96 protein-coding genes, 1 tRNA gene and 5 pseudogenes (2 of these 102 running past the window's edge) are annotated in these 114,431 nt (G+C 73.0%); 52 read left to right on the forward strand and 50 right to left on the reverse strand.

Annotated elements, in window-relative coordinates; all coding sequences use genetic code 11:
- The 5 genes and pseudogenes from lepB to EKH77_RS01065 all read right to left on the reverse strand — a co-directional run.
- Window positions 1-320 (reverse strand): annotated as a pseudogene (lepB, locus tag EKH77_RS01045) (signal peptidase I) (its annotated part extends 403 nt beyond the left edge of the window); the annotation flags it as partial.
- Between the two features lie 54 nt (window positions 321-374).
- Window positions 375-1,184: an alpha/beta fold hydrolase gene (locus EKH77_RS01050; protein ID WP_126912557.1), complete on the reverse strand. Its 810-nt coding sequence runs from the start codon at window positions 1,182-1,184 to the stop codon at window positions 375-377.
- A gap of 80 nt (window positions 1,185-1,264) precedes the next feature.
- A complete protein-coding gene (locus EKH77_RS01055) occupies window positions 1,265-2,872 on the reverse strand; it encodes an ABC-F family ATP-binding cassette domain-containing protein (protein ID WP_206279787.1) in 1,608 nt (535 codons plus the stop codon).
- A 126-nt stretch (window positions 2,873-2,998) separates the two neighbouring features.
- Window positions 2,999-3,409, reverse strand: a complete 411-nt coding sequence (locus EKH77_RS01060; RefSeq protein ID WP_126912558.1) for a VOC family protein — start codon at window positions 3,407-3,409, stop codon at window positions 2,999-3,001.
- 127 nt (window positions 3,410-3,536) lie between these two features.
- Window positions 3,537-3,770 carry a chaplin gene (locus EKH77_RS01065; RefSeq protein ID WP_126912559.1) on the reverse strand — a complete coding sequence of 78 codons (234 nt, stop codon included), beginning with the start codon at window positions 3,768-3,770 and terminating at the stop codon, window positions 3,537-3,539.
- Between the two features lie 259 nt (window positions 3,771-4,029).
- On the opposite strand from EKH77_RS01065, the gene EKH77_RS32830 reads away from it, so the two are divergent.
- A complete protein-coding gene (locus EKH77_RS32830; protein ID WP_164737687.1) occupies window positions 4,030-4,200 on the forward strand; it encodes a hypothetical protein in 171 nt (56 codons plus the stop codon).
- Between the two features lie 12 nt (window positions 4,201-4,212).
- On the opposite strand, the gene EKH77_RS01070 is transcribed toward EKH77_RS32830, so the two are convergent.
- The 4 genes from EKH77_RS01070 to EKH77_RS01085 form a co-directional block, all read right to left on the reverse strand.
- Window positions 4,213-5,076 carry a geranyl diphosphate 2-C-methyltransferase gene (locus tag EKH77_RS01070; protein ID WP_126912560.1) on the reverse strand — a complete coding sequence of 288 codons (864 nt, stop codon included), beginning with the start codon at window positions 5,074-5,076 and terminating at the stop codon, window positions 4,213-4,215.
- Between the two features lie 25 nt (window positions 5,077-5,101).
- Window positions 5,102-6,337, reverse strand: coding sequence for a family 2 encapsulin nanocompartment cargo protein terpene cyclase (locus EKH77_RS01075; protein ID WP_164737688.1), 1,236 nt, complete (start codon window positions 6,335-6,337; stop codon window positions 5,102-5,104).
- Between the two features lie 40 nt (window positions 6,338-6,377).
- Window positions 6,378-7,796, reverse strand: a complete 1,419-nt coding sequence (locus tag EKH77_RS01080) for a family 2B encapsulin nanocompartment shell protein (RefSeq protein ID WP_126912561.1) — start codon at window positions 7,794-7,796, stop codon at window positions 6,378-6,380.
- A gap of 393 nt (window positions 7,797-8,189) precedes the next feature.
- A complete protein-coding gene (locus tag EKH77_RS01085; RefSeq protein ID WP_126912562.1) occupies window positions 8,190-8,603 on the reverse strand; it encodes an organic hydroperoxide resistance protein in 414 nt (137 codons plus the stop codon).
- A 117-nt stretch (window positions 8,604-8,720) separates the two neighbouring features.
- On the opposite strand from EKH77_RS01085, the gene EKH77_RS01090 reads away from it, so the two are divergent.
- Entirely contained in the window at window positions 8,721-9,218 is a 498-nt protein-coding gene (locus tag EKH77_RS01090) for a MarR family winged helix-turn-helix transcriptional regulator (RefSeq protein ID WP_126912563.1), read from the forward strand.
- Between the two features lie 58 nt (window positions 9,219-9,276).
- Here the strand turns inward: EKH77_RS01090 and EKH77_RS01095 are convergent, their stop codons facing one another.
- Together EKH77_RS01095 and EKH77_RS01100 are read right to left on the reverse strand one after the other, a co-directional pair.
- Complete coding sequence (locus EKH77_RS01095; RefSeq protein ID WP_126912564.1) at window positions 9,277-9,936, reverse strand: maltokinase N-terminal cap-like domain-containing protein; 660 nt, start codon at window positions 9,934-9,936, stop codon at window positions 9,277-9,279.
- 52 nt (window positions 9,937-9,988) lie between these two features.
- The gene (locus tag EKH77_RS01100; protein WP_126912565.1) at window positions 9,989-10,444 is read right to left on the reverse strand and encodes an Lrp/AsnC family transcriptional regulator; all 456 of its coding nucleotides are present in this window, start codon (window positions 10,442-10,444) and stop codon (window positions 9,989-9,991) included.
- A gap of 149 nt (window positions 10,445-10,593) precedes the next feature.
- Between EKH77_RS01100 and EKH77_RS01105 the strand changes: the two genes are divergently transcribed.
- Genes EKH77_RS01105 through EKH77_RS01115 form a run of 3 tightly spaced genes read left to right on the forward strand, consistent with a single transcriptional unit; the run spans window position 10,594 to window position 14,578 of the window.
- On the forward strand, window positions 10,594-11,616 hold the full coding sequence (locus EKH77_RS01105; protein ID WP_126912566.1) for an asparaginase: 1,023 nt from the start codon (window positions 10,594-10,596) through the stop codon (window positions 11,614-11,616).
- A 43-nt stretch (window positions 11,617-11,659) separates the two neighbouring features.
- The gene (gene aspA / locus EKH77_RS01110; protein ID WP_126912567.1) at window positions 11,660-13,111 is read left to right on the forward strand and encodes an aspartate ammonia-lyase; all 1,452 of its coding nucleotides are present in this window, start codon (window positions 11,660-11,662) and stop codon (window positions 13,109-13,111) included.
- 57 nt (window positions 13,112-13,168) lie between these two features.
- A complete protein-coding gene (locus EKH77_RS01115) occupies window positions 13,169-14,578 on the forward strand; it encodes an NAD-dependent malic enzyme (protein ID WP_126912568.1) in 1,410 nt (469 codons plus the stop codon).
- Window positions 14,579-14,719: 141 nt separating this feature from the next.
- On the opposite strand, the gene EKH77_RS01120 is transcribed toward EKH77_RS01115, so the two are convergent.
- The 3 genes from EKH77_RS01120 to EKH77_RS01130 all read right to left on the reverse strand — a co-directional run bounded on the left by EKH77_RS01120 (window position 14,720) and on the right by EKH77_RS01130 (window position 24,574).
- Window positions 14,720-22,339 (reverse strand): LamG-like jellyroll fold domain-containing protein, encoded by a 7,620-nt coding sequence (locus tag EKH77_RS01120; protein ID WP_240667160.1) that lies wholly within the window; start codon window positions 22,337-22,339, stop codon window positions 14,720-14,722.
- Window positions 22,340-22,534: 195 nt separating this feature from the next.
- Complete coding sequence (locus tag EKH77_RS01125) at window positions 22,535-23,581, reverse strand: cation diffusion facilitator family transporter (RefSeq protein ID WP_126912569.1); 1,047 nt, start codon at window positions 23,579-23,581, stop codon at window positions 22,535-22,537.
- A gap of 204 nt (window positions 23,582-23,785) precedes the next feature.
- Window positions 23,786-24,574 (reverse strand): LysR family substrate-binding domain-containing protein, encoded by a 789-nt coding sequence (locus EKH77_RS01130; RefSeq protein ID WP_126912570.1) that lies wholly within the window; start codon window positions 24,572-24,574, stop codon window positions 23,786-23,788.
- A 58-nt stretch (window positions 24,575-24,632) separates the two neighbouring features.
- Between EKH77_RS01130 and EKH77_RS01135 the strand changes: the two genes are divergently transcribed.
- Window positions 24,633-25,028, forward strand: coding sequence for a DUF5997 family protein (locus EKH77_RS01135; protein ID WP_126912571.1), 396 nt, complete (start codon window positions 24,633-24,635; stop codon window positions 25,026-25,028).
- Between the two features lie 63 nt (window positions 25,029-25,091).
- On the opposite strand, the gene EKH77_RS01140 is transcribed toward EKH77_RS01135, so the two are convergent.
- The 5 genes from EKH77_RS01140 to EKH77_RS01160 all read right to left on the reverse strand — a co-directional run bounded on the left by EKH77_RS01140 (window position 25,092) and on the right by EKH77_RS01160 (window position 29,484).
- Window positions 25,092-25,631, reverse strand: coding sequence for a hypothetical protein (locus EKH77_RS01140; RefSeq protein ID WP_126912572.1), 540 nt, complete (start codon window positions 25,629-25,631; stop codon window positions 25,092-25,094).
- A gap of 139 nt (window positions 25,632-25,770) precedes the next feature.
- On the reverse strand, window positions 25,771-26,631 hold the full coding sequence (locus EKH77_RS01145; protein ID WP_240667161.1) for a geranyl diphosphate 2-C-methyltransferase: 861 nt from the start codon (window positions 26,629-26,631) through the stop codon (window positions 25,771-25,773).
- A gap of 40 nt (window positions 26,632-26,671) precedes the next feature.
- Complete coding sequence (locus EKH77_RS01150) at window positions 26,672-27,898, reverse strand: family 2 encapsulin nanocompartment cargo protein terpene cyclase (RefSeq protein ID WP_240667162.1); 1,227 nt, start codon at window positions 27,896-27,898, stop codon at window positions 26,672-26,674.
- A gap of 222 nt (window positions 27,899-28,120) precedes the next feature.
- Window positions 28,121-28,717 (reverse strand): HdeD family acid-resistance protein, encoded by a 597-nt coding sequence (locus tag EKH77_RS01155; RefSeq protein WP_126912573.1) that lies wholly within the window; start codon window positions 28,715-28,717, stop codon window positions 28,121-28,123.
- A 101-nt stretch (window positions 28,718-28,818) separates the two neighbouring features.
- Window positions 28,819-29,484 (reverse strand): HNH endonuclease family protein, encoded by a 666-nt coding sequence (locus EKH77_RS01160; protein WP_126912574.1) that lies wholly within the window; start codon window positions 29,482-29,484, stop codon window positions 28,819-28,821.
- A gap of 116 nt (window positions 29,485-29,600) precedes the next feature.
- Here EKH77_RS01160 and EKH77_RS01165 point away from each other — a divergent pair, with 116 nt between their 5' ends.
- Window positions 29,601-30,626 carry a YdcF family protein gene (locus EKH77_RS01165; protein WP_126912575.1) on the forward strand — a complete coding sequence of 342 codons (1,026 nt, stop codon included), beginning with the start codon at window positions 29,601-29,603 and terminating at the stop codon, window positions 30,624-30,626.
- A gap of 4 nt (window positions 30,627-30,630) precedes the next feature.
- Here the strand turns inward: EKH77_RS01165 and EKH77_RS01170 are convergent, their stop codons facing one another.
- On the reverse strand, window positions 30,631-31,479 hold the full coding sequence (locus EKH77_RS01170; protein WP_126912576.1) for a hypothetical protein: 849 nt from the start codon (window positions 31,477-31,479) through the stop codon (window positions 30,631-30,633).
- Between the two features lie 109 nt (window positions 31,480-31,588).
- Window positions 31,589-32,968, reverse strand: a complete 1,380-nt coding sequence (locus EKH77_RS01175; RefSeq protein WP_126912577.1) for an erythromycin esterase family protein — start codon at window positions 32,966-32,968, stop codon at window positions 31,589-31,591.
- Window positions 32,969-33,113: 145 nt separating this feature from the next.
- Between EKH77_RS01175 and EKH77_RS01180 the strand changes: the two genes are divergently transcribed.
- Together EKH77_RS01180 and EKH77_RS01185 are read left to right on the forward strand one after the other, a co-directional pair.
- The gene (locus EKH77_RS01180; protein WP_126912578.1) at window positions 33,114-34,481 is read left to right on the forward strand and encodes an erythromycin esterase family protein; all 1,368 of its coding nucleotides are present in this window, start codon (window positions 33,114-33,116) and stop codon (window positions 34,479-34,481) included.
- 160 nt (window positions 34,482-34,641) lie between these two features.
- The gene (locus EKH77_RS01185; protein WP_126912579.1) at window positions 34,642-36,249 is read left to right on the forward strand and encodes an FAD-dependent oxidoreductase; all 1,608 of its coding nucleotides are present in this window, start codon (window positions 34,642-34,644) and stop codon (window positions 36,247-36,249) included.
- On the opposite strand, the gene EKH77_RS01190 is transcribed toward EKH77_RS01185, so the two are convergent.
- Together EKH77_RS01190 and EKH77_RS01195 are read right to left on the reverse strand one after the other, a co-directional pair.
- The gene (locus EKH77_RS01190) at window positions 36,185-36,934 is read right to left on the reverse strand and encodes a response regulator transcription factor (protein ID WP_240667163.1); all 750 of its coding nucleotides are present in this window, start codon (window positions 36,932-36,934) and stop codon (window positions 36,185-36,187) included. The two genes, EKH77_RS01185 and EKH77_RS01190, sit on opposite strands and share 65 nt — an antisense overlap.
- Entirely contained in the window at window positions 36,931-38,214 is a 1,284-nt protein-coding gene (locus EKH77_RS01195; protein WP_240667164.1) for a sensor histidine kinase, read from the reverse strand. The genes EKH77_RS01190 and EKH77_RS01195 overlap by 4 nt, the downstream gene beginning before the upstream one ends.
- A 147-nt stretch (window positions 38,215-38,361) precedes the next feature.
- Here EKH77_RS01195 and EKH77_RS01200 point away from each other — a divergent pair, with 147 nt between their 5' ends.
- From EKH77_RS01200 to EKH77_RS01215, 4 genes are all read left to right on the forward strand, one after another.
- Window positions 38,362-39,267, forward strand: coding sequence for a CPBP family intramembrane glutamic endopeptidase (locus tag EKH77_RS01200; RefSeq protein WP_240667165.1), 906 nt, complete (start codon window positions 38,362-38,364; stop codon window positions 39,265-39,267).
- Between the two features lie 193 nt (window positions 39,268-39,460).
- Window positions 39,461-39,877: a hypothetical protein gene (locus EKH77_RS01205; RefSeq protein ID WP_126912580.1), complete on the forward strand. Its 417-nt coding sequence runs from the start codon at window positions 39,461-39,463 to the stop codon at window positions 39,875-39,877.
- A gap of 237 nt (window positions 39,878-40,114) precedes the next feature.
- Complete coding sequence (locus EKH77_RS01210) at window positions 40,115-41,071, forward strand: alpha/beta hydrolase (protein WP_126912581.1); 957 nt, start codon at window positions 40,115-40,117, stop codon at window positions 41,069-41,071.
- Window positions 41,072-41,168: 97 nt separating this feature from the next.
- A complete protein-coding gene (locus tag EKH77_RS01215; RefSeq protein ID WP_126912582.1) occupies window positions 41,169-42,119 on the forward strand; it encodes a PrsW family intramembrane metalloprotease in 951 nt (316 codons plus the stop codon).
- 7 nt (window positions 42,120-42,126) lie between these two features.
- Here EKH77_RS01215 and EKH77_RS34705 read toward each other — a convergent pair whose 3' ends face one another.
- From EKH77_RS34705 to EKH77_RS01225, 3 genes are all read right to left on the reverse strand, one after another.
- Complete coding sequence (locus EKH77_RS34705; protein WP_419096297.1) at window positions 42,127-42,240, reverse strand: MFS transporter small subunit; 114 nt, start codon at window positions 42,238-42,240, stop codon at window positions 42,127-42,129.
- Window positions 42,237-43,616, reverse strand: a complete 1,380-nt coding sequence (locus EKH77_RS01220; protein ID WP_126912583.1) for an OFA family MFS transporter — start codon at window positions 43,614-43,616, stop codon at window positions 42,237-42,239. The genes EKH77_RS34705 and EKH77_RS01220 overlap by 4 nt, the downstream gene beginning before the upstream one ends.
- Window positions 43,617-43,691: 75 nt before the next feature.
- Window positions 43,692-44,708 carry an NAD-dependent epimerase/dehydratase family protein gene (locus EKH77_RS01225; RefSeq protein WP_126912584.1) on the reverse strand — a complete coding sequence of 339 codons (1,017 nt, stop codon included), beginning with the start codon at window positions 44,706-44,708 and terminating at the stop codon, window positions 43,692-43,694.
- 119 nt (window positions 44,709-44,827) lie between these two features.
- Here EKH77_RS01225 and EKH77_RS01230 point away from each other — a divergent pair, with 119 nt between their 5' ends.
- Both EKH77_RS01230 and EKH77_RS01235 read left to right on the forward strand, forming a co-directional pair.
- Window positions 44,828-45,346: a DUF6314 family protein gene (locus tag EKH77_RS01230; RefSeq protein WP_240667166.1), complete on the forward strand. Its 519-nt coding sequence runs from the start codon at window positions 44,828-44,830 to the stop codon at window positions 45,344-45,346.
- Window positions 45,347-45,397: 51 nt separating this feature from the next.
- A complete protein-coding gene (locus EKH77_RS01235; protein ID WP_126912585.1) occupies window positions 45,398-46,267 on the forward strand; it encodes a maleylpyruvate isomerase N-terminal domain-containing protein in 870 nt (289 codons plus the stop codon).
- Here EKH77_RS01235 and EKH77_RS01240 read toward each other — a convergent pair.
- The 4 genes from EKH77_RS01240 to EKH77_RS01255 all read right to left on the reverse strand — a co-directional run bounded on the left by EKH77_RS01240 (window position 46,257) and on the right by EKH77_RS01255 (window position 57,476).
- On the reverse strand, window positions 46,257-47,837 hold the full coding sequence (locus tag EKH77_RS01240) for a PfaD family polyunsaturated fatty acid/polyketide biosynthesis protein (RefSeq protein ID WP_126912586.1): 1,581 nt from the start codon (window positions 47,835-47,837) through the stop codon (window positions 46,257-46,259). The two genes, EKH77_RS01235 and EKH77_RS01240, sit on opposite strands and share 11 nt — an antisense overlap.
- A gap of 23 nt (window positions 47,838-47,860) precedes the next feature.
- Window positions 47,861-50,104, reverse strand: coding sequence for a 3-hydroxyacyl-ACP dehydratase (locus tag EKH77_RS01245; RefSeq protein WP_126912587.1), 2,244 nt, complete (start codon window positions 50,102-50,104; stop codon window positions 47,861-47,863).
- Between the two features lie 16 nt (window positions 50,105-50,120).
- Window positions 50,121-56,327 (reverse strand): type I polyketide synthase, encoded by a 6,207-nt coding sequence (locus tag EKH77_RS01250; RefSeq protein ID WP_240667167.1) that lies wholly within the window; start codon window positions 56,325-56,327, stop codon window positions 50,121-50,123.
- Window positions 56,328-56,573: 246 nt separating this feature from the next.
- Window positions 56,574-57,476 carry a LysR substrate-binding domain-containing protein gene (locus tag EKH77_RS01255; RefSeq protein ID WP_126912588.1) on the reverse strand — a complete coding sequence of 301 codons (903 nt, stop codon included), beginning with the start codon at window positions 57,474-57,476 and terminating at the stop codon, window positions 56,574-56,576.
- Window positions 57,477-57,606: 130 nt separating this feature from the next.
- Between EKH77_RS01255 and EKH77_RS01260 the strand changes: the two genes are divergently transcribed.
- The 6 genes from EKH77_RS01260 (at window position 57,607) to EKH77_RS01285 (ending at window position 62,826) form a co-directional block, all read left to right on the forward strand.
- Window positions 57,607-58,773 (forward strand): diaminopropionate ammonia-lyase, encoded by a 1,167-nt coding sequence (locus EKH77_RS01260; RefSeq protein ID WP_126912589.1) that lies wholly within the window; start codon window positions 57,607-57,609, stop codon window positions 58,771-58,773.
- Window positions 58,774-58,871: 98 nt separating this feature from the next.
- Window positions 58,872-59,813: an NADP-dependent oxidoreductase gene (locus EKH77_RS01265; RefSeq protein WP_126912590.1), complete on the forward strand. Its 942-nt coding sequence runs from the start codon at window positions 58,872-58,874 to the stop codon at window positions 59,811-59,813.
- 79 nt (window positions 59,814-59,892) lie between these two features.
- The gene (locus tag EKH77_RS01270; protein WP_126912591.1) at window positions 59,893-60,870 is read left to right on the forward strand and encodes an AraC family transcriptional regulator; all 978 of its coding nucleotides are present in this window, start codon (window positions 59,893-59,895) and stop codon (window positions 60,868-60,870) included.
- Window positions 60,871-60,895: 25 nt separating this feature from the next.
- Complete coding sequence (locus tag EKH77_RS01275; protein ID WP_126912592.1) at window positions 60,896-61,291, forward strand: hypothetical protein; 396 nt, start codon at window positions 60,896-60,898, stop codon at window positions 61,289-61,291.
- Window positions 61,292-61,363: 72 nt separating this feature from the next.
- Window positions 61,364-62,113, forward strand: a complete 750-nt coding sequence (locus EKH77_RS01280) for a hypothetical protein (protein WP_126912593.1) — start codon at window positions 61,364-61,366, stop codon at window positions 62,111-62,113.
- Window positions 62,110-62,826: a HEAT repeat domain-containing protein gene (locus tag EKH77_RS01285; protein ID WP_126912594.1), complete on the forward strand. Its 717-nt coding sequence runs from the start codon at window positions 62,110-62,112 to the stop codon at window positions 62,824-62,826. The genes EKH77_RS01280 and EKH77_RS01285 overlap by 4 nt, the downstream gene beginning before the upstream one ends.
- Before the next feature lie 13 nt (window positions 62,827-62,839).
- On the opposite strand, the gene EKH77_RS01290 is transcribed toward EKH77_RS01285, so the two are convergent.
- From EKH77_RS01290 to EKH77_RS34515, 8 genes and pseudogenes are all read right to left on the reverse strand, one after another.
- On the reverse strand, window positions 62,840-63,406 hold the full coding sequence (locus EKH77_RS01290; RefSeq protein WP_126912595.1) for an NUDIX domain-containing protein: 567 nt from the start codon (window positions 63,404-63,406) through the stop codon (window positions 62,840-62,842).
- An 85-nt stretch (window positions 63,407-63,491) separates the two neighbouring features.
- On the reverse strand, window positions 63,492-64,280 hold the full coding sequence (locus tag EKH77_RS01295; RefSeq protein WP_126912596.1) for a sulfite exporter TauE/SafE family protein: 789 nt from the start codon (window positions 64,278-64,280) through the stop codon (window positions 63,492-63,494).
- Window positions 64,277-64,447: a hypothetical protein gene (locus EKH77_RS32835; protein WP_164737690.1), complete on the reverse strand. Its 171-nt coding sequence runs from the start codon at window positions 64,445-64,447 to the stop codon at window positions 64,277-64,279. Before EKH77_RS32835 ends, EKH77_RS01295 begins: the two co-directional genes overlap by 4 nt.
- 61 nt (window positions 64,448-64,508) lie before the next feature.
- Window positions 64,509-65,881 (reverse strand): annotated as a pseudogene (locus EKH77_RS01300) (MBL fold metallo-hydrolase).
- 112 nt (window positions 65,882-65,993) lie between these two features.
- The gene (locus tag EKH77_RS01305) at window positions 65,994-67,214 is read right to left on the reverse strand and encodes an MFS transporter (protein WP_126912597.1); all 1,221 of its coding nucleotides are present in this window, start codon (window positions 67,212-67,214) and stop codon (window positions 65,994-65,996) included.
- Window positions 67,211-68,452: a 5-aminolevulinate synthase gene (gene hemA / locus EKH77_RS01310; protein WP_206279788.1), complete on the reverse strand. Its 1,242-nt coding sequence runs from the start codon at window positions 68,450-68,452 to the stop codon at window positions 67,211-67,213. The genes EKH77_RS01305 and hemA overlap by 4 nt, the downstream gene beginning before the upstream one ends.
- A 206-nt stretch (window positions 68,453-68,658) precedes the next feature.
- Window positions 68,659-69,663, reverse strand: a complete 1,005-nt coding sequence (locus EKH77_RS01315) for a winged helix-turn-helix domain-containing protein (RefSeq protein ID WP_126912598.1) — start codon at window positions 69,661-69,663, stop codon at window positions 68,659-68,661.
- A 414-nt stretch (window positions 69,664-70,077) separates the two neighbouring features.
- On the reverse strand, window positions 70,078-70,302 hold the full coding sequence (locus EKH77_RS34515) for a hypothetical protein (RefSeq protein WP_346429105.1): 225 nt from the start codon (window positions 70,300-70,302) through the stop codon (window positions 70,078-70,080).
- Here EKH77_RS34515 and EKH77_RS34520 point away from each other — a divergent pair.
- The 5 genes and pseudogenes from EKH77_RS34520 to EKH77_RS01335 all read left to right on the forward strand — a co-directional run.
- Window positions 70,262-70,642 (forward strand): annotated as a pseudogene (locus tag EKH77_RS34520) (alpha/beta hydrolase); the annotation flags it as partial. The gene EKH77_RS34515 and the pseudogene EKH77_RS34520 sit on opposite strands and share 41 nt — an antisense overlap.
- Window positions 70,643-70,769: 127 nt before the next feature.
- Window positions 70,770-71,075 (forward strand): hypothetical protein, encoded by a 306-nt coding sequence (locus EKH77_RS34525; protein WP_346429106.1) that lies wholly within the window; start codon window positions 70,770-70,772, stop codon window positions 71,073-71,075.
- 127 nt (window positions 71,076-71,202) lie between these two features.
- Window positions 71,203-71,586 (forward strand): hypothetical protein, encoded by a 384-nt coding sequence (locus tag EKH77_RS01325; protein ID WP_126912599.1) that lies wholly within the window; start codon window positions 71,203-71,205, stop codon window positions 71,584-71,586.
- 350 nt (window positions 71,587-71,936) lie between these two features.
- Entirely contained in the window at window positions 71,937-72,638 is a 702-nt protein-coding gene (locus EKH77_RS01330; protein ID WP_126912600.1) for a GNAT family N-acetyltransferase, read from the forward strand.
- Window positions 72,639-72,734: 96 nt separating this feature from the next.
- Complete coding sequence (locus tag EKH77_RS01335) at window positions 72,735-73,184, forward strand: hypothetical protein (RefSeq protein WP_126912601.1); 450 nt, start codon at window positions 72,735-72,737, stop codon at window positions 73,182-73,184.
- Between the two features lie 18 nt (window positions 73,185-73,202).
- On the opposite strand, the gene EKH77_RS01340 is transcribed toward EKH77_RS01335, so the two are convergent.
- The gene (locus tag EKH77_RS01340; protein WP_126912602.1) at window positions 73,203-73,988 is read right to left on the reverse strand and encodes an alpha/beta fold hydrolase; all 786 of its coding nucleotides are present in this window, start codon (window positions 73,986-73,988) and stop codon (window positions 73,203-73,205) included.
- 8 nt (window positions 73,989-73,996) lie between these two features.
- Window positions 73,997-74,356 (reverse strand): MmcQ/YjbR family DNA-binding protein, encoded by a 360-nt coding sequence (locus tag EKH77_RS01345; protein WP_126912603.1) that lies wholly within the window; start codon window positions 74,354-74,356, stop codon window positions 73,997-73,999.
- A 139-nt stretch (window positions 74,357-74,495) separates the two neighbouring features.
- Here EKH77_RS01345 and EKH77_RS01350 point away from each other — a divergent pair, with 139 nt between their 5' ends.
- Window positions 74,496-75,899: an amino acid permease gene (locus tag EKH77_RS01350; protein WP_126912604.1), complete on the forward strand. Its 1,404-nt coding sequence runs from the start codon at window positions 74,496-74,498 to the stop codon at window positions 75,897-75,899.
- 103 nt (window positions 75,900-76,002) lie between these two features.
- Here EKH77_RS01350 and EKH77_RS01355 read toward each other — a convergent pair whose 3' ends face one another.
- Window positions 76,003-76,497, reverse strand: a complete 495-nt coding sequence (locus tag EKH77_RS01355; protein ID WP_126917816.1) for an SRPBCC family protein — start codon at window positions 76,495-76,497, stop codon at window positions 76,003-76,005.
- A 17-nt stretch (window positions 76,498-76,514) separates the two neighbouring features.
- A complete protein-coding gene (locus EKH77_RS01360; RefSeq protein WP_126912605.1) occupies window positions 76,515-76,868 on the reverse strand; it encodes an ArsR/SmtB family transcription factor in 354 nt (117 codons plus the stop codon).
- A gap of 128 nt (window positions 76,869-76,996) precedes the next feature.
- On the opposite strand from EKH77_RS01360, the gene EKH77_RS01365 reads away from it, so the two are divergent.
- The 3 genes from EKH77_RS01365 (at window position 76,997) to EKH77_RS01375 (ending at window position 79,925) form a co-directional block, all read left to right on the forward strand.
- Window positions 76,997-77,941, forward strand: coding sequence for a phosphotransferase (locus tag EKH77_RS01365; protein WP_126912606.1), 945 nt, complete (start codon window positions 76,997-76,999; stop codon window positions 77,939-77,941).
- 216 nt (window positions 77,942-78,157) lie between these two features.
- Window positions 78,158-79,462, forward strand: a complete 1,305-nt coding sequence (locus tag EKH77_RS01370) for a benzoate/H(+) symporter BenE family transporter (RefSeq protein WP_240667168.1) — start codon at window positions 78,158-78,160, stop codon at window positions 79,460-79,462.
- Between the two features lie 91 nt (window positions 79,463-79,553).
- The gene (locus EKH77_RS01375) at window positions 79,554-79,925 is read left to right on the forward strand and encodes a DUF937 domain-containing protein (protein ID WP_126912607.1); all 372 of its coding nucleotides are present in this window, start codon (window positions 79,554-79,556) and stop codon (window positions 79,923-79,925) included.
- Window positions 79,926-79,998: 73 nt separating this feature from the next.
- Here the strand turns inward: EKH77_RS01375 and EKH77_RS01380 are convergent.
- A tRNA-Ala gene (locus EKH77_RS01380) sits at window positions 79,999-80,071 on the reverse strand.
- A gap of 197 nt (window positions 80,072-80,268) precedes the next feature.
- Here EKH77_RS01380 and EKH77_RS01385 point away from each other — a divergent pair.
- Both EKH77_RS01385 and EKH77_RS01390 read left to right on the forward strand, forming a co-directional pair.
- Window positions 80,269-80,928: an NADPH-dependent FMN reductase gene (locus EKH77_RS01385; RefSeq protein WP_126912608.1), complete on the forward strand. Its 660-nt coding sequence runs from the start codon at window positions 80,269-80,271 to the stop codon at window positions 80,926-80,928.
- A 172-nt stretch (window positions 80,929-81,100) separates the two neighbouring features.
- Complete coding sequence (locus EKH77_RS01390; RefSeq protein ID WP_240667169.1) at window positions 81,101-82,519, forward strand: purine-cytosine permease family protein; 1,419 nt, start codon at window positions 81,101-81,103, stop codon at window positions 82,517-82,519.
- Between the two features lie 49 nt (window positions 82,520-82,568).
- Here EKH77_RS01390 and EKH77_RS01395 read toward each other — a convergent pair whose 3' ends face one another.
- The gene (locus tag EKH77_RS01395) at window positions 82,569-83,978 is read right to left on the reverse strand and encodes a selenium-binding protein SBP56-related protein (protein ID WP_126912610.1); all 1,410 of its coding nucleotides are present in this window, start codon (window positions 83,976-83,978) and stop codon (window positions 82,569-82,571) included.
- A 126-nt stretch (window positions 83,979-84,104) separates the two neighbouring features.
- Complete coding sequence (locus EKH77_RS01400) at window positions 84,105-84,770, reverse strand: transglycosylase SLT domain-containing protein (protein ID WP_126912611.1); 666 nt, start codon at window positions 84,768-84,770, stop codon at window positions 84,105-84,107.
- Window positions 84,771-85,157: 387 nt separating this feature from the next.
- Between EKH77_RS01400 and EKH77_RS01405 the strand changes: the two genes are divergently transcribed.
- The gene (locus EKH77_RS01405; protein ID WP_126912612.1) at window positions 85,158-85,577 is read left to right on the forward strand and encodes a DUF7144 family membrane protein; all 420 of its coding nucleotides are present in this window, start codon (window positions 85,158-85,160) and stop codon (window positions 85,575-85,577) included.
- 28 nt (window positions 85,578-85,605) lie between these two features.
- Here the strand turns inward: EKH77_RS01405 and EKH77_RS01410 are convergent, their stop codons facing one another.
- Window positions 85,606-86,925: an aldehyde dehydrogenase family protein gene (locus EKH77_RS01410; protein ID WP_126912613.1), complete on the reverse strand. Its 1,320-nt coding sequence runs from the start codon at window positions 86,923-86,925 to the stop codon at window positions 85,606-85,608.
- 208 nt (window positions 86,926-87,133) lie between these two features.
- On the opposite strand from EKH77_RS01410, the gene EKH77_RS01415 reads away from it, so the two are divergent.
- Window positions 87,134-88,339, forward strand: coding sequence for a cytochrome P450 (locus EKH77_RS01415; protein WP_126912614.1), 1,206 nt, complete (start codon window positions 87,134-87,136; stop codon window positions 88,337-88,339).
- Between the two features lie 86 nt (window positions 88,340-88,425).
- On the opposite strand, the gene EKH77_RS01420 is transcribed toward EKH77_RS01415, so the two are convergent.
- Window positions 88,426-89,097, reverse strand: coding sequence for a hypothetical protein (locus tag EKH77_RS01420; RefSeq protein ID WP_126912615.1), 672 nt, complete (start codon window positions 89,095-89,097; stop codon window positions 88,426-88,428).
- 289 nt (window positions 89,098-89,386) lie between these two features.
- On the opposite strand from EKH77_RS01420, the pseudogene EKH77_RS01425 reads away from it, so the two are divergent.
- The 5 genes and pseudogenes from EKH77_RS01425 to EKH77_RS01445 form a co-directional block, all read left to right on the forward strand.
- A pseudogene (locus tag EKH77_RS01425) lies at window positions 89,387-90,055 on the forward strand (NADPH-dependent F420 reductase); the annotation flags it as partial.
- 166 nt (window positions 90,056-90,221) lie between these two features.
- Window positions 90,222-90,881: a zinc ribbon domain-containing protein gene (locus EKH77_RS01430; protein ID WP_206279789.1), complete on the forward strand. Its 660-nt coding sequence runs from the start codon at window positions 90,222-90,224 to the stop codon at window positions 90,879-90,881.
- A 124-nt stretch (window positions 90,882-91,005) separates the two neighbouring features.
- Window positions 91,006-93,024, forward strand: a complete 2,019-nt coding sequence (locus EKH77_RS01435; RefSeq protein ID WP_126912618.1) for a transglycosylase domain-containing protein — start codon at window positions 91,006-91,008, stop codon at window positions 93,022-93,024.
- Between the two features lie 169 nt (window positions 93,025-93,193).
- Window positions 93,194-94,078 carry an NAD(P)-dependent oxidoreductase gene (locus EKH77_RS01440; RefSeq protein ID WP_126912619.1) on the forward strand — a complete coding sequence of 295 codons (885 nt, stop codon included), beginning with the start codon at window positions 93,194-93,196 and terminating at the stop codon, window positions 94,076-94,078.
- Window positions 94,079-94,095: 17 nt separating this feature from the next.
- Window positions 94,096-94,692, forward strand: coding sequence for an HD domain-containing protein (locus EKH77_RS01445; protein ID WP_126912620.1), 597 nt, complete (start codon window positions 94,096-94,098; stop codon window positions 94,690-94,692).
- Between the two features lie 51 nt (window positions 94,693-94,743).
- On the opposite strand, the gene EKH77_RS01450 is transcribed toward EKH77_RS01445, so the two are convergent.
- The 3 genes from EKH77_RS01450 to EKH77_RS01460 all read right to left on the reverse strand — a co-directional run bounded on the left by EKH77_RS01450 (window position 94,744) and on the right by EKH77_RS01460 (window position 98,749).
- On the reverse strand, window positions 94,744-96,414 hold the full coding sequence (locus tag EKH77_RS01450) for a pyridoxal phosphate-dependent decarboxylase family protein (RefSeq protein ID WP_430981021.1): 1,671 nt from the start codon (window positions 96,412-96,414) through the stop codon (window positions 94,744-94,746).
- Between the two features lie 212 nt (window positions 96,415-96,626).
- Entirely contained in the window at window positions 96,627-98,006 is a 1,380-nt protein-coding gene (locus EKH77_RS01455; RefSeq protein ID WP_126912621.1) for a diaminobutyrate--2-oxoglutarate transaminase, read from the reverse strand.
- A 95-nt stretch (window positions 98,007-98,101) separates the two neighbouring features.
- Entirely contained in the window at window positions 98,102-98,749 is a 648-nt protein-coding gene (locus EKH77_RS01460) for a pyridoxamine 5'-phosphate oxidase family protein (RefSeq protein ID WP_240667170.1), read from the reverse strand.
- 257 nt (window positions 98,750-99,006) lie between these two features.
- Between EKH77_RS01460 and EKH77_RS01465 the strand changes: the two genes are divergently transcribed.
- The 13 genes and pseudogenes from EKH77_RS01465 to EKH77_RS01525 all read left to right on the forward strand — a co-directional run.
- The gene (locus EKH77_RS01465; protein ID WP_126912623.1) at window positions 99,007-100,398 is read left to right on the forward strand and encodes a lysine N(6)-hydroxylase/L-ornithine N(5)-oxygenase family protein; all 1,392 of its coding nucleotides are present in this window, start codon (window positions 99,007-99,009) and stop codon (window positions 100,396-100,398) included.
- 42 nt (window positions 100,399-100,440) lie between these two features.
- Complete coding sequence (locus EKH77_RS01470) at window positions 100,441-100,791, forward strand: cupin domain-containing protein (protein WP_126912624.1); 351 nt, start codon at window positions 100,441-100,443, stop codon at window positions 100,789-100,791.
- A 90-nt stretch (window positions 100,792-100,881) separates the two neighbouring features.
- Window positions 100,882-102,537 carry a methionine--tRNA ligase gene (locus EKH77_RS01475; RefSeq protein ID WP_126912625.1) on the forward strand — a complete coding sequence of 552 codons (1,656 nt, stop codon included), beginning with the start codon at window positions 100,882-100,884 and terminating at the stop codon, window positions 102,535-102,537.
- Entirely contained in the window at window positions 102,534-103,634 is a 1,101-nt protein-coding gene (locus tag EKH77_RS01480) for an FAD-dependent oxidoreductase (RefSeq protein WP_164737691.1), read from the forward strand. The genes EKH77_RS01475 and EKH77_RS01480 overlap by 4 nt, the downstream gene beginning before the upstream one ends.
- 144 nt (window positions 103,635-103,778) lie before the next feature.
- Window positions 103,779-104,849 (forward strand): ETX/MTX2 family pore-forming toxin, encoded by a 1,071-nt coding sequence (locus tag EKH77_RS01485; protein ID WP_240667171.1) that lies wholly within the window; start codon window positions 103,779-103,781, stop codon window positions 104,847-104,849.
- A 121-nt stretch (window positions 104,850-104,970) separates the two neighbouring features.
- Window positions 104,971-105,732 (forward strand): TNT domain-containing protein, encoded by a 762-nt coding sequence (locus EKH77_RS01490; RefSeq protein ID WP_126912626.1) that lies wholly within the window; start codon window positions 104,971-104,973, stop codon window positions 105,730-105,732.
- Entirely contained in the window at window positions 105,729-105,989 is a 261-nt protein-coding gene (locus EKH77_RS01495) for a hypothetical protein (RefSeq protein ID WP_126912627.1), read from the forward strand. Before EKH77_RS01490 ends, EKH77_RS01495 begins: the two co-directional genes overlap by 4 nt.
- Before the next feature lie 69 nt (window positions 105,990-106,058).
- A complete protein-coding gene (locus EKH77_RS01500; protein WP_126912628.1) occupies window positions 106,059-106,916 on the forward strand; it encodes a class I SAM-dependent methyltransferase in 858 nt (285 codons plus the stop codon).
- A 289-nt stretch (window positions 106,917-107,205) separates the two neighbouring features.
- A complete protein-coding gene (locus tag EKH77_RS01505) occupies window positions 107,206-107,931 on the forward strand; it encodes a transglycosylase SLT domain-containing protein (protein WP_126912629.1) in 726 nt (241 codons plus the stop codon).
- Between the two features lie 106 nt (window positions 107,932-108,037).
- On the forward strand, window positions 108,038-110,767 hold the full coding sequence (locus EKH77_RS01510; protein WP_240667172.1) for a M4 family metallopeptidase: 2,730 nt from the start codon (window positions 108,038-108,040) through the stop codon (window positions 110,765-110,767).
- A gap of 123 nt (window positions 110,768-110,890) precedes the next feature.
- A complete protein-coding gene (locus EKH77_RS01515; RefSeq protein ID WP_126912630.1) occupies window positions 110,891-111,652 on the forward strand; it encodes a DeoR/GlpR family DNA-binding transcription regulator in 762 nt (253 codons plus the stop codon).
- Window positions 111,649-112,592: pseudogene (pfkB, locus tag EKH77_RS01520) on the forward strand (1-phosphofructokinase). The gene EKH77_RS01515 and the pseudogene pfkB overlap by 4 nt, the downstream one beginning before the upstream one ends.
- A 62-nt stretch (window positions 112,593-112,654) precedes the next feature.
- Window positions 112,655-114,431: the 5' portion of a PTS fructose transporter subunit IIABC gene (locus EKH77_RS01525; RefSeq protein WP_126912631.1), read on the forward strand. 299 nt of this gene lie beyond the right edge of the window; 1,777 of the gene's 2,076 nt are visible here — the first part of the coding sequence; it begins with the start codon at window positions 112,655-112,657; its stop codon lies beyond the right edge, outside the window.

A 114,431-nucleotide genomic window follows, 5' to 3' on the forward strand; every position in this document is an offset into this window, starting at 1 on the left:
CTCCGCTCCGGGAGCTTGTCGGACAGCCAGCCGCCCGGGTCCTTGAAGACCACGACCTCGCCCCGGTGCGGCGTTCCCCCGAACCAGGGCGTGAGCTTGTCGACCAGCACCCGGTCGTCCGTCCGGAGGGTGTTCTCCATCGAGCCGGAGGGAATGGAGAACGGCTGCACGAGGAAGGTTTTGATCGCCAGCGCGAGCACGAGGGCCAGGCCGATCAGGAGGGGTATCTCCCGCCATCCCGAGCGCTTCCTCCGCGTGCCGCGCGCGGTGTTCTCCTCGTTGTTCTCCTCGTGGTTCCCCTCGTTCTCCCCGGTGGTCATCGCTCGCCTCTCCCCTTGGTCGTACCGGGGCTGTGATCGGCACCCGGCAGTGACTCAACGAACAGGGGTTCCCACGATGTGGCTGGTCGTCGTGGTGGTCGGCGCGAGCGCGTGCGCGGTGGCGCGGGCGAAGGCCTCGGGGTTGTCGAGCATGATGTTGTGCCCGCAGTCGGGAATCGGGACCACGGCCACCCCGGCCTCGGCGAGCGCGTCGGCGCCGGGCAGCGGACCGTCGTCCTCCGGCAGCAGAAACGTGCGCGGAATGGTGAGCTCCATGAGGATTTCGCGCATGATGGGCACGCTCCCCCGGGTGAGGTGGACCGCGCTGCGGTGCAGCGCTTCGAGGCCGGCCAGCCGCATGGTGGACCACCAGTGCGCACCGGCCCGGTCGCGGACCTCCCGCCAGCCGCCGGCGAGGAACTCCTCCTCCGTGTGGGCGGCGATGCCGCTGCTGCCCCCGGAGCCGGGCGTGGGCGGGATCGGGTCGAGGTTCGCGTCGACGAGGACCAGCCGGGAGACCAGGTGCGGGTGGCGGGCGGCCAGGACGACGGCGACCGAGCCGCCCATGCTGTGCGCGATCACCTCCGCGCCGGCGGCGCCGGCTGCGGTCAGCGCGGCGGCGAGCGCGTCGGCGTGCCCCTCCAGGGTGTAGTCGAAGGTGACGGGCCGGTCGCTGATGCCGTGCCCGAGCAGGTCGACGAGCAGGGACCGGTGACCGGCCAGCAGCGGGTGGGCCGCGACGCCCGCGAAGTAGGCGGGCGACGTGGCCCCCAGACCGTGCACGTAGACGCGCGTGGGTTCCCGGCCCGGCAGTTCGGCCCAGCGGATCCGGTCGCCTTCGGTCGTCACGACGGCGTCTCGCACAGCTCTTCCCCCATAGCCCGAGTTCGGTGATCGTCAGGGGGAAGAGCGTAACCGCCCGCGCCGTTCGGGCTCGGGCCGCGTCAGGCGAGGGAGACCAGGTCCCGGTAGTCCTCGCTCCACAGGTCCTCGTCGGCGTCCGGCAGCAGCAGGACGCGGTCGGGGCGCAGGGCGTCGATGGCGCCCTCGTCGTGCGTGACCATCACGATCGCGCCGGGGTACGAGCCGACGGCGGCCAGGACCTCGTCGCGGGAGGCGGGGTCGAGGTTGTTGGTGGGTTCGTCCAGCAGCAGGACGTTCGCGCCGGAGTGGACGAGCCCGGCCAGGGCCAGGCGGGTCTTCTCCCCGCCCGAGAGGACCCCGGCGGGTTTGTCGGCGTCGTCCCCGGAGAAGAGGAACGCGCCGAGGACGCGCCGTATCTCACCGTCCGTCAGGTGGGGGGCTGCGTCGGCGAGGTTCTCGCGGACGGTGCGTTCCCGGGCGAGGGTGTCGTGCTCCTGGGCGAAGTAGCCCAGCCGCAGCCCGTGTCCGTGCGTCACCCGTCCGCTGTCCGGGCGTTCCGTTCCGGCGAGGACGCGCAGCAGGGTGGTCTTGCCCGCGCCGTTGAGGCCGAGGACGACGAGGCGGCTGCCGCGGTCGACGGCGAGGTCGACGCCGGTGAGCACGGGGTGGTCGCCGTAGGACTTGGTGAGGCTGATCGCGCCGAGGGGCGTGCGTCCGCAGGGTTCCGGTTCGGGCAGGCGGATCCTGGCGACCTTCTCGGCGTGCCGGGCCGGTTCGAGGCCGGCGAGCATGCGGTCGGCCCGGCGCGCCATGCTCCTGGCCACGACGGCGGTGGCGGAGCGCGCCTTCATCTTGTCGGCCTGGGCGTGGAGGGCGGCGGCCTTGCGTTCGGCGTTGGCGCGCTCGCGTGCCCGGCGGCGTTCGTCGGTCTCCCGCTGGGTCAGGTAGGTGGTCCAGCCGGTGTTGTGGATGTCGATGGTGGCGCGTCGGGGGTCGAGGTGGAAGACGCGGTTGACGACGTCGGTGAGCAGGGAGGTGTCGTGGCTGATCACCACCAGGCCACCGCGGTGCCCTTGGAGGAAGGCGCGCAGCCAGGCGACGGAGTCGGCGTCGAGATGGTTGGTGGGCTCGTCCAGCAGGAGGGTGCCGTCTTCGTGTCCGGCGAAGAGGATGCGGGCGAGTTCCACCCTGCGTCGTTGCCCGCCGGAGAGGACGCCCACGGGTTCGCCCATGACGCGGTCGGGCAGTCCGAGCCCGGCGGCGACGCGGGCGGCCTCGGCTTCGGCCGCGTAGCCGCCCGCCGCCTGGAAGGCGGCTTCGGCGCGGGCGTAGGCGTTCATCGCCCGGTCCAGCGCGCCGGGGCCGGTGGCCTCGGCCATGGCGGCCTCGGCCGCGCGCAGCCGGCGCAGGGCCCGGTCGAGGCCGCGCGCGGAGAGGATGCGGTCAGTGACGGTGACGGCGGGGTCGGCGGCACGGGAGTCCTGGGCCAGATGGCCGACGGGGCCGGTGCGGGTGACGGTGCCGGCGGCGGGGCGGGCCAGTCCGGCGAGGGCGGTCATGAGGGTGGTCTTGCCCGCGCCGTTGCGGCCGACGAGGCCGACGCGGTCGCCGGGCGAGACGGTGAAGGAAATGCCGGACAGCAGGAGGCGCGCGCCCGCGCGCAGCTCGGCATCACGAACGGTGATCATGGGATGACGCTCCGAGAAAGCAAAAGGACACACTTCTGGCGTGGAAGCGGGTCCTTCGCTAGGAAACTCGGGGCATAGACATGGGCTCACCGTAACCGGCCGCGCGCGAGCGGCGCACCCGGTTTTTCAGCGGGTAGCGCCGCCGTCGGCCCGGTCGTGCTGGATCAGGTCCCAGCGGTTCCCGTACAGATCCCGGAAGACGGCGACGGTGCCGTACGGCTCGCGCCTGGGCTCCTCGTCGAACACGACCCCGGCCGCGCGCATCCGCTCGTAGTCGCGCTCGAACGCCTCGGTGTTCAGGAACCAGCCGACCCGGCCGCCCGTCTGGTCCCCGACGCGAGCCGCCTGCTCGCCGGTCGCGGCTTCGGCGAGGAGCAGCGCGGTCTCCTTCGCGCCCGGCGGGGCGACGACCACCCACCGTTTGCCGTCGTCGAGGCGGGTGTCCTCCAGGAGGTCGAAGCCGACGGCGTCGCGATAGAAGGCGATGGCTTCGTCGTAGTCGCGTACGACGAGGGTCACGAGTCCGAGATGTGTCATGTGGCGATCTTCCCCGACTGCCCACACATGCCACAGAGGTGGCCGGTTCCGTCCGGGTGGGACGGTGCCGGCCACCTCTGCTCGGGTGGGGGGAGGTGCTGGGCCGTGACCGAGAGGTCAGGACCGCTTACTTGTTGATGAGCGCGTTGCCCTGGGAGCTGTTGAGGACGCCGACGACCGAGATGGCGTTGCCGCCGACGTTCGGGGAGACGCGGGGCGCGACCTGGGCGACGTTCCCGGCGAGGACGCCCGGGGACTTGCAGGCCGAGCCGTGCGCCTGGTCGGCGGTGGCGCCGGTGGCGCCGGCGCCGATGGCGGCGGCGGCCATCACCGTGACGGCGGCGGCGTTGCGGATGCTCATGTGCTCTCTCCTTGATTGGTGGGGGGAGGCAGTGCAAAAGCTCTGGCAAGAGAGAGTCTTGCGTATGAAAAACCGCTGACGTGACCGATGGCGATATGTTCATCCGCTCTGATGATCACGTGCTCGCCCTTGACCCCTTGTGGGTGTCGCCCCCTCGTCCGCCCGGCGTTCATCCGCTTGGAACGCCTCCGGGAGCCGATCCGGTGCGGAGGCTGTCCACTGTGAGGGAGAACGTTCCGGCCGGATCGAGGGAGGTCCCGTGGCCAAGGACAAGGACATGGACGACAGGCGTCAGCAGCTCTCCGACGACGCCAGGTTCTTCCTGAGCGGACTGCCGAGAGCGGACCGTGAGAAGGCGCTGCGCGAGAGGACCCCCAAGCAGCTCGACGAGGCCGGCAAGGAGGTGCGGAGCGCCCTCACGGAGGAGTAGCCCCGGCACGGGTCAGACGCGGTCGGCGGCGATGAGCAGGTAGTGGAAGCTGCCTTCCTTGTACGCGGTGAGGAACGCCTCCTCGATGCCCGTGGCCACCTCGGACTTCGCGCGCAGCTCCCAGTAGGGGATGGTGGCGGGGGTGAGGTCCACGACGCTGATCGGCGTCAGGTTGTTGGCGGCCAGGGCCTTGAAGTAGGCGCTGCGCGGGTGGATGTTGCAGGTGTAGTGCTCGTCGATGCGGCTGACCGCCTTGGAGCGCAGGCCCTTGACGTCGTTGGAGCAGCCGGTGATGCACACGTACCGGCCGCCGAACTCCAGGAGCCGGGAGAACTCGCCGAACAGCTCGAAGAGGTCCACGTACATGGTGGTCTCGTTGGTCCAGATCGCCCGGCGGGAGGCGGTCTCGAAGCCGGTGTCGAGCATGTTGCGGAAGTGGAACTTCACGCTCTCGTCGATACCGCGCTTGCGCGCCTGCTCGTTGGCGAAGCCGACCTGGTACTCCGAGATCGACACGCCGTCCACCGCGCAGCCGAAGCGCTGGTGGGCCATGACGCTGGTGCCGCCGCGGCCGGAACCGCCGTCCAGGAGGCGGTCCTGGGGGGTGATGGCGCCCAGGTGGTCGAGGAGGACGTCGGCCTGGGCGGTCTCCAGGCGGTGCATCTCCTCGATGATGCGCTGCTCCCGGGTCGCCGCGGGCCCCTCCAGGACCGAGGGGTCGTAGTCGCCGAGCCCGTAGTGGTGGTGGTAGAGGTCGTCGACCTCGCCCAGGCGCAGGTTGACCGGGTCCTGCTGGTTGGTGTTCCAGTACGCGGCCACCGCCTTCTGGAACTCGGTGCGCAGGACTGCCGCGGTGGCGGAGGGCGTGGTGGTCAACTCGTTCTCCTTAACGGTTTACAACTTACGACGTGCCGTAGCGGGCGCTGCCCGCGTGCCAGGCCTTGTTGCCGCCGAGCCAGGCCCACACTCCGGCGAGGAAGCGGCGCAGGGCCGGGGAGCCGGTGAGGCTGAGGGCGGCCGCCTCCCTCTCGAAGGAGCGCACGAGCTCGTCGTGGATCGCGGCGCTCCGCTCGACGGCCTCCCGGAGCGAGCACTTCTCCTCCGCGACGATCGCCGCGGGCAGGTTGAAGTTCAGGCCGGTGGCGTCCTTCTCCTTGGCCATCGAATAGAGGTCGTTCACGAGCGTGCTCGCGGTGCCCGCCATGGTGACGACGCGGCGCACGCGCGGTTCGGCGTACTCGGCGGCGGACAGCGGGTGTCCGTCCATCACGTCGACGAGGGCGATGCAGGGCAGGAAGCTGTTGAAGCGCCGGTGGGTGAGGTACTCCCACACGGCGGGCATCTTCCCCGTGCTCCGCCAGGAGCCCTCCTGCCCGTATCCGACGAACAGTCCGCCGATCTCCTGGCGCACCCGGGCCAGCTGGCTCGGGTCCGCGTAGCGGGCGAGGTGCTCGAAACCGGACCGGAGGGCGGCGCGGACGGGGTCCGCGCGCAGGGCCTCGTCGAGTTCCGAGGCATGGGGCTCGGGGAGGTGGGCGGGGTCGACGGCCGCGAGGGCGGTCCCGAGGTGGGCGCCGAGGTGGGCCGGGGAGGAGCCCATGGTCTCGTCGTCGCAGTAGTAGTCGTCCGTGGCCCACTCGGCGAGCGCGCAGCGGGCGGCCGCCAGCAGCCGGTCCGGGTCGTCGGTCTGGGGGTGGACGAGCATCATCATGCGCCCGAGGTCGGTGCCGCGGACTCGGTCGAGCCGCTCCGGGTAGATGCCGATCTCCTCGGCCCAGTCAACCAGCCGGTCGTTGACCTCTTCGCCGAGGGCCCGGTCGTCGCGGAGCGGCGGCGGGCAGTACAGCTCGGGGACGAGGGAGTTCGACTTACCGGACGAGCTGGATACGCCCGTCGTCCCGGGCGTGGGCCGGGCGGCCGGGATGCGGAGGCCGGAGGTGCCGAGGCCGGTCGGACCGGTGGGCACGGCCCGGAGCGGCTCCCGCGCGGACGCCGCGCGCCGGTGGACGTCGCCGTGCGCGGCGCGGGCGCCGGGCACGAGGGGGGCCGCCCCGCTCTGGTGGGACAGCAGTGTGGCCACCAGCCTCGCCACGTCGTGGGTGGCCGAGGGTGCGGACATGCGGGACAGCAGCGACACCGGTTCTCTCCGTTCCTCTCCGTTCTCGGGTGCGGCGGTGTCAGGAAGGCGCGCCGGCGATCTGGACGTTCTCCAGCACCCCGAGGGCGTCGGGCACGAGCACGGCGGCGGAGTAGTAGGTGCTGACCAGGTAGGAGATGACGGCCTGGTCGTTGATGCCCATGAAGCGGACGTTCAGGCCGGGCTCGTACTCGTCGGGGATGCCGGTCTGCCACAGGCCGACCACGCCGCCGGCGGACTCGCCGGTGCGCATGGCGAGGATCGAGGAGGTGCCCTCGTCCGTGACCGGGATCTTGCCGCAGGGCAGGATCGGGACGCCGCGCCAGGCGGGCATGCCGTGGCCCTCGACGTCGGCGGTGTCGAAGGCGAGCCCGCGCTTGTTGCACTCGCGGCCGAGGGCGGCGATGGCCTTCGGGTGCGCGAGGAAGAACTTGGTGCTGCGGCGCATGCTCAGCAGCTCGTCCATGTCGTCCGGGGTGGGCGGGCCGGAGTGGGTCTGGACGCGCTGGCTGTAGTCGACGTTGTGCAGCAGGCCGAACTCGCGGTTGTTGACGAGCTCGTGCTCCTGGCGTTCGCGCAGTGCCTCGACGGTCAGGCGCAGTTGCTGCTCGACCTGGTTCATGGGGTCGTTGTAGAGGTCGGCGACCCGGCTGTGGACCCGCAGGACGGTCTGGGCGACGCTCAGCTCGTACTCGCGCGGTTCGAGCTCGTAGTCGACGAAGGTGCCCGGGAGGACCGGCTCGCCGGTGTGCCCGGAGGCGAGGGCGATGTCGGCCTCGCCGCGCTTGTTCCGGGGGCGCTCGCCCTCGTCGCCGCGCCGCTGGACGTGGGAGCGCAGCGACTCGCTGCGGCCGGCCACCTCCTCGTACGCGTGGCGCGGCAGGGCCAGTACGGTGCAGGCGGTCAGGGCGCGGGCCGTGAAGTCCCAGTCGCCGGGCTCGGGGGCCAGGGTCCGCCCGCCGAAGAAGCCGCCGTCGGCCAGCACGCCCCGGCGGGTGTCCTCGCCGTAGTGGCCGGTGCCGAGCTTCTCCACCTTGCCGTGGGCGATCAGGTACACGTGGTCGGTGGGCCGGCCGGCCTCGGTGATGACCTGGCCGGGCTCGTACTCCCGCTGCTCGAAGCGGTCGGCGAGGGCGCGCAGGACGCCCGTGTCGGCGAAGCCGCGCAGCAGGGGCAGCTCGCCGAGCTCGGCGGGGACGACTCTGACGCTCGCGCCCTCCTGGACGAAGGTGACGCGGCCGTCCCCGACCTCGTAGACGAGCCGCCGGTTGACCCGGTAGGTGCCGCCGCTGACCTGGACCCAGGGCAGCATGCGGATCAGCCAGCGCGAGCTGATGCCTTGCATCTGCGGCAGGGACTTGGTGGTGGTCGCGAGGTTCCGCGCCGCCGCTATGCCCAGGCTGAGCTGTGCCTGGGCACCGGTGTACTCCTGCTGCTCCGGCAGCGCTGAGGTCGACATCCCAGGTCCTTCCGTCTCGGGGCCCGTAACGGCCTGCGGAGCGCTGGTGCCCACGGCGGTGACCTGCGGTGACGGCGCTCCGGCGGGAGTGAATCAGGCCGGGGCGGCACCGGTCGAAAGCGGGCGGCCGGGTGGGTCGGATTCACGCCACATACGGATCGGAGGACCCTCTGGCCACTTGAGTCACTCCGGTCGGTGTGTCAAGGGCCTTTTGGGGAAGATCGATTGGGCCGTTCGGGCCCGGTGGTTCACCGCCGACATCCGGGTCGACATGTCCGGGTCAATGACGGGGAGGTCATGGGGGAACCGGGGTGTGCGGTGTTCGAGGATGACGAAAACTCTTCGTTCGGCGGCCGGCAGGCCCCGGTCGGGGCCCGCTTCAGCCGCGGGTCGTCACTCGACGACGAGCTCGACCGGGATGTTGCCGCGGGTCGCGTTGGAGTAGGGGCAGACCTGGTGGGCCTGCTCGACCAGCTTGCGGCCCGTCGCGGTGTCGACCGCGTCGGGGAGCTCCACGCGCAGCGTGACCGCCAGCCCGAAGCCCTCGCCCTCCTTGCCGATGCCGACCTCGGCGGTCACCGCGGCGTCACCGAGGTCGACCTTCGCCTGCCGGCCGACCAGACCGAGGGCGCTGGCGAAGCACGCCGCGTACCCGGCGGCGAACAGCTGCTCCGGGTTGGTGCCGGCGCCGTTGCCGCCGAGCTGCGCCGGGAGGGCCAGCTGGACGTCGAGGAGGCCGTCGGAGCTGACGGCGCGGCCCTCACGGCCGTGGGTGGCGGTGGCGACGGCGGTGTACAGGGCTTCCATGGGAACCATCCCTCTCGGAGATCGCGGCGAGGGCCTGTCCGGCCCGCCTGACACCCATCAAGGTAGTGCACGATTCAGTTGTGCGCAATTAAATGCCCGGCGAGATACCCTGGGCGCATGACGAAGCCGCCGATCACCCCCTCCGAGCACGCGCCCCGCGAGGACCTCCTCCGCCTGGACCGGCAGCTCTGCTTCTCGCTGAACGCCGCCTCCCGCGCGTTCGGCGCCGTCTATCGCACGCTGCTCAAGGACCTGGGCCTCACCTACCCGCAGTACCTGGTGATGATGGTCCTCTGGGAGCACACCGAGCTGCCCGTGAAGCGGCTGGGCGAGCTCCTGCGCCTGGACTCCGGGACGCTCTCCCCGCTCCTCAAGCGCCTGGAGGCGGCCGGGCTCGTGCACCGCGAGCGCAGCGCGCAGGACGAGCGATCCGTCCTCGTCCGCCTCACCCCGGCGGGCACCGCGCTGCGCGAGGAAGCGGCCCTCGTGCCGGTCCGGATCGCGACGGCCACGGGCTTCACCGCCCAGGAGGCCGGGGAACTGCGCGCGCTTCTGGAGAAGTTGACGCTCGCGCTCGACGGCGCGGCCTTCGACGACGGATCCCTCTGCGACTGACTCGCCGCGCCGCCGGACATGCCCGTGCCCGGCCGGAGCCGGGTACGGGCAGCGCGGATCAGTCCCGCGATGTGGTGGTGCTCAGAGTGGCGAAGAGGCCCTGGACGCGGGTGCCGTCCTGGAGGTTCCACCAGCCCAGGACGTGACCGGTCGCGCCCTCGGGTGCGGTGTCCGGGCCGGGGCGCAGCACCCGGTGCAGACGGAGCGCGGCGCCATGGGGCGCGCCCGTCAGCTCGGTGGACTCCGTGTCGTCGGTGACGGAGGTGAAGGCCGCGGCCACGGGGCCCTGCCCGGTGAAGGAGCGGGCGATCCCCTCGTCGAGGGTGTCGCTGACACTCTGGGCCTGGGCCTGGACCCGGCCCTCGATCAGGGCGAGGATCGCCGTGGTGAACACCGGGTCGTGGCACCCGTCGTAGACCCAGCGCTTGCCCAGCACACCGTGCTCCAGGGTCCCGACGAGGGCATCCTCCGCGCCCTCCAGCGGGGCGCCCCGGTAGGTGAGCGGCACCAGGTAGCTGACCGGCTCCGGGCCCGCCGTGTCGGTCGTCACCATGAACTCGATCCCGACCTCGCCGGCCGGGTCGTCCAGCCGGAACCCGCCCGCCTTGGTCAACTGCGGCGCGCCCGCCCCGGGGCGGTACCACGGCCGGGAGGGCAGCCAGGAGGCGAGCAGCTCCTCCTTGGTGGGCGTAAGGGTGGTGCGGTGGATGACGGACATACCCTGGCTTCTCTTTCGTTGAGCGTTGTATGACCCCTCATCATGGGCGAGATCAGTCGTCGACCGGAAGCCCCTGCGGCTCCTTGACCCGCTTCATGATGATCTGCGAGTTGACCTCGGTGATGCCCGACAGCGTGGTGAGGCGCTCGATCCACAGCCGCTCGTAGGCCGTGAGGTCGGCGACCGCGATGCGCAGCAGACAGCCCGGGCTGCCGAAGAGCCGGTACGCCTCGATCACGTCCGGGATGCCCTGGAGCGCGGCCTCGAACGCCTCGACCGCCTCCCGGTCGCGCTTGACCTCGATGGAGACGAGCACCTCGAAGCCCCGCCCGACGGCCTCCGGGTTGATCACCGCCCGGTAGCCCTGGATCACGCCGTCCTGTTCCAGCTGGCGGACACGGCGCATACAGGGGGACGAGGTGAGACCCACGCGCTGGGCGAGGTCCTGGATGGTCAGCCGGCCGTCCTTCTGGAGCTCGCGCAAGATATTCCTGTCGATCTGGTCCATCACGCGATTATCCACCACGCTACGCGCGTCACCACGCCCGACATGGCAAACCGATTGCGCCCGATTCGTCATATCGTTGCCAGGAACAAACCGGCGTGCGCCCCCGGCGCGCACGCCGGTCATGAACTACGAGCAGAAGTGAGCACGACGTGGGACAGGTCGTCGTCATCAGCACCGGCGGAACGATCGCCAGCCGCTGGCAGGGGTCCGGCTTCGCCGCCGACGCCCGCGGCGGGGACGTCCTGGCGACGGCCGCCGTGCCCGACGGCGTGACCGTGCGGGTCGTGGACCTGATGAGCGTCAACAGCGCCCGGCTGACCACCGCCGACCAGCTCGCGCTGCTGCGCACGGTGCACGAGGTGCTGGCCGACCCCGACGTGGCCGGCATCGTCGTCACCCACGGCACGGACACCCTGGAGGAGTCCGCCTTCTTCGTGGACCTCCACCACGGCGACCCCCGCCCGGTGGTCTTCACCGGCGCCCAGCTGCCGCTCGAGGACCCCAACGGCGACGGGCCGCGCAACCTCCACGACGCCCTCCTGACCGCCGCCTCGGTGCGCGATCTCGGTGTGCTCGTCGTCTTCGACGGCCAGGTGCACGCCGCGCGCGGCACGATCAAGGTCCAGACCCTGGCCGCCGACGCCTTCGCCGACCCGTCCGGGAGCCGCGTCGCCGACGTGGGCCCCAGCGGCGTCGTCATCCACCGGCGGCCCGAGCGCCCGGAGCCTCTCCCGCTGCCCGCGGCGGACGGGCCGCTGCCCCGGGTCGACGTCGTCATGCACCACTGCGACGCGGACACCCTCCTGTTCGACGCCGCCGTCGGCGCGGGCGCCCAGGGCGTCGTCCTCGTGGCGACCGGCGCGGGCAACGCCACCCCCGAGATCGCCGCCGCCGTCGCCGGCGCGGCCTCGCGCGGTGTGCTCGTCGCCGTGACCACGCGCGTGCCCAGCGGCTCCGTCGCCGAGATCTACACCCACGGCGGCGCCGTGGACCTCGTCGCCGGCGGAGCCGTGCTCACCGGCACGCTGCGCGCCGGCCAGGCACGCATAGCCGTGCTCGCCGCGACGCTCGCCGCCACCGACCCGGCCGCGCGCGCCGAGGCGCTGCGCCGGGCCCTCGGGGCCCCCGCGCCGGCCGCCGACGCGCACGGCGCGTCGCTCGCGAACGCCTGATCACCCCCCACACCGCCTCCCCCCGCACCCGATCGGACCCCCGATGACGGCCACCGTCCCCCACCCCGCCACCGCACCCGACAGCACCCTGTTCCGCAGCGAGCACGACCTCCTCGGCGACCGGGACGTCCCCGCCCACGCGTACTACGGCGTCCACACGCTGCGGGCCGTGGAGAACTTCCCCATCACCGGCACCCCGATCGCCGCGTACCCCGACCTCGTCACCGCGCTGGCCGCCGTCAAGCAGGCCGCCGCGCTGGCCAACCGCGACCTGGGCCTGCTGCCCGGCGACAAGGCGGACGCCATCGTGCGGGCCTGCGAGGAGATCCGCGCCGGCCGCCTCCACGACCACTTCGTCGTGGACGTGATCCAGGGCGGCGCGGGCACCTCCACCAACATGAACGCCAACGAGGTCATCGCCAACCGGGCGCTGGAGCACCTCGGCCACGCCAAGGGCGACTACCGCCGCCTCCACCCGCTGGAGGACGTCAACGCCGGGCAGAGCACCAACGACGTCTACCCCACCGCCGTCCGGCTCTCCCTCCAGCTCGCCGCCGACGGGCTGCTGGAGGCCATGGAGGTCCTCCGGCTGGCCTTCGCCGCCAAGGCGGAGGAGTTCGCGGACGTCCTCAAGATGGGCCGCACCCAGCTCCAGGACGCGGTGCCCATGACGCTGGGCCAGGAGTTCGCCGCCTACGCCGTCATGCTGGCCGAGGACCGGGCCCGGCTGGAGGAGGCCCGCGCCCTGCTCCGGGAGATCAACCTCGGTGGCACCGCCATCGGCACCGGCCTCAACGCCCACCCCGAGTACCCGGAGCTCGCGTGCCGCCACCTCGGCGCGATCACGGGCGTCCCGCTGAGCGTCGCCGGCGACCTCGTCGAGGCCACCCAGGACATGGGCGCGTTCGTCCAGCTGTCCGGTGTGCTCAAGCGGATCGCCGTCAAGCTCTCCAAGACCTGCAACGACCTGCGGCTGCTCTCCTGCGGCCCGCGCGCCGGTCTCGCCGAGATCAACCTGCCGGCCGTGCAGGCGGGTTCGAGCATCATGCCCGGCAAGGTCAACCCGGTGATCCCCGAGGTCGTCAACCAGGTCGCCTTCGAGGTCATCGGCAACGACGTGACCGTCACCATGGCCGCCGAGTCCGGCCAGCTCCAGCTCAACGCCTTCGAGCCGGTCATCGCGCACAGCCTCCTGAAGAGCATCGCCCACCTGCGGTCCGGCTGCCTGACGCTGGCCGAGCGGTGCGTCACCGGCATCACCGCCAACCGCGAGCACCTGGCCCAGCTGGTCGGTCAGTCCATCGGCCTGGCCACCGCCCTCAACCCGCACATCGGCTACGAGAAGGCCACGGCCGTCGCCCAGGAGGCCCTGACCACCGGCGCCTCCGTCCGCGACCTCGTCCTGGCCAAGGGCCTGCTCACCCCGGAGCGGCTCGAGGAGATCCTCCACCCGGACAACCTCGCCCGCCCCCACTCCGCGGCGGTCCACGGCTGACCGCCGGACCACTCCGCACCGCTCCCCTCCCAAGAAACAGAAAGAAGAAGTACCCCCATGGCAACGGCGCCCAGCGTCTCGTACTCGATGACGGTCCGGCTGGAGGTTCCCGCGTCGGGGACCGCGGTCAGTGAGCTGACCACGGCCGTGGAGTCCTCCGGCGGGTCCGTGACCGGCCTGGACGTGACCGCTTCCGGCCACGAGAAGCTGCGCATCGACGTCACCATGGCCACCACCTCGACCGAGCACGCCGACGAGATCGTCGAAAAGCTCCGCGGCATCGAGGGCGTGACCCTGGGCAAGGTCTCCGACCGCACGTTCCTGATGCACCTCGGCGGCAAGATCGAGATGGCCTCCAAGCACCCCATCCGCAACCGCGACGACCTCTCCATGGTCTACACCCCCGGCGTCGCCCGCGTCTGCATGGCCATCGCCGAGAACCCCGAGGACGCCCGCCGCCTGACCATCAAGCGCAACAGCGTCGCCGTCGTCACCGACGGCTCCGCCGTCCTCGGCCTGGGCAACATCGGCCCCAAGGCCGCCCTCCCGGTCATGGAGGGCAAGGCCGCCCTCTTCAAGCGCTTCGCCGGCATCGACGCCTGGCCGATCTGCCTGGACACCCAGGACTCCGACGCCATCGTCGAGATCGTCAAGGCCATCGCCCCCGGCTTCGCCGGCATCAACCTCGAGGACATCTCCGCCCCCCGCTGCTTCGAGATCGAAGCCCGCCTGCGCGAAGCCCTCGACATCCCCGTCTTCCACGACGACCAGCACGGCACCGCCATCGTCGTCCTCGCCGCCCTGACCAACGCCCTGCGCGTCGTCGGCAAGAACGTAGGCGACGTCCGCGTCGTCATGTCGGGTGCGGGCGCGGCCGGCACCGCCATCCTCAAGCTCCTCATCGCCGCCGGGGTGCGGCACGCGGTGGTCGCCGACATCCACGGCGTCGTCCACACCGGCCGCCCCGACCTCGTCTCCGCGAGCCCGGACTCGGCGCTGCGCTGGATCGCGGACAACACCAACCCCGAGGGCGTGACCGGGACGCTGAAGGAGGCCGTGCGCGGCGCGGACGTCTTCATCGGCGTCTCCGCCCCCAACGTCCTGGACGGCGAGGACGTCGCCGCGATGGCCCCGGACTCGATCGTCTTCGCGCTGGCCAACCCCGACCCCGAGGTCGACCCCGGCATCGCCCGCAAGACCGCCGCGGTGGTGGCCACCGGCCGCTCGGACTTCCCGAACCAGATCAACAACGTGCTGGTCTTCCCCGGCGTCTTCCGCGGCCTGCTCGACGCCCAGTCCCGCACCGTCAACACCGACATGATGCTCGCCGCCGCCCGCGCCCTCGCCGACGTCGTCGCCGAGGACGAACTCAACGCCAACTACATCATCCCCAGCGTCTTCAACGCGAAGGCGACCGAGGCAGTGGCCTCGGCCGTCAAGCAGGCGGCGCTGGCCGCCCGCCAGTAGGCGGAAATCACGCGGCGGTGCCCGGGACACGGGCACCGCCGTTCTCGTACGCTCGCCCGCGCGCGAGCGGCCCCGCGTCCTCGGAGCGGAGCGGTCCCGGGCCCTGGCCGTGTGGGCAGGGCCCGGGACCGGGTCAGCGGGTCAGGCCTCCACTCCGTAGTACTGGGCGAGGAAGCCGGTGACGTCCGCCGCGTGGGGGCTCAGCTCGGGCAGGTGCGTGGCGAGGGCGGTGCGCACGGCCTCCGTGAGTTCGGGCAGGCCGGTGGCCGCGCCCTTGACGTACGGGTCGAGGCGGCGGACGAGCTCGTAGTTGCTCTCCACGTCCAGCTGCCGCATGGCCCGCTCCAGCGGCGGGGCCTCCGCCCCGGCCACCGGCGGCAGCAGCCGGCTGACGAACGTGACGCGGTGCATCACGCGCCAGCACGGGGGCTTCCGGTCCGACTGGCGCGCCTGGCGCAGCGCGGCCGCGTTGGGGTCGGTGCCGTTCTCCAGCCAGGTGGGGTCGACGACCTTGTGGAAGAAGGTGTCGAAGTGCTCGGTGTCCTCGCCGAGGTAGAAGCTGAGGAACCGGTAGGCGTCCACCTTGCCGGGCGCGTTGACGGGGTTGCCGTCGGCGTCGAAGACGGGTTTGCGGTTGGCGTCGTACTGCTGGACGTTGCCGGACGGTGAGCAGGTGACGTTCAGCCCGAAGGAGCGGGTGGCCTCCTTGCCGCGGGCCCGGGTGACGGACATGCCGCCGCCGACGGCCGCGTCGAGCTGGGCGTTGATCCCGACGCCCATGATGTCGAAGGACGTGCCGACGGACGCGCCCACCGAACCGGACAGCGAGTACGAGCCGGAGGTCGTCTCGCTGACGGCGTCCGTGGTCTCGGTGGTCTCGGCGAAGAAGCCGCCGTCGGCGGTCCAGACGTAGGTGTTGACCAGGTCGCGGCGGGAGAAGCCGTCGCCGGTGGAGTTGCCCGCCGTGTCGCGGCCCTTGCCGGGCGAGGTGTCGCCGCCGATCGCGCCGCCCAGGACCCGGCCCGCCCGCTCGGCGGTGGGGTCGGGGGCGCTCGTGTCGGTGGAGACCGTCTCGTAGTAGCCGCGCAGCCGCTGCTGCTCGCGCTGGATGCGCCGCTTGACGGCGTAGGCCTCGCGAGGCTTGTAGTAGCTGTACTCGCCGTGGTCGCGGGCGTCCGTGTAGTCGGGGTCGAGGACCTTGCCGCGCTCGTCGTAGCCGACCGTGCCGTCCAGGGTGCCCTGTTTGGTGTAGCGCGGGTTGAGCGGGAAGGTGACGACGTTCCAGTCCTTGGGGATGTCGGGGTTGGGCTGGATGCGGTAGGCGACGAGGGCGCCGCTGTGGGCGAGCCGCAGCGCGAAGACGTCGGCGGTCTGGGACTGGACGAGCGCGAAGCCGGTGTTGACGGGGATGTACCGGCGGCCGAGCGTGGCGTTGAGGGGCTTGGTCGGGTCCTCCCAGCTGCCGGAGAGGTCGACCTTCATGGACCGGGTGGTGTTCTCGCCCTGGGAGACGGCGGTCTCGTCGGCCCAGCTGTTGGAGAACTCCAGGCTGCCGCGCACACCCGCCGACACCTTGGCCTTCGCCATCGACTTGGCGACACCGAAGCCCAGCGGTGCGGCGATCATCCACATGTCGACGTCGACCTCGTTGGAGAGGGCGAAGGAGAACGCGGCGTCGACGCTGCGTTCCTTGGCCGACGACAGCGAGTGGACGACCTCCTCGGCCTGGGTGAACTCCACCGAGGCGACGCCGTCGTAGGTCGCGCGGTCGGGGTCGACCGTGTTGGGCGTGAGGTTCTCCGACGGCACGGGCGGCGCGCCCTCGACGTAGCCGACGAGCTGCGGGTCGAACTGCACCTGGCTGACCCATTCGCTGACCAGGTCGCCGACCTTGTAGCCGGTGACCAGGTGCCAGCGGCCGTCGTGCAGATAGCCGTAGGCCCGCTTCAGGACGCCGAACGCCTCGCCCTTGGCGGTGTACTGCATGTCCGCGTACTCGGCGACGGCGGGCGCGGCGGAGACCGTCTCGTGGAAGGGGGTGCGCATCGCGGCCAGTGCCGAGCGGACCTGGGCGGTGTCGCTGGAGACGGGGGCGGTGGACAGGACGGCGGCGGGGCGGCGGGGAGCGTCGTGGAGGGTGAGGTCGTTGCCGCGCAGGCCCTCGTCGCGGACGAGGTTCGCGCTCTCGTCGGTGGAGGCGCGGTCGAAGGACCAGTAGGCGATCAGGTCCTCCTTCTCGCCCTTGAGGCGGGTGAAGAGGTTGTCGAGGATCTGCTCCTGGGTGCGGGTGGTGCGCCAGACGCGCACCTCCTCCAGGATGCCGTGGAAGGGCTGGGTGACCTCGCCGTCCTTGAGCCGGGCGCCGAGGGAGAGCTGGGTGTCGCCGTAGTCGGTGAAGTCCTTGGCGTCGAGGGGGTCGCAGGCCACGGAGACGCCGTTGCGGTAGATCCGGAAGGCGCTGCCGCGCGGGTCGGGGTTGCGGGTCCAGCGGGCGCCGCGCAGCCGGGCGGGGTGCGAGCCGGTGGTGTCGGCGGCGGTGTTGCCGGCGTTCTCCTCGAAGCGCCACTGGGCGGTCAGGCCGCGGTCGCGGGCGGAGACGGGGGTAGCGAGCCGCGCGGCGTCACGGGCGAGGCCCCACAGCCGGACCTCGGCGACGACACCGGTGAAGGAGTGGACGTCCAGGCCCGTGCGGGCCCGGCCGATGTCGAGCGTGCCGGTGTTGCCCTTGGCGCCGGGCCCCTCGTAGCGGGCGGAGCCCGCCTCACGGCCGTCGACGAAGAAGCGGATGTCCTGCCACTCCTGGACGTCGACGGACTCCACGAGCTCGACGGTCTGCTTGACGGGCTTGCCGTCGGCGCCCGCCCCGGTGATCTCCTTGCTGCCCTTGCGCTCCTGCGTCGACCGGCCGCTCTTGCGGACGACGGCGAGGCGGTGGAACGTTCCGGCGGCAACGGCATCGGTGGAGGTGAAGCGCACGAGCCTGCCGTCCGGGTCCTCGAAGCCGAACTCCAGCTTTCCGTCGGGGAGGACGAGCAGCCGGTACGGGACGCTGCCGCCGGAGCCGTCGGCGGTGCGGCCCTTGGAGAGCAGGCCCTGTGTCGTACCGAGGGCGTCGACGCGGCAGAAGACCTCAATGGTGAGGTCGTCGGCGATGTCGAGCGCGTCGTTGTCGGGCGCCTCCAGGTACGCGCCGTCGGAGAGCTCGACGGCCCAGGACTGCTCGTAGGAGGCGGCGAGGTGGGTCCACTCGTGAGGGGCGAAGGTGTCGCGGGTGGCCACCAGCCGGTCACCGGCCCCGGCGACGACGCGGTACGTCGTCTCCGCGGTCTGCTTGAGCTCGGCGGTCGTGGTCGCGGTGGTGACGCCGCCGCGCAGCTGGACGTGCCGGTTGTTGCCGGAGCGGTCCAGGACGCCGGGCTTGCCGCCGACCTGGTCGAACGGGTCGGCGGAGGGCCAGTAGCCCATCAGGCCGTGCTCCTTGCCCGTCAGCCGTACGTTCTTGCGGTCCCGGATCTCCGCGGCGGTGCGGGCGGTGCCCCAGAGCCGGACCTCGTCCATCTCGACGGCCGCGTAGTCGGGCACCCAGCCGCCGAAGTGGCTGCCGAAGCTGAAGAGGCCGTCGCCCTGGTAGGTGCCCGTGGCGGTGCGCCGGTCCTCGGCGACGCCGTCCCGGTAGATCACCTGCTCCCGGGTGTCCGCGTCGAAGACGCAGGCCCAGTGGTGCCAGCCCGCGTAGTCCTGGCCGTGGGTGGTGGTGAGGTCGTCGCCGTAGAAGGCGAAGGTGAAGGCGCTGCCCTCGCGCCAGCCGATGTGCAGGGCGCCCCTGGTGCTGCCGTGCGAGGTGCCGTGGCCGACGACGTACTGCGCCTTGCCGTCCCACTCCTTGGTGCGCCGGGCCCAGAACTCCACTGTGAAGGACCGGCCCGCGAGGCTGAAGCCGTTCTCGGTCGTGGCCACGCCGCTCTTGCCGTCGAAGGCCAGGGCGGGCACGACGGTCGCCGCCGGGGCGAGCAGGCCGAGGGTGTACGGGACGTCGCCGGTGCCGACGTGGACGATCCTGGCCGTACCGGACACCGTCTCGGGGTTGACCCACGCCTCCAGGGTCAGGTCGCGGGCCACGGCCACGCGGTCCAGCCGGTCCTGCGGCAGGGTGAGGGCGTTCCGCCGCCCGTCGAAGGAGTACGCCCGGCCGGGCTTGTCGGCGCGCCAGCGGCAGCCGTGCCCGGCGACGAGGTCCGAGACCTCGCCGAGCGGGACCTCCCGGGCCGTGCCCGGGTCGGCGAGCACCAGCCGGGAGCCCGCGGAGAGCGGGACGCCGGGGCGGTTGGAGGAGGCGCGCCGGTGGTCGTAGCGCAGCCGCTGGACGGGCTCGCCCGGCTGCGGCTCGGGGCCGCCCTCGCCGGCGTCCAGCCGGAGCGACGTGGCCCCGGGCGCGCAAGCGGTCTCCGTGAGGTAGAGGTGGCCGCCGAGGGTGACCGGCGTACCGGCGGGCAGGGCGGCGGAGAGGGGTTCGGCGAGCCGGAGGACACCGCCGACGACGTCGCCTGACTTGCCGCCGGACAGGATTCTGGTGGTCGCGTCGAACGACTTGACCGCGCCGATCGTGACGGGCTCCTCCGGCGTCCCGTTGACGATCGCGGCGAAGGCTGCCGACTGGCGCGGCAGCCCCTGCCAGGTCTCGCGCTCCACGCCCCGTTCGATGGTCACGTCGCACAGGCCGGGTCCGCCGCCCTCGGTGACGCGGATCGTCACCGAGCCCAGGCCGGTGCCGGAGTCACGGGCGGTGAAGGTGACCCCCTGGCCGTCGCCGGCCGTCAGCCGGCGGGAGGAACGCAGGACCGTGGTGTCGTAGTAGGTGGCGAAGAACTGTCCGTTGGTGCCGCGGAAGTACAGCACGACGTTGCCGGTGGCGCTGTCCAGCAGGTGCGGCCGGTCGGCGGAGCGGGCGAAGGCCAGCAGCGCGCCGGAGGCGCTCAGGCCGGTGCGGTCGAGGGAGAGCTGGGGCATGGGCAGCGCGATGTCGTCGGCGCCCTTGAGGCCGCCGGTGAGGCGGGCGAGCTCGTCGCGCTTGGCCGTGAGCTCGGCCTGGTCGGCCTCGATCTCGCGGCGGCGCCGTTCCAGCAGCTCGCGTTGCGGGCGGAGCTCGGCGAGCTGGGCGTCGAGGGCCTCGACGCGCTTGGCCGCGTCGCGGAAGTCGGAATGCCCGAATTCGTGGAGGGCGACCCGTTCGAAGACGATCAGCCCTTCGCCGGACTCGGTGACCGCGGCGGTGTCGTACTGGACGACGCGGTCGCCGAGCCGGTCGGGGGCGCAGACCGCCTTGTCGCTGTAGCGGTTGACGAGCGTGCTGTAGCCGTCGCTCCGCTCGTCGATATGGAAGTGGGTGTTCCAGGCGGTGACCTTCCGCGGCCACACGATCAGGGGCGCGTCGTTGTCCTTGCTGTCACCGGCGACGTTCATGTCCTTGCCGGTGTGCCGATTGCGCAGGAGGTAGGGGATACGGCCGCTCCACGAGGCCCCGGGGGGATACATGACGTCCCACAGCGCCGACTTCGCGTCCTTGTCCGAGGTCCGGACCAGCGGGGGTTCGCCGCCGGCACCGTCGTCCTTCACAGCCAGGTACTGCGGCTTGCCGTCCCGCGCGTTCTTGAAGCGGATCCGGCACGTCCAGCCGGCGATGTCCTGCCACCTGGCGTAGTACCCCTCGCGCTGGCGCTCCAGCTCCGGCACGTCGGCGGTCTGCCGGGTGAGGTCGGCGACCTCGGTCTCCTTGGCGGCGAGGTCCTGGACCAGCTGACGGATCCGGGCGTCCAGTTCGCTGATCGTCTCGACGTCGGAGCTACCCTCCGGCGCTGCGAGCACCGGCAGCTTCAGCTCGTCCGGCACCTGGGCGAGGCGGCCGTCGCGCCCGACGCCGAAGTCGACCGTGGCGAGGTAGGCGTCGTCGGTCTCCGCGCCCGTCCTCGGGCCGGGTCCGGAGGTGGCGTAGGACAGCAGGACGCGGGCCTGGCGCTTGGCGGGCTTGGGCTCCTGGCCGTAGCCGGTGGTGGTCTCCTCCTGCTGGTGGTACAGGACGGCGGAGAGCCCGGAGACGGTCTTCCGGCCGGCGACGGCGAAGCTGTCGCGGCGCACGCCGGGGTGGTCGCCGATGGGGGCCTCGGAGGTCACCCACTTCGGGCCGCCGACGAGCTCGCCGTGGCGGGCGTGGTCGGTCTGGTCGTGGAGGCGGGTGCCGGAGCCCTCGTCGAAACGGTAGTAGGCGACGAGGCCGGGGTCGTTGCCGATGAGGCGGACGCTCTTGTCGCGCTTGAGTTCCTCGGCGGTGCGGGCGCGGTCCCAGATCCGGACCTCGTCCAGTTCGGCGCGGGCGCCCTGGGCGAGGGCGCGGCCCAGCAGCAGGGCGCCGGTGCCGGTGTAGCCGCCGTCCATCGTGCGGCTGCCGGCCTGCTCGCCGTCGCGGTAGACGGTCTGGCGGCGGGCGGCGTGCTCGTAGACGCAGGCGTAGTGGTGCCAGGCGGTGTCCTCGGTCCGTACGTCGGCGTTGAGGTCCTCGGCGTAGAAGGCGAAGGTGAACCGGTTGTCCTCGCGGAAGCCGATGTGGAGGGAGTTCCGCGGGCTGCCGGCCTCGTCGCCGTGGCCGACGAGGAACTCCTGGCGGCCGTGGGCGGTGCGGCGCGCCCAGAATTCGACGGTGAAGTCGCGCCCGGCGAGCTCGGGTCCCCGCGGGACTCTCACGTGGGCGTCGCCCTCGCCAAAGGCCAGCGCTGTCTCGGCGTGGCCCTCGGTGCTGACGACGGGTATGAGCGGCAGGCCGGTGAACGGGCAGGTGCCGGGGCCCGGTTCGTAGACGGCGTCGCGGTGGGCGGGGTCGGGGCTGGTCCAGGCCTGGGTGCCTTGGAGGTTGAACAGCCCGTCCTTGCCCTGCTCGACGTTGAAGGAGTCGACGCGGCCCGTGGCGTCGTTGTGCGCGAAGATCTGCCAGCGCTGCTGTCCGTGGACGGCGGTGGGGACGAGCAGGGCGGCGAAGCGCCCGCCGGAGAGGTGGCGGACGAACGACAGTTCCTGCGTGGGCTCGTGGAAGGGGCGGCCTTCCATGTCGGTCGTGCCCAGGCTGTCCTTGGCGGAGTCGGGGCGGGTCCGGTGGCGGCTGCGGCGGTAGCGGGCCTCCAGGACGGGCTTGAGCTCGCCGCCGACGAGCAGGAACCGGTCGCACAGCAGGGTGTCCGCCGCGAGCGGGATCTTCGCGCCGTCCTGGTCGCGGGCGTAGTCGGCGCGGTCCGGGTCCCCGGAGGAGCCGCCGCCGGCCAGCTTGTGGACGGCGTCGGGGTGGTCGGCGGTGACGGACTGGCGCAGGACGACGATGTGGGTGCCGTCGGAGATCGCCTGGAAAGGGGCGAGGGCGGTGAGCCGGGCGGTGGTGGACAGGAAGGCGTCCACCTCGTCCTCGTCGAGCCGCTCCGCGGGGGCGGCCTCGACGCGGCCGCCGTTCTTGACGACGGGTAACGCGGTGAGGCCGGCGGCGGCGAAGCCGACGTCGGTGGTCTCGGACGGGAAGCGGAGCGGGTGCGGGTTCTCCGACCAGTACGCGGCGTCGAGCTCGCCCTTGCTCTCGTCGTACCGCGCCATGTCGAGCACGGTGTAGACGACGCGCCGCCGGTCGTCCATGGCGAGGGCCACCACCGTGCCCTGGTGGCGCACGGTGGTGGTGTGGACGTAGGCACGGTCGCTGTAGACCTTGAGCAGGTGCTGTTCGCCGGACAAGGACTCTCCTTGAGGAGGCGTGCGGAATCGCACGCCGCAAGTCGTGGGACAAGGGGCCGATCGGCCCCTTGACGGCCTGCGCCCGCTCCCCCGGGCGTGCGCGGCCGTCACACGATTGACCAGCGGGAATTCCCCGTCAAGGGAGTCATCGCGCCATGGTGTCCGGAAACGGCGTCCGAGATCGTTCCGGTCGGCTCAGTGGTCGTGGGGCCCGGGGCGGTGGACGGGGCCGTGGGTGTCCTCGGTGCGGCCCCGGTGGCCCGTGGGGGCGGCGATCTGGAGGAGGGCCTCCTCGTCCTGGTCCTCGCCGAGGTGGTCGACCTGGAGGGTGGCGTGGGTGATGCCGTAGTCCTCGCGCAGCCGGTGCTGGAGGCGGCGGCGCACGGTGTGGCAGTCGCCGTCGGGGGTGACCAGGACGTGGGCCGACAGGGCGGGCTGGCCGGAGGTGATCTGCCAGATGTGGAGGTCGTGGATCTCGACGACCTGATCGGCGGCGGCCATCCGGTCGCCGACCGCGTCGGGGTCGATACCGGCCGGGGCGGCCTCCAGGAAGATCCGGCCCGAGGCCCTGATCAGCCCGAAGCCGGCCTTGAGCATGAGGACGACGACGGCGAGGGTGGCGATGGCGTCGGCGCGGGCGAAGCCGGTGAGCATGACGACGAGCCCGGCGACGGCGGTGCCGATGAAGGCGTAGAGGTCGTTGAGGATGTGCTGGAAGGCGCCCTCGACGTTCAGCGAGGTGCGGTTGGCCTTGGAGATGCACCACGCGGCCACGATGTTGACGGCGATGCCGACGAGCGCGGTGACGAAGACCAGCTGACCCTCGACGTCGGGCGGGCTGATCAGCCGGCGCACGGCCTCGTAGCCGAGCCAGGCGCCGAGGAGAACGAGCGTGAGGCCGTTGGCCTGGGCGGAGAGTATCTCGGCGCGCTTGAGGCCGTAGGTGTATCCACCCCGGGCGGGCCGGGCCGCCAGGCGCATCGCGATGAGCGCGAGCACGATCGAGGCGGCGTCGGTGAGCATGTGGGCCGCGTCGGAGATCAGCGCCAGGGAGCTGGCGAGGATGCCGACGGTGACCTCGGCGGCCATGAACACGGTGATCAGCGTCAGGGCGATGGTCAGCCACCGGCGGTCGGCGTCGGCGGCGACGCCGTGGCTGTGCCCGCCGTGCCCAGAGCCGTGGTCGTGGCTGTGGGCGTGTCCGCCGGGGGCGTCTTCATGGGTATGGGTGTGGCCGGGCACGGCGCCTCCTGGCTGCCTCGTCGGGGGCTTCGCCAGCGAGTGAACAACATGATTCACGGGGTGCGCAAAGGCTGCAACGGCATCGGTTTCCAGTAGCGATAACAACGCTCTGACCTGCGGTTTTATCCCGGAGAGGCGAGCTCTGTGATGCAGCTGGTAATCGATTTCAGAACCATGGAGCAAACACCGTGCCCGGTGTCGCCGCTAGCCCCGGCGGCCGGGCTTTCCGGGCTTGCCGCGCTTCGCGGTCCGGGAGGCGCTCCGGCCCGCCGTCCTGCCGGTGGCCGTCTTGCCGGCCGCCGGCTTCCGCCGGGCGGCGCCCGGCTCCGGGCGCTTGTCCTTGCGCTGGTCCTTCGGCTGCTCCCCGGCCTCGGGGCGGCGGCCCCGGGAGCTGTTCACGGTGCGGCCCCGGACGATGCCGATGAAGTCCTCCACCATGTCGGTGGTCCGCTCCTCGGGCCACGACAGGGCCACGCTCGACTGCGGGGCGTCGGTGACCGTCCGGTACGTGAGGTCCTTGCGGTGGTGCAGACGGGCGAGCGACTGCGGGACGAGGAGGACGCCCACGTTCGCCGCGACCAGCTCGATGGCGTCGCCCGTCGTCTCGGGGCGCTCGATCGCGGGCCGGCCCGGCAGCCCCTCCTGCCAGTCGAGGGTGTCGTCGAGGGGGTGGAAGACGACCTCGTCGGCCAGATCCGCCAGCGTGACCTCCTCGAACGCCGCGGCGAGGTGATCCTTCGGGATCACCACCACCGTGGTCTCGGTGTAGAGGGGGATGGCGCTGAAGTACGTCCGGTCGACGGGCAGCCGCACGAGCCCCGCGTCGGCCTCACCGCCGCGCAGCGCGTCCGGTGCCTCACCGGCGGCCGTCGCCACGAGCTCGAGCGGGGTGTCCGGCATTCGCTCGTTCCAGATCCGCACCCATTTGGCGGGGGTCGCGCCCGGTACGTAGGCGAGCCGGAACGGGGGAGAAGGTACTTCCGAGCCTGTCACCTGGCCAGGTTACCGGGCGTGGTCGGAAGGGGCGCACACGCTCGATATCCTTGGCAGCATGACGTCGCACCAGAGCACCCAGACCATGAAGCCCGCCACCGCGGCGAAGAAGCTGGGTGTGTACCTCGAAGCCACCCCCGCCGAGTTCCAGGAGGGTGTCGTCACGCGCGACGAGCTCAACGCTCTTCAGGCGGACCCGCCGGAGTGGCTGCGCGAGCTGCGCAGCAACGGCCCCCACCCGCGTCCGGTGGTCGCGGCGAAGCTCGGTGTCTCGATCTCGGGCCTGGCCCGTGGCGGGGTCACCGAGGCGCTCACCACGGAGCAGATCGAGGCGCTGAAGCAGGAGTCCCCGGAGTGGCTCCAGAAGGAGCGCGCCACCCAGGCGGAGGTCCGCAAGGAAACCGTCCGCATCAAGGAGAAGAACAAGCAGAAGCAGGAGCAGCAGGGCAGCTGACGCCCCTGGTCCATGCCTTGCGGAGGGCGCCCGGCCGTGTGCGGCCGGGCGCCCTCCGCGCGTTCACAGCCAGCTGACGCGGGCGCTGGTCAGGTTCTCCCCGGCCGGTGGGCGGGCCAGCTCTCCCTTGGCCACGCCGTCGAGGAGCTTGCGCACGGCCGCCATGATGTCGGGGGTCGCGTTCCGGAGTTCCGCCGCGTCGTGCGGCCCGGCTTCGTCCCTGCCCACTTTGGCCTCCGCGAGCAGGGCGTCCAGGTCCGCCAGTTTCCCGGCCACCCATTCCAGGGGCGCGGCCGAGAGCTTTTCGTCGAAGACCCGCGCTCCCGGGTCCCAGCCGTCGAACCTGGGGTGGTGGTGGGCGCGGTCCAGGCTTCCGGCCGGGCCGTCCGCCGACTCCAGCAGGTCGGCCCGCCAGAGGGGGCGGTCGACGACGATGGGCCGCGCGGCGTAGATGGTTCCCGTCAGGGGACCTGGCCGGAGCAGCCGGACCTCCAGGCGCACGCCCCGCTCGGCGCCTTCCTGGCCCGGGATCGGCTGGGGGTCGATGAAGTAGAGGTCACTGGCCACGACGCCGATCCGCTCGAATCCAAAGGCGTAGAGCACGAATCCTCCTCCGGCTGTTCCTGGCGACCTTGCGGGTGGCGGTGCTCCGGTCAGCGTGCCATGGCGCGGCCCGTGGGGCCATGGCGCGGGAACCGTCCCCGGCGGCGGGCCGCCGGGGACCGGAAGGGGCCGGCCGGGGTCAGACGCGGTCGGCGGCGATCAGCAGGTACTGGAAGCTGCCGTCCTTGTAGGCGGTCAGGAACGCCTTCTCGATGCCCGTGGCCAGCGGCGACTGGGCGCGCAGCTCCCAGTACGGGATGGTGGCCTCGGTGAGGTCCACGACGGCGGCCGGGACGAGCCGGTTGGCGGCCATCTCCTTGAAGTAGCTGCTGCGCGGGTGGATGTCGCAGATGTAGTGGGCGTTGATCTCGCTGACGGCCCGGGACGGCAGCCCGTAGGTGTCGTTGTAGCAGCCGGTGATGGTCACGTACCGGCCGCCGTGGCGGAGCATCCGCGCGTACTCGGGGAACAGCTGGGAGAGGTCGACGTACATGGTGCTCTCGTTGTTCCAGATGGCCCGGAAGCGGCCGCTCTCGAAGCCGGTGTCCAGCATGTTCTTCAGGTGGAAGCGCACCTTGTCGGAGACGCCGTGCTTCTCGGCCTGCTCGTTGGCGAACGCGACCTGGGTCTCCGAGATGGAGACGCCGTCGACGTGGCAGCCGAAGCGGCGGTTGGCGACGAGGCTGCCGCCGCCGCGGCCCGACCCGGAGTCCATCAGGCGGTCGTCGGGGGTGACGGTGCCGAGGTGATTGAGCAGCACCTCCGCCTGGGCGCACTCCAGGCGGTGGAGTTCGGCGGTGATCCGCTCGTCGCGGGTCTCCTCGGGCCCCTCCAGGACGGACCAGTCGACGTCGCCGACGCCGTAGTGGTGGTGGTAGATGCCGTCCACCTCGCCGAGCCGGAGATTGACGGGGTTCTTCTCCCGGTTCCAGTAGTCGGCGACGGAGCGCTGGTAGGCGCTGGCGAGAACCGAGGCGGGGCTGATCTCCTGAATGGTCACCGTGTCTTCTCTTTCCGCTTGCTGATGAACTGGTGGGGATTCACTGGGCCGATGCGCCGTGGTACCGGGGGCTGGTCGCGTGCCACTCCTTGCTCCCGCCCATCCAGGCCCACAGCCCGGCGAGGTAGCGCCGGAGTTCCGGGGAGCCCACCGCGCTCAGGACGGCGCACTCGGCCTCGACCGTGTGCATCAGCTCGTCGTGGATGCAGGCGGCGCGGTTCACGGCCTCCTGGAGCGAGCAGTTGTCCTCGGCGGCGAGGAGGTTGGGCAGATTGGTGTCGGTGGGGTCTTCCTTGGCCATCGAGTAGAGGTCGTTGAGCAGCACGTTGGCCGTGCCGGCGTACAGATAGGTGCGGCGTACGCGCGCGTCGGCGAACTCGGCGGCGGGGAGCTCGTAGCCGCCGACGGGGTCGATGAGGACCATGCAGGGGTAGAAGGCGTTCTCGTAGCGGTGGAGCAGGTACTCCCACACGGCGGGCCGCCGCTCGGAGCCGCGCCACTCCGCCTCCTGGTTGTAGCCCACGAACATCACGGCCAGTTCGTGGCGCAGCCGGGCCACCTGGGTGGGGGTGGCGATGCGTGCCAGGTGGTCGAGGCAGGAGCGGAAGGCGCGCAGGACGGGTTCCTTGCGCACGACGTTCTCGAACTGGGCCAGGTAGCGGGCGGGGAGGCGGACGGGGTCGACGACGGCGTGGGCGAGGGCCAGGCGGGATCCGATCAACTCCGGTGAGGTGTCCTCCCCTTCGTCGACCCAGTGGTCGTCCACGGCCCATTCGGCGAGTCCGCAGCGGGCGGCGGTCAGGATGCGGTCGGGGTCGTCGGTGTCGGGGTGGGCGAGCATGAACAGCCGCCCGAAGTTGTGCGACCGCAGCCGCTCCAACCGGCCCCGGAAGATGCCGACTTCCTCGGCCCATTCGACGAGCCGGTTGTTCACCTCCTCGCCGAGGGCCGGGTCGTCGCGCTCGGCGTCCGGGCAGTAGAGCGGTGGTACGCGCACGGAGGAGCCCGAGGAGGGCCCGGGGTCGTGGGAGTGCCCGTCCGCCGGCTGCTCGAGGGCCGGCCCGGGGGTGGGCGGGGCGGGCGGCGGGGTGAGGTCCGCGCGGAACAGGCGGGCGGCCGAGGTGCCGAGCCCCGTCGGCCCGGCGAGCAGGCCGCGCAGCGCGTCCACGACGGCCGGTGCCGCCTCGGCGACGTCCGCCGGGTCGTCGGGGCGGGGGGTGGTCGGCGCGCCCGCTCCGAGCGGAGCGGTGCCGTTGAGCCGGTTCATCCGGGGTCCCTTCGCTGCGCGTGCGGGCAGCGGCCACCGTGCCACCGCCCCGACCAGGCCACGCAGCAGAGTGGCGGACCCGAGGGCATCCGCGCAGCATCGGCGACGTACGTTCATCCGTACGTAGCTGAGTATGTTTATAGGGTCGAAGTGTGGTGCAGATACGGCGGAAGGGCCTCGCGCCCACGACAGGCGCGAGGCCCTTTCCGGGTCGAGCGGGGCTCAGCCGGTCGCCTTCTTGAGGAGGCCGCGCAGCCGGACGGCGTGGAAGACCTCGAACACGCCCATGACGACGAGGAACACCCCGGTCACCACGGTGAGTACGGCGATCGACCGGAAGGGCAGGTCGATCATCACGATCCCGGCCAGCACGTTGAGGAAGCCGACGAACACCTGCCAGCCGCGGGCGGGCATGCCCTTGTGCGACAGCGCCACGCCCGCCAGCATCACTCCGCGCAGCAGCCAGCCGAAACCGATCCACAGGGCGAGCAGCAGGATCGACCGGGCGGGCTCACGGAAGCACAACAGCCCCAGCAGTACGCACAGGGCGCCGCTGACAAAGCCCAGCACCCGCAGGGCGCCGGGGATGTACGCGCTGAAGGCGCCGGCGAGCTGGAAGGCGCCGATCACCAGCAGGTAGAGGCCGAAGAGGATCCCGACGACCAGCAGTGACGCCCCGGGCCAGGCCAGCACGATCGCCCCCAGGGCCACCGAGGCGATGCCGGCGCCCAGGAGCGTCTGCCAGCCCGCGTGCGCCAGTCGGCTGAGGTCTTCGCGGAGCCCGTCGGGCCCCTGGGATTCGTTGAGGGAGAAAGTCATGGCACGCGCTCCCCACGTGATCGCCCCTTCACCCCTTCGTCCAGATTTGCACAGATGGGGGACACCGACAACACGACGCGGAGGAGCCGGACCGCGACGCGTCAGTCGCAGGTGTCGAGCATCGCGACGAGCTTGTCCTTCTCGGGCTGGGTGACGCTCAGCCCGTACACGCTCTTGATGTGTCCCCAGGAGCGGGAGTAGACGCACCAGAAGTCCTGGTTGGGCGGCGACCACTGGTCCGGCGACTGGTCGCCCTTGGAGCGGTTGGAGGAGGCGGAGACGGCGTACAGCTGCGCGTTGTCGAGGTCGTTGGCGAACGCCTTGCGCCTGTCGGTGGCCCAGTTGTCCGCGCCGCTGCGCCAGGCGTTGGCCAGCGGCACCATGTGGTCGATGTCCACCTTGGAGGCCGAGTCGAGGGTCTTGTCGTCGTACGGGCTGTACCAGCTGCCCGCGACGGCCCGGCACATCGAGTCCTGGGTGACGCCGGAGCCGTCCCGCGACAGGACCACCTCACGGGTGTCGCACTCCCCGTACTGCTTGATCCAGTGCGGGAACCTCGCCCGGGAGTAGCCCGACATCGAATGCGGCGGTTCCACCTTGAGCCCGTCCAGCTCGGCGCGGACCGCGTCGGCCGCCGGAGGTTCCGGCGTCACGCGGTGGGAGGCCGCCGAGGGGGCGGATACCGCCGACGCGGCGACGAACGGGGCCAGGGCGGCGGCCAGCCCCAGAACAGCGGCGACGCGCCGCCGGGCGCGAGAAGTGATCATGCGCGAATACTTAGCGGCCGCCCCGCGTCCGCCCGGCGCATTCGCCCGTCCGAAGGCGCGCCGGAGAGCCGCTTCGCCATGTTCAGACGGATCGTCACACCGCGTACGATGCAGTCGTGATCGCCTATGCCCCCGCAGCCCTGTTCCTTCTCCTCTTCGGCATCGGCGTGTTGCGCGACCGACGGCGCTTCAGCAACGCGGTCCATTTCGGGCTCACCTGTATATGCCTGTTGTTCGGCCTGTTGTTCAGTCTGCTGCGCGCGGCCGCGGCGGGCGGTGATCGCGGTGTGCACGCCCTGGAGTGGATCGCGGCCGGGCTCCTCCTGATCCCCTTCCTCGGCGCGTTCGTCCTGCCGGCGCTGCTGCTGGCCAACGGCGTGAAGATGATCCGCAAGGAGGGCCGGCGCCCGGCCAACCTGCTCTCGTTCCTCGCCGGTCTCGGTATCTTCGGCCTCATCGGCCTGACGATCGCGTCCGCCGCCACCCGTTCCCGGAACCTGACGATCGTCACGGGCACCACCGTGATGATCGCCGCCTATGTGTCGTTCCTGTTCTTCTGCTTCATCGGATACGCCTTCCTGTACGGCTGGATGCGGCCGCGCCGGAACGTCGACTTCGTGGTGGTGCTCGGCTCCGGGCTCATCGGTGGGACGAAGGTGCCGCCCCTGCTCGCCAGCCGGCTGGAGCGCGGGCGCCAGGTGTACGAGCGGCAGGCGGCGCGCGGCAAGCCGCCGGTCCTGATCACCTCGGGCGGCCAGGGCCCGGACGAACAGCTTCCGGAATCCCACGCCATGGCCGACTACCTCACCGAACGCGGCTTCCCCGCCGAGCACGTCCGGCGCGAGGACAAGTCCCGCACCACCGAGGAGAACCTCCTCTACAGCAAGGCGATCATGGCGGAGGCGAAGCCCGGCTACCGCTGTGTGATCGTCACCAATAACTTCCATGCCTTCCGGGCCGCGCTCATGGCCCGCAAGACCGGCGTCAACGGCCAGGTCGTCGGCTCCCCGACGGCCGCGTACTTCTGGCCGAGCGCGACGATCCGCGAGTTCGTCGCCGTCTTCCTCAACCACAAGCTCGTCAACTTCACCATCTGCGGTCTGCTCGCCCTCTTCGGCGTGGCGGCCGTGTTCATCCACTGAGTGTTCATCCACTGAGCGAGGGGTCCCAGTCCTCCGGGGGCCGGGCCTCGTGGAGGACGGCGTGGTAGTAGCCCTCCGCCTCGCGCCCGGCGGGGTCCAGACCGGCCGCCGCGAGGCTCTCCAGGGTGCGCCGCCGCTCGTCCGGGTCGGTGAAGCGGCGCTGCCGGTGCGGGGCCCCGGACGGCCGTGTGACCAGCCCGTAGCGCCCCAGCACCGCCGCGACGGGCCGGAAGTCGACGGGACGCACCACGAAGGCCGCCACCCAGGCCCGTCCGCCGGACGGGGCGAGGACGGTGTCGAAGGTGCGCGGCCCGATGTAGCTCAGCCCGCCCGTGACGGTGATCAGGCCCGCCGGGGCGAGCGCCTCGGTCAGGGCGGCGCCCGCCGGTACGGTCTCCAGGTTCGCGGCGAAGGCGGTGTCCAGCAGGCCGACGGCCGCCGCGTAGCCGACGGCCCGGGGCGAGGCGTCGACGCCGACTACGGGGACGGCGTCGGCGCGGCGGCGGCCGGCGTAGAACTCCTTGTCGACGGCGATGAGTTCGTCCAGGGACAGCTCCGCCGTCCGCGGGCTCGTGTAGTGCTCGTAGAGCTCCCGCAGCGTGAGATCGTGGTTGACCAGGGCGGCGTTGATGCCGTATGAGCAGCACAGGTCCACCATGGTGACCGGCCCGCCGGGGTGGGCGCGGGCCCGGTCGGCGAGCAGGGCCCGGAAGACGGGCTGGGCGTGGTGGGGGATCTGGTACCGCAGGGGCGCCAGCCGGGTGAAGTACGCGCGGGGGTCGGGCCGGTCGTAGATGTCGTCGAAACTGCTCTTGCCCCAGTGGTCCGCCCTGTCCGCGGCGTCTGTCCCCATTCCCCGGCCCTTCCGATCGGCTTCCGGTCCGCGTCATCCCTTCCCCGGGCCGGCTCGGCACGGAACACGCGGGGGTGCGAATCCGGCCGTCCGGGTCATGCCGGAGGTTTCAGTCGTCCTCACCCGGAAGGCGGTCGGAGGCGCGCACCCGGTGGAGGTGGATCAGGGCGTCGTAGCCGCGGCCCAGGGCGACCGGGTGGCTCGGCAAGGGATGGGCCGTGCCGATGCTGTAGGTGGGCCGGGCCTGGCGGAGCCAGTCGCGGGCGGGGGCCGGTGCGGTGCGCAGGTCCAGGAAGTAGTCGCGCATCCGCACGCGGTCGAGGGTGTGCTCGTTGCTGCCGAGGGCGGCGGGCCCCACGGTGAACTTCTTGACGTTCTTCCCCAGCGGCAGGTCGTCCGGCCCGGTCGCGTTGAACGAGCCCTGGTCGAAGGAGAGCCCGACGGCGACGTAGCGCGTCCCGAGGCGGTCGTGGAGGAAGGCGCCCTGTGACTTCGGGTAGTTCACGGGATCGGAGCTCGCGTAGCCGACGTGCCCGTTGTGGGCGGAGAGCAGGACCTTGTCGCCGGTGTTCCGCTGCCACCAGGCGGTGTTGTCGGCCATGACCTCGTCGCGGAAGCGCATGGCCGCCGCGACGCCCTCCTGCTTGCCGAAGTCGAAGGCGTACTGGTCGGCGGTCTGCCGGAGCGTCAGGGCGTTCTGGACGGCCCACCGGTACGCCTCGCCCGCCGCGCGGCCAGGGCCCGGCCGCTGCTTCCGGAGCAGGTCCAGGGCCCGCCGGGCGCGGGCGGCCTTGTCCTGCCGTTCGGCGAGCGGCCGCTCGAGGTAGGCGCGCATGTACGGGCCGCTGGCCGTCGTGGGGCGCAGGTCGCGGTAGAGGCCGGTGAGCTCGGGCAGCAGGGCGGGGTGGGCGGTACGGGCGTAGTCGAGGACCCGGTCGTAGAGCTCCGGGCCGGCGTAGGCGATGTCGTTGCCCATGAACCGGACGGGGTCGCCGGGGTGGGCGACGTTCCAGGAGCGCATCCACTGGACGAGGGAGAGGTATTCGCGGGTGTTCCAGGAGAGATAGGCGTCCTGGAAGTCCTCGCGCAGTACGCGCTCGGGGTCGCCCTTTCCACGCAGGAGGTAGTCGTTGAGCCGGAGGCCGGTGCTCCAGGGGGCCTCCAGGGCGTAGGCGCGGAAGCCCCGGTCGCGCACCAGGTGGCGGAAGACGCGCTGTTTGAGGGCGAAGAACTCATGGGAGCCGTGCGTGGCCTCGCCCATTCCCACGACGCGCGCGTCGCCCACCATGCGGTCCAGGGGGCGCAGGTCGTCCGAGGGGCCGGACGGCTCGGTGGACCGCAGCGGGTGGGCGACGCTCTCGACGGCCCGGACGACGCGGTCGTCCTCATGTGTGGTCGCCGCGAGGGCGGGGGTGGTGGCCGCGGACGCGCCCAGGCAGAGAAGGAGGGTCAGGAAGGTGGTGGCCGGGTGTCGTTGGGTGGGCTTCATGCGCTTCAGCTTTGTCGCCGGGCGGGCATGAGCCCATCCGGTATGTCCCCGTGTTGTGGGTGGGGCTGGCCCCACCTCGTTCTCTGGCGACTGGCGGTCTCAGCCGCCTCAAGTGCCCCATAAGTCAATCTGTATAACAGCATGTATGAGACACATGACCATACGTCGTTCCGCGTCCCTGGCCCTCGCCGTCACCGCGTTGCTGGGCCCGGCCACCGCCGCCACCGCCGCCGGGCGGCCGCAGGCCGCCCCGTCCCCCGCCGCCGCGACCGCCGCGCCGGACCGTCAGGTGGTGGCCGGGCTCGACCGGTACGCCCACCGGCTGCGCGGCGCCCAGCCGGGCGGGTCCGGCGCGGACCTGGAGGCGTTCGGGAAGGCGACGCGGGGCGCCTCCATCGTCGGCATAGGCGAGGTCTCGCACGGCTCGGGGGACGTCTTCGCCCTCAAGGACCGGCTGCTGCGGCACCTGGTGACGCGCGAGGGGTTCTCCGCCTTCGCCATGGAGATCAACTGGTCGGCCGCCGCCCGCATCGACGCCTACGTCCGCACCGGCGAGGGCGACCTGCGGCAGATCATGGGCGACGAGTTCCAGGACGCCTACGGCCTGGACGACACCGAGGAGTACCTGCGGCTGTTCAGCTGGGTGCGCGAGCACAACCGCACCAGCGCCCACCAGGTCCGGATCGTCGGCGTCGACTTCTCCGACGTCAACCCAGAGCAGTACGACCGCCTCTTCGCCTGGGCCGGGCGGAACACGCCCGCGCTCGTCCCCGAGCTGCGCGAGCGGTACGCGGCGCTCCGCGCGCTGCGCGGCGGGGTCGCCGAGCGGCTGGCCGCGTACGGCGCCCTCCCGCTCGCCGAGCGCAAGAAGATGGCCGAGGACGCCGACGCCGCGTACCGGCTGCTGGAGGGGGCCGCCAAGCGGGATGCCCGGGTGCTCCAGGACGCCCGGGTCGTCTCGCAGATGGCCGCGTCCAACGCCTTCGACGGCGACGACCCGGCCCAGGCCCTCGCCGCCAACCGGTACCGTGACCGGGCCATGGCCGAGAACGCCGTCTGGTGGCAGCGGAACACCGGCGACCGGATCCTCCTCTCGGCACACGACGGGCACATCACCTACGAGACGGCCCTGCCCCACGTCTACCCCGTCACGATGGGCGCGGACCTGCGCGAGCTCGTCGGCAAGGAGTACCTCGCCGTCGGCACGTCCGCGTACGGCGGCGCCTACCGGGCCCGCACGGCGACGGGAGTGGGGACGTTCCCCTTCGCCGCCGCGCCCGGCAGCAACGAGTACGTCCTCGACCAGGTGCGCCACCGCGACTTCTACGTCGACCTGCGCGAGGCGCGCCGCGACCCCGCGCTGACGGGCTGGCTGGACACGGCCCGTCCGACGTTCATGATCCCCGGCCGGTATCCCTACCAGACGGCGTGGCCGCTCGCGCTGGGCCGGGGCTACGACATCGTCATGCACCTGCACGAGGTGGGCGCGTCCGTCCCCCTCACTCGGCCGTAGCCGCCCGGCCCCGCCCCCGGCTTCGCCGGGGTGCGCCTACTCCCTGGGTCGGAGACGCGACTGGTCATCGCGGATGATGTCATCCCCCTTCGGATCCACGACCGTTGGGCGTGCACCGTTTCCTCGCATCGAACAGCGACAGGAGCATGCCTTGACGGACATGACACGACGCGGAGTGCTCGCCGGCACGGCGGCGTTGGGGGCGACTGCCGCGGGGCTGTCCGCACCGGAGGCGGCCGCGACGCCCACCGGGCGGGCGGCCGCCGCCGCGCCGGCCCGGTCCGGCCCCGCCGCCATCGGCCCCGACGACACGCGCTACCCGTCGCTCACCCGGCGCGGCGCCAACGCCCGCTTCGTCGGCAGACCCGACTACGTCCGGGTGGCCGACACCACCGAGCAGGTCGTCGAGGCCGTCCAGCAGGCCGTGCGCGAGGGCAGACGCGTCGCCGTGCGCAGTGGCGGGCACTGCTTCGAGAGCTTCGTCGACGACCCGTCCGTCAAGGCCCTCATCGACCTCTCCCCCATGACCGCCGTGCATTACGACGCGTCGCGGCGCGCGTTCGCGGTCGAGCCGGGTGCCCTGCTCGGCCAGGTGTACCGGCGGTTGTTCACCGAGTGGGGCGTGTCCATCCCGGCGGGGGCCACCGCCGAGGTGGGCGTCGGCGGGCATGTGCTCGGCGGCGGGTACGGTGCCCTGTCTCGTCGGCACGGGCTGTCCGTCGACCATCTGTACGGCGTCGAGGTGGTGGTCGTGGACGCGTCCGGGAAGGCGTCGAGCGTCGTCGCCACCCGGGACTCGTCCGGCCCGCTGCGCGAGCTGTGGTGGGCGCACACCGGTGGCGGGGGCGGCAACTTCGGGATCGTCACGCGCTACTGGTTCCGGGACCCGGCGGCCACCGGGTCGGACCCCGCCCGCCTGCTGCCCCGCCCGCCCGCGTCCGTCCTCACCTTCACCGCCTCCTGGTCGTGGAAGGACCTGGATGAGGCCTCCTTCGCCCGGCTGGTGCGCGACCACGGCACCTGGTACGAGAACAACAGCGCGCCCGGCTCGCCCTACGCGGGGTTGTTCAGCGTGCTGATGCTGAACTCCCGCAAGTACGGCACCGTCGACCTGGTCGGCCAGCTGGACTCCACGGGCTCCGGGGCGCGGCGCCTCCTGGACGACTACGTGGCCGCCGTCGGCCGGGGGGTGGGGGCCCGGCCCACGGTGAAGCGGGAGGACCGGCCCTGGCTCGAGGTCAACGCGAACGTGACGGAGTCCGCGCCGTCGTTCTTCAAGGCCAAGTCCGGCTACCTGCGGAAGCGCTTCACGGACCGTCAGATCGCGGTCCTCCACGAACACCTCACCGGCAAGGCGGGTGGCGAGCTCCCCGGTTCGCTGTGGCTGGTCTCCTACGGCGGGCAGGTCAACACCGTCCCGGCGGACGCGACGGCCGTCGCCCAGCGGGACTCCATCCTCAAGGCGGTCTACCTGACCGGCTGGGAGGACCCGAAGCACGACGGCGGGCCGGAGCTCGCCTGGCTGCGCGACCTCTACCGGGCCGTGTACGCCGACAGCGGCGGCGTGCCCGCGCCCGGCACGAACAGCGACGGGTGCTTCATCAACTACCCCGACGCCGAGCTCGCCGACCCCGCGTTCAACACGTCCGGGACGCCGTGGCACACCCTCTACTACAAGGGCCACTACGCGCGGCTCCAGCGCGTCAAGGCGCACTGGGACCCCAGGAACGAGTTCCGGCACGCGCTGTCCATTCGTCCGCCCCGCTGACCGGTCCGTCGCCGATCGGCCCGTCGCCGGCGCCCGCGACGACGTACCCGTACTCGTAGGCCAGGATCACGGCCTGGGTGCGGTTGCGGGCGCCGAGCTTGGCCAGCAGGTTGCTGACGTGGGTCTTGACCGTCTCCAGGCCGACGATCAGATGGCCGGCGATATCGGTGTTGGACAGGCCCCTGGCCATGAGGCGGAGTATCTCCCGCTCGCGGCCGGTGAGGGCGGGCGTGCCGCGCGGCGGACGCGGCGGCGGCCCGGGGCGGGCGGCGACGAGCCGGCGGACGCTGTCGGGGAAGAGGAGGGAGTCGGTCGTGGCGACCAGGCGCACGGCGTGGCCGATCTGTTCGGACGGGGCTCGCTTGAGGACGAAGCCCGCCGCGCCGGCGCGCAGGGCGTCGTAGACGTACGCGTCGTTCCCGAAGGTCGTGATCACCACGACCTTCGGGGGCCCGGCGAGGGTGGTCTGGAGGCGCCGGGTGGCCTCGATGCCGTCGATGCCGGGCATCCGCACGTCCATCAGGACGACGTCGGGGCGCAGCTCCTCGGCGAGGGCCAGGGCCTGGTGGCCGTCGGCCGCCTCGCCGATGACGTCGAGGCCGGGCAGGGCGGAGAGCAGGGTGCGCAGGCCGGTGCGGGTGAGCTCCTCGTCGTCCGCGACGAGGACGGTGACGGTCGTGGTCACGGCGCCTGCCTCAGCGGGACGCGCACGGCGAGCAGCCAGCCGGTGCCGTCGGGGGCCGGTCCCGTCGCGGCCTCGCCGTTCAGGAGTTCCACGCGTTCCAGGATGCCGGTGAGGCCCCTGCCGCGTCGTTCGGCGCGTGGTGGCCGGGCGCGGCCGGGGACCGGGTTGGCGATCTCCAGCTCCAGGAGGGCGGGTGTGACCGTCACGCGCAGCCGGACCGGGGAGCGGCCGCCGTGCTTCAGGGCGTTGGTGAGCCCTTCCTGGACGATCCGGTAGGCCTCCCGGGACACGGTCGCGGGGACGCCCGCCGGGTCGCCGGTGATGTCCGCGCGGACGTCGGTCCCCGTGTGGCGGACCCGGTCGACCAGCGTGTGGAGGTCGGCCAGGGTGAGCGGCGGGGCCGTGGCCGTGTGCTCCTCGCGGAGGATGCCCAGGGCGTGGTCGAGGTCGTCCATGGCGGCGCGGGAGGCTTCCTCCAGGCCGGTGAGGGCACGGCGGACGGCGGCCGGGTCGGTGTCCATGAGGCTCCTGGCCACAGCCGCCTGGATGGTGGACGCCGTCAGGGTGTGGCCGATCGAGTCGTGCAACTCCTGGGCGAGCCGGTTGCGTTGCGCCATCCGGCGCATCTGCGACTCGAGTGCGGCGAGCCGTTCGGCGGGTCCGTGGCCGAGGAGCGCGGGGGCGGCGCGCCGGAGGAGGGCGGCGACGGCGGCGCAGGCGTGGCCCGCCAGGACGAGGAGCGCGGCGGCCACCGGGAGCGTCCACAGCCCGGCCGCTCCCCCGGGCACGTCCAGGGGGCGGAGGATCGTGACGCGGTCGCCGCCGTTCAGCCACACGGCGGGCAGGGCGACGGCCGTCGCCGACGCGAAGGCGGTGACGGCCGTCAGCGCGCCGCCCGCCACCGTGTGCAGGAGGAGCCACGTGCCCGTGCGGAGCCGGTCGGCGCCGCGTGGGCGCGCCGCCGCGACGGGGGCGGGCAGGTCCGTGCCCAGCAGGCGGTTGGCCACGCGGACGGAGGCGCTCCGCGCCCGGCGCGAGCAGCCGGCGGCGACGGTGAGGGCGGCCCACGCGGTCAGGAGCACGGCGGTCCGGGCCGGCGCCGGCCAGTCGCGCGGGGCCGTCGCGACCACGAGCGACGCGGCGGCGAGCGGCAGGAGGCCGACGGCGGCGCCGAGCAGTCCGTGGAGCCAGGTTCGGAGGGTGTCGCCGCTCGTCGGCGGGCGGAACGGACGTATCAGCGGACGTATCAGCGGACGGAGCGGATGTATCGGAAGACGCACGCCCGGGAGTATCGCAGCGGCTTCCGGCGGCCCGCCTCCCCCGCGCGAGCGATACGCGAGCTCCCCCGTCACCGGGATGTGCCGGCCGGTCCCGCGAACGAGGCTTGCCGGGAATTCGCAACGACTTCGTGAGACGGGGGTTCTTTCATGGCATCGCGGACCGCGATGAGCACCGCGCCCGAGGTGGCGCGAAGTGGTGACGCGGGCGGCCGGAACGGCGTGGTGGCCTTCCTGGCCGTCTGTTTCTCGGGGAGCTGGCTCTATCTGTACGCCGCCCACTCGTGGTGGGGGCTGTCGCTGGTCGACCCGCTCGTCCAACTGCCCTTCGGGTTCATGCCCGCGCTCGCCGCGGTGGTGGTGCGCCGCTGGGTGACCAGGGAGGGCTTCGCCGGGGCCGGGCTGAGGTTCCGGTTCCGGGGCGCGTGGCCGTACTACCTCGCCGCGTGGCTGGGGCCGCTGGTCTTCGCCGCCGCGGCCGTGGGGCTGGCGGGAGCGCTGGGGTGGCGCACGCCCGGCCTCTCCTCCCTCACGGACCTCTCCGGCGGGCTGCCCGCCTGGGCGTTCGTTCCGCTGCTCATGCTGGTCGTCCCGCTCCTGACGCCCGTTTATTGGGGGGAGGAGTTCGGCTGGGTGCCCTTCCTCCGGCAGCGGCTGTGCCCGGGCCGCCCGCTGCGGGCCACGGTGGCGACCGGGCTGATCTGGGCGGTGTGGCACTATCCGCTGGCGTTCACCGGCTACATCGAGTTCTCCGATCTGCCGCTGGGGCTCGCTGTCTGGACGGTGTCGTTCCTGTTCCAGGAGGTACTGCTCGGCTGGCTCTACGACCGCAGCGGCAGCGTGTGGGTGGTGTCCCTGGCGCACGGCGGGAACAACATGGTGCTCTCGCTGCTCACCGGCTTCCTCCTCGGCGAGCGCGCGGGCCTCGGCGTGAACACGGTGACGCTGCTGACGACGGCCCCGATGGCCCTGGCGTGCGCCGTGATCGCCGTCGGCGCGCTCCTGCGGGGAAAGTCGTCCGCCCGCCGACGAGCGGCGGCGGAAACCGGGCATTGACCATTCGGCCGTTACCGTCGGACCGTCATACCGGCCCGCCTGTAGGAGAAGAGACGACCCGTCGTCCGGCGGCCCATCCCGGAAGCGGCGAAATTCCCTCTTCACCCCAAAGGTTCCGCCCGCCTTGCCGATTGGCCCAACACGCCTGTTTCTTATATCGTTTGGGGCTGACACCGCGAAAAAGGAGTGCCCAATGGCAGTCAAGTTCGAGCAGGTTGAAGAATCCGAAAAGGAAGCGCCCGGCGTCGAGCCGGTCTCCGTTCCGGTCGGCGGGCAGGAAATCACAACGTACTGGCGGCGTATTTTCCACGACGACCTCGATCCCGAGGTGACGGAGGACGTCTACACCGTCGAGATCCTGGCCCCGGTCCTGGGCACCGAGGAATACGAGACCGACGAGCTCAACGAGGACGGCAGCCACAAGCTGGCGACCCGTCCGTGCGTGACCCACGAGCGGCGTGAGGTGGACCTCGGCAAGGAGTCCCTGGAGAAGCTCCTGGAGGCCCTGAAGCCGTTCCTGGACGCCTCCCGCGAGGCCCAGCCCCTCCCGCAGCAGGCCAAGAAGCGCCGCGCCAAGGCCGCCAAGCCGGCTCTCGACGGCCCCGCGTAGGGAACCGGGCGGCGGCAGTGTCCGCGCGCCCGTCCGTAAAGGCGACCACTCGACCGGGGGTCGCCTTTTTTCATTTCCCCGAAATGCCGCGCGGCGGCGCAGGGTGATGGGCCATCGGGACCGCACGAGTGGCCCGTGGGGTGATCGCCGTTCATCATGGCGGCATGCGCCGCGTCCGCGGACATTTCCTCCGGACGGGCCCGTCCATTTCCCCGTCCGAAGGAAAGGGCACCGTCCATGCCCCTCGACCCGGATCTCGCCGGCCTCCTCGACCGGGCGAACGCCGTCGCCGCCGCCCCCGTCCGGACGACCGACCCCGAGGTGCTGCGGGAGGCCGAGCGGCGGCTGTCCGCCGGGGCGGCGCCGGCCGAGCCCGTCGACGTCGGTTCCGTGCAGAACGGCGCGGTGCCCGGGCCCGCCGGGGACGTCCCCGTGCGGATCTACTGGCCCGCGGACGAGGGCCCGGTCCCCACGGTGGTCTACTTCCACGGCGGCGGCTGGATCACCGGCGACCTCGACAGCCACGACCACGTCACGCGCCGGCTGTGCCGGGACACCGGGGCGGTCGTCGTCGCCGTCCACTACCGCCGGGCGCCCGAGCACCCCTTTCCCGCCCCCTACGAGGACTGCCTGGCCGTGGCGCGCCACGTCACCGACCACATCAAGGAGTACGGGGCGCGGCGCGACCGCGTCGCCGTGGCCGGGGACAGCGCGGGCGGCAACCTCGCCGCCGTGATCGCCCAGACCTTCCGGGACGAGGGCCGCCCGCTGGCGGCCCAGTTGCTCGCCTACCCGGCGACCGACTTCGACGGCGAGTACCCCTCGCGTACCGAGAACGGCTCCGGGTATCTGCTCACCAGTGCGAACATCGCCGACATCCAGCACCTCTACGCCGGCGACGACCCCGCCGTGCGCGGCTCGGCGCGGGTGTCGCCGCTCCGGGCACGGGATCTCGCCGGACTGGCTCCGGCGATCATCGCCACCGCCGAGTACGACCCGTTGCGCGACGAGGGCCTGGCCTACGCGCGGGCCCTCCGGGACGCCGGTGTGGAGGTGTTCGTCCGTACCTACGCCGGGCTGATCCACGGCTTCCTGAACCTGTTCCCGGTGTCCGCCGCCGCGGACGCCGCCGTCGGCGAGCTGCTCGCGCGGTTCAAGGGGCGGCTGGACGGGGTGGCGCCGCCGAACGCGTGAATGCCCGCTCCCGGTGTTTGCCGCCGGTAGCGGGCGGCCACTGAAGGAAGCGAGCGGACGCCCGAGAGTTCGACTGTCGCAGAGGGATCCAGCGCCCATGAGTGACGCCCCCGGCCGGCCGAGCAGGCCCCGGCCGGCACCCGCCCCGGAGCCGCCGCCCCGGGCCCCTTCCGCCGCCCCGAGGCCGGGCCTGTGGTGGCGGTGCCTGCTCGGCGGACTGGTGCTGTGGGTGCTCGCCGTCGTGGTCACGTACACGACGCAGAACTCGAACCTGTTGCCGACGCTGATCCTGCTGGGCAGTTTCCTCGTCCCCTGCTGTTTCACGCTGTGGGCCTATGAGAAGCACGGCCGGGTCCTGGGCGTGGACCTGTTGCTCGGCTGTTTCGTCGTCGGCGGGATCCTGGGCGTCCTCGGGGCGTCCGTCCTGGAGTACTACCTGCTCCACCCCTCCCTGACGCTGTTCCTCGGCGTGGGCCTGATCGAGGAGGCCGTCAAGGCCCTGGCGCTGATGTTCGTCCTGCGCCGGTATCCGGACGTCCGGGGGTTGCGCGCGGGGCTGGTGCTGGGCGCGGCGGTCGGTTTCGGGTTCGCGGCGTTCGAGAGTTCCGGCTACGCGTTCAACGCCCTGTTCACCCTCCACGGGCGGCCGTTGCGGGACCTCGTGGAGACGGAGATCCTGCGCGGTGTCCTGGCCCCGTTCGGCCATGGCCTGTGGACGGCCGTCCTGGGCGCGGCCCTGCTCTCCGACCGGGGGCGCGACGGCCGGTTCCGGCTCACGGGCCGGGTCCTCGGCACGTACGTGGGGGTGGCGGTGCTGCACGCGTTGTGGGACTCGGTCAACGGCATCGCGGTCTGGCTGGTCTACGCGCTCACGGCGAACGCGCAACAGCGTGCCCTGTTCGACAGCGGCTACATGCCGCATCCCACCCTTGAGCAGCGGCACCTCTACACGCTGTTCTCCGACGGCGGGCTGATCGTCGTCGCGCTGCTGGGGGTGGTCTGGCTGACGGCCCTGACCCGGCGGGCGGGGCGCGGAAGCACACCGTGAGCAGTGCTCAGCCGGTGAAAAGCTGCCGCAACTTGAGGGTGAGTTCGTAGACGCCGTAGGCGAAGGGCGCTCCCACCCACAGCCAGCTGAACACGAACAGTGCCTTTCGGCCGGTGGTCACAGCGCGACTCCCTCGTCCGGTGCGACGGCGGCGCTCGTTTCCGCGCCCGCCGGTTCGTGGTGGCGGGGGTGGACCGGGCGGATGAACTCGTTCGCGGCGAAGCCCAGGGCCAGCACGCCGATCATGAGGAAGAAGGACGTGGTGTACAGGCCCGGCCCGGTGTGGCCGGCGGACTTCCCCGCGTCGGCGATCGCGTTGACGATGAGGGGTCCGAGGATGCCGGCCGTGGACCAGGCGGTGAGCAGCCGGCCGTGGATCGCGCCGACCTGGTAGGTGCCGAAGAGGTCCTTGAGGTAGGCGGGAACGGTGGCGAAGCCGCCACCGTAGAAGGAGAGGATGACGGCCGCGCAGACGATGAGCACGGGCTTGGAGGAGCCGCCGGTCAGCGCGATCAGCAGGTACATCAGCGCGCCGGCGCCGAGGTAGAGCCGGTAGACGTGCTTCCTGCCGACGGCGTCGGAGACGGAGGACCACAGGATCCGGCCCAGCATGTTGGCGAGCGAGAGCAGGCCGACGAATCCGGCGGCGGTGGTGGCCGTGACGGGCGAGGAGGACTCGGCGAAGAAGTCCGTGATCATCGGTGCGGCCTTCTCCAGGATGCCGATGCCCGCGGTGACGTTGGCGCACAGGACCACCCACAGACACCAGAACTGCGGGGTGCGCAGGGCGGTACGGGCCGACACCCGGGCCGTGGCGGCCGCGGGGCGACGGGCCGGTGCGGCGCCCGCGCCCGCCCCACGCCCGTCCTCGTCGTCCCCGTGCCCGTCCGGGGGCACCCGGATGAGCAGGACGCCGAGCGTCATGAAGACGCCGTAGGCGAGGCCCATGACGAGGAACGTCCTCGCGATGCCCGCCGGGTCCTTGCCGAAGGCGGCCAGCAGCGCGGTGGACCAGGGTGAGGCGATGAGCGCGCCGCCGCCGAAGCCCATGATGGCGATGCCGGACGCGAGTCCCGGCCGATCGGGGAACCACTTGATGAGGGTGGAGACGGGCGAGATGTAGCCGATGCCGAGGCCGGTGCCGCCGATGAGGCCGTAGCCCGCCACCACGAGCCAGTACTGCCGCGTGCCCGCCCCGCACGCGGCCACCAGGAACCCGGAGCAGAAGCAGAGGGCCGAGACGGCCATGGCCCAGCGCGGCCCCTTGCGTTCCACCAGCGTGCCGCCGAACGCGGCGGACAGGCCGAGCATGACGATCGCCACCTGGAACGGCAGCGCCGACGCGGTGCCGGAGAGCCCCAGCGAGGCCTCCAGCGGTGGTTTGAAGACGCTCCAGGCGTAGACCTGACCGATGGCGAGGTGGATGGAGAGCGCGGCGGGCGGCACGAGCCAGCGGCTCCACCCGGGCGGCGCGACGGTACGGGATCGGGCGGGCATGGACGGAACGTACAGCCCGCCGGAGCCGCGCCGGAAGAGCGCGGCTCCGGGCTACGGGCTACGGGCTACCGGGGGTCACCGATCCGCGGCCGCCAGCAGGACCTGCTCCCGTTCGGGCGTGAGGGGCCGGGCCTCCCGGCCCGTACGGTCGGGGCCGAACGCCTCGTCGAGGCCGCCGGGGCCGAACAGCCAGGCGGCGGTGTCGCGGATGGACTCCGCGACAGGACGGCAGCGCAGCCCCGCCGCGACGGCCTTGGCCGAGCTGGGCCGCCAGACAGCGGCCGTCTCCCCGTGCTCCGGGGCCCACAGCGGGAGTTCGGTCCAGACGGCGACCTCGTGCTCCAGCAGGACCTCGTCGCCCACCCAGACCAGTTCCGCCCGGCCGCCGGTCTCGGCCACGCACGTGCCCAGGAACTCGCCCCAGGTCGTGTTCGCGGGCGTGCCGCTGACCAGGTACGTCCCGGCGTCCTCGGCGACTGTTCGGTCCAGGCCGAACGCCGCGATGTCACGGGCGTCGACGAGCTGCATCTCGCGGCCGGGCGCGCCCGGCGCGACCATCCTGCCGCCCTGCGCGGCCCGGCGCAGCCACCAGGTGAGGCGGCGCGCGAGGTCGTGCGGCCCGATGATCAGGCCGGGTTCGATGATCAGCGCGCGCCCGGGGAAGCCCTCCTGCACGGCGCGCTCGCAGCCGACCTTGAGCTTGCCGTAGTCGCCGTCGTCGGGGCCCGCGTCCGGGGCGCACTCGTGCCGGGGCGAGCTCTCGTCCACGGGCTCGGCGGGCCAGCCGGGGCGGGCGTTGATGGAGGACACGTACAGATAGGTGGCCGCCGAACCGGCCAGTGCCTCGACCGAGGCCTTCACGACGCGGGGGATGTACCCGCAGACGTCCACGACCGCGTCCCAGGGGCCCGCCGCGGCGAGCCGGGCGAGATCCTCGGGGCGCTCGCGGTCGCCCCGGATCATCTGGACGCCGTCCGGGTCGGCCTGCGTCCTGCCCCGGTTGAAGACCGTCACCTCCCAGCCGCGCCGCAGCCCCTCCTCGACGAACGCCCTTCCCAGGAATACCGATCCACCGATCACCAGAAGTCTCATGTGGCTGAGTCTGCGCACGGAAGCCGCTGGGGGAACAGGAGTACGCCAGGAGCGGACCGGTTGTGCCAAGGGCGAACGGCGCGCCCGGGTCCGACGGCCGGGGCGGCGATACTGAGGGCATGAGTTCCGCCGCCGCCACCGCTCCCCCGTCCGGGCCGACCGAGCCGTCCGGGCCGACCGGGCAGCCCTCGCCGTCCGCCGTGTTCCCGGTGCCCGACGTCCTGGCGTTCCTCACCGGGCGCTGGACGGTGGAGCGCACGCTCACCGACCTGGCCACCGGGTCGGCCGGGACGTACCGCGGCACGGCCGAATTCCGGGCGGACGGCGACGGCGCCCGCCTGCTCCACGTCGAGGACGGCGAGCTGGACTGGAACGGCACGGTCAACCGCGCCGGCCGTACGCTCAGGCTCCTGCCCGGCCCGGCCGGCACCGCCGAGGTGACCTTCGCCGACGGCCGCCCCTTCCACGACCTGGACCTCCGCACGGGCCGCTGGCACACGCGCCACCCCTGCGTCGCCGACCTCTACGACGGCGCCTTCACGGTCGTCTCCCCCGATGAGTGGCGGGTGCGCTGGCGGACGACCGGCCCGGCCAAGGAGCACGTCCAGCATTCGGTCTACCGCCGCCGTCTGTCATGAGCACGAGCCGCGCGGTACCCTGCGGGCCGTCCGTCGCCGAGGGGGTGGCCCATGGGTACTGCCGGCCGGTTCGATGCCGGGCCCGAGCACGGGACCGAGCACGAGAGGGCCCGTGCGGCGTTACGGGCCGCGGTGCGGCGGCTGGCGGGACTGCTCGGTGACGTCGCCGACCCGGGGGCGCCCTCGGGGGTGCCGCCGTGGACGGTGGGCGATGTGGGCGCACACGTGTGCGCCGTCTACGTGGCGTACGGCTCGGCGTTCACGCGTGAGTTCCAGGACTGGGACAGCGTGCTGCCGGCAGGTGAGCGCACCTTCGCCGAGCGGGTCGCCTCGGTCAACGCCAAGGCGCTCGGCCTGATCGGCGAGGAGGCGCGCACGCGTCTCGGCGAGCTGGTCCTGGAACGAGGCGATACGTTCCTGCGGGTCACCGAGGGGCTCGCGCCGGACGCGCCCGTCACGACGCCCTGGTACGGGCCGGGCGTCACCATCACCCTGGCGGCGGCCACCGGCATGATGCTGAGCGAGACCCTCCTGCACGGCCTCGACATCGCTCGCGGCGCCCGGCTCCCCTGGGCGATCGCGCCGGACGACGCGCGGCTGGTGCTCGGGCAGTCGATGCCGACGATGATGCCGTTCGCCGTCGACGCGGCCCGGGCGCGGGGCGTCCGCATCGCCTTCGACCTCGCCGTCGAGGGCGGCCCACGGCTGGCGGTCGTCGTCGACGACGGGACCGCGACGGTGACGCGGGACGCGCCGCCGCGCGCGTACGACTGCCGGATCACGACCGACCCGACGACCTTCCTGCTGATCGCCTTCCGTCGTCTCCCCCTCTGGAAGGCGATCGTCCGTGGCGCGATGCGTCCCGGCGGCCGCAGGCCGTGGCTGGCCCCCCGGCTCAGCGGCTTCTTCGTCAGCCCCTGACGCCACCGGGGGCCGCGGGCAGCCGGTACTCCGCGCACGCGGCGGGCAACCGCACGCCCGCCAGCCGCAGTTGGGTGACGCGCGCGTGGAAGGCGGCGCCGTGGAGGAGGTGGTGGGCGATGGCGGTGACCTGGCGCCGGGCGGGGTCGGCCAGGGCGCTGCCGGCGGTCCAGGCGTTGAAGGCGCCCATGGCGGGACCGCACCAGATCTGCCAGTCCCCCTCGCGCCCGGCCTCCCCGGTGACGGCCCAGCGCGAGGCCATGGCCAGGTACCAGCGGAAGACCATCGCCATCCGGAACTTGGGATCCCGCTCGGCGCGCTCGCGCCACTCCGGGTGGTGGGTCGCCAGGTAGTCCGCCGTGTCCCGCCAGACGTCGTCGAGGGGGCGGCGCAGGACGCGTTGTTCCAGGTAGCGGCGTTCCATGGGCGGCAGGGCGGCCAGACTGTCGTGGTCGCGGTAGAGCCGGTACAGCCGGCCGGCGTGGCCGGGGAACATGGTGCCCCGGGCGAGGACCTGGACGGTCACGCCCTGTTCGAACAGGTCGGCGGCCGGTGCCATGGCGCAGTCGGCGAGGCCCGCGCCCGCCAGGAGCCGCTTGACGGCCGGTGAGGTGGCCGCCTCGGTGGCGGCCTGGTTGACCGATCCGGTGACGACGTACGCGGCGCCCAGCGCGAGGGCCGCCACCACGGCTTCCGGGGTGCCGATGCCGCCCGCCGCGCCGACGCGCACCCACGCGGTGGCGGGGTGCTCGCGGGCGACGCGGTCGCGCAGGCGGACGACGGCGGGCAGCAGGACGGCGAGGGGGCGGCGGTCGGTGTGCCCGCCGGAGTCGGCCTCGACGGTGATGTCGTCGGCGAGCGGGACCGTGCGGGCGAGTTCGGCCTGTTCGGCGGTGACGCGCCCGTCGGCCACCAGGGCGGCCGTCAGCTCGCCGGGGGCCGGGCGGAGGAACAGTTCGGCGGTCTCCGGGCGGGAGACCTTGGCGACGACCCGGTGCTCGGCCCGCACCCCCGAGGGGCCCGGGTCGCGGTGAAGGCCGGCGAGGCGGTAGCGCACGAGGTCGGGGGTGAGCTGGACGAAGGCGGAGGCCTCCACGCAGCGCACGCGGTGGCGCAGGCAGGCGTCGACGCAGGCGCGTTCCTGGGCGGGTGCCATGGGGCTGTGGATGAGATTGCACGCGTACGGCACCCCGGCGGTGCCGAGGACGTCCCCCAGCCGTTCCAGGGCCGTGTCGATCCGGGCCTCGGGGAGCCCGGCGGCCCCGAAGGAGGCGAGGTGCCCGGCCCGGGCGGCCGCGATGACCAGTTCCTCGCAGGCGATGCCACCGGCCATCGCGCCGGTCATATAGGCGTAGCGGACGCCGTGGTGCCGGCGGAACCCGGCAGAACCCAGCCGGTCGGGGTGCTGCGGGGCGACGGCGGCCAGGACGGTGAAGCCGTCACCGGGCACGGGCGGCACGTTGGTGGCGCCGACGCGGCCACCGTCGCCGACGATGTAGCAGGGGCGGTCCAGGTCGGCCAGGACCGCGTGGACGCCGTCGGCGTCGTACCGCACCTGCGCGCCCGTCATCGCCGCTCCCCTCCCCCGCGTGGTCACGCGGCCTCCCCGCGGATGTCGGCCGCGATGTTGTCCACCTGGTAGATGCGCAGGTCGTCGCGCCAGACACTGCCGTCGGCGAACAGCAGGACCCGGCCGTCCTCGCGGCGTACCTCGCGGATGTGCGCCTCGCCGCGCACCCGCCGGTGTTCGCGCAGGATCTGCCCCCGGTACGACCAGTGGAGCTCCTCGCCGACGGCGATGTGCGCGCGGGGGTGGACGAGGTGGTCGAGCAGGCCGGTGTGGAGGGCGTAGGCGTGCACCGCCTGGTAGAGCATCTGCACGCCGGCGGAGCCCGGCATCACGGGGTCCTGGAAGAAGTGGTGGTGGAAGAACCAGTCGTCGCGCCGCACGGGTTTGTCGCACAGGACGTATCCGGCGCCGTGGTCACCGCCGCCGGGTACAAGCGTGACGTCCTCCAGCAGCGCGAGGCGGCCGCGTCCCGGCCGGAGGTCCCGGCGGGGGTCCAGCCGGCGGACGTCTGCGGGGGCGGGCGGGTGGCGTTCCAGCCAGGGCGGCCGGTAGGTGCCGCCGTCCAGGCCCTGCTGCTCGGCGAGCAGTTCGGGGGTGAAGAAGCCGTGGACGGCCTCTCCCTCGTAGAAGGGCTCGCCGCCCGCGCGGAGCCGGAAGTCGTAGCGGTGCATGACGCCGCCGGGCAGGGGTGAGTGCGACCGCAGGGTGACATGCTGCTCCACGGTGGTGCCGGGCGTGTCGACGTGCCGGAGCAGCCGTGCCCTGCCGTCGAGGTTGCGGCAGGAGAGGTGCCCGTCGGGGTACGCGCCCGCGACCCCGAGCATGCCGCTGAACAGGCCCGCCGCCTGGAGCGCGGTCTCCATGAGGGCCAGTTGCGGCATGGTTCCGCCGCTCTCGCGTACGTACCAGGGGTCGGCCGGGACGTCGTACTCGGCGAGCCCCCAGCTGCCGGGGCGGTAAGCGTCCCACTCCCCGTGCCCGTCGACGACGCGGTCCAGCATGCGGAAGTCCCCCCGGGGCAGCCGGGGCCGGACCCGGCCGGTGACCCGGGTGGTGCTCCCGGGCAGCGGGACCGTACCCAGGTCGCCCTCGGCGAAGATCGCGGTGTGCAGCTCGTCGGCGATGACGCGCTTGCCGGTGACGCTCGTGCGGAGGCCGGGCCGGGCGGGGTCGAGGGCGTCCTGCCCCGGCCCCTCCTTGAGCACGACGCCCACGTCCCGCAGCCGCGCCAGGGGGCGGCCGGCGACGGTGACCCGGCAGTCGGCGGTCGCGTACGGCCTGGGCAGCATGCCGGTCGCGGTGATCTCGGCCTCCAGCCGGAGTTCCGCGCCGGGCGGGGCGGGGGCGTCGCGGACGTCCACCAGGACGGGCCGCCGGACGGGGAGGGTGGCGCGGGCGCCGGGCAGGCACAGGTGGAGGCCCTGGTGGAAGGTGTGGACGCGGAGGAGTTCCAGGGCCGCCGCGAAGCAGTGCGGCCAGGCCTCCTCGGCGTGGTCGGGCAGGCGGGTCGTGGCGAGCAGCAGGCCCTGCCCGTTCCGGCCGCCGCGCGGATCGGCGAAGGTGACGGTGTCCAGCAGCGGGACGGGCCAGGGCGCGGGGAGGGCGGCGGCCGGCAGGCCGCTCTGGTCGAAGGCGGCCCCGAGGACGCGGGCGATGTCGCCGGCGGCGAGCGCGTCGAGGTCGGCGGCGGTCAGCCGGGTCGCGGTGGCACGGGCCAGGGGGCGGGGGTCGGGCGGGAAGCGCGGGGCCGGGGGCTCAGGCCATGACTCCTGTGGGCCGTGCGGCGCCAGGACGGCGAAGGTCCGCTCGCGGTCGCCGAGCCGCCACTCCTCGCCGGTGCGCTCGACGCGCGGCGCGCCGTCCGGGAGTTCGGGCGCCTCGTCCAGCCAGGTGAGCACCGCGCCGCCCGGGTACAGGCCGGCACCCTCGGCCCGGAACGCGCGGGCGGCGGCGTGCAGGATCGCCGCCACGGGGTCGACGGGCCGGGGCGGGGTGGGGGCTGGGGAGTGGGCGGTCGGGCGTGCCGCTCGGGCGAGCTGCCAGGCGATGACGGCCTGATGGGCCGCCAGGACGTGGGCGTGGGTGCGCTGGAGGCGCCCGGCGAGCCGCGCGGTGAGCGCCGGCACGGCCTCCGGGGCGACGGCCTCCGGAGCGACGGCCTCTGGGGTGACGACGGTGTCCAGGACCTCCGGGCCGGCAGCCGGGCCGGGAGCCGGAGCGACAGCCGGTTGCGGCAGCGGAATCCCCTCGAATCCGAGCTCGTCCATGAGGATTCCTCCTTGATCATCGCCGGCCCGCCACGGCCCGGGTGGCGATGCCGTCGGCCAGGGCGGCCGGCTCGATCCACACCGTGCGGACGCCGCTCCACCGCTGGAGGAGCCGTCCGTCGGGCGCGCAGGCGGTCAGCGCGCACTGGGAGAAGAAGGACGTCGCTGTCGGTGTCGTGGCCTCGTCGACGTCGACGGTGATGACGAAGGGCTCGTCGTCGGGGAGCGGGCCGAACAGCTCCAGGCGCTCGACGGAGACGGGGACGGGAATCTCCTCGCCGTCGGCCAGCGCCAGCAGCGTCAGAAGGGCACCCTGCATCAGCAGGTCGGCGAGGGCCGGGCTGTACAGCCGTCCGGCGAACGCGCCGTGGGCGAAAGCCGGGTCGGGCATCCTGGCAGTGATCACCAGATGGCCGGGCGACTCCTCCAGGACGTCGCGCAGGCCGTTGAGGGCCGCGCCGTGGAAGAGCCGGCCGTCGCGGTAGCCGGGGTGCGGCGCGTCCGTGAAGGTGCGGGGCGGCAGGCTCGTCACGGGGGCCTCGCCCGGCCGGTCCGCGAGCCGGAAGCGCCCCTCGAAGCGCGGTTTCCCCTGTTCCCCGGCGTCATCGACGCTCACACGGACGAACGGTACGACCGCCTGCCGCGCGTCGCGTTCCAGCCGGACGCGGAGCCGCTCGGGGTGCCCGGGCGGGAAGGTGATCGCCTGGGCGATCCTGATGTCGCGGCACTCGACCACCGGCCGGGCTCCCCCGTGGACGCGCTCGACGGCGCCCAGGGCCCAGCCCACGGCGGCCGTCATGGGCAGGACGGGCACCCCGGCGACGCGGTGCGCCCGCAGGACGGGCTCCTCACCGAGCCCCGTCAGCACGCGGTACGCGGTGAGACCGGCGTCGGGGAGCGGGTCGCACCGCTGGAAGAGCGCCTCGGTCGGTCCGACGAGCGCCACCCCGCCGCCCCGGCCGGGTGCCATGAGCTCCCGGAACCGCGCGCATCCCTCCTCCCTGGAGAGCACGGGCACCCCCACCTCGGTGAAGAGCTGGTGGAGGTCCGCGGCCATCCCCTCGGTCCAGGGCCCGAAGGCGACCGGCACGACGCGGCAGTGAGGATGGGCGGCCTGCCAGGCGCAGCCGAAGCGGTTGAGCGCCTCGTTGGCCAGGGCGTAGTCCGCCTGCCGCAGGTTGCCCCAGATTCCTGCGACCGAGGTGAAGAGGACCAGGTGCCGCAGCCGCGCGGCGTCGAGGGGGGCGAGCACGTTCCGCAGGCCGGCCGGTTTGGTGTCCACGACCGCGGCGATACCGTCCGGCTCCGCCTCGGCCAGCGGCCGGTCGCGCAGGACGCCCGCGCCGTGGAGGACGCCGGTGATCCGGTCGGCGTACGGGGCCAGGGCCTCGGCCACCGCGTCCGGGTCGCGGACGTCCGCCGCCGCGTACACGGCCTCCGCGCCGTACGAGCGCAGGGTGGCCAGGAACGCGCGGATGCCGCGCTGCCGGACGAGCAGGGCGAGCTCCTCCTCGACGCGGGTGCGCGCCGGTTCCTCGCCGGGGTCCTCCCCCGCGTCGCGCGCCCGGGCCTCCAGGGCGGCCCGCAGCTCTTCCGGGCCGCCGAGCGCGGCGGCCCAACCGGGCTCGTCCGTCAGGGGCGTGCGGCCGAGCAGGACGCAGCCGCAGTGGTGGGCGCGCACCAGTTCCTCGACGCACCAGGCGGTGATGCCCCCGGCGCCACCGGTGACCAACAGGACGTCGTCCTTGGTGAGTTCGACCTCGGTGGCGGCCATCGGGGTCCGGGGCCACGGGGTGCCGGAGACCCGGGGCGTGCGGCGGCCGGTCGTGTCCACGCCGACCTCGCGGACGTCGCCGGCGAGGTCGGCGAGCTCGGTGGCGAAGGCCGCTCCGGCGTCCTCGTCGGACAGGCCGGGGGCGAGGTCCAGGGCGCGGCAGTACAGGGTCGTCGCCTCCAGGGCGAGGGTCTTGACCAGCCCGCCGAGCCCGCCCGCGAGGGCGGCCGCGGTGTCGCCGCCCGAACCGGCGTAGCCGAGCGCCCCGTCGAGCCGGGTGACGGCGACGAGGCCGGCGCGGGTGCCGGTCCGGGCGGCCGCCTCCAGGGCGGGGCGGGTGTGTTTGGCCACCAGGATCGCGTGCCGGAGGCGGGTGACGATCCGGTCGGCGGCGTTCGTCTCCTCGCCGCCGTCGCCGCCGTCGCTGCCGTCGCTGCCGTCGCTGCCGTCGGGCTCGCGGCTGACGGGCAGCTCGCGGCTGACGGGCAGGACGCACAGGTCGAGACGCGTGCCGTCCTCGAGGAGCCCGGCGAGGCGGGCGGTGAGTGTGGCCTCCGACCAGTCCGTCAAGCCGGGTGTCTCCGTGGCGGCGCCGGGGAGGGCCAGTCGGCTGACCCGCCAGCCACGGGTGGTGAGAGCGTCGGCGAGGAGGCGGCCGAGCCCGCCCGCGTCGTCGATCAGCAGGGCGTGGGGGCTCTCCGGGTAGGCGTCCTCCCGGACGTCGACCGCGGGCAGGTCCACGGGGGTCACCCAGGCGCTGCCGAGGGCGGTGCCCACCACCGGTGAGACGAGCTGGGGCCTGGGCTCGGTGATGATCTCCTGGGCGATGGCCGTCAGTTCGCGGACCGTCCGGGCCTCGGTGAAGCGGTACATCTCGCTACGGGCGATCACCGGGTAGCGGCGCCACATCTCGGCGCCGATCTCGACCTGTTTGAGGGAGTCGATGCCGAGGTCCGCCTGGATGTCCATGTCTGGCTCGATCATGTCGACGTCGTAGCCGGTCTTCTCGGCGATCACGGCGCGGAAGTGCCGCTCGACCTCGTCGGGGTCGAGCGAGCCGATGTCCATCGTGCCGGTCGCCGCGGCCTCCCCCTTCTCGGCCGCCCACAGCTCGGCGAGCGCCGACCGCCTCTCGGCGTGCGGGCCCTCGGCCGGCGGGCCGGCGTCAGGGCGGGGTTCCGTTTCCGCCGTCACGGCATCGGTCGTCTCGGCATTGATCGTCTCGGCATTGATCGTCACAGCATCGGTCGTCACGGCATCGACCGCCGCCGGTACGGGCAGGGGCGGGTCGCCCTGTTCGGGTGGCCCCGGCGGCGGTCGCAGAAGGCCGGAGACCGCTTCGGCCGCGCGGGCGTGCGTCTCGCCGAGGGCCATGCTGTGGTCGGCGACCGCCTGGATGGCCGCGAGCAGCGACGCGTCCATCCGGCCGGCCGCCGCGCCCCGGGCGAGGAGCGCGCCGAGTTGTTCGGTGGTGCGGACCTCGCTGTCCACGTAGCGGGCGTGCGCGGCCAGGTGGTCGGTGGCGGCGCGGGTCAGCGGGTCGGCCGCCTCGGTCCGGGCCGGCGACGTGGCCGGGGCGGGCGCGCCTTCCGGCTCGGCCCGCGATCCGGCGGCGGTGTGCCGGGCGAGGAGTTCCTCGTAGGCGCCGCGCCGCTTCTCCACGGCGAAGAACGGGCCGTCCAGGCGACGGGCCACCTTGGAGGGCGTCCGGCGCTCCGGGCGGGGCGGGGCCGTGTAGCGGTCGATGCCGGTGAGGGGCAGGCCCAGGACGGCCAAGCGTACGGCCGCCTGCTTGAGCGCCGCGCAGGCGTCCGTCCCGGGCCCGGCGTCGCAGGCGACGACCTCCGCACGGCCGGTGCCGAGGGTCCGTTCGACGAATCCGCTGAGGATCCGCCGGGGGCCGAACTCGACGAAGACCCGGACGCCGTCGGCGTACATCTCCTCCAGGCGGGCGGCGAAGTCGACGGGGCGCAGCAGTTGCTCGACCAGGGTGCGGCGGTTGGCGTCCGCGTCGTCGCCGTAGGACGCCCCGGCCGTGTCGGCGTGGACGGGCAGTGCGGGCGGGGCGAAGGCGGCCTCGGCGCAGGCGGCCGCGAACTCCTGGGCGGCGTGGGCGATGTGCGGGGTATGGAAGGCGGCCGCGACCGGCAGGAGGCGTACGGGCAGGCCGCGTGCGGCGCACTCGTCGGTGAAGTGCCGTACGGCGGCGGTCGGGCCGCCGACCGCCTGCTCGTCGGGCGCGTTGTGGTTGCACACCGTCAGTTCGGGGTGCTCGGCGAGGAGTTCGGTGAGTGCGTCGCGGCTCATGCGGGCGGCGGCCATGGCGCCGGGGTCGTGGCCAGGGCCGGGCGGTCGTGCCATGGCCTGGCCACGGACGTGGGCCAGGGCCGTGAAGCCGGCGTCGTCCAGGACGCCGGCGGCCCACAGGGCGGTCAGCTCCCCGAAGCTGTGGCCGAGCAGTGCGTGCGGGGCGAAGCCCAGCTCGCGCAGGTAGCGGTACTGGCCCGTGGAGAGGGCGCCGATGGCCGGCTGGGCGTGGGAGGTGCGGCGGAGCCGTTCGGCGTGGTGGGCGGCGTCACCGGTCCCCGGTGGGAGGAAGACGGCGCGGGCCAGGCTGTCGGCGGCGGGGAAGCGGGCGTTGGCGGCGTCGAAGGCGGCGCGGACCGGGGGCAGGGCGAGGGCGGCGCGCAGGCCCATGCCGGGGTACTGGCTCCCCTGTCCCGCGAACAGCGCCCCCGTTTTGGTGCCGGGGGGCAGGGCCCGGGTCCGGTAGTGGATGCCGCGCGGATGGTTCCACGTGTCGTCGCCGGGGTGGTCGCGCAATCGGGCGACGGCGAGGGCGAGCAGCTCCTCGTATTCCGGTCGTCCCGTGGCGACGAGGCCGAGGCGGGCGTGGGGCGCGGGGGCCGGTCCGGGGTCGGGCGGGTCGCCGCGCTCCAGTCGTCGCAGCAGTTCCGTCCTGTCGGGCGCGTGCCAGAGGTACGCGGAGGGGGTGTCGTGCAGCGCGCACTCCCCTTCCTCCGTGGAGTGTTCTTCGAGGACGGCGTGGTAGTTGACGCCGCCGAAGCCGAACGCCGAGACCCCCGCCCGCCGGGGCGTGCCCGAGGGGTCGCGTACCCAGGGGCGTGCCGTGGTGTTCACGTAGAGGGCGCCGTCCGGGCGGACGGCCTGCGCGTGGGGGGTGGTGACGTTGATGGTGGGGGGCAGCACCTTGTGGTGGAGGGCGAGCGCGGCCTTGATGAGCCCGGCCGCGCCGGCGGCGGCCTTGGTGTGCCCGATCTGCGACTTGACGCTGCCGACGGCCACGAAGTGCCGGTCGTCGGGGGTGGCCAGGAGGTCGTTGAGCGCGGTGAGTTCGACCTCGTCGCCGGTGGGGGTGCCGGTGCCGTGTGCCTCGATCAGCCCCACGGTGGCGGGTGGGCAGCCGGCGTCGGCGTAGGCGCGGCGCAGCGCGGCGCTCTGCCCGGCGCCGCAGGGGGCGTAGATGCTCTGCGCGTTGCCGTCGCTGGAGCCGCCGAGGCCTTTGAGAACGGCGTAGATGCGGTCGCCGTCGCGCTCGGCGTCGGCGAGGCGGCGCAGGGCCAGCATGCCGATGCCCTCGCCGACCAGGGTTCCGTCGGCCTCGGTGTCGAAGGGGCGGACGGTGCCGGTGAGGGAGAGGGCGGGGGTCTTGCTGAAGCACATGAAGGAGACGATCGAGTTGTCGGCGTCGCAGCCGCCGGTGAGCATCACATCGGCGCGGCGGGAGATCAGCTCGTCGACGGCGCAGCGGACGGCGGCCAGGGAGCTGGCGCAGGCGGCGTCGACGGTGTGGTTGACGGCGCCGAGGTCGAGGCGGTTGGCGACGCGTCCGGAGACGACGTTGGCGAGGATGCCGGGGAAGGAGTCCTCGGTCCAGGGCGGCAGGGCCGCGAGCCGGATCCGGACGGCTTCCTTCGCCTGTTCCTCCGGGACGCCCACGGCGAGCATGGTCTCCATCAGTTCGGGGACCAGGAGGCGGGCGGCGAGCGGGATGAGGGTGGAGTTGGTGCCGCACACGCCCAGGACCACCCCGGTACGGGAGGGGGCGCACCAGTCCTCTCTGCCGCGTCGCGCGTCGCTGAGCGTCTCCTTGGCCACCACCAGGCTCAGGAGTTGCACCAGTCCGGTGGAGTCCACCGTGTTGGGCGGCATCGCGAATTCGAGCGGGTCGAAGAGCTCGGGGGTGAGGAAGCCGCCGCGGCGGCAGTACGTCCTGTCCTCGGCGAAGGGGTCGGGGTCGTAGTACCGGTCCGGGCGCCACCAGCTGTCGGGCACGATGTCCGAGCAGTCGCGGCCCGCCACGATGTTGTCCCAGAACTCCCTGATGTCGCGGGCCTTGGGGAACCGTCCGGACAGGCCGACGATCGCGACGGGGTCGGAGCCGAGCCGGCGGTCCGGGCCGCCGGGGTCCTCGCTGATCGTGCGCACCGGTCACCTCGATCCCGACGGCGGATCCGTCCCTGGTTCTCCCCATCTCCCCCTATCTCTCCCCCTGGGGCGGACCGGCCCGCTCCGGGCGACGAGGGCGCGTGGGGGCGCTGGTGTCACGTCGTACGACAGGAGGCGCCCCAGGCGGGACGCGCGTCACCACGCGGCAGCCTGCGCGCCGGTGCCGCACGCCCCGATGCCCACTTGCGCGCCCGCCGCCCTCACCGTTCGCGGCTCGGCATCGTCTCAGGCGCGGGCCGCCTGCCGGAGGGCGTCCCGGCAGGCCTCGACGGCCGGGTGGCGGCCGCCGCCCCGGCGCACCGCGGTGAGGATCGTGCGCGTGCCCCGGCCACGGGGGAGCCGGCGGAGCGCGACGGTCGGGGGGCGGCCGTTCCACACCAGGTCGGGCAGGAAGGCCGCGGCGTGGCCCTCCTCGGCGAGCCGGAGGTGGAGCAGCAGGTCGGTGCTCTCGAACCGGACGTCGGGTTCGAAGCCGGCGGCGCGGCACAGGGTGGTGGCCCAGTGGCGGGCGGCGCTGCCCTCGGGCTCCATCACCCAGGGCCGTCCGGCGAGGGCGCGCAGCGCCGCCGTGGGGCCGCCGCCGGCGGCGGCCGGTGGCGCGGGGAGGGCGAGGCGCAGGGGGTCGTCGAGCAGGTGCTCCTGTTCGAGCCCGGCGGGCCGGGGCGTGGGGTGGCCGGGGTACTCCTCGGCGACGACGAGGTCGAAGTCTCGGGCCTGGAGCGCCAGGAGGGCCCGTTCCGGTTCCATCTGCGTGACGTGGACCCGCAGCCGGGGGTGGGCGTCGCGGAGGAGGCCCAGCATGGCGGGCACCAGGGTGAGCGCCGCCGTCTGGAACGCGGCGACGCGCAGGGTGCCGGTGAGGTCGGTGAGGGACGTGGCGATGTCCGCCTCGGCCCGCTCCAGGCGCTCCATGACCGCCTCGGTGTGGGCGACGAGGATCTCCGCCTGCGGGGTGAGCCGTACCCGCCGCCCCACGGGTTCGAGCAGCCGGACGCCGACCTCCGACTCCAGTTGGGAGAGTTGCTGTGAGACGGAGGACGGGCTGTAGGAGAGGGCGGTGGCCACGGCCGCGAGGGTGCCGCGGTGCTTGAGTTCGCGCAGCAGGCGCAGTCGATGGAGGTCGAACATCGGTGGCGCGGCCCTTCGGTGGCGGTCGCCCGGCCCGCGCGGTGACAGCCGGAACGTTCGGTTTTCCTGATGAATATAGGTGGGAAACGTGCGCTGGACCGTACGATGGGATGGGCCGCACGCTGGTGGCATGCCCGATGCCTTCGCTTCTTCCCGCACTCCGTCGTGGTTCGCCCGTCCGGCCGCCCGGTCCTGGACGTGCGCGCCCGCGCCCGCCGACGCGCGGGACTTCCACGCCTCCCTGCCCGGCTACGCCCCGACCCCACTGACGGAACTTCCCTCTCTGGCCGCCGAGTTGGGGGTCGGCCGGGTGTTCGTCAAGGACGAGTCGTCCCGGCTGGGGCTGCCGGCGTTCAAGGCGCTGGGCGCGTCCTGGGCGGTGCGCCGGGTCCTCGACGGGCAGACGACCTACGGGCAGGCGGCCGACGGGCCGGGTGCGGCGGCCCTGGTGACGCTGGTGACCGCAACGGACGGCAATCACGGGCGGGCCGTGGCCCGGACGTCCCGGCTGCTCGGGCAGCGCGCCCACGTCTTCGTCCCTCATGGTGTCCACCCGGAGGCCGTGGCCGCCATCGCGGCCGAAGGGGCGGAGGTCACCCGCGTCGCGGGGACCTACGACGAGGCGGTGCGCCGGGCGGCGGAGGCGGCCGCCGCGCCGGACGCGGTCCTGGTCCAGGACACGGCCTGGCCCGGCTACGAGCGGATCCCGGCGTGGATCGTCGAGGGGTACGCCACGCTCTGCGCCGAGATCGACGCGCAGCTCGCGCTCGCCCGCGCGGGGGCTCCCGGTCTCGTGGCCGTGCCCGTGGGCGTGGGCTCGCTGGCCCAGGCCGTCGTCACCCACTACCGGAGCCGCCGGGACGGGCGGGCCCCGGCGCTGCTGGCGGTGGAGCCGGAGAACGCGGCCGCCCTCGCCACGAGCCTCGCGGCGGGGCGGCCCGTCACGGTCCCCACCGGCGGGACCACGATGGCCGGCCTGAACTGCGGCACCGTCTCCCACCTCGCCTGGCCGGTGCTCCGGGACGGCCTGGACGCGGCGGTCACCGTGACGGATGCCGAAAGCGCTCGCGCGGCCGCCGATCTGGCCTCCCTCGGTGTTTCCTCCGGCCCCTGCGGTGCCGCCTCCCTCGCGGGCGTCCGCGCGGCGCTCACGGGCGCCGGCGCGGACGGGCGGCGGGCGGCGCTGGGGCTCGGGCCGGCGTCGGTGCTCGTCCTGCTGAGCACCGAGGGCCCGGCCGCGAACCCGCACACCACCGCGTCCGACGCCACCACCTCAAGTCGAGACGATCGGAGTTGAGACGATCGGATATGAAAGGGAGACAGAAAGCCATTCTCCGTCTCTGTTGATCTCTCTACGGTTGGGTCATCAAGCCGATCCGATCAAGGAGAAACCCCATGCGCGCCGTCACCCAGAACGCTTTCGGAGGCCCCGAGGTCCTGGAGGTGGTGGAGACCGAGCGACCGCGCCCGCAGGCCGGCGAGGTGCTCGTCCGGGTCCACGCCAGCGCCCTGAACCCCGTGGACGCCGCCGTCAGGGCCGGCTTCCTCCCGCTGCTCGGCGAGCCGCCCTTCGGCATCGGCTGGGACGTCTCCGGCGTGGTCGAGGAGGCCGCCGAGGACGCGGGGTTCGCGGTCGGCGACGAGGTCTACGGGATGCCGCTCTTCCCGCGCGCCGCCGGCGGCTACGCCGAGTACGTCGCCGTGCCGGCGAGCCACCTCGCCCGGCGGCCCGTCTCGCTCGACCACACCCGCACGGCGGCGCTGCCGCTCGCCGGGCTCACCGCCTGGCAGTCCCTGGTGGGCGCGGCCGGGGTGAAGGCCGGCGACCGGGTGCTGATCCACCGCGCCGCCGGCGGCGTCGGCCACCTCGCGGTGCAGATCGCGAAGGCGCGCGGCGCCCACGTCGTCGCGCTGGCGAGCGCGGCCAAGCACGACTTCCTGCGTGGCTTGGGCGCCGACGAGGTCGTCGACTACCGCACCACGGACTTCACCGAAGTGCTCGAGGACCTCGACGTGGTCCTCGACTCCTCGGCCGAGGGCGACCGTTCGCTCGGCGTCCTGCGTCCCGGTGGCATCCTCGTCAGCATCATGCAGCACCGCGACCAGGAGCTCGCCGCGCGCGTCCGGGCCGCCGGGCGGCGCTTCGCCGGGGTGTCCGTCGAGCCGGACGCCGAGGGATTGGCCGCGATCGCCGCGCTGGTCGACGCGGGACGCGTCCGTCCGCACATCGCCGCGACCTTCCCGCTCGAAGGCGTGGCCGAGGCGCACGAGCTGCTCGGCACGGGCCGCACCCAGGGGAAGATCGTCCTCACCATTCGGGACGAGACCGCCGTCTGAGACGATCACCCCGCACGACAACGCACGAACGACGCACGAACGACGTACGACGACGCACACGACGCACCACAGGACGCGCATGGACATCCTCACCGAAGTACTCGGATCGATGCGCACGGGACGCCCGGCCTCGGTCCGCACCGAGGGGCGCGCACCCTGGGGGCTGCGCCTGCCGCCGGTGGCCGGGGCGGGATTCCACGTCGTGCTGCGCGGGAGCTGCTGGCTCCTCCCCCCGGACGACGGCGCGGCCGGGCCCGCGCCCCGCCACGAGCCGGTCCGCCTCCACCCCGGCGACGTGGTCTTCCTCCAGAACAACCACAGCCACGCGCTCGCCGACGACCCCGGCACACCCGCCGTCGACGCCGGCCCGGCGCGGTTCCGCCCGGGTTCGCCGATCGGCGCGCTCTCCCTGGGCGGGGACGGCCCCCGCACCACGCTGCTCTGCGGCGCCTACCACCTGGACCAGGGACGGCCGCACCCACTGGTCCGTCAACTGCCCGAGGTCGTCCACCTGGAGACCCGGCACGGACGGCATCCCGAACTCTCCGCCGCCGTCGGGCTCCTGCGCGCCGAGCTGGAGGAGGAACGGGCCGGCGCGGCCGGCATCGTGCCGGCGCTGATCGACGCGCTCCTGCTGTACGTGCTGCGGGCGTGGCTGGAGGAACAGCCGGCGACGGCGGTGGCGGGCTGGTCCGCCGCCCTCCGGGACCCGGTGATCGCCCCGGCGCTCACGGCCATCCACGAGGACCCGGCCGCCCGGTGGAGCGTCGAGTCGCTGGCCGCCCGCGCCGGAACGTCCCGGGCCACCTTCGCCCGCCGGTTCCACACCCTCGTCGGGGAGCCTCCGTTGGCCTATCTGACGCGCTGGCGGATGACGACGGCGGCCCGGCTGCTGCGCGAGGCCGACCATCCCTTGAGCATCGTCGCCACCCGCACCGGCTACGGCTCCGAGTTCGCCTTCGCCAAGGCGTTCAAGCGCGCGTACGGCCTCCCGCCCGGCGGCTATCGTCGCCACGCGGCGGCCACTCCGATGCCGTTCGCGGGGCGGCACGCCTGATAGGTGAACGACAATCGGCCTGCGGATGCGGCGAAGCGCCGCCTGGTGCCACTGGCGCGCGTACGAGACCCGCCACGGCGTCATCCGCGCGGAACTGTCCCTGCCGGAGGACTCCCCACGCCGGATGCCCGTCCCCGGCGCCGGGGTCCTGCGGCCGGTGTGGGACGTCGGACACCGCACGTCCACCGGCGACACAGCGTTCGCCATCGCCTCGCTCTGGGTCGAAGGCAGGGACGCGCTGGAACCCGGCGGACACGCCACGATCCGCCTCGCGCCCCTCACCCCCTCGCTCTGGGCCCGCCTCCGGCCCGGTCAACGCTTCACGATGCACGAGCGCCGCCCCGTCGCCGGCACGGCCACCGTCCTCGAAGTGCGCCCGGCCGCCGTCGACTGCACAGGAAAGCATTTGGCCGGAGAGTGACGTCCGGTGAAGGATGGCCCTTTCACCCTTGTTCACTCCTGCTTCCTCACGCTTTCCAAGGAATTCCCCCTTATGAACACCCGGCGCGCCGACGTCGACGACCTGGCCCTCGCGGTCGCCACCGCCGCCCGGCACCCGGCCGGGAGGACGACCCTGGAGTCGCTTCTCGACACCGGTGACCCCCGGCAGTGGGTCACCCTCGACCTCGGAGTGCGGCGGCTGCCCTGGTTCTGGCCGGCCGACCTGCCCTCCATGGTCTGGCTCGAGATGGCGGAACCGCCGCCCGGGGAACCCGTCCTGGCCGTCGCCCTGTGCCACCCCGACGGACGCGTACGGCAAGCCGCCCTGGAGCGTGCCGCCGGGGTTCCGGCGCTGCTGCCGCTCGTGGCGGTGCGCTGCTCGGACTGGGTGGGCCCGGTCCGCGACGTGGCCCGGGCGCTGCTGCGCGCCGGGCTGGCGGGCGCGGCGCCGCGCACCGTCGCCCTCGTCGCCGCCGTCGCGCTGCGCACGGCCGTGCGACGGCACGGCGCCCACGCCCACGACCTGCTCATGGAGATCCTGGAGAGCGCCGACGCGGAGGTGACGGACACTCTGCTGGACAGCCGCGACCCGGCCACCCGGCGGCTCGGCCACCGGATCGCCGTGCGCCGGAACCTTCTCTCCCCGGCGCGGCTCGCCCGCATCGCCGCCACGGACGCCGACGTCGTCGTCCAGGACGTCTGCGCCGACGCCGTCCTCGCCCACATGAAGGACGGCCGGCACGGCGAGCTCCTGGAACCGCTGCTGCGCGCCCGGGCCCCCGGGTGCGCGCGTCCGGGGTGACCGCGCTCCACCGGACCGGGCGCCACGACGAGGCCACGGCGTTCCTCGCCGACCGCGCGGGCATCGTCCGCGCCTGCGCGCGCTGGGTGCTGCGGCAGCGAGGCGCCGATCCGCTGCCGCGCTATCGCGAGCTGTGCGCCGGCCCGTCGGCCGACGTACCGCCGGGTGCGGCGGCAGGTCTGGGCGAGTGCGGCACCCGTGAGGACGCCGCCCTGCTCCTTCCCCTGCTGGCGCACCCGGTCGCACGGGTACGGGTCCGCGCTGTCGCCGCGCTGTGCGCCCTGGGCACGGTCGACGCCGAGCGTCTGCGGCCGTTGCTGGACGATCCGTCGGCGGCCGTCACCCGTGAGGTGTCCACCGCGCTCGTCTCCTCGGGGGGCCGGCTCCCCGAGTCATGTCTGTGGGAACGGCTCGCCGCCGACCGGCCCCGGCACGTCCGGGCGGCGGCCTTCCGGCTGCTCGCCACGCAGCGCGGGATATTCCAGCTCCGGTGCTGCCTGACCTTGCTCGACGACGCCGACCACCGGCTCCGCGCGCAGGCCCGTACCGCCGCCCTGCGCTGGGGCCCCGCCGACGCCCCCACCGCGTACGCGGCACTGCCCGCCGACGAACGCGCGCGGCTGGACGAGCTGATCGACCGGGCCACGCCCGTCCTGGGCGAGGACAAGGTACGGCTGTTGCGCTTCTATCTGAGGGCGGGGCACCGCTCGTAAACAGGGGCGGGACTTAACGGTCCAGCGCACAAGCCGCCGCCAGGAGCAGTCCGATGACGCTCCCGGCCTCGGTGATGTCCCCGGCCCGTACGGCGGCCACCGCGTCGTCCAGGGGGATCCACCGCACCGTCATGGCGGCTTCGGTCGGGTCCCGGTGGCGATCGGCCGAGGGGTGGAGGTCCGTGCCGAGGTACAGGTGCGTCACGGCGGACGTGCGGGACGGCAGTGGGTGGTAGACGGCGAGTGGGCTGAGGGTGCCGGGGCGGTGGCCGGTCTCCTCCTCGCACTCGCGCCGCGCCGCTTCCCGGGGGCACTCGCCTTCGGCGATCGCTCCGCCGGGTACGTGGAGGAGGCGCCGCCCCGGCGGGTAGAAGGCGTCCTCCACCAGCGCGACACGGCGCCGGGCGTCGACGGCGACGGTTCTGGCGCCGTCGGCGATGGTGAGGTGGTCGTACGTCCCTTCCGAGCCGTCCGGTTGGAGGACGCGATCATGATGGAGGGTCAGGTGGCTGCTCCGGTGGATGACTTGGGTACTCAGTCTGTTCCAGTCCCGCAAGGGTTCCTGGATGTCGTGGACCATCTCCCCGCCGTTCCTCGTCGGTGCGCGCCGCTCTGGTAACGCCGGGGCGGGGGAAGCGTTGCGGGTGGGTGGGGCCCGGAACGGTTCACGTCAGGGCGTCGACGAGCATGAACGCGGCCACGGCCAGCAGGGCCACCGCGAACGTCCGGCGCAGCGCGGTGCCGGACACCTTGGCGGCCAGGCGTTTGCCGTCCCAGGCACCCAGGATCGCGGTCGCCGCGAACGGGCCGATGACCGACCAGTCGAGGCCGGAGGCGGTGGCGCCCCGGGTGAGCAGGGACGCCAGGGAGTTGGTCGTGATGACGAGCAGGCTGGTGCCGACGGCGGCCTGCATCTCGAAGGCCAGCACCGCGACGAGCGTCGGGACGACGAGGAAGCCGCCGCCCACGCCGAGCAGTCCGGTGAGCGCGCCCAGGCCGGCACCGGTCCCGGCGGCCCTGGCGGGGGCTCGACGCGGCGGCTCCGGTACGTCGGGACGTGTGTCATCGGTTCGTGTGTCGTCGGTTCGTCTCTCGCGGGTCCCCAGCAGCATCATCACCGCGGCGAGGGTGGCTATCGCCGCGAAGGCCGCCGTCAGTGCCCGCTGGGGCAGGTGGGCCGCCACCGCTCCGGCCGCGGCGGCGGGGAGGAGGCCCGAGGCCGCGAACAGCGCGCCGGTCCTCCAGCGGACGTTGCCGGCGCGGGCGTGCGCGTACAGGGCGGTCGCCGAGGTCGCCGCGACGATGAGGAGGCTGGCGGTGGTGGCCGCCGCCGGGGTGAAGCCGAGCAGATAGATCAGCGCGGGTACGGCCAGGACGCTGCCGCCTCCGCCGAGCGCGCCCAGGGCCAGCCCGACCGCCGCTCCGGCGGCGAGGGCGAGTATGAGGGCGCTCACGCCGTGACGCCGTCGCCGAGGCTTCCGCCGACGGTCGGCGCCGCGCTCCCGGTCCCTCCTTCCCTGGCCCGGGCCGCCACGGCGGCGAGGTGGTCGTGGACGCGTTCCTGTGGCCGGGTGCGTATGGGGCCGGGACAGCCGAAGCCGTGGCGGGACTGCGGGAGCATCCTTCGATCACTTCCTACGGACGTAATGGGACGTAAAGGGGCGGGGAACGGTCGGGAACGGTCAGGCGGCGCCGCGCCCGGGGACCGTGAGCCCCGCGGCGGTGGCGGCGTCGAAGACGTCGTCCACGGCGACGACGTTCCGTCCCGCGGCGTCCAGCAGGGACGCGGCGACGGCCGCGCGCGCCCCGCCCGCGCAGTGCGCCCACACCTCTCCCGGTGGCACCTCGCCGACGCGGTCGCGCAGCCGGTGGACGGGGATGTGCGTCGAACCGCTGACGAAGCCCGCCGCGCGCTCGGAGTCCCGGCGCACGTCCAGCACCACCATCCGGTCACCGGCCGCGCGGGCGGCCGCGAGGTCGGCGAAGGTGGCGCGGCGGAAGGAGCGTAGCGCCTCCCCCGGGCGGACCCAGCCGGCGGGGGTGCCGGTGGCGGCCGCGGCCGGGCGGTCGATGCCCACGCGCACCAGCTCCCGCTGCGCGGCGGCGAGCTCCTCGGGGCCGGCGGCGAGCAGGGTGAGGGGCTTGCCCCAGGGGATCAGCCACGCGAGGTACGTGGCGAGCCGGCCGTCGCCCTCGAAGTTGAACGAACCGGCGACGTGCCCCTCGGCGAAGGCGACGCGGTGGCGCAGGTCCACCACCCACTCCCCCGCCGCCAGCCGCGCGGCGATCTCGGTCGCGTCGGCACGGCGGGGCGGGGTGAGGTCGACGGGCGCGGGCCCGGCGGCGTTGGCCGGGCCCATGTGGGTGTAGTAGGCGGGGATGTCGTCCAGGCCGGCGAGCAGTCCGGCGACGAAGGTGTCCACGTCCTTGGTCAGGGCGTCGTTGGTGCCGCGTTCGGCGCCGATCGTCGTGGCGTCGCCCCGGGCCGGGGCGGAGGAGCAGAAGCTGCCGAAGCCGTGGGTGGGCAGGACGGGCACGTCGTCGTCGAGCTCGTCGGCCAGCCGGTGGGCGGAGGCGTGCTGGGCGCGGGCCAGGCGCTCGGTCAGCCGGGGCTCGACCAGGTCCGGGCGGCCGACGGTGCCGATGAGGAGCGAGCCGCCGGTGAAGACGGCGACGGGCCGGCCGCGCTCCGTAAGGACGTAGGAGGTGTGGTGGGGGTGTGGCCGGGGGTGGCCAGGGCCCGGAGCGCCAGGCCGTCGTCCACCGGGAACGTGTCGCCGTCGGCGACCGGCGTGCGGGCGAAGGAGACCGCCGCGCCCTCGGGCACCAGGTACCGGGCGCCGGTGACGCGGGCGAGCTCCAGTCCGCCGGATATGTAGTCGTTGTGCACATGGGTCTCCGCCACGAGGCCGATCCGCGTGCCGCGCCGGGCGGCGGCCGCGATGACCCGGTCGATGTCGCGGGGCGGGTCGACCGCCACGGCGACGGCGGCACCGCCCGCCAGATAGCTGCGGTTGCCCAGCCCTTCCAGTTCGAGGGTCTCGACGGCACGCACGACGGGGACTCCTCACCGGTCGACGCCCCGGGGGCGTCATGCACCCCGGGGACATTCGGAGCTCCCTTCGACCGTAATACCGGCGGAGGTGTTCCCAAAACCTCTGGGGAACCTATCCGGCCGCCCGCCGCGCCGCCGTCGCCGAGAGCGCGGCCGCCGTCAGCCCCAGGACGGCCGTGACGGCGACGAAGCCGGGGCCCGCGACGGCCCATGGGCTCAGCAGGGCCGTCCCCAGGGCCACCCCCAGGTGGTCGAGCGTGCCGTTCCAGGAGATGACGCTCGCGCGCCGCGCCGGATCGGCGCCGCCGAGGTACGTCTGCTGGCTGGTGTAGAAGGCGCCCCCGGCCACCATCCACACGAACACCGCGGCCAGGCTGACCACCGCGGCCGTGCTGACCAGCGCGACGACGCTCGCCCCCACGAACACCAGCGCGCAGCCCGCCGACAGCACGTTCTCGCCGATGCCGCGCCGCCGCGCCCGGTCGCTCAGCTGCCCGAGGAGCACCGAGCCGGTCAGTGAACCCGCGCCCACCAACAGGCCGATGAGGCCGAGCCGCGCGGTGTCGTAGCCGTACCGCTCCGCGAAGAGCGCGCCGACGAACGTGTACGCGCCGAGCCGGCCGGCCTGCAGGAAGCCGGTGGAGAGCAGGGGCAGCGCCAGGCGGCGCTGCCGCCACACGGCGAAGCCCGCCAGCGGGGAGGTGGACGCGGCCGTGGGCCGGGGGCCCTTCAGGCGCCACCCTATGAGCAGCACGACCGGGGCCAGTCCCGCGCCGACGGCCGCGAACGTCCACGGCCAGCCCGCCGCGTCAGAGAGGAGCCCGCCGAGCGGCACGCCGAGGACCTGTCCCAGGGCGTAGCCGGAGACGCCGGTGGCGACGGCGCGGCCGCGCTGGTGAGGGGCGGCGGATTCGGAGAGGTAGGCCCATATGGCGGGGGCGGCCGTGGCCCCGCCGAGTCCGGTGAGGGCGCGGGCGGCGGTCAGAGCGGTGAGGCTGTCCGCCGTGGCGCACAGCAGGTTGCCGCCGACGAAGAGCACGCCTCCGACGGTGATGAAGAAGCGGCGCGGGAACCGGTCGGAGAAGCCGCCGAGCAGGGGGGCCGCCACCGCGTAGGTCAGGACGTAGGCGGTGACGACCTGTGCGGCGGCGCCCGTGCTCACGCGCAGGTCGGTGGCGATCGTGGGCAGCAGCGGGGACACCAGGAAGGTCTCGGCCCCCATCAGGAAGAGGAAGAGGTACAGCAGCGCGCAGCGGGCCCATGGGGTGACCACGGCCTCGCCCCCTGCCGGGAGGCGGGGGGCGAGGCCGGTCGCCGGGCCGGAGCCGGTCACGCCGACCGGGCGCGTACGCGCGCCGGTGCGGTGCGGGGCAGGTCCAGCTCGTCCCAGCAGCGGCGGAGGGCATCGGCGAACCGGTGGACCTCCAGTGGCTGGTGGACCGGGGACGGGTTGATGCGCAGGCGCTCGGTGCCCCGGGGCACGCTGGGGAAGTTGATCGGCTGGGCGTACATCCGGTGCCGTTCCAGCAGTGTGCGGGCCAGCTCGCGGCAGCGTTCCGGGTCGCCGACGAGCACGGGCACGATGTGGCTCTGGTCGCTCACCAGCGGGATGCGGGCGTCGCGGAGCAGGGTCTTCAGCAGCCGGGCCCGCTCGTGCAGCCCCGCGCGTTCGATGTCGCTGCGTCGCAGGTGCCGCACGCTCGTCAGGGCGCCGGCGGCGACCGCCGGCGGCATGGACAGGGTGAAGATGAAGGCGGGCGCGAGACTGCGGATCGCGTCGACGACGGGCCCGGGGCCCGCCACATAGCCGCCGGCGGTGCCGTATCCCTTGGCGAACGTCCCCATCAGGAGGGTGACCTCGTCGCCGACGCCGAGCTGGGCGGCCAGGCCGGCTCCCTCGGGCCCGTACATGCCGACCGTGTGCGCCTCGTCGACGTACACGAACGCGTCGTGCCGCTGGGCGACCGCGCAGAGCTCAGCCATGGGGGCGACGTCGCCGTCCATGGAGTAGACCGATTCGAAGGCGACGACCTTCGGGCGCCCGGGGCGCACCTCGTTCAGCCGCCGGTTGAGGTCGGCGGGGTCGTTGTGGTCGAAGACGTGGCGCTCGGCGCCGCTGGCCCGCATCGCCGAGATCATCGAGGCGTGGTTGAGCCGGTCGGAGAAGAAGACGCAGTCGGGGAGGGTCTTCCCCAGGACGTACAGGGCGGCGTCGTTGGCCGCGTAGCCGGTGATGAAGGTGAGCCCGCTCTCCTTGCCGTGGAGGTCGGCGACCTCCCGTTCCAGGGCGACGTGGTGCGGGGTGGTCCCGGAGATGTTCCGCGACCCGCCTGCGGCGGCTCCCGAGGTGTCGAGCGTCCTGCGCATCGCGGCCAGCACGTCGGGGTGCTGGCCCATGCCCAGATGGTCGTTGCTGCACCAGACGGTGACCTCCCGGACGCCTTGGGACCCGTGGTGCAGGGCTTGCGGGAAGCGACCGGCGAGCCGTTCGATCTCGACGAACGTGCGGTACTGCCCGGATTCCTTGAGCTTCTCCATGCGATCGGCGAAGTGACCGATGTAATCAAACACTTTTCGCGAACCCCCGTTGAGGGACACGGTCTCCCGTGCCCGACTCGCTCAGCGTGCCTCTACAGCATCGCCCGGGGCACGCTTCGGCGCATCGTCACCGGGTATCGGACACGGTCCTCCTGACGGGCCATCCCCCGGGCGGCGGCATCGGGCCGGCGGATGAGAGCGGGCCGTGACGAAGACCGCCCCCAGCACGATGCGACGATCTACGGCTTGTGACCCCATTTACTCCTTACCTGGTCGTGCCGCCCGATCAGGAGGGTCCCCATGGCGGTGCGCCGGTGGAGGACGGCCCGTCCGGCGCGGACGGTGGTGACGAGCCCGGCCCCGCGCAGGGCGGCGGCGTGGGCGGAGGCCGTGGCGTTGCTGACGCCCAGCCGCCGGGCGAGACCGCTCGTGGTGTGCTCCTCCGCGAGGAGGAGCAGCATCTCGCAGCGGGTGCGCCCGAGCACCCGCGCCAGCGCCTCCTCCGGGCCGCCGGGATCGTCCGGACCGGCCGGGGTGAGCGGCAGACCCGGCCCGGCGGGGAAGGTCACGTGCACCGGGCGGCCGGGCAGGTCGGAGACGAGCGGGTGCCCGGTCCAGTGGAAGGTGGGCCGCAGCACCAGGCCGCGTCCGCCGGGCTCGACGTCCCGCTCCCCGGCCCCGGGCAGTTCCCAGACGCTCTCCCGCAGCCGCGCGCCCGGCACGAGTCCGGCGAGCGCGGCGCCGAGGCCGTGCTCGGCCACCGCCAGGGCGTGGCGGGTGAACTCCCGCTGGTGGAGGTCCTGCACCACGGGCCACACGGGACGCACCACGCTCTCGAACGCCGCGTGCTGCGCCCGCCGCAGGACGCGCAGGCCGCCGGCTTCGCCCCGGTGGAGGTCGCGGACCCAGGGCGGGGGCGGCGCGGGGTGCCCGGCGTAGACCCGCTCGATCTCCGAGCGGATCCGGTGGGGGTGCCACTGCCGGGCGGCGTCGAGCGCGTCCGGGAGGGAGTCGTCGAACACGTCGAGGAAACCGGGTGCCCGGCCGGCGGGGACGAGGTCCGCCAGCGCCCCGGCGGCGGCCGGCAGGGAGTGGAGCGACCGTCTCCGCCAGCGGCCGTAGAGCAGTTCGTCGCCGGGGGTCAGCAGCTTCATCAGGGCCGTGTTCAGCTCCAGCAGCGGGGCCGCCCGGGGCGCGAAGCGGACCCCGGCGAAGTCGGCGGCCGTGAAGTGGATTCTGATCACTGCTCTCCTCGGGCGGCACCTCGGGCGGCCACGCGTCTCCTCGGGGCGGCCACGCGCCATCGTTTCGGCCAGGGCCTCAACCTTCGCCCCCGCTCCCCTCCGGGCCGCAGCATAAGGGCCGTGTTGACGGAGAGATGAGAGGAAGGTCATGTTCCCTACAGGAGCGACGACCCGGCGAGGCGTCGTCAGGTCGGCCGTACTGGCGGGTGCCGCGCTGCTGCTCGCGGACGGTGCGACACCGGCTCAGGCGCGGCAGCGGCAGCGATCCCGTGCCACGACCGGCGTCACCCTGCGCCTGCCGAGGCCGACCGGCCCGTACCCGACCGGGGTCACCACCCTGTATCTGGTCGACCGTTCCCGGCCCGACCCCCTGACGCCCTCGATTCCGGTGCGGGAGCTGATGGTCACGGTCTTCTACCCGGCCCACGCGGTCCACGGCCGGCCCTTCGCCTCGCAGATGTCCGCCATGGCGGCGGGGAAGTTCCCGGAGACCGCCGCCGCGATCCATCCGGGCCTGCCCACGAGTGGCGTGGACTGGGCGGCCACCCCGACCCATTCGTATGCCGGCGCGCCCGCGCGGCCCGGACGGCGGCGGCCGGTGCTGCTGTACAGCCCGGGCGGCGGCGATCCGCGCGCCATGGGCACCGGGCTCGCCGAGGAACTCGCGAGCCACGGCTACGCGGTGGTGACGGTCGATCATCCCGGCGACGCCGGCGTGGTCGAGTTCCCGGGCACGTCGGACGGCCGTCCCGAGCCCTGGCGCGAGACCGTCTTCCGGGGTGATCCGCGCATGGACCCGCCGCTCTTCCGCACCGTGATCGACACCCGGATCGCGGATATCCGTTTCGTCCTGGACGCGTTGGAGGCACTGGCGGCCGGGCGGAACCCGGACGCGGCGGGACGGCCGCTGCCGGAGGGCCTCGGCCGCGCTCTGGACCCGCGGCGCGTCGGCGCGTACGGCCACTCGGCGGGCGGCACCACCGTCGCCGAGGCCATGTACGAGGACCGGCGCGTCCGCGCGGCCGTCGACATGGAGGGCTATCTCGACCACCCCGGCCGAGGCCCCTGGGCGCGCGGGAGAGCTGTATCCGGTCGCCCGACACGGGGTGGACCGGCCGCTGCTCCTGCTGGGCACCGACGGCTTCCCCGAGCGGCGGCAGCTCGAACGGTCCTGGTCGGCCATGCTCGCCCACCCGGGCGGCCGCACGGACCGGCGGCGGCTCGACCGGGCCGCGCACGGGGTGTTCACCGACTACGCCGCCTTCGTGCCCCAGTTGGCCTCGGCGGGACTGCTGACCGCCGAGGACCGGATTCGGCTGGTCGGCGCGGTCGACCCCGTCGTGTCGGTGCCGTGGGTACGTCACCACGTGCGCTCGTTCTTCGCCCGGCACCTGCCGGCACCCGGGGCCTGAGCGAGGGCCAGACCGTGACGTTCGGCTATATGTCACCTCAAAGGACTGTTTCCATGAAAAGAGGGGCAGTTTGTCATCAAGTGCGTGAGCTTGACGACTGAACAACACTGTTCTCAAGGGGGAATTCATGCCGGACGACGATGCGGGCAGCACGGTCCGCGAGGGGAGCCCGGACTCGGCGGTCGACCGGGTGGCCGACTTCTACGGCGCCTACATCGACGCCGTCGACGACGGGACGGACGACCTGGGCTCGGAACTCCGCGCCCACTACCTCACGGAGGATCTCCGGCAGCGGCTGGCCGCCTGGGAGGAGGTCAACCACGCCGACGGCGTCCTGCGCGCCCAGGACGTGCCCACCCACTGGGAGGTCCGCTATCACGACTCCGGCGCCGGGCACCTGTTCACCACGGTCACGCTCACCTGGGGCACCGGCCCGGACGCCGGGCACACCCGGCTGGCGGTGCAGAGCGATCTGAGCACCAAGCTCATCTCGGACATCGAGGACGGCTGAGGACGGCTGAGGGTCCCCGGTTCACCGGTCCAGCACCACCCGCAAGGCCCGCTCGACCTCCGCCGGGTCGCCCTGCGCCGTTCCACTCCGGACCGCCGGCCCTCGTCAAAAGGGCTGACGGGAGGACGGGAAGGCCATATACCGGACGAGAGGGGGAGCGGCACGGCGGGTTTACCGTTCCGTTTCCCTCTGTTTACCTTTCAGCCCTTCGCGTGGGGGTATCCCGACCCCATACTGACGACACCCGTCCCGCAAGCCCCACGGTGAGCGTGAGTACCACCGTGCCGGAAAGCCGCTGGACGTCTCTCCTTTCTCTGTCGTCACCCCCATCGCTGAAGGATCCAGGCGCCGTGCCCGTACCCGTTTTCCTCCACGGCCGCACCGTGCGGCTGGAACCGCTCGGCGAGCACCACATCGAGGGCCTGGCCGCCGCGGCGGCCGAGGACCGCAGCAGCTACGCCTTCACTCCCGTGCCGCACGGCCCGGAGGCCACGGCCCGTTACGTGGCCGAGGCCCTCGCGGCCCGCGCCGCGGGCCGGGCGCTGCCCTTCGCCACCGTGCGGATCGCGGACGGCCTGGTCATGGGCTCGACGCGGTTCTGCGAGCTGGACTACTGGCAGGGCCCGGTGCAGTGGCCCCCGGCCCCGCGCGGCCCGCTCGGCGATCCCCTCACCGCGATACCCGACGCGGTGGAGATCGGCGGGACCTGGCTCTCCGCACACGCCCAGGGCACCGGCGTCAACACCGAGACCAAGCTCCTGATGCTGCGCCACGCCTTCGAGACCTGGGGCGTGCGACGGGTGTCCCTGCGCGCGGACTCCCGCAACGCGCGCTCGCGCGCGGCCATCGAGCGTCTCGGCGCGGTCCTCGAGGGCGTCCACCGCGCCCACACCCGGGGCCTCGACGGCATGGTCCGGGGCACGGCCTTCTACTCGATCCTCGACGAGGAGTGGCCCGGCGTACGGGCCGGGCTCGAGCACCGGGTCGAGCACCGGACCGGGGCCGGGCACCGGCACACCCCCCAGCTCGCGCGCCCGCTCGTCTCGGCGTAACGGCCCGGGGCGGCGGAACCGCCCGTTTCCTCGGTGGCGCGGGCTCGTTGTGCGAAGGCGAGCCGTACCCCGAACCCGAGGAAAAGGAGAAGCGCTGTGCGCTGGATGAGCATCGCTCTGGCCGCGGTGGCCACGGTCGGCGTCATGAGCACCCCGGCGGCCGCCGCCCAGGTCGACCGGGAGTCGCGTTCCCCCGCGCAGCTGCGTGTCGGCCCGCCGTGGCCCTACAAGGACTGCATGGACACGGCCATCAGTCAGCACAAGGAGACCCCGAGCCACGCCAAGTGGCACTGCGACCAGCTCGTGCAGAAGGGCTGGATCAAGCCGCCGACCGCACAGGACAACGCGGCGCAGAGCACGACCCCCAAGGGGACGACCCCGAAGGGAACGAGCCCCAAGGGCACCGGCCCGAAGAGCGGCCACCCGAAGGGCACCGGCTCCGCACACGGCAAGGCCAAGTCCAAGACCCACGCCAAGACCAGCGCCAAGGCCAAGCACAAGAGCGGCGGCGTGAAGAGCGCCCCCAAGGCCGCCCCCCAGCGATAGGCCCGCCCTCCCGCCCCGCTAGGCCCGCTCGTGCTCCCGGAGGAAGTCCAGGACGAGCGGGCCGGCGACGGACCGGAACTCCTCGAAGTAGGCGTGGCGCGCCCCCGGGATCAGGCACAGCCGGGCGCCGGGCACGCGCTCCGCGAGCAGGGTGGCGTTCGCGGTGGGATTGAGCAGGTCGTCGTCGCCGTGCACCACCAGCGTGGGCGCCTGGATGCCTGGGAGTACGTCCCACGCGTCGTGCCGCTCGCTGGCGACCAGGTGCCTGAGCCGTTCCTTCGGCGTCATGGTGGGGTCGCCGAGCGTGTGGTGCGGGCCGGGGTGAGTCGCGAGCCAGCCCGGCGTGTACATCAGCTCCAGCAGGGCCCGCCGGCCCTCGGGGGCGGGCCGGGCCAGCGACCGGCGCACGTCGTCGCCGCGGTCGACCGCGAACGGGCCGCCGGGGGACGTACAGCCGAGCACGAGGGCCCGGACCCGGTCCGGCCGGTGGGCGGCGAGCCACTGGGCGACGCGGCCGCCCATGGACGTGCCGTAGACGTGGACCCGTTCGATGCCGAGGTCGTCGAGGACCGCTATCGCGTCCCGGGCGAACCCCTCGATGCTGTAGGGCTCGTCGGGGCGGTCGCTCTCGCCGGTCCCCCGGTAGTCGAGGGTGACGGTGCGGTGGGCGGCGCGGAAGTCGTCGAGGACGCCGTCCCACCAGTGGTGGGTGTTGCCCTGCCCGGCCAGCAGGAGCAGGGGCTCGCCCGCTCCCCCGGTCCGATAGGCGATCCGGGATCCGTCGGCGGTCTTGGCGTACCGCATGGACGGCATCAGGCGTCGCCGGGGCGCGGGGCGGCGGGCAGGGCCTCCAGCAGCCGCTCGGGCGCCGCCTGCTTCCAGGAGTCCACGAGGATGTCGCGCAGCTCGTCCATGTCCTCCAGGGCGGCGAGGCGCACCCGCACCCACGAGGAGCTCGCCTCGTGCGGCGGCACCCAGAACTTCTCCGGCTCGGCCGCGATCAGCTCGGCCCGCTCGTGCTTCGGGCAGCGGACGGCGAAGGACGTCTGGTCGTCGGGGATCGTGATGTACATCTTTCCCGCGACGCGGAAGGTGGGCATGCTCCACGCCTCCTTCTCCGCGGTTTCCGGCAGGGACAACGCGATACGGCGGATGTCATCAGCATTGATCATGGCTCCACATTAATGCGCGCGCTGTCCGACGATCACCCTGCGTGAGGCGACCGTCCGGATATCGGACGCCCCGGCCGGGCCCGCGCCCGCTTCTCCATACTCGAGACTTCCCGATCTCGGATAATGGACAGGTACGACCATGAGCCGGACACTCACATCGCCTCCCCCGCCGGTGGAGAGCACTCCTCAGCAGGGCTCCCCGCTGTCGAACGGGCTCAAGCAGCGGCACCTTTCGATGATCGCCCTCGGTGGCGTCATCGGCGCGGGCCTCTTCGTCGGCTCGGGCGCCGGCATCGCCGCCGCCGGCCCGTCGATCGTGCTCGCGTACGCCGTGTCCGGCCTGCTCGTGATGTTCGTGATGCGGATGCTCGGCGAGATGTCCGCCGCCAATCCGGCCTCCGGCTCCTTCTCCGTGCACGCCGACCGGGCGATCGGCCCGTGGGCCGGCTTCACCGCGGGCTGGATGTTCTGGACCCTGCTCGTCGTGGGCGTGGCGATCGAGGCGATCGGCGCGGCCCACATCGTGCAGGGCTGGCTGCCGGGCACCCCGTCCTGGCTGTGGGTCCTGCTCTTCATGGCGCTGTTCTGCGGCACCAACCTGGGCGCGGTCGCGCACTTCGGCGAGTTCGAGTTCTGGTTCGCCACCCTGAAGATCGGCGCCATCGGGCTCTTCCTGATCCTCGGCACCCTCGCCGTCCTGGGCGTCCTGCCCGGCACGGACTCCCCCGGCGCCGCCCACCTCACCGGCGACGGCGGGTTCCTGCCCACGGGCGTGGACGGGCTGCTCATCGGCCTGCTGGCCTCGCTCGCCGCGTACGGCGGCCTGGAGACGGTGACCATCGCGGCCGCCGAGTCCGAGGACCCGGTGCGCGGCGTGGCCAAGGCCGTGCGGACGACGATGTGGCGCATCGGCATCGTCTACGTCGGCTCGATGCTCGTCATCGTCACGCTCATCCCGTGGAACGACAAGTCCGTCACCGAGAACGGCCCGTACGCGGCCGTGCTCGACCGGCTGGGCGTCCCGGGCGGCGGCCAGATCATGAACGTGGTCGTCCTGATCGCCCTGCTGTCGGCCATGAACGCCAACATCTACGGCGCCTCGCGCATGGCCTACTCGCTGGTCGCGCGCGGCCAGGGCCCCAAGGCCCTGGGCAGGGTCTCCGGCGGCGTGCCGCGCCGCGCGGTGCTCGCGTCGTCCGCGTTCGGCTTCGTCGCCGTCCTGCTGTCGTACTGGTACCCCACCACGGTCTTCGCCTGGCTGCTGAACATGGTCGGCGGGGTCGTCCTGGTGGTGTGGGGCTTCATCGCCGTCTCCCAGCTGCGGCTGCGCCGCCGGCTGGAGCGCGAGGCGCCCGAGCGTCTGACGGTGCGGATGTGGGGCTTCCCGTATCTGACGTGGGTGACGCTGGCCGGGGTGGTCGGGGCGCTGGCCCTCATGGCCCTCGACGCCGACACCCGGGTGCAGCTGTACTTCACCGGTGGTCTGGCGGTGGCCCTGGCCGCCGTGGGCTACGCGCGCCAGCGGGCCGCCGTGGCGCACTGACCGCGCCCTCCGCGCCTTCCCTGAAGAACCGTCCGAGGCCGGTTCCCGTTTCGCACGGGAACCGGCCTCGGGCCTTTTGCCTCTCGGCACGGGCTATGGCGGACTAGGCGTCCTCCATGCCGTCGAGGCAGGTCAGCAGGGAGCGCATGACGTGGCTGCGCCAGCCGCCGCTCATGATGGCGCGCGCCTTCTGCTGGAGGGGGTTGTCCGGGTCGAAGCCCTCGTGGTCCAGGAAGAGCCGGGTGCCCCGGCCCTCCGGCTCAAGGGTCCAGGTGATCGTCCAGTCGACGTCGGCGCCGTTCTCCGGGTCGGCGTCCCGCCAGCCGATCCGCAGCATCTTGCCGTCCTCGAAGGCCAGGACCTCGGCCGCGATCGTGCCGGAGAAGCCCGTGGCGGGGATGGCGACGGCCCGCAGGGTGTACCGGTGGCCGACCTCCAGGCGGAAGTCGCCGGGCATCAGCCACTGGGCGAGCAGCTCGGGCTCGGTCAGGGCCCGCCACACCTTGGCGGGCGGGTGCGGCAGGAACTCGTCGACCCGCACCGCGGTCAGGTCGTCGCGCTCGTCCACGCCGTGCTCGTTCGTGCCGTGCTCGTTCATGATGGCTCCTCGCTCGTTCATGACTCCTCGTCCTCCATTTCGTCGAGCACCGTCCGCAGGGCGGACAGCTTGTCGCGCCAGAAGCGCTCATATGGATGCAGCCACTCCTGCACCTCGAAGAGGGGCGCGGCCTCCAGCTCGTAGAAGCGCTGCCGGCCCACCTTGTTCTCGCTCACCAGCCCGCACTCGCGCAGCACCCGCAGGTGCTCGGAGAAGCTGGGTCTCGCCATGTCGAAGTGGCCCGCCAGCTCCGCGACGGGCTGCGGCCCGCGCTCCCGCAGCAGCCGCAGCACCTCACGGCGCACCGGGCTGGCCAGGGCCGCGAAGACGCGATCCTCCGGTGCCTTGGTACCGATGGGAGTGGTGTTCATGGAGACGACTATAGGTAGGAAATTTCCTACATGTCATATCGATCAAGGAACTCGACCCTTGTGGGGGAAACCCGCTTGTGGGGGAAAACCCGTTGGCCCGGGCCCGTCCCGTGGCGAACCATACGGAGATGGAGACGATCGCACCCCCGGCCACCGGCGTCCGCCGGCCCTGGGCCGACCTGCCGCCCGCCGTGCGCCGCGCCCTGGAGAACGCGCTGGGCGGGCGCGTCGTCGAGGCGCACAGCCAGAGCGGCGGTTTCTCACCGGGCGTCGCCGCCCGGGTCCGGCTCGCCGACGGCCGGCGCGCATTCGTCAAGGCCGTCAGCGCCGAGACGAACGCCCACAGCCCCCGGTTGCACCGCGCCGAGGCCCGCAACAGCGCCGCCATGCCGCCCGGCGCCCCCGCGCCACGGCTGCTCGGCACGTACGACGACGGGACCTGGGTCGCCCTGCTCCTCGAGGACGTCGCGGGCCGGCAGCCCCGCGTCCCCTGGCTCCCCGCCGAGCTGGACCGGGTCCTCGCGGCCGTCGACGGGCTGAGCCGGGCCATGACCCCGGCCCCGTTCGAGGTGCCCGCCGTGGCCGAGAGCGAGGCGGAGGCGTTCACCGGCTGGCGGACCCTGCTCGCCGCGGGCGACACCACGCGCCTCGACCCGTGGGCGGCCGACCGGCTCGCGCTGCTGGCCGGCCTGGAGTCCGGCTGGGCGGAGCCCGCCACCGGCGACAGCCTCGCCCACGGCGACCTGCGCGCCGACAACATCCTGCTCACCGACGACCGGGTGGTGTTCGTCGACTGGCCCCACGCGCTGCGGGCCGCCCCCTGGTACGACCTGCTGGTGATGCTGCCCAGCGTCGCGTCCCAGGGCGGCCCCGACCCGGAGTCCGTCTTCACCACGCACCCCCTGGGCCGGGCCGCCGACCCGGAGGGCGTGACCTCGGTGCTGGCCGCGGTGGCCGGGTACTTCGTCCGCCAGTCGCTCCTGCCCGACCCGCCCGGCCTGCCGACCCTCCGGGCCTTCCAGGCCGCCCAGGGGACGGCGGCCCTGCGGTGGCTGGCCCGGCGCCTGGGGTGAGCCCCCGGGCCAGGGCTGCCGTGATGTAACGATCACCACCCGGGCCGGAGCCGTCGGGGGCACTACGCTGCCGTGCGACGGTCGCCGCGTGCGAGGTGGGGGACGCTCCGGTCGCCGGAGCGCCGTCCGGGCCATCGACTCCGGTCGGCCCCGAGGCCCCCGCCGGGCCCGCGGCCGGCCGAGCAGTCAGTGGAACCGCGCGACGGAGGACATCTCGTGAGCACCGAATCCCGTGACACCGGCACCCTCGACGCCGCTGCCGACACGTCACCAGCCGCCGCGTCACCGGCCGCCGCTTCACCACCGGCCGGGAGACCGGCGGAGGACCGCCCTCGGCTCGCGCGCGACATGTCGCTGTCCGCCGTCCTCGCGGGGTTCGTGGCCGTCGTCGTCTCCTACTCCGGACCCCTCGTCATCGTGCTCGCCGCCGCGTCGGCGGGACGCCTCGACACCGCGCACACCGGGTCCTGGATCTGGGCCATATCCATAGGCAGCGGCCTGACCTGTATCGCCCTCAGCCTCGTCACGCGGATGCCGGTCATCACGGCCTTCTCGACGCCGGGCGCGGCCCTGCTCGTCACCAGCCTCGGCGCGTACTCGTACGCGGAGGCGGTCGGCGCGTTCGTCGTCACGGGCCTGCTCATCAGCCTGGTCGGACTGACCGGGGTGTTCGGGCGGCTGATGCGGCAGGTGCCCACGGCGGTGGTCTCGGCCATGCTCGCGGGCATCCTCTTCTCCTTCGGCACCGGCGTGTTCACCTCCCTGCGGACGGCGCCCTGGATCGCCGGGGCCGTGCTGCTCGCCTATCTGCTCGGCAAGCGGTGGCTCCCCCGGTACGCGGTGCTGCTGGCGCTCGCCGCGGGGGCGCTGTGCGCCACGGCCACGTCGCGCGTCCACATCCGGCTCGACCACATCGAGCTCGCCCGGCCGGTGTTCACCACGCCCGCGTTCTCCGTCGCCTCCCTGATCGGGATCGCGGTGCCCCTGACCCTGGCGACGCTGGCGTCGCAGAACGCCCCCGGCATGGCGGTGCTCACCGCGTCGGGCTACGCGCCGAAGGACCGGCTGCTGATCGGCTCCACCGGCATCGTCTCCACGCTGCTCGCGCCCTTCGGGTCGCACGCCGTCAACCTCGCGGCCATCACCGCCGCCATCTGCACCGGCCCCGAGGCCCACCGCGACCCGCGCCGCCGCTACGTCGCCGGGGTCGCGTGCGGCGCCTTCTACCTCCTCGTCGGGTCCTTCGGCACGACCCTCGTGGCGTTCTTCGCCGGCCTGCCGAAGGAGCTCGTCGCCGCGATCGCCGGAGTCGCCCTCTTCGGGGCCCTCGCGGGCGGCCTGGCGGGCGCGGTGAAGGAGGAGCGGGACCGGGAGGCCGCGCTGGTCACCTTCCTGGCCACCGCCTCCGGCGTCACCCTCCTCGGCATCGGCTCGGCCTTCTGGGGGCTGGTCCTCGGCGTCGCCACGCATGTGCTGCTGACGCTCGGGCGGCGCGGTGAGCGGGCGACGGCGGGCGCCTGACCGGCGGTCGCCGACCCCCGCTCGGGCGTCACCGGCATGGCGGGTAGCGCGTTGGGTACCGAGGCCGACGCGTCGGCGTAGTGTCGACGGCATGGCAGATGACTCGCTGCGAGCCGACGTGCTCGACGAGCTGGGGGACGACCGGATCGAGGAACTGGCCCAGGAGCTCGGCACCGACACCGAGGGCGCCAAACAGGTCGTGGCGGCCACGGTCGACGAGCTCCCCGCCGAACTGACCGGGGGCGGGCCGCCCGGTGGGGCCCTCGGCCTCGGCGGGCTCGGCGGCGGACTGGCGGGCGGCCTGGGCGGCGGACTGATGTCCGGCGTCCTCAGCAAGATCACACGACCGGTGGCCGAGGCCGTCGCGAAGCGGACGGGGCTGCCGCCCGCCACGGTCGCCAAGGCGCTGGAGCTGCTGCTCCCCGTGGTGATGACGACGATCGCGAAGCGCCGGAAGCGCTGACGCGTCCCATGCGTGAACGACCTGCGTGAACGACCGAGAGGCCGCCCGTAATGGGCGGCCTCTCGGTCCACTGTGGAGCTAAGGAGAATTGAACTCCTGACCTCCTGCATGCCATGCAGGCGCTCTACCAACTGAGCTATAGCCCCTTGTTCCGTTGTCCGCCCGGTCTCCCTCGCGGTTTCCCTGGCGACACGGAGAACATTACACGGCTGCCCTGCCCTTCCACCAAATCGGTGCCTCGCCCGGAAGGCCCAGCCCCCTCGCGCGCCGCCCGCCCCGGGAGCAGACTGGTCCGGACGGCGCCCTGCCGGGCGCGTGCCGCACACGCCGGAAGGACGGATTCATGGCCACGGACGTCCGACCCGGCCCCCTGCGAGTCCTCGTCTTCGGCGCCGCGCTACGGGCCGGATCGACCAACGCCCGCCTCGCCTCCCTGGTGGCCCGGCTGATCACCGAGGCCGGGGCCGACGCCGACCTCGCCACCATGCGCGACTTCGACATGCCGCTGTACGACGGGGACGCGGAGGAGGCCGGGGGCATCCCGGCCGGCGCGCTCGCGCTGCACGAACGGATGGAGGGCGCCGACGCCCTCGTCATCTCCTCCCCCGAGTACAACGCCTCGGTGCCCGGCATCCTCAAAAACGCCATCGACTGGGTCTCCCGCGTACAGCCGCAGGCGTTCAAGACCAAACACGCGCTGCTCGTCTCCGCCTCCCCGTCGCTCGTCGGCGGCAACCGGGGGCTATGGGCGCTGCGGGTACCTCTGGAGCACCTCGGCACTCGCGTCTACCCGGACATGTTCAGCCTCGCCCGCTCGTACGACAGCTTCGCGGAGGACGGGTCGCTGGCCGACCCCGGGCACCAGCAGCGCCTCACCGAGACGGTGGAGGCGTTCCTCAAACTCGTCGAGGCCGACACGCGCTACGTCTGCCTGCAGCGCCGCTGGTACGAGTTCCTGGGCGACCGCTCCGAGGCGCCCATCACCCACCGCGCGGAAGTCTGAGGACGGCCCGCGAACGCCGCAACCCTCTCCCGGCTCCCAAGCGTTGACGTGGGATTTCCCGCCGTGCCAGATTCTGTGCGACATCGCGCGAGCCTGGAGTGTGGCACCCATGACGACGCCGGAGCGACCGCCTCCGTCCCCCCTCCCGTCCCCCTCCCCGTCGCCTCTCGCCATGGAGCGCCGGACGATCGACCCGATACCCGAGGAGGAGCGGCACGGTTCGCCGGCCGGCCTGTTCACCCTGTGGTTCGGGGCGAGCATGCAGATCACGGCGGTCGTCGACGGCGCGCTGGCGGTGGTCTTCGGCGCCGACGCGCTGTGGGCGATCCCGGCCCTGCTGATCGGCAATGTGCTCGGCGGCGTCGTCATGGCCCTCCACTCCGCCCAGGGGCCACGGCTGGGGGTGCCTCAGATGATCTCCAGCCGGGCGCAGTTCGGCGTGCTGGGCGCCGTGCTCCCGCTCGTGCTGGTGATCCTCATGTACATGGGGTTCGCCGCCACGGGCAGTGTGCTGGCCGGGCAGGCCGTCCGCAGGATCCTCCACCTGCCCGACGCCACGCTCGGGATTCCGCTGTTCGGCGCGCTGACCGCCGTGGTCGCCGTCGCCGGATACCGCCTCATCCACCTCGCCGGCCGGGTGGCGACCGTGACGGGCATCGTGGGGCTGGGGTATCTCGTGGTCGCCGTGTTCACCCGCTACGACGTCCCCGCGCACGTCGGCGTCAAGCCCTTCGACGCCGCGACGTTCCTGCTCGCCGTCTCGCTCGGCGCCGGCTGGCAGCTGACGTTCGGCCCATACGTGGCCGACTACTCCCGTTACCTGCCCCGCTCGACCAGCGAACGCGCGACGTTCCGGGCGACCTTCGCGGGCACCGTCACCGGCTCCGTGTGGGCCATGTCGCTGGGCGCCCTGATCGCCGCCGTCGCCGGGGACCGGTTCCTGTCCGACCAGGTCGGCTTCGTCGGCGAGCTGGCCGGGCCGGCGGCCCTGGGGTACGTCATGTATCTGGTGGTGCTGGTCGGCAAGGTCACGGCCAACTGTCTCAACGCGTACGGCGGCTTCATGTCGATCCTGACGACGGTGACGGCCTTCGACGGCCGCTCGCGGATCACACCGGCCGCGCGCGTCGCGTACATCACGGGGTTCTCGGCGGTGGCCACGGTCATCGCGATGGCGGCCAGCGCGGACTTCCTCGACAACTTCAAGAACTTCATCCTGCTGCTGCTCACGGTGTTCACGCCGTGGAGCGCCATCAACCTGGTGGATTACTACCTCGTCTCGCGCGAGCGCGTCGACGTCCCGGCGCTGTACGACCCGGACGGCCGCTACGGCCGCTGGAACGTTCCGGCGCTGAGCTGTTACGCCCTCGGCATCCTCGCCCAGGTGCCGTTCCTGGCGACGAAGCTGTACACGGGCCCGCTGACTTCCCGGCTCGGCGGCGCGGACGTCTCCTGGATCGTCGGCCTGGCCGTCACCTCGGCCGTCTACTACCCCTGGGCCCGCCGCACCACCACCTTCGACGACGACACGGCCGACGCTCCGGGGGCGTCCCGGGAGCGGCTGCCGGACGCCCCGCAGCACGCGGAGTGACCTACGGGGCGTCCGGGGGCCGGCCGGGTCGTGCGGCCGTGCGGCCGGGTCAGCGGAAGCAGTACGAGTCGGACGAGGCGTCGCCGCCCTGCAGGCGCGTCTGGTGGACGCGCAGGCCCTGGAAGTCGTCGCCGTGGGGGAAGAAGCGCGGGTCGGCCGCCAGGCCGCCATGGCCGGTGTCCGCGTCGAGCTTCGCCATCCAGGGCCGGATGCCGCCGGGGTAGAACTGGTCGTCCCAGGCGCCGTACAGCGAGTTCGTGACGTAGACGCGCCGCCCGTCGCGGCTGAGCTCCAGCATCTGCGGCCCGCCGGTGAGCGGGACGTCCGGGGCCGAGGGGTGGGGCTCGCGGCCGACGATGCCGCCCAGCCGGACGGAGGCGGTCCGCCGGGGGTGGAAGGGGTCGCTCACGTCGAACTGGAGGAGCTCGCCGGTCCCCCACGCGGACACGTACAGCCACCGGTCGTCGACGGACAGGTTGATGTCCGTGACCAGCGGTGGGACCGCCCCGAACGGCTTGAGCGCCGGGGGCAGGTCCTCGGGCGCGGCGGGCTCCGCCGGGATCGTGATCACCTTGCGGACGGCGAAGGCCTGCCCGTCCCGGTGCCAGAGCCAGACGGACGCGGACAGGTCCGCCACGCTGACGACCACCCCGGCGAAGCCCCACGTCGCCTCGGGGTCGTGGGCGGGCCGCAGCTCCAGCACCATCTGGTGCTCGTCGCCCAGGTCCACCCGCTGGAGGTGACGACCGGTGCCGAGCTCCCAGAAGTGCAGCGCGTGGCCGTACCCGCGCCGGAGGAGCAGCTCCGCGTCGAGACCGTTCTCGATCATCGACGGGGTGCCCCACTCGCTGGTCACCGCGATGTCGTGGCCCAGGTGCCACCAGACGTCGTACGCCAGGTGCTGCGGCCCCCGGTCGGTCTCCCAGGGGCGCAGCACGTCGAAGGTCTCGTGGTCGAGCAGGGCGACGCCGCCGGGCCCCTCGGCCCCGTAGGCGCCGCCCAGGCAGGAGAGGAAGACCCCGCCGGGGCCGCAGTGCAGGGTGTGGGGGCGCGAGTAGCCCGCCTTGGCGGCCAGCTCGTCGGCCTCGATCACCTTCACCAGGCGCGGGCGGGCCGGGTCGGGGCGGGTGTCGAAGACGTGCAGCCGGGAGGAACGCAGCCCGGGGAGGATCAGGAAGCGTCGCTGGGGGTCGCTGTGGCAGGCGTGGGCGAGCGCGCTGGAGCACGCGTTCCAGCCGAAGTGGTGGAGCTCGTCTCCCAGGTTGGGTAACCGTGCCGTGTTCACCACGCGCCCGTAGGAGGGCGAGCCGGGGTCGGTGTCCACGGTCATCAGCGCGTCGGGCCGCCGGGCCGTGCGGTCGAAACCCACGACGTAGGCGAGCTTCTCGGGTGGCGCGGCGACGGCTTCGGCAGGGGTGCGGTAGAGGGTGGGATCGCTGTGGGACAGGGAATCCGCCATGGCCGGTGAGGGTGCCACATCCCGGCGGGCGGGCCAAGGGAGCGTGCGGGCGTATACGCGCGAGGGCGGCGGCGCCCCGGGGTGGGGTGCCGCCGCCCTTCGCGACGCGTGGGGGTTGTGTGGCTCTTAGTACGCGGAGTTGACGTTGTCCATCGAGCCGTACTTGTCGGCGGCGTAGGCGCAGGAGGCGGTGATGTTGGCGACCGGGTCGTAGATGTCCCAGGAGGTGCCCTCGACGTGATACGCCTTGAACGTCGGGTCGATGATCTGCAGCAGGCCCTTCGACGGCACACCGTTGACGGCGTTGACGTCCCAGTCGTTGATCGCACGCGGGTTACCCGTGGACTCACGCATGACGTTGCGCTTGATGCCGTCGTAGGAAGCCGGGATGCCCTTGGCGCTCAGGATGTCCATGGACTGCTTGATCCAGCCGTCCAGGTTGTCCGCGTAGGCCTTCTTCGCCGGAGCGGCCGGCTTGGCGGCGGGCTTCAGAGCGGCGCGCTCGGTGGAACGGCTCGCGCGGTCCTGGTCGGCCTTGGCGGCGTCGGTCTTGGCCTTCGCGGTGGCCTGGGCCTGGGCGACGGCGGCGTCGGTGGCCTTGTCCAGCTCGGCCTGCTGGGTCTCACCGAAGGAGCCGGCGTTCTGCGCCACCGTCTTCACACCGGTGGTCTCGGCGGCGGTGGCCGGGACGGCGGCCAGGGCGACAGCGGCGCCGGCGGCCACCAGGACAGCGGTGGCGGAGATCTTGTGAGCCTTGGGCAGAGCGGTATAGCCGGAGATGGTGGAGCGCATAACTGAGCTGAACCCTTCCAATCGCTTGCGTCGCAGTGGCCGTCATTGGCGCGAACAAAGAGCGCCGTTTCTCGGTCAGCGGCGCCGTGCGACTCAGCAATTGTTAGCGGCGGAAAAACGCCCTGGCAAAGGTGTGACCTACTACGCCACACCCAAGAAAACCAGGTTCAGACCACTCGCGAATGTCCAATTTGCCCCACCGCGGCACAACGCCCGCCACTACCCCGCCTCGTAGGTGAGCCAGGTCTCATGGCCGGGCTCACACGCCGCACCCTCTTCCCCCACCCACCGCGATCGTCTTCGCACGGTACGTGAGCGGGCCTTCCCGCCCCGCGTAGCGGTCCCTCCGCACCCGGTCGAGGATGGAGAGGAGAAGGAGGTGGGCCCATGTCATCCCCCCTCGACCCCCGTACCGACAGCTCCCAGGCAGCGGCCGAAGGGCTGACCCTCTTCGCGGCCGTGATGATGCTGATCGTGGGATTCCTGGACCTCTTCCGGGGCCTCATGGGCATCGTCCATGACAGCGTCTTCGTCTCCACGCCCCACTACGTCTTCAAATTCAATACGACGAGCTGGGGCTGGATTCATCTGCTCCTGGGAATTCTCGCCATCATGGTGGGCGTCGGGCTGTTCAAGGTGTCGCTCTGGGCCAGGATCCTCGGCATCGCCGTGGCGGCGCTGCTCATCCTCGCCAATTTCCTGTCCATCCCCTACTACCCGCTCTGGTCGATCGTGGTGATCGCCATTTGCGCCTTCGTCATCTGGGGCCTGTGCGTCGTCCGGCACGAGAAGTCTCCGCCCGGTTGACGCCGCGGGCGTACCGTCGGCGCTTTCCTCAGCCCAGCGGCTTCTCCAGCACCGCTTTCCGGTGGCTGAACGTCTCGATCGAGTAGCGGCCGTGGTAGTTCCCCATGCCGCTCTCGCCCACGCCGCCGAACGGCAGGTCCGAGACCGTGAGGTGCGCGACGGGCAGACCGAAGCCGAGGCCGCCGGAGGAGGTCTCGGACGCCAGGCGACGCCGCGTCTCGTCGGATTCGGTGAAGGCGTACAGCGCCAGCGGCTTGTCGCGGTCGTTGATGAAGGCGATGGCCTCGTCCAGGCCGGAGACCGTGACGACGGGGAGGATGGGGCCGAAGATCTCCTCGCTCATGACCGGGGAGCCGGGGTCGACGTCGGCCAGGACCGTCGGTGCCAGGTACTTCGTGGCACGGTCGGCGTCGCCGCCGGTCACCACGCGGCCGGAGTCGAGCAGAGCGGTCAGGCGGTCGAAGTGGCGCTCGTTGACTATGCGCCCGTACCGCTCGGACGTGGCCGGGTCGGTGCCGTACAGCGCCTCGACGGCCCTGATGAGGGCGGGTTCGAGCGCGCGGGCCGTGTCCGGGTCGGTGAGCACGTAGTCGGGCGCGACGCAGGTCTGGCCGGCGTTGAGGAACTTGCCGGACGCGAGGCGCGCCGCGACCGCCTCCAGGTCGGTGTCGCGGTCGACGAACACGGGGGACTTGCCGCCGAGCTCGAGGGTGACCGGGGTGAGGTGCCGGGCCGCGGCGGTCATGACGACGCGGCCGACGGCGCCGTTGCCGGTGTAGAAGATGTGGTCGAAGCGTTCGGCCAGCAGCGCCGTGGTCTCGGGGATCCCGCCTTCGACGACGGCGATCGCGTCCGGGTCGACGTGGCGCGGCAGCAGCCGGGCGAGGACGGCGGAGGTGGCCGGGGCCAGCTCGCTGGGCTTGGCGACGACGGCGTTGCCCGCGGCCAGCGCGCCCACCATCGGGGTCAGCAGCAGCTGGGCCGGGTAGTTCCAGGGGGCGATGACCAGGACGACGCCCAGCGGGTCGTACTGCGTCCACGCCGTCGCGCCCGCGAGGTGCGGCGGGACCGGTGCCGGCTCGGGGCGCAGCCAGGCGGCGAGGTGGTCGAGGGTGTGGTCGATCTCGCGGATGGTGAAGTCGATCTCGGTGCGGAACGCCTCGTAGGAGCTTTTGCCCAGGTCCGCGTGGAGCGCTTCGACGAAGTCCGCGGGGTGGTCGGTGAGCATGGCGCGCAGGCCGCGGAGCTGGGCGACGCGCCAGCTCATGGGCTTGGTGCGACCCGTGCGGAAGGTGGCGCGGAGGCGGGCGACGGCGTCGGCGGGCGGCTCGGGGGCGGGCTGGTGCATGGTGCCTCGTTCTCGGGTGCGGGGGCGGGGGCGGCGGTCCGACCGTTGCTTGACGTCCTCAAGCAACCACTTAGATGTAAAAGCCAACATTTAAAATTGTCAAGTAACCGGGTACCGCGTTCGTAAAATCATCCTTTCGTCAGCTCTCTTGCTCTTCATCCCTGCTCGCGTAGCTTTGACACAAGCTGCTCCATGCAAGGAGGCCGTCGTGGCCGACCTCGACAGCTCCCGGGTCTACGACTGCGCCGACGTACCGGCGCTCGACTTCGACCCCTTCCTCCGAGAGTCCCTGTCGCGGGCACCGGTCTCGCGCATCCGGGTGCCGCACGGGGACGGCGACTGCTGGCTGGTGACCAGGTACGACGACGTCCGGTTCGTCACCTCGGACCCCCGCTTCAGCCGCGACATCCTGGGCCGCTCCGCCCCCCGGATGACCCGGCACACCATCCCCCTGGACCGCGCCGTCAGTTACGCGGACCCGCCGGAGCACGCGCGCGTACGGGCCGTCGTCGCCCCGGCGTTCAGCCAGCGCGCCGTCGACCGGCTGCGGGGCCCGGCGCAGGCGCTGCTCGACCGGCTGATCCACGACCTGGAGGGCGCGGGCCCGCCCGCCGACCTCGTCCAGTACGTCATCTCGCCGTTCCCGCTGGAGATCATCGGCGAGGTGCTCGGGGTGCCCGCCGCGGACCGGCCGCTGTGGCGCGAGTGGACGCAGGTGATCTTCACCCGGGTCCACGACGAGGCCGCCGCGGCACGGGTGAAGCGGGTCAAGGAGTCCGCGCGCGACTACTTCCGCGCGCTCGCGGCCCTGCGACGGGTCGCGCCCCGCGACGACCTGATGAGCGCGATGGCGGCCGCCGTCGCGGCCGGCCGCATCGACGAGGACGAGCTCCTCGCCCTCGCCACCCTCCTCCAGCTCAACGGCTGGCACGCCGTCCGCAACAACGCCGCCAACATGGTGTACGCCCTGCTCACCCACGAAGGGCTGGCCGACCGGCTGCGCGAGCGCCCGTCCCTCGTCCCCCAGGCCGTCGAGGAGCTCCTGCGCTGGGTGCCCCACAAGCACGCGATCGGGCAGCCGCGCGTCGCCACCGAGGACGTGGAGGTCGGCGGAGTCCTCATCCGGGCGGGCGAGTTCGTCTACGTCTCCTACGTCGCCGCCAACCGCGACGAGCGGGTGTACGACGACCCGGACCGGATCGACTTCGAGCGCCGGGGACCGCAGCACGTGGCCTTCGGGCACGGCCCGCACTACTGCGTGGCGCCGATGCTGGCCCGGATGGAAGCGGAGCTTCTGCTGTCGAACCTGGTCACCCGCTTCCCCCGGCTGCGGCTGGCGGTGCCGGCGGACGAGGTGAGCTGGCAGACCGACGTCGTCATCCGGGGGCCGGTGGGTCTCCCGGTCGCCTGGTAGCGGGGCAGAACCTTTCCGCCGCCCCGACGGCACGCCCGGCCACGCGAGCCGGGCGGCCGGCGGGAGCCGGGTCAGCCGTGGCCGGGTCAGCCGTGGCCGGCCGGTTCGGTCAGGCTGGTGACGAACTTGCGCAGGGTGCCCCGGACGACCGGGGTCACGCCGTGGACGAGCTGCGCCCCGTAGACCACGGCGGTGCCGACGGGCGCGTCGACCGTCCAGCGGGCCCGTGGCGTGCCGGCGAGCCAGTCGGCCTCCTGCACGCCGTGCCCCGGCCCGGGGCGGCGGGTGAAGTGCATGCCCATGGCGAAGTCGGTCTCCTGCGGCTCGGCCTCGCCGCCGCACCACACGCTCCCGGAGCTGGTGGTGTCGATGAAGAAGTCGCCGCCCCGCTCCGCCGCGCGGACGACCACGGCGAGCCGGGCGACCCGGCGCGGCCCGTCGAACGCGTGCCGGTCCAGGCCGTGCAGATGGGGCGGGACGCGGTCGCCCACGGCCCCCTGGTACATCCCCCACGGGGTGCAGCCCGCCAGGGACGGCGCGACCCGGCGGACGGCCGGCAGCGCGCGCCGGGCCGCCTCGGCCAGGACGTCCTGGACCTCCGGCACCGGGAACAGCTCCTCGTAGCGCGCCGCCCGCGCGACCGTCCACGGCACCTCGTCGAGGTGGGCGTCCACGAGCTTGTTGAGCCGGGCGATCTCCTCGGCGGTCAGGAACTCCTCCACCGAGTGGGTGATCAGTGTTTCGCTGACATGGATCACGAGCGCGTCTCCCCTTTCCTTTCTCTTCGCTCTCTGCGCCGGATCTCACCGCGCACGAAGGGACGTCACGAAGACACGTGACGCCCCCAGGCAACCCCGGCGGTCGTCCGGGTCGCCAGGAGGCGCGGACGGCGCACCCCAGCACCCGGCGGGCGCACGGCGCGCGCTCCCGGTCGCGGGTGCCGCCGCCGGTGTCACACCGGCGAAACGTCACTGACACACGGGGCGGAATAGACGCCCTGCTCGGGGAGTTGTCCGCTGACACGACACACAGTCACCCACTTCGGAAGGACGCTCCATGAAGATCGGCATCATCGGCGCCGGCAACATCGGCGGCAATCTCACCCGGCGTCTCACCGCTCTCGGCCACGAGGTGTCCGTGGCCAACTCGCGCGGCCCGCACACCCTCACGGAACTCGCCGAGGAGACGGGCGCCACGCCCGTCACCGTGACCGAGGCCGCGCGCGGCGCGGAGGTCGTGGTGGTCACCGTCCCGCTGAAGGCCGTACCGGACCTGCCGTCCGGTCTCTTCGAGGGGGCCGCGGAGGGCTTCGCGGTCATCGACACCAACAACTACTACCCCAAGGAGCGCGACGGCCTCATCGCCGCCATCGAGGACGGCCTCACCGAGAGCCGCTGGGTCGAGCGGCAGCTGGGCCACCCGGTGATCAAGGCGTTCAACGGCACGTACGCCCAGGACATCCTCGACGCGCCGCGCCCCGAGGGCGACCCGGAGCGGCTCGCGCTCCCGGTGGCCGGGGACGACGAGGCGGCCAAGCGCACGGTCCGCGCGCTCATCGGCGAGCTGGGCTTCGACACCGTCGACGCGGGCGGGATCGACGACTCCTGGCGCCAGCAGCCCGACACCCCCGTCTACGGGCTGCGCGCGGGCGTCGAGGCCGTCACCAAGGCTCTCGCCGAGGCGTCCCCGGAACGGCCGGCGGCGTTCCGGGCGTAACCCGGGGGCCGGGCTCCACGGCCCTGGGCGTCTCGGCCCGTCCGGCCGTGTTGACCACCTCGAACGGCAATTCCCCCTCAAGCGGCCCCGGTCGGCAGAACCGGCGACGCCATGACCGGCGTCGTGGGCTAGAAGAGCCACCGTCCAGTCCATGGGGGAGCACGGGGTGAGCACGGAGATCTACTTCGCGAACAACTACCGGGATCTGTGCGAGCAGCACGGTACGGCGTCGGGTTTCCAGTTCGAGTTCTACTGCTGGCGCTGCCACGACACCTGGCGCTCCCCCTTCGAGCCGTACCGGGGCGGGCGGCTCGCCGGGTGGCTCAACCGGGGCATCGGGACGGCGTCGGGGCTGCTCGGCAGAGCGTGGTGGGGGGTCACCAGCGCCGCCGAGGGGCTGGCCGGCTCGGGCTGGGGGAACGCGCGCGACGCGGCGTTCCAGCGGGCGATCGGCGCGGCCCAGGGCCATTTCAACCGCTGCGCGCGCTGCGCCACGTACGTGTGCGGCCGCTGCTGGCACCAGGAGCAGGGCCTGTGCTTCACCTGCGCCCCGGACAGCGCGGGCGAGATGATGGCGGCCCGGCAGCGGGGCGTCAACGACATGGTGACGCAGCAGGCGTACGACGAGGGTCAGCGGCAGGGCAAGGTGCAGGACGGGCAGACGGCGCGCCAGCTCGTCTGCCCCCGGTGCCGCGCCGAGTGCCACGGGGGCCGGTTCTGCCCCGGCTGCGGCTACGAACTCGCGCAGCAGGCTTCGTGCTCGTCCTGCCGGGCCACGCTGCCGGACGGCGTGACGTTCTGCCCCACGTGCGGCCAACGCCAATAGGACCATCCGTCCCTCCTGTCACACAATGCTCATGAAGTCCTGGTCAACCCGGTATCGCTCGACGTCATCTCAGTGATCACAATTGACGTCAGGATGAGCCATCTCTTCGAGGAGCGACCGGCCCTTGAGCAAGCACCGGCATACGTCACGTCCGCGCAGTCGCAGCCGAGGGAAGGAAGGAGCGGCGGCCGGGCGGCGGCTCGTCGACTATCCGCGCCGGGGCAGACGCGGGGTGCGGCGGTGGTTGCCGTCGTGGCGGCTGACTTCGGCCGTGTTCGTCCTCGGCGCGGGCGGGACGGCCGGGCTGTTCGCCTATGTGTACACGAGCGTCGACATCCCCGACGAGAACGTGGCGGCCCGTCAGGAGGCCAATATCTACTACTGGTCCGACGGTACGCAGATGGTGAGCACCGGCGCCCTCAACCGGACCATCATCCGGCTGTCGGACGTGCCGAGTTCCGCCCAGAACGCGGTGATAGCCGCCGAGAACGAGAGCTTCTACCGTGACTCCGGCGTGTCCTTCAAGGGCTTGGCGCGGGCCGTGGTCAGTACGGTCCAGGGGCAGGAGACCCAGGGTGGCTCGACCATCACCCAGCAGTATGTGAAGAACACCTATCTCTCGCAGGAGAAGACCGTCTCCCGCAAGGCCAAGGAGTTCGTCATCGCGCTGAAGGTGGACCGTTCGAAGAGCAAACAGGAGATTCTTCAGGGCTATCTCAACACCAGTTGGTTCGGGCGCGGCGCCTATGGGATCGACGCGGCCGCCCAGGCCTATTACGGCATTCCCGCGAAACAGCTGAATCCCAGTCAGAGCGCTTTGCTGGCCTCGCTGCTGAAAGGCGCCGAGCTGTACGACCCCTCCACGGGGCCGAAGAACCACGAGCGGGCGCTGGAGCGCTGGGCGTGGATCCTCGACCGGCAGGTCGCGACCGGCCGGATGTCACGCGAGGAACGGGAACGGTACCGGACGTTCCCCGAGCCGCTCAAGAAGTCCACGTCGACCAGCCTGGGCGGCCAGACCGGCTACCTCGTGGACGTCGTCAACAAATACATCAAACAGCGCGCCCTCCTCACCGACCAGGACCTCGCCCACGGCGGCTACCGGATCCACACCACGTTCGACAAGGACCGGACTCGTCAGCTGACGAAGTCGGTGGAGAACGTGCTGGAGCGGGACATCGACCCGAAGAAACGTGACACCGACGCGCACGTCCAGGTCGGCGCCGCCTCGGTGCGGCCCTCGGACGGCGCGCTGCTCGCGCTGTACGGGGGCCCGGACGCCACCAAGCGGTTCGTCAACAACGCCGACACCGCCGGCGTCCCGTCCGGCTCCGCCTTCAAGCCGTTCGTCCTGGCCGCCGCCCTGAGGCACGGCGCGCGTGCCTCCCGGGACGGCGAGCGGCAGGACGTGACCTCCGGCAGCCACTACGGGGACGACGGCACGCTCGTCCAGCCGTCCGGTGACGCCCCCGGGCCCGACGACGCGCACCCCACGCTCCGCCAGGCCCTGGCCACCGGGGGCAACGCCACGTACGCACGGCTCGGCCGGGACGTGGGGCTGGAGCGGGTGCGGGACACCGCCGTCGCCGCCGGACTGCTGAGGGACAGCATGGCCCCGCTGGACGACACCTTCCCCATCGGCACCTCCACACCCAGCGCGATCCGCGTGGCGGCCGGCTACGGCACCTTCGTCAACCGCGGGCTGCAGAACGACCCGTACTCGGTGACCAAGCTGGTGAAGGACGGCCGGTCCGTCGGCGGCTTCGAGAGCAGGGCGAAGGCGAGCCGGGCGCTGCCCGAGGGCGTGGCGACCGAGGTCGCGGACTCCCTGCGCGAGGCCGGGGAGCAGAGCGTCGGGGACGCGCAGGGCGTCGACGAGCGCACCGCCCGGGCCGTCGGCCCGTTCGCGGCGGGCCGGACCGGGGACCAGGACCGGCTCCGATCGGCATGGTTCGTCGGCTCCACAGAGGAGCTGTCCACGGCGGTGACCATGTTCCGTACGAAGCCGGACGAGCCCCAGTTGCTGCCCATGTCCGATGTGGGCGGTGCGGATTCACGGCGTGGAAGCGTCTTCCCGGCCCGGATCTGGACGGATTACATGGGTGCGTACGTGGCGTCCAGGAATTCCCGGGGGAAATCCTGAGCCGGGCGGGGCCGGGCGGACCGGACGGTACTGGTGTGCCGTCCGGTGTCGTCCGCTCATGTCATTCCGCATGGATAGACGGATCGCGGCGCGGGGAGAATCGGTGAAGATGCTTACACAAGGGCAGGTTTCTCCATTCTCATTTGACTTCACGAAATAGGGGGGAATCGTGGGTTCGAAAGTGACCGTCCTCGGGCTGGGGGCGATGGGGACGACACTGGCCGGGGCCTTTACGGCGGCCGGCCACCGGACGACCGTCTGGAACCGGACCGCGGGCAGGGCCGACGCCCTGAAGGAGCGCGGCGCCGTGGAGGCGCCGTCGGCCGCCCGGGCCGTGGCGGCGAGCCCGCTGGTCGTGATCTGCGTGACGGCGTACGACGCGGCCCAGGACGTCCTCGGCCCGCTGGCCCCCGGCCTCGCGGGCTCCACGCTCGTCAACCTCACCTCCGGCTCGCCGCCGCAGGCGCGGGAGACGGCCGCCTGGGCGGAGCGGCACGGCATCGCCTATCTCGACGGCGCGCTCATGTCGACGCCGTCGGGCATCGGCGATCCGGACTTCCTCCAGCTCTACAGCGGTCCGCGCGCCGTCTTCGACCAGCACCGCGAGACGCTCGCCGCGCTGGGCCACCCGGTGCACCTGGGCACCGACCCCGCCCTGCCGTCCGTCTACGACAGCGCACTGCTGGGCCTGCTGTGGTCCACGCTGATGGGCTGGCTGCACGGCGTGGCGCTCATCGGCGCCGAGGGTCCCGGTGGCGGGGTGACGGCGACGGACTTCACGGACGTGGTCAACCACTGGATGAAGAGCGTCGGCGCCCTGATGAACAGCTATGCCTCGCAGATCGACGCGGGCCGCTATCCGGGGGGTGAATTCCCCCTGACCCTCCACCTTTCGATGATGAACCTCCTCGCCCACGCGAGCGAACTGCGCGGCGTGGAGCCGGGTCTGCCGGATCTCCTCCAGCGCTTGACGAGCCGCGCGGTCGGGGCCGGTCACGGCGACGACAGTTACGCGCGGCTGGTCGAATTCGTCCGCAAGAGCGAGAACCACTGAATCGCTAGGCTGTCCGGATGATCATTCCCACGGCGCGGGAGATACGCGCGCTGCATGAGAAGTACGCGCCGACGCCGGCCGCGCTGGAACTCGTCCACACCCACTGCGAGATCGTCAGCCATATCGCGGAACAGTTGCTCCCGCGTACCGGTCACCGGCTGGACGCCGGTCTCGTGCGCGCCGGTGCGCTGTTGCACGACATCGGTGTCTACCGGCTCTTCGACGCGTCGGGCCGGCTCGATACGCGCGACTACGTCCGGCACGGCGTCCTCGGGCACGAGATCCTGCGGGGTGAGGGGTTCCCGGAGCGGCTGTGCCGGTTCTGTTCGTGCCACACGGGGGTGGGGATCTCCCGCGAGGACATCCATCACCAGAAACTCGATCTGCCCGTCGCCGATTATCTGGCCGAGACCGGCGAGGAGCGGTTGGTGATGTACGCGGACAAGTTCCATACGAAGAGCACGCCGCCGAAGTTCCTCTCCGCCGATTCCTACGCCGTCCATGTGCGGCGGTTCGGCGAGGACAAGGTCGGCGTTTTCAACGACCTCCGCGCCCGGTTCGGCGAACCGGATCTCGCGACGCTCAGCGAGCGCTACGGGCACGCGCGGGCGTAGAACGCACTCCGCGCGCCGTTCGGCGCGCGGAGGCGTCCCACCTGTCGGGCCCTAGGCCGGTACCCCCTCCAGGACCCCCTCCGGTTCCCCGGCGCGTTCGGCCTCGTCGCGCTCCTCCGCCTGCCCGGCGGCCACGACGGTGGCCAGCAGGGCGTCCACCTGGGCGGGGGTGGTGTGCGGGTTGAGCAGGGTGAGCTTGAGCCGTACGCGGCCCGGGCCCCGGCCGGGGAGTTCGGTGCGGCCGACGACCGCCCGGCCCTCCGTCAGCAGGCGGCGGCGCAGCGCCGCGTTGACGCGGTCCGCGTCGGCGGGGAGGCCGGAGGCGGGCCGGTAGCGGAAGACGGCGGTGGTGAGCACCGGGGTCGTGTGGAGCTCCAGCAGCGGGTGGGCCCGGACCGTGGCCGCGGCGTGGTGGGCGAGGTCGTGGCAGGTGTCCACGAGCCGGCCCAGTCCGGTGCGGCCGAGGGCCGCCAGGGTCGCGGCGATCTTGAAGGCGTCGGGGCGGCGTGTGGTGCGCAGGGAGAGGCCCAGGAGGCTGGGGTAGCCCGCTTCCTCGTCGTCGGCCGGGTTGAGGTAGACGGCGCGGCGGGCCAGGGGGGCGTAGGTCTCGGCGCGCCGGACCAGGAAGACTCCGGCGGGGGCGGGCTGCCAGCCCAGCTTGTGCCAGTCGAGGGAGAGGGAGTCGGCGCGTTCGACACCCGCCAGGAGGGGGGCGAGCCGGTCGGAGAGCAGCGCCCCGCCGCCGTAGGCGGCGTCCACGTGGAGCCAGACGCCGTACCGTTCGGCGATGTCGGCGAGCTGCGGCAGGGGGTCGATGCCGCCGGTGTCGGTGGTGCCGGCGGTGGCCACGACCGCCACCGGGGTCTCGCCCCGGCCGACGGCCTCCTTGAGGAGCACGTCCAGGGCGGCGGGGTCCATGCGCAGGTCGCGGTCGACGGGCACGGCGGTCACGGCCCGTTCCCCCAGGCCGAGGACGGCGGCGGCGCGCTGGACGGAGAAGTGGGCGGCCTCGGAGGCGAAGATCCGGGGGCTCAGGTCCCGGGGCAGTCCGCCGAGTTCGGTGGCGTGTCCGCCGGCCCGGCCGAGGGCGTGGTCGCGGGAGAGCATCAGGCCCATGAGGTTGGACTCGGTGCCACCGGAGGTGATCACGCCGGCGGCCGTCGCCGGGTCGTAGCCGACGAGGGCGGCGAGGTCACGCACGAGGGCGGTCTCGAGCTCGGTCGCGGCGGGTGCCTGGTCCCAGGAGTCCTGGGAGGGGTTGAGGGCGCTGACGGCGAGGTCGGCGGCGACCGCGAGGGCGAGCGGCGGGCAGTGGAGATGGGCCGCGCAGGCGGGGTCGGCGGGGTCGGCGCTGCCCCGGGTGAGCAGGGCGGTGAGCCGGCGGAGGACGTCGTCGGGCACGGCGGGTTCGCCGGCGCGGCCTCGGGCCGGGTGGTTCCCGTCGTCGGCGAGGGCTTCACCCGGGTGGCCCTGGCCGCTGGGCTCGGCCGGTTCGCCGGTGGCGCTCGTGGCCCGGTGCTCCCGGTCCCCGAGCGCGGCCGCGACGAGGGCGGCGACCCCGGCGGGGCCGCCGGCGGGCAGCGGCCCGCCGCGGAGCGCCGCGCCGTCGGCGAGGCCGGCCAGCACCGCGTCGAGCAGCGGCCGCAGGGCGTCGGGTCCGGCGACACCGCCGGAGAGGGCGGCGCCTGCCGGCAGGCCGGGCGCCGCGCCGCCTCCTGACAGGCCGGGAGCCCCTGCCGTGCCGGGCGCGGCCGTGCCGTCGGACAGGGCGGACGACGCGATGCCCTCCGGGACGCCGGGCGCCTGGGACGAGCCGGACCCGCCGGGCGCGGCCGTGCCGCCCGCCACCGCGCGCGTGGCCGACGGGCTCGCGACGCGTGCCGTGTCAGCGCTGTCCCGCAAGGGACCGTCACCGGGAGTGGGGATTTCGCGTGTCACGCCCGGCCCCCCGCGATCTCCGTGCCCGTCGCCGCTTCCTCGATGGCGTCGGCCAGCCGGTCGAGCACCGCTTCGGCCTGCTCGTCCGTGATGGTCAGCGGCGGCAGCAGGCGCAGCACGGCGTCGTGCCGGCCGCCGAGTTCGACGATCAGGCCGCGGCTGAGGCAGGCGGCGCGGACGCGGGCGGCGAGGTGGGGGTCGGCCGGGCGGGCGCCGCAGGTGTCGGGCTCGGCGGCGGGGTCGACGAGTTCGACGCCGAGCATCAGGCCGCGGCCCCGGACGTCGCCGATGACCGGCAGCGCGGCACGGAGGCTCTCCAGGCGGGCCGTCATCCTCGCGCCGACGAGCGCGGCGCGCTCGGCGAGGCCTTCGGCGGCTATGTGGCGCAGGGTGGCCGCGCCGGCGGCCATGGCGAGGGTGTTGCCGCGGAAGGTGCCGGTGTGGGCGCCGGGCTGCCAGCCGTCGTAGTCCTCGCGGTAGACGACCACGGCCAGCGGCAGGCTGCCGCCGATGGCCTTGGAGAGGACCATCGCGTCGGGGAGGATCCCGCTGTGCTCGACGGCCCACATCGCGCCCGTGCGCCCGGCGCCGGTCTGGACCTCGTCGACGACGAGCGGGATGCCGCGCTCGGCGGTGATCCGCCGCATCTCGCGCATCCACGCGTCGGGGGCCGGGACGACGCCGCCCTCGCCCTGGACGGCCTCCAGGATCATCGCGGCGGGCGGCAGCACCCCGCCCGCCGGGTCGTCGAGGAGGCGCTCGACATAGGCGGCGGACAGTTCCGCGCCGCGCTCGCCGCCCACGCCGAAGGGGCAACGGTAGTCGTAGGGGTAGGGCAGGCGGGTCACCTCGCCGCCGCTGGGCAGCGGCTCCTTCACGCCGACGTTGCCGGTCACGGCCAGCGCGCCGGCGGTCATCCCATGGTAGGCGCCCGTGAAGGCGAGGAGGCCACGGCGGCCGGTCGCGGTCTGCATCAGCTTCAGGGCCGCTTCGACGGCGTCGGTGCCGGCGGGGCCGCAGAAGTGGACGCGGGCGCGGTCGGCGAAGCCCTTGGGCAGGCTCTCGAAGAGGGCGCTGGTGAACTCGTCCTTGTCCGCGGTGGCGAGGTCGAGCATGTGCAGCGGGGCGCCGCTGTCGAGGGTCCGCCGGATCGCCTCCAGGACGACCGGGTGGTTGTGGCCCAGCGCGAGGGTGCCCGCGCCGGAGAGGCAGTCCAGGTAGCGCCGTCCGTCCGCGCCCTCCACCGTCATGCCTTCGGCGCGCACCGGCACGATCGGGAAGGTACGGGCGTAGGTGCGGGCGGAGGACTCGCGGCTGTGCTGCCGTCGCAGGACGGCGTCCTTGGCGTCGAGGGCGTTGCCGGTGGCGAGGGTCATCGGGTAACTCCTGTGGATCCGGGCAGACGTGGGGCCCGACGCTTGCGGAGCGGTCGTGGGAGCCGGGCGGGAGGGAGAAAGGGGACGGGAAGGAGTCAGCCGAGCGGACGGTCGACGCGGTCGGCGAGGTGGGCGGGGGCGGCTATGCCCTCGGCCAGCGCGGGGTCGGCCTCGAGGGCGCCCCAGGTCTGCCGGAGGGGCAGGACGCCCGCCCAGACGCCCAGTTCGGCGTCTGGGCCGTCGCCGTCGTCGGGCGGGCCGGTGCGGACCTTCACCGAGGCCTCGTCCAGCGACAGCGCGAGCAGGGCGGTCGCGGCGAGTTCCTTGCGGCTGGGCCGGCGGGCGTAGTCCCACTGGCCGGGGGTGACGTGCTCGGTGAGGCAGCGCAGTCCGGCGAGCTTCTCCTCCGGGTCGGCCACGGCTCTCGGCACGCCGTAGATCATGGCGCTGCGGTAGTTGACGCCGTGCTCGAAGACGGAGCGGGCCAGGACCAGTCCGTCGACGTGAGTGACCGTCAGGCAGACGGTGGCCTCGGGCGAGGCGACGAGGCTGCGGCTGGCGACGGAGCCGTGGAAGTAGATCGTGGTGCCGTCCGTGCCGTAGACGGTGGGGACGACCATGGGCGCGCCGTCCACCATCACCCCCAGGTGGCACAGGAATCCGGCCCGGAGGATGGCGTCGAGTTCGGCCCGGCTCGTGCCGCCCTGCTCGCGCAGGCGGCGGTGGCGGGTGCGTTCGGTCACGGCGAGGGTGTCGGACGGTTCGGTGGCCTGATCTGGATCATGTTCGAACACGATGCGTCAGCCTGCCCGTCCTGCGGGCTTTTGGCAAGAGATCTCTTGCCCCGGGGGCCACGGCCGCGCCGAATCCATCGTGAGCAACGCAAATACCAAAGGATTACTTGCCTTTCGCTGCCACGTGGGCAAAGGTGTTCGAGCGGTCCGTCCTGTGACGAACCTCCGCCTCCGGATCCTGGAACCCCTGGCACGAAAGAGTGGGAATGACGACAGAGATGCACTCCCCGGCGGAGCCGCTCGACCTTCTGGGCGTGGGAATCGGCCCGTTCAACCTGTCGCTCGCCGCGATGGCCGACGGCGTGCCCGGTCTGCGGACGGCCTTCCTGGAGCGGACGCAGGAATTCCGCTGGCATCCGGGGCTGATGATCGACGGTACGACGCTCCAAGTCCCGTTCCTGGCCGACCTGGTGAGCCTGGTCGACCCGACGAGCCCCTGGTCCTTCCTCGGCTACCTCAAGGCGATCGGGCGGCTCTTCCCGTTCTACTTCTCCGAGCAATTGCACATCCACCGCGCCGAGTACGACGCGTACTGCCGCTGGGTGAGCGAGGAGCTGGCCCAGTGCCGTTTCGGCCACCAGGTCGACGCCATCACATGGGACGAGCGGCACCGGGTGTTCACCGTCGACTACACCTACGAGAACGGCGACGAGGTCCTGGCCGGCCGGGGCCACACCCGCAACCTGGTGCTCGGCATCGGCACGGAACCCGCCATTCCGTCGATGCTGCGGCCGTTGACGGACGACCCGGCCGTCCCCGCCTTCCACTCCGCCGACTACCTCTCCCGCCGCGCGGAGCTGCTCACCAAGCGCCATGTCACCGTGATCGGATCCGGCCAGTCCGGCGCCGAGGTCTTCCTCGACCTGCTGCGCGCCCGGCCCGACGGCGCCGAGGGCCTCCAGTGGATCAGCCGCTCCCCCTCCTTCGCCCCCATGGAGTACTCGAAGCTGGGCCTGGAGCAGTTCACCCCGGACTACACCCGCTTCTTCCGCCGGCTCCCCCAGGAGACCCGCGACCGGCTGCTGCCGCAGCAGTGGCAGCTGTACAAGGGCATCAGCGGCGAGACCATCGGCGACATCCACGACGAGCTCTACCGGCGCACCCTGACCGGCGGCTGGCCCGACGCCGTCCTGCGCCCCGCCACCGCCGTCCGCGGCGGACGGACCCATGAGGGGCGGATCGAGCTGGAGCTGGAGCACGTCCAGGAGGGCGGCCGCGAGACGGTGACGACCGACGCGGTCGTCCTCGCCACCGGATACGCCGAGCGCCCCAGCGACGGCCTGCTGCGCGGCCTGGACCCCTACCTCGTCCGCGACTCGTCCGGACGCCCGGTGGTCGACGCCGACTACCGGCTGGCCCTCGACGGTCCGGTCACCGGCTCCGTCTTCGTCCAGAACGCGGAACGGCACACCCACGGCGTCGGCGCCCCCGACCTGGGGCTCGCCGCCTGGCGCTCGGCCGTCATCCTCAACACCCTCACGGGCCGTGAGGTCCACCCGCTGCCCTCGCGCACCGCGTTCACCACCTTCGGGATCCCGCACGCCGGACGGTCCGCCGAGGGCGCCGGCGACACGGCCGGCTCGGCCGCCCACCGCTGATCCCCCGTTCCTCTTCCCGCTTCCCTACCCTCCGGAGCAGCCATGCTGATCAGGAAGACGGGCGAAGACCAGCTGGTCGACGCCTACGGCATCCGTTTCCAGCAGATCTACCCCAACGGCGGTGAGGAACTCGCTCCCTGGGGCGTGGGCCGCGCCGTGGTCGAACCGGGCGGAGCCACCGAGCCGCACCACCACGAGGACCACGAGATGTTCGTGTTCCTCTCCGGCCACGGCGTCCTGACCGTCGACGGCGAGGAGTGCGAGGTCGGCCCCGAGGTCACCGCGCTGCTCCCGGCCGGCAGCCTCCACCACGTGCGCAACGCCAGCGACACCGAGCGGCTGGTCTTCCTCTCCGTCTACTGGCCCACGGACCACGGCCCCATCGACCTCTGAGTCCCATCGGCCCCTGAGTCCCATCGGCCTCCGAGTCCCGCCGCCGTCCGCACCCCCTCTCCGCCGAGACTTCCGATCCGGAGCCCCGCCATGCCCTCCTTCACCCTGGTCACCGCCGCACCGCCCACCCCCAACGGCGACCTCCACCTCGGCCATCTGTCGGGCCCCTACTCGGGCGCCGACATCCGGATCCGCGCCCACCGCCTGCTCGGCGCCGACGGCCTGTTCGTGACCGGCTCCGACCTCCACCAGAGCTATGTGCCCACCAAGGCCCGCCGGGACGGCACCGACCCCCTGGAGATGGCGGAAGGCTTCGCCGACGAGATCGCCAGGATCTTCGACTCCGCCCGCTTCACGCCCGACGCCTACGTCCGGCCCTGGCGCTCGGAGCTCCACCGGAGCATCGTCGGCGAGTTCTTCGCCCGGCTGTACGACCGGGGGGCGCTGCGCGTCCGCACCGAGCAGGCCCTGTTCTGCGGCGACTGCGAGCGCTACCTCTTCGAGGCCCACCTCACCGGCAAGTGCCCGCACTGCGGCAGCGCCAGCGACGGCAACTCCTGCGAGAACTGCGCGCTGCCCAACCGGGTCACCGACGTCGTCGCGCCCGTCTGCAACGCCTGCGGCGGCACGCCCGAGGAGCGGCCCGTCGAGCGGCTGGTCTTCCCGCTGAGCGAGTACGCCGACCGGCTGCGCGCCTTCCACGCGGCCACCGCCATGAGCCCGCAGCTCGAGGCCCTCTGCGCGGACATGATCGAGCGGGGCCTGCCCGACATCCCCGTAGGCCACCCCACCGACTGGGGCCTGCCGATGCCCGTCCCCGGCTTCGAGGACCACCGGATCTACGTCTGGGCCGAGATGATGCCCGGCTACTTCGCCGAGCTGGCCGAGGCGCTGCGCGCGACAGGCCGGGACGCGGACGAGTGGCGCTCGGTGTGGAACGACCCGCGGACCGAGATCGTCCAGTTCTTCGGCTTCGACAACGGCTACTTCCACGCCCTGCTCCAGCCGGCGCTGCTGATGGCCTACGACCCCGACTTCCAGCTGCCCCGGGCGCTGGTGACCAACGAGTTCTACCAGCTGGGCTCGTCCAAGTTCTCCACCAGCCGCCGCCACGCGGTCTGGGCGAACGATCTGCTGGCCGCCGTGCCCGCCGACACCGCCCGCTTCGTCCTCTCCCACGACCGCCCCGAGAGCGAGCGGACGTCGTTCGGCTGGGAGCGCTTCCACGAGCTGGCCGACGGCGAGCTGGCCGGGCGCTGGCAGTCCTGGCTGACCGACCTGTTCACCCGGATCGAGACGCAGGCCGGGGGGGCGATACCGGCGGGCGACCCGCTGCCCTCCCAGGAGCGGTTCCTGCGGCTGCTGGAGCGTGTCGCCGAGGACTGCCTGAACGCCTACTCCGCCGCGGACTTCTCCCCCCGCCGCGCCACCCGCCTGCTGCGCGAACTGGTCAGCCTCGCCCAGGACTTCGCCGCCTCCCAGAGCCGCACCCGCGACTCGGGCGCGGGCTCCGGCCGGGCCGGCGCCGCGCTCGCCGCCGAGGCCGCCGCCGCGCGGACGCTCGCCCAGCTCGCCCACCCGGTCATGCCGGACTTCGCGAGCCGGCTGTGGACCGCCCTCGGCGAGACCGGCGAGCCGCGCTGGGACGGCGTCCGGACGCCCGCCGCCGGCGTGCGCGTCGACACCGCGGCCCGCTTCTTCACCCCGCTGCCCGCAGACCTCGAAGCGCGGGTCATGGCGTCGTGACCCGTACGGCCCTGGTGGTCGGGGCGGGGGTCTTCGGCCTGGCCACCGCCCGCGCGCTCGCCCTCCGCGGCTGGTCGGTGCGCGTCCTCGACCCCAACGAACCCGGCACGGAGGGAGCTTCGAGCGCGGAGACCCGCATCCTGCGGCTCTCCCACGGCACCGACGACTGGTACACGGACCTCGCCCACCGGGCGACCACGGGGTGGCGGGAGCTGGAACGGGAGTCCCGCCGACGGCTCCTGCTGCCCACCGGCGTCCTCACCCTGGGTCCCCGCGACGGCGACGGCTGGGAGCGGGCGAGCGCGGCAGCGCTGCGCCGCCTCGGCGTACCGGTCGAGACGCTGACCGCCGCTGCCGTGACCCGCCGCTTCCCGGGCTTCGACGGCGGCGGGAGCGGCACGGCCCTGTTCGAGCCGGAGGCCGGCGTGCTCCTGGCACGGGCGGCGACGCGCGCGCTCGCCGGGTCCGCCCGGGAGCGGGGGGCGGAGTTGCTGCGCGGGGCCGCCGTGCCCGACGGCGGCACGGCCGTCGTGGACGGCGAGCCGCTGCGCGCCGACCTGACCCTCTGGGCGGTCGGGCCGGCGCTGCCCGCGCTGTTCCCCGGGCTGACCTCGGTCCGCCCGTACCGCCAGGACTGCTGGTACGTGCGGCCCCGGGGCCCCTGGGCGGGGGACGAGGCCGGGGCTGGGACAGGGTCCGGGTTCGGGGGCCGGCCGGCCTGGCTGGACCGGGCGCACGGCTGCTACGGGATCCCCGCGGTCGGGGAGCTCGGCGTCAAGGTCGTACCGGACGTGGAGACCGACCCGCGCGCCGCCACGGATCCGTCCCCCGGGGAGATCCCCCGGGCCCTGCGGGAGTACCTCCGCGCCCGGCTCCCCCACCTCGCCGACTCCCCCGTCCTGCGCCGCGAGGTCTGCTCGTACGCGCTGATGCCGGACGAGCACTTCCTGCTCGCCCGGCATCCGGGCCGCCGGGACGTCTGGCTGGTGGGCGGCGACTCCGGTCACGGCTTCAAACACGGGCCGGCGTGGGGCGAGTACGTGGCCGACGTCGTCGAGGGCCGGTGTGCGCCCCTGCCGCGCTTCGCCCTCCGCTGAGCCGCGAATTCACCGGTCCGTGGCCGTCCGCGTCCGCCCGACGGCACGGCGTGACCAAGTCGGGAGATTCTTAAGTTACTTAATGAGGCCCTCGGGGTTTTCGGGACCAAAGTCCCTAGGCGGCACGGGCATAAGCGGAATCCAATGATCGACAAGCAACTCGCCCCCTCCGCCACCAACCCCAAGAAGGTACGGAATTCAATGAGTTATGTCTCCCGACGACGCGTTCTCGCGCTCGCTCCCGCTGTCGGAGTCGCCGCCGCCGTCCCCCTGTCCGTAGCGACCGCGAGCGCGGCCGGCGCCGCTCCCCGCGCGCAGGCGAGCGCCAAGGGCAAGGGCGCCGTCCGCTCGCTCCAGGAGATATCGGACGAGTGGGGGAAGTGGCTGGCCAGGGAGAGATTCCCCAAGTCGAACGGCTGCCGCTTCACCGCGTCCACCGACTACGGCAAGCAGAGCGCCCTCGGCGACTACCACCAGCACCAGGTCTCCGCGAAGTACAGCGGCATCGTCTACGACCCCAACGCCCCCTCCCCCGTGCCGGGTCAGGTCAGCTCCGTCGCGACCAACTACCGCAACGGCACGGACGTCGAGCAGCAGGTCACCTACAAGCAGAGCAAGACCACCGAGCAGGACCTGCGGATCTCGGTCACCGAGTCGCTGAAGATCGGCGTGACCATGGAGGTCTCGGCGGAGATCCCCGCCGTCGCCAAGGTCAGCGAGACCACGTCGATCGAGGCCAGCCTCTCCTCCACGCAGGAGTACACCCACAAGGAGACGCAGAACTGGAGCGTCGACCTCCCGCTGAAGATCCCCGCGAAGTCGGTCGTCGAGGCGTCGCTCGTGGTCGGCACCCAGAAGTACGACATCGACTGGACCGCCACCGTCAGCCTCAGCGGAAACGTCGCCATCTGGTTCAACGAGAAGGTCGACCTCAACCACGACGGCGACAACCACTGGCTGTGGTTCGTCCCCGTCGAGCAGGTCCTCCGTGACTGCCGGGACAACGGCATCGTCGACGTGACCGGCTACGAGATCACGGCGGACGGCGTGAGCGCCTTCGCGAGCGGCAAGTTCAGCGGCGGCCAGGGCGTGTCCCTCAACATCAACGCCGTCCAGAAGCCGCTCGACGGCCGGCAGAAGCGCGGCGTCGAGACGCAGACGATCCCCGTCGCCCTCGACCGGACCGGAAAGAAGGCGAGCGTCCCCGGACGCTGAGCCTCCTCTTCATCTGGCTGATCTTGGTCTGCCTGCGCGGCCGGGGTCCGGGAGAACATGCGAGAGCACGGTGACCCATGGGGTTGCCGTGCTCTTCGTGTACCGGAAGGAAGAGGGAAGCATGAACACCCGAATACGCTTACTCGTGGCGGTCTGCGGCGCGACGCTGACCGGCTCGCTGCTCGCCGGCCCCGCGACCGCCGCTCCGGCGGAGGACGGCCGGGGCCGCGTCCCCACGGCCGCCATGGGAGCGGGCGGCGGGACGAAGGCAGCCGACCTCCGGGCCAAGCTGTGCACGGGCGCGTTCGACACGAAGAACCCCCAGCTCGGCCCCGCCGCCAACACCCTCCCCGGCCCCTCGGCCAAGCCCGTCGGACCGCTACTCAAGGGCTACAAGAGAACCGGAGGCCTCAAGCCCGACGCGTTCCTGAACACCTACTGGACCGCCAAGCCCACCTGGTGGTACCCGCCGGACGACGGCTTCGCCAAGCACGGTGGCAAGCTCGACAAGAACAAGACGCAGCTCAAGGCCGGCCAGAAGCTCGACCGCTTCGGCCACGAGGGCGGCTCCTTCCTCGCCCCCGCCGGCGCCCCGTACTCCCAGCGCGCCCTGCCGCCGGACAGCCTCCAGACCATCGACGACAAGTACCCCTGCAACTACCACGTCTACACCGTCGCCAAGGCCTTCACGGTCTGGCAGGGCGGCATCGCCGCGTGGTTCGAGCAGCCGGGCGGCGGCCAACAGATCCAGCTCGACCCGGCCCTGGTGCCCGGCGCCCCCACCCCGAAGCTCAGCGTGAAGTGGCTGGTCGACAACGGCTACCTCAAGCGCGCCGACACGAGCACCGGCTCGAGCGCCGCCACGAGCGCCACGACGGGATGACCGAACCGCTGGACCGGCGGCGGGCGTGCGCGGCGCTGCGCGCGGCAGGGGTGAACGACCGCCTCTATTCCATCGAGGGCGTTCACGAGCCCACGGCGCCGCTGCCCGACTTCCACTTCCTGCGCCTGCGCGCCGGGATGTGGGAGACCGGTCTCTTCGAACGCGGGGAGTACGCCGTGACGGCCCGCTTCCCCGCGTCGGAGGAAGCGGCCGCCTGCGGCCATCTGTTGCGGCACCTGCTCCCCGGCGAAGAATGAGCCGGGCATCCACGCCCCCCGCGACCCTGCGAACCCTGCGAAACGAACCGACCGCGCAAGGACACCACCATGCCTCACGACAGCACGGACCCCGTCGCCGCGGCGCGACGCTACTACGACACCGGTGACGTCGACGCCTTCTACGCCCGGATCTGGGGTGGCGAGGACATCCACACCGGGATCTACACCCACGAGCGGGAGCCCGTCGCGGCCGCCTCCCACCGGACGATCGAGCGGGCGGCCGACAAGATCGCGGAACGCCTGGCCCGGCTCGGCCCGGAGTGCCGGATCCTCGACCTGGGCTCCGGCTACGGCGGACCCACCCGCTACCTGGCCGAACGCTTCGGCTGCCGCGTCGTCGCCCTCAACATCAGCGAGAACCAGAACGAGCACCACCGCAGGGTCAACGCCGAGCGCGGGCTGGACGGCCTCATCGAGGTCGTCACGGGGTCGTTCCAGGACATTCCCTTCGCGGACGGGCACTTCGACGTGGTGTGGTCCCAGGAGGCGTTCTGCCACAGCGGCGATCGCCAGGGGCTGCTGCGCGAGGCGGTCCGCGTGCTGACTCCCCAGGGCGACCTGGTCTTCACGGACCTGATGGCGGGCGAGGACACCCCTCCGGAGGCCCTGAGCCGGACGATCGCGCGGCTGGAGGTGGACGCCCTGGCCACCCCTTCGTTCTACCGCGGCAGGCTCACGGCGCTCGGGCTGGCGCGGGTCGACTTCGACGACCTGAGCGAGCAGCTGCTCACCCACTACACACGGCTCACCGAGGAGACCCGGCACCGGGCGACGGAGCTCGGCGGCGTCATCAGCGCCGGCTATCTGGCGGGTCTCCTGGAGAACCTGCCCCTGTGGGTGGACGCCTGCCGCGACGGCCTGCTCCGCTGGGGCATCTTCCACGCACGCCACGCGCATGCCGCATGACGTGCGGTGACGGCGAGGGGGCCGCGATGTGAGCCCGGCCATGAGAGCCGGGTCACATACGAGGCGGGGTAGTGGTGGGCGCTTCCGCACGGTGGGGCAAATTGGACATTCGCGGGTGGTCTGAACCTGGTTTTCTTGGGTGTGGCGTAGTAGGTCACACCTTTGCCATGGGCTTTCGCCGCCGCTAACAATTACGGGGTCGCCTGGCGCCGTCGATCGAGAAACGGCGCTCTCTTCGCGCCAATGACGGCCACCGGCGATATCCGCGATTGGAAGGTTCAGCTCAGTTATGCGCTCCACCATCTCCTCCGGCTATACCGCTCTGCCCAAGGCCCACAAGATCTCCGCCACCGCTGTCCTGGTGGCCGCCGGTGCCGCTGTCGCCCTGGCCGCCGTCCCGGCCACCGCCGCCGACACCCACACGCTGAAGACGGTGGCGCAGAGCGCCGGCTCCTTCGGTGAGACCCAGCAGGCCGAGATCGCCCAGCAGACGGACGCCGCCATCGCGCAGGCCAAGACCACCGCCGAGGCCGCCACGAAGACCGCCGCCGACAAGGCCGCCGCCGACGCCAAGGCCAAGGCCGACGCGAAGGCCAAGGCCGACCAGGAGCGCGCCAACCGTTCCACCGAGCGCAAGGCCCTCAAGCCCACCGCCCCCGCCGCCAAGCCGGCCGCCCCGGCGAAGAAGGCCTACGCGGACAACCTGGACGGCTGGATCAAGCAGTCCATGGACATCCTGAGCGCCAAGGGCATCCCGGCTTCCTACGACGGCATCAAGCGCAACGTCATGCGTGAGTCCACGGGTAACCCGCGTGCGATCAACGACTGGGACGTCAACGCCGTCAACGGTGTGCCGTCGAAGGGCCTGCTGCAGATCATCGACCCGACGTTCAAGGCGTATCACGTCGAGGGCACCTCCTGGGACATCTACGACCCGGTCGCCAACATCACCGCCTCCTGCGCCTACGCCGCCGACAAGTACGGCTCCATGGACAACGTCAACTCCGCGTACTGATCAAGGCCAGATTCCACTCGCGCGACAACCCGGCCCATTGATGGGCCGACGCACCACCGCTTGCATGGCTCCGCCCACAGTTGTTCCTGCAGCTTGAGGGGGAACCTTGCGCGAGCGAAGAGCACGGACGGCAAGACGGACGGCAAGACCGAGAGCTCGCATCACAAGTGCGGCGGCGCTGATCAGCGCCGCCGCACTCGTCGTCCCGGCGCCGCCCGCCGGCGCGGCCGCCGGGCCGCCGACGGCGGACACCGGGAGCGCGGCGGACGCCGCGCTCGCCCATCTCGCCGCCCAGGGGAAACGCGACCTGGCGCCCCTGCTGACCACCGCCTCCGGCGCCTCGGAGACGGTGCGGTTCCAGCAGAAACACCGGGGCGTCGATGTTCTCGGCGGGCAGTACGTCGTTCGCATGCAGCGTCAGAGCGGTAAACGTGTCGTGACCGGCGCGTCCGGCAAGTACTTCACAGCGCTCACCACCGACACCACGCCCGAAGTGAGTGAGGAAATCGCTGTCGAGCGGGCCGTCGACGCCACGCTCACTCGGCTCGACGCCCGGCAGGGACAGGAGGACGAGAGCGCCGGAGCGGAGCCGCTGACCGGCACCGCGCGTGGCCTGGTCGTCCTGCCCAGAGGTACGGGCGTGCTCACCCGGCACGTCACCGTGCGCGGCACGGACCCGGCCTCCGGGGCGCCGGTGCTGGAAGAGGTCTACATCGACGCCGCCGACGGCTATCCGGTCCTCGAGTACAGCAGTATCAGGACGTTCGACGTGCCCTCACGGAACTTCCCCACCGGCCCGTACGACCCCAACGGCACACCCGACGCGCCCCGGCCGCCCGCGCCGGGGCCCGGAGCGCTGGGCTCCGGTGTCAGGGCGGACGGGACGACTGTCGAGCTGCGGCTGGACCGCGACGAGGCGCGCAAGGAATACGTCATGCGCGACTACTCACGGACGCGGGACGGCGACAGGAAGCCCATCGCCACCTGGGACGCGCGCCACAGGGGCCCCGGCGAGGTGGCCGGTACCTGGCCGGCCGACCTCAAGGAGTTCGGCTCGGCGACCCCCGCCTTCGGCAAGGAGGCCACCGAGACCGGCGCGGTCGACGCCCACTGGGCGGCGGGCAGGGTCCTCGACTACTACAAGTCCGTCCTCGGCCGGGACGGCATCGACGGCCGGGGCATGGCGGTCAACTCCCTGGTGGGCGTCTGGGACTACGGGCACCCGCTCAAGAACGCCTTCTGGGCCGGCACCAAGGCGGCGTACGGCAACGGTGACGCGGAGTACCGCCCGTTCTCCGCCGCCCTGGACGTGGTCGGCCACGTGATGACGCAGGGCGTCGTCGAGCGCACCGCCGGGCTCGTCCACGCGGGCCAGTCCGGAGCGCTCGCCGGGGCGGTCGCGGACTACTTCGGCGCCGCCATCGAGACCGACGCCCGGGGCACGTCCATGGACGACCCCGCATCGGGACTGCTGGGCGAGACCCTGTGCCGCACCAAGTCCCCGCGCGAGTGCGCCGTCCGGGACATGAACGACGGCAGGACGACCGCCAAGTCCTTCGTCGGCGTGGGCTTTACCACCGACAACGGCGGCGTCCACCTCAACTCCACCATCTTCTCCGGCGCCCTCTGGGACATCCGCAAGGACCTCGACCGCGCCCTCGCCGACAGGATCGTCCACCGGGCGCTCACCGGCTATATGACCCCGCTGGACGGCTTCACCGAGGGCCGCGACGCCGTCATCGCCGCCGCCAGGGAGCTCGGCGTCACGGGCAAGGACCTCAGGGCCGTCGAACGGGCCTTCACCGCCCACGGCATCGTCCCCGGCTGGGAGCTCGCCATCGGCGTGGACACCGACCGGCTCCTCGGCAGGGTCACCAGCGACAGGACGAACGTGGGCGCGGGCGGCGGCTGGTGGGTCGCGCCGGCGTCGAACGAGAGCGGCACCGAGGCCAACTCGATCTGGGCCGGGCGTACGGACGGCACGGGCGAGAAGAGGCGGATCAGCCCCAATGACGGCCGGGACCACGTCGAGCCGGCCACCGACGGCAGGACGGTGGTCTGGGTGGCGTACCGGGGCAATCGGGTGGAGGTCCTGGCGCGGCCGATCGCGGGCGGCCCCATCAAGAAGCTGTACGCCGACCGGCACGGAGTCCACTCGCCGCGGATCGAGGGGAAGGACGTGGTCTTCGAGATCGGTCAGCGCAAGGGCGGCAACCGCGTGGTGTACCTGCGCGTCGGTGAGATCGAGCCGACGGAGGTCCAACCGGCGTCGGGCAGGCTCTGGGCCGCGACGGTACGGCCGTCCCTGAGCAACGGCCGGATCGCCTACACCGACTCGGGCCGCGTCTACGGCGTCTACCGCCAGGACACCAAGCTGCTGGACATCGCGACCGGCAAGGTGACGGTGCTGCCGCAGATCGGTACACCGTCCGGTCTGGGGCAGACCGCGATCACGAGCAAGCATGTCTTCTGGCTGGTCAAGGACGTCAAGGACAGCGACCGGACGGCCGTGCGGCGCGTGGGCCTCGACGGCACGGGCGTCGTGGACATCAGCCCGGGACAGGGTGAGGACGCGCTGTACGGCGTGGGTCTGACGGCCTCCGAGGACGCGGTGACCGTCACGGCGAGGACGCCGGACAGCGCCCTCCGCAGCGAGACGCTGTCCAAACTGTGGCAGTTCTCGACCGACGGCTCGCGCAAGGGCCGTGTCTCCTGCGACCGGGGTGAGCAGTTGGGGGCGGCCGCGGCGGGTGGCACGCGGGTGGTGTGGATCGACGCCACCACCGGGTACCCCGACCTCGTCACCCGGTCCCGGCCGGCGGGGAACTGCGGCTGAACGAGCCGCATGCGATGCCCGATCATGCCCGTTTGATTGCCCGATTCTGTTTACTTCACCTTCGTTGAGCCACTAAGGTGAGCGGAAACCACAGATTCGGGCATCGAACGGAAGTAATCCCTCATGTACGCACCCGAGCGTCAGCAGGAGATCCTGCGCCTCGCCCGCGAGCGCGGCCGGGTGGAGGTGCTCTCCCTCGCCCAGGACTTCCGGGTCACCGCCGAGACGGTGCGGCGCGACCTCAAGGCCCTCGACCGGGCCGGGCTCGTCCGGCGGGTCCACGGTGGCGCCATCCCCGCCGGGCGGCTCGACTTCGAGCCGGATCTCGCCGAGCGCGAGACCACGGCGGCGGACGAGAAGGACGCCATCGCGCGGGCCGCGCTCGCCGAGCTCCCCGCCGACGGCAGCGTGATCATCGACGCGGGTACGACGGCCGCCCGCCTCGCCGGGCTGCTCCCCCTGGACTCCTCCCTCACCGTCGTCACCCACGCCCTGCCGGTCGCCGCCCGGCTGGCCGACCACCCGGGCATCGCGCTGCACCTCGTCGGTGGCCGGGTACGGCGCCGGACGCGCGCCGCCGTGGACGAGTGGGCGCTGCGCGCGTACGCCGAGATCCACGCGGACGTGGCCTTCCTGGCGACCAACGGTTTCTCCCTCGACGGCGGTCTGACGACGCCCGACCTGGCGGAGGCCGCCGTCAAGCGGGCGGCGGCGGGCGCGGCGCGGCGTGTGGTGCTGCTCGCCGACTCCGGCAAGTACGGTCGGCGGCACTTCGCGCGCTTCGGCGACCTGGCCGACGTGGACGTGGTCGTCACCGACGCGGGCCTGTCGGCCGAGGACGCCCGGGCCGTGGAGCTGGCCGGGCCGGCGGTGGTCCGCGCGTGATCGTCACCGTCACTCCCAATCCGAGCCTGGACCGCACCTTCGAGGTGCCCCGGCTGGAGCGCGGCGCGGTGTTGCGGGCCGGTGCCGACCGGGTGGACCCGGGTGGCAAGGGCGTCAACGTCTCGCGTGCCGTGGCCGCCGCCGGGCGGCCCACGGTCGCGGTGCTGCCGCTCGGCGGCGCGGAGGGCGCGTTGCTGGAGCGGCTGCTGGACGAGCACGGCATCGAGGTGGCGGGCGTGCCCGTCCGCGGCTCGACGCGCGTGAACGTCGCCGTCGCCGAACCGGACGGCACCCTCACCAAGATCAACGCCGCGGGTCCCGTGCTGGCCCCGGCCGAGGCGGACGCCCTGCTCGCCGCCGTGGGGGCGCGGTCGGCCCGCGCGGACTGGGTGGCCTGCTGCGGCAGCCTGCCGCGCGGCCTGGCCCCGAGTGGTACGGGCGGCTGGTGGCCGCCGCGCACGCGGGCGGGTCCCGGATCGCCCTGGACACCTCGGGGCCCGCGCTCACCGCCGCCCTGCGGGAGCGCCCGGACGTCGTCAAGCCCAACGTCCACGAGCTCGCCCAGGCCGTCGGCCGTCCGCTGGCCACGATCGGCGACGTGGCCGACGCGGCGGAGGAGCTGCGGGCCCTGGGCGCGCGGGCGGTCCTGGCCAGCCTCGGCGCGGACGGTCAGCTACTGGTCGACGACAGCGGTACGCACTTCGGGACGGCGCCCGTCGCCGCCGTGCGCAGCGATGTCGGGGCGGGTGACGCGTCCCTGGCCGGTTTCCTCGTCGCCGGGGGGACCGGCCCCGCCGCCCTGGCCTCGGCCCTCGCGCACGGCGCGGCGGCCGTGGGGCTGCCCGGCAGCGTGATGCCGGGCCCGGCCGATCTCGTGCCGGAGGCGGTGACGGTCACGGCGACGGTGCCGTACGACCGCGCGCTGGCCGAGCCCGCGTAATCCTCAGCCCCTCTTCTGTCCCCCACCGCCCCCGGGCGTCAGCGCGTGCAAGGGAGCCCGCGATGAGTGAACTGATCACGGCCGGACTGGTCGATCTGGACCTGTCCGCCGGTACGAAGGAAGCGGCGGCGCGCTCGCTCGCCGAACGGATGCGGGCGCTGGGCCGCGTCACGGATCTGGAGGGCTTCCTGGCCGACGTGGCGGCGCGCGAGGCCCAGATGCCGACGGGGCTCGACGGCGGCATCGGCATACCCCACTGCCGCAGCGAGCACGTCACCCGGCCCACGCTGGCCTTCGGCCGCGCGTCCGCCGGCATCGACTTCGGGGCGCCGGACGGCCCGGCGGACCTGATCTTCCTGATAGCCGCCCCGGCGGGCGCCGACAGCGACCACCTCACCATCCTGTCGGCGCTGGCGCGGCAGCTGATGGACACGGAGTTCACGGGCGCCCTGCGGGCGGCGGAGAGCGCGGAGGCGGTGGCGGCGCTGCTGCGCGGCGACGACACGCCTCCGGCGCGGGAGGAGGTCCGGGCGGGGCAGCCGGCCGGGGTTCGAGAACCGGGCGTCGCCCCGGAGACCGCCCAGGCGCCGGACTCGTCCGGGACCCCCGGCGGCGACACCCCCGGCGTCGGCGAGGCCGCCGCAGGCGACGCCCACGGCTCGCAGCCGTTCCGTCTCGTCGCCGTCACGTCCTGCCCGACCGGGATCGCCCACACCTATATGGCCGCCGAGGCCCTGCGGCGGGCCGCCGGGGACGTGGGGGTGGAGATCGCCGTCGAGACGCAGGGCTCCGCCGGGTTCACGCGGCTCGATCCGGCGGTCGTCGCGGCGGCCGACGGCGTGATCCTCGCCCATGACGTGGAGGTGCGGGAGCGGGCCCGTTTCGCGGGCAAGCCCACCGTGGACGTCGGCGTGAAGGCGGGCGTCAACCGGCCCGGCGAGCTGATCGCCGAGGTCCGCGCGCTGGCGGCGGCCGGCGGTGTCCCGGCGGCGCGCCCGGCCGCCGCGCCCATGGACGCCGGGGCCCGGGCGGGCGACGGGTTCGGCACCCGGCTGCGCACGTGGCTGATGACGGGCGTGAGCTACATGGTGCCGTTCGTCGCGGCGGGCGGTCTGCTGATCGCCCTGGCCTTCGCCGTCGGGGGCTACCAGGTGAACAAGGCGCCGTCCGTCGCCGACCACTTCCTGTGGACCGAGTCCGCGAGCTGGGCCGCGCTGTTCTTCCAGACCGGTGGGGCCGCCTTCGCGTTCCTGGTGCCGGTGCTGGCGGGCTACATCGCCTACGGGATGGCCGACCGGCCCGGTCTCGTGCCCGGTTTCGTCGGCGGTTCGATCGCCCTCACCGTGAACGCGGGCTTCCTGGGCGGGCTGATCGCCGGTCTCCTCGCGGGGACGGCCGTCCTGGGCGTCCGGCGGGTGACCGTGCCGCCCGCGCTGCGCGGCATCATGCCCGTGGTGGTGATTCCGCTGCTCTCCTCGGCGGTGGTCGGGTTCCTGATGTTCCTGGTGGTCGGCAAGCCGGTCGCCGCGCTCCAGAAGGCGCTCACCGACTGGCTGGGCGGCCTGTCGGGGACGAACGCGGTCGTCCTGGGTGCCGTGCTGGGCCTGATGATGTGCTTCGACCTCGGGGGCCCGCTGAACAAGTGCGCGTACACCTTCGCGGTCGGCGGGCTGGCCGACCCCAACGCGGGCAGTCTGAAGGTGATGGCGGCGGTCATGGCGGCCGGGATGGTGCCGCCGCTGGCGATGGCCCTGGCCACGGCCGTGCGCGGCCGGCTGTTCACCCGCGCCGAGCGGGAGAACGGGAAGGCCGCGTGGGTGCTGGGCGCCTCCTTCATCA

This window comes from Streptomyces luteoverticillatus (assembly GCF_003970715.1).
Lineage (GTDB): Bacteria > Actinomycetota > Actinomycetes > Streptomycetales > Streptomycetaceae > Streptomyces > Streptomyces abikoensis.

Bases quoted from the DNA above. Each gene is read 5' to 3' on its own strand.
- EKH77_RS01055 (WP_206279787.1), bottom strand. From the start codon at position 2,872: ATGATCACCGTTCGTGATGCCGAGCTGCGCGCGGGCGCGCGCCTCCTG.
- EKH77_RS01060 (WP_126912558.1), bottom strand. From the start codon at position 3,409: ATGACACATCTCGGACTCGTGACCCTCGTCGTACGCGACTACGACGAA.
- EKH77_RS01065 (WP_126912559.1), bottom strand. From the start codon at position 3,770: ATGAGCATCCGCAACGCCGCCGCCGTCACGGTGATGGCCGCCGCCGCC.
- EKH77_RS01080 (WP_126912561.1), bottom strand. From the start codon at position 7,796: ATGTCGACCTCAGCGCTGCCGGAGCAGCAGGAGTACACCGGTGCCCAG.
- EKH77_RS01085 (WP_126912562.1), bottom strand. From the start codon at position 8,603: ATGGAAGCCCTGTACACCGCCGTCGCCACCGCCACCCACGGCCGTGAG.
- EKH77_RS01090 (WP_126912563.1), top strand. From the start codon at position 8,721: ATGACGAAGCCGCCGATCACCCCCTCCGAGCACGCGCCCCGCGAGGAC.
- EKH77_RS01095 (WP_126912564.1), bottom strand. From the start codon at position 9,936: ATGTCCGTCATCCACCGCACCACCCTTACGCCCACCAAGGAGGAGCTG.
- EKH77_RS01100 (WP_126912565.1), bottom strand. From the start codon at position 10,444: ATGGACCAGATCGACAGGAATATCTTGCGCGAGCTCCAGAAGGACGGC.
- aspA (WP_126912567.1), top strand. From the start codon at position 11,660: ATGACGGCCACCGTCCCCCACCCCGCCACCGCACCCGACAGCACCCTG.
- EKH77_RS01115 (WP_126912568.1), top strand. From the start codon at position 13,169: ATGGCAACGGCGCCCAGCGTCTCGTACTCGATGACGGTCCGGCTGGAG.
- EKH77_RS01135 (WP_126912571.1), top strand. From the start codon at position 24,633: ATGACGTCGCACCAGAGCACCCAGACCATGAAGCCCGCCACCGCGGCG.
- EKH77_RS01150 (WP_240667162.1), bottom strand. From the start codon at position 27,898: ATGAACCGGCTCAACGGCACCGCTCCGCTCGGAGCGGGCGCGCCGACC.
- EKH77_RS01155 (WP_126912573.1), bottom strand. From the start codon at position 28,717: ATGACTTTCTCCCTCAACGAATCCCAGGGGCCCGACGGGCTCCGCGAA.
- EKH77_RS01160 (WP_126912574.1), bottom strand. From the start codon at position 29,484: ATGATCACTTCTCGCGCCCGGCGGCGCGTCGCCGCTGTTCTGGGGCTG.
- EKH77_RS01170 (WP_126912576.1), bottom strand. From the start codon at position 31,479: ATGGGGACAGACGCCGCGGACAGGGCGGACCACTGGGGCAAGAGCAGT.
- EKH77_RS01175 (WP_126912577.1), bottom strand. From the start codon at position 32,968: ATGAAGCCCACCCAACGACACCCGGCCACCACCTTCCTGACCCTCCTT.
- EKH77_RS01180 (WP_126912578.1), top strand. From the start codon at position 33,114: ATGAGACACATGACCATACGTCGTTCCGCGTCCCTGGCCCTCGCCGTC.
- EKH77_RS01185 (WP_126912579.1), top strand. From the start codon at position 34,642: ATGACACGACGCGGAGTGCTCGCCGGCACGGCGGCGTTGGGGGCGACT.
- EKH77_RS01200 (WP_240667165.1), top strand. From the start codon at position 38,362: ATGGCATCGCGGACCGCGATGAGCACCGCGCCCGAGGTGGCGCGAAGT.
- EKH77_RS01205 (WP_126912580.1), top strand. From the start codon at position 39,461: ATGGCAGTCAAGTTCGAGCAGGTTGAAGAATCCGAAAAGGAAGCGCCC.
- EKH77_RS01210 (WP_126912581.1), top strand. From the start codon at position 40,115: ATGCCCCTCGACCCGGATCTCGCCGGCCTCCTCGACCGGGCGAACGCC.
- EKH77_RS01215 (WP_126912582.1), top strand. From the start codon at position 41,169: ATGAGTGACGCCCCCGGCCGGCCGAGCAGGCCCCGGCCGGCACCCGCC.
- EKH77_RS01220 (WP_126912583.1), bottom strand. From the start codon at position 43,616: ATGCCCGCCCGATCCCGTACCGTCGCGCCGCCCGGGTGGAGCCGCTGG.
- EKH77_RS01225 (WP_126912584.1), bottom strand. From the start codon at position 44,708: ATGAGACTTCTGGTGATCGGTGGATCGGTATTCCTGGGAAGGGCGTTC.
- EKH77_RS01230 (WP_240667166.1), top strand. From the start codon at position 44,828: ATGAGTTCCGCCGCCGCCACCGCTCCCCCGTCCGGGCCGACCGAGCCG.
- EKH77_RS01235 (WP_126912585.1), top strand. From the start codon at position 45,398: ATGGGTACTGCCGGCCGGTTCGATGCCGGGCCCGAGCACGGGACCGAG.
- EKH77_RS01240 (WP_126912586.1), bottom strand. From the start codon at position 47,837: ATGACGGGCGCGCAGGTGCGGTACGACGCCGACGGCGTCCACGCGGTC.
- EKH77_RS01245 (WP_126912587.1), bottom strand. From the start codon at position 50,104: ATGGACGAGCTCGGATTCGAGGGGATTCCGCTGCCGCAACCGGCTGTC.
- EKH77_RS01255 (WP_126912588.1), bottom strand. From the start codon at position 57,476: ATGTTCGACCTCCATCGACTGCGCCTGCTGCGCGAACTCAAGCACCGC.
- EKH77_RS01260 (WP_126912589.1), top strand. From the start codon at position 57,607: ATGCCCGATGCCTTCGCTTCTTCCCGCACTCCGTCGTGGTTCGCCCGT.
- EKH77_RS01265 (WP_126912590.1), top strand. From the start codon at position 58,872: ATGCGCGCCGTCACCCAGAACGCTTTCGGAGGCCCCGAGGTCCTGGAG.
- EKH77_RS01270 (WP_126912591.1), top strand. From the start codon at position 59,893: ATGGACATCCTCACCGAAGTACTCGGATCGATGCGCACGGGACGCCCG.
- EKH77_RS01275 (WP_126912592.1), top strand. From the start codon at position 60,896: ATGCGGCGAAGCGCCGCCTGGTGCCACTGGCGCGCGTACGAGACCCGC.
- EKH77_RS01280 (WP_126912593.1), top strand. From the start codon at position 61,364: ATGAACACCCGGCGCGCCGACGTCGACGACCTGGCCCTCGCGGTCGCC.
- EKH77_RS01290 (WP_126912595.1), bottom strand. From the start codon at position 63,406: ATGGTCCACGACATCCAGGAACCCTTGCGGGACTGGAACAGACTGAGT.
- EKH77_RS32835 (WP_164737690.1), bottom strand. From the start codon at position 64,447: ATGCTCCCGCAGTCCCGCCACGGCTTCGGCTGTCCCGGCCCCATACGC.
- EKH77_RS34515 (WP_346429105.1), bottom strand. From the start codon at position 70,302: ATGGCGCGCGGATCGCCGCCGCCCGGGCTGTACAGCAGCACCGGCCGC.
- EKH77_RS01325 (WP_126912599.1), top strand. From the start codon at position 71,203: ATGCCGGACGACGATGCGGGCAGCACGGTCCGCGAGGGGAGCCCGGAC.
- EKH77_RS01340 (WP_126912602.1), bottom strand. From the start codon at position 73,988: ATGCGGTACGCCAAGACCGCCGACGGATCCCGGATCGCCTATCGGACC.
- EKH77_RS01345 (WP_126912603.1), bottom strand. From the start codon at position 74,356: ATGATCAATGCTGATGACATCCGCCGTATCGCGTTGTCCCTGCCGGAA.
- EKH77_RS01350 (WP_126912604.1), top strand. From the start codon at position 74,496: ATGAGCCGGACACTCACATCGCCTCCCCCGCCGGTGGAGAGCACTCCT.
- EKH77_RS01355 (WP_126917816.1), bottom strand. From the start codon at position 76,497: ATGAACGAGCACGGCACGAACGAGCACGGCGTGGACGAGCGCGACGAC.
- EKH77_RS01360 (WP_126912605.1), bottom strand. From the start codon at position 76,868: ATGAACACCACTCCCATCGGTACCAAGGCACCGGAGGATCGCGTCTTC.
- EKH77_RS01365 (WP_126912606.1), top strand. From the start codon at position 76,997: ATGGAGACGATCGCACCCCCGGCCACCGGCGTCCGCCGGCCCTGGGCC.
- EKH77_RS01375 (WP_126912607.1), top strand. From the start codon at position 79,554: ATGGCAGATGACTCGCTGCGAGCCGACGTGCTCGACGAGCTGGGGGAC.
- EKH77_RS01385 (WP_126912608.1), top strand. From the start codon at position 80,269: ATGGCCACGGACGTCCGACCCGGCCCCCTGCGAGTCCTCGTCTTCGGC.
- EKH77_RS01390 (WP_240667169.1), top strand. From the start codon at position 81,101: ATGGAGCGCCGGACGATCGACCCGATACCCGAGGAGGAGCGGCACGGT.
- EKH77_RS01395 (WP_126912610.1), bottom strand. From the start codon at position 83,978: ATGGCGGATTCCCTGTCCCACAGCGATCCCACCCTCTACCGCACCCCT.
- EKH77_RS01400 (WP_126912611.1), bottom strand. From the start codon at position 84,770: ATGCGCTCCACCATCTCCGGCTATACCGCTCTGCCCAAGGCTCACAAG.
- EKH77_RS01405 (WP_126912612.1), top strand. From the start codon at position 85,158: ATGTCATCCCCCCTCGACCCCCGTACCGACAGCTCCCAGGCAGCGGCC.
- EKH77_RS01410 (WP_126912613.1), bottom strand. From the start codon at position 86,925: ATGCACCAGCCCGCCCCCGAGCCGCCCGCCGACGCCGTCGCCCGCCTC.
- EKH77_RS01445 (WP_126912620.1), top strand. From the start codon at position 94,096: ATGATCATTCCCACGGCGCGGGAGATACGCGCGCTGCATGAGAAGTAC.
- EKH77_RS01455 (WP_126912621.1), bottom strand. From the start codon at position 98,006: ATGACCCTCGCCACCGGCAACGCCCTCGACGCCAAGGACGCCGTCCTG.
- EKH77_RS01465 (WP_126912623.1), top strand. From the start codon at position 99,007: ATGACGACAGAGATGCACTCCCCGGCGGAGCCGCTCGACCTTCTGGGC.
- EKH77_RS01470 (WP_126912624.1), top strand. From the start codon at position 100,441: ATGCTGATCAGGAAGACGGGCGAAGACCAGCTGGTCGACGCCTACGGC.
- EKH77_RS01475 (WP_126912625.1), top strand. From the start codon at position 100,882: ATGCCCTCCTTCACCCTGGTCACCGCCGCACCGCCCACCCCCAACGGC.
- EKH77_RS01485 (WP_240667171.1), top strand. From the start codon at position 103,779: ATGATCGACAAGCAACTCGCCCCCTCCGCCACCAACCCCAAGAAGGTA.
- EKH77_RS01490 (WP_126912626.1), top strand. From the start codon at position 104,971: ATGAACACCCGAATACGCTTACTCGTGGCGGTCTGCGGCGCGACGCTG.
- EKH77_RS01495 (WP_126912627.1), top strand. From the start codon at position 105,729: ATGACCGAACCGCTGGACCGGCGGCGGGCGTGCGCGGCGCTGCGCGCG.
- EKH77_RS01500 (WP_126912628.1), top strand. From the start codon at position 106,059: ATGCCTCACGACAGCACGGACCCCGTCGCCGCGGCGCGACGCTACTAC.
- EKH77_RS01505 (WP_126912629.1), top strand. From the start codon at position 107,206: ATGCGCTCCACCATCTCCTCCGGCTATACCGCTCTGCCCAAGGCCCAC.
- EKH77_RS01515 (WP_126912630.1), top strand. From the start codon at position 110,891: ATGTACGCACCCGAGCGTCAGCAGGAGATCCTGCGCCTCGCCCGCGAG.